Raw genomic sequence first — 115343 nt, forward strand, 5'->3', positions numbered from 1 at the left:
GCGCGCGATCAGCCAGAAGCTTGCGGCCAGGATCAACCCGGTCAGCAGGAATTTGGCGAGGGACAACAGCCAGGCGCGGTCCCGCACGAGGAAGCCTCGCCGCACGGCGAAGGACAGCACCAGTAGCAGATTTTGCTGCCAAGCACACATTGGCATCATGGACGGCGGCCCGGAGAGTGACTACGCTTGGACCGTTCAATTTTCCCGGCGCAAATGAAAAATGGAGGTCGATTGTGCCTGCATATCTTGTTGTTCAAGCGACCATTGCCGACGAACCCAAATATCAGAAGTACCGCGAGGCGGTCGTTCCATTCATCGCTTCCTTTGGCGGCAAACTTGTCGCGAGAGGCGCAAAGGTGGAAGTACTCGAAGGCGAGCACGACACGCGACCAGTCGTGATGTTCGAGTTTCCCGCGATGGAGGCTATCCGTGCCTTCTGGAATTCTCCAGACTATGTGCCCATCAAGAAGCTGCGCGAGGGTGCCGCTACCATAAATGTTTGGGCATTTCCCGGCATCTGAACATCAGCGGACTGCTCAGCTAACCGAAGTCCGGGCACGTCTGCCGGTCGTTATCGGGGATAAATCGGACATGGAGAGGATTGTCCGTTCGGCCGCAAATACCCCATTCAGAAGTCACCGACTGGATCAAAAAATTCCTTCCAAGCCGGCGGCACTCGTCTTCCCCCAATCCAATTTTGGCGATTAGATAGTCGCACTGATATTGAACTCATATTCTTGCACGGGAGGGATTTCATGACTTTGCAAAATGTCACCCGCCGCAGATTGATCGGCGGCGTCGCGGCCGGAATAAGTGCAGTCTCGGTAACTTCATCAGGCATCGGCAGTGCGCGCGCTCAATCCGCGCCAAAGACTTTTGTTCTGATTGGTGGCGCCTTTTACGGCGCGTGGTGTTGGCATCGTGTGACCGAGAGGCTCGAAAAACAGGGCCATAAAGTCTATGCGTTTACGCTCTCGGGATTGGCTGAACGCTCGCACCTCCTCAGCAAAGACATAAATCTCGACACGCACATTAGTGACATCGCAAATCTGTTCGAATGGGAAGACCTCACGGACATTTGCCTCGTTGCCCATTCGTATGCCGGATGTCCCGCGTCGGGTGCTCTTGAACGTATCGGAAACCGCGTATCATCTATCGTTTGGGTTGATGCAATAAAGCCCGCCGACGGCCAGTCATTTCGAGACCTGGTGCCCTTCCCGATCGAGGAGGGCGCGATCAGCCGTCCGGCCCCCAAAGCGCTCCCTCCGACGGCCTTTAGCGATCCCAACGACGTCGCTTGGGTTCTATCAAAAGTAACACCGCAGCCGATTGGGACGTGGCTGCAACCGGCGAAGCTCTCCGGCGCACGCGAAAAGGTCGCGAAGAAGACCTACATCCGTTTACCCAAATTCCAGTTAGCCGCCTTGGACAAAGCGGCAGCGGAGTGCAAGTCGGACAATTCCTGGACTGTCCTCGAAAACACGACATCTGGCCACTCGGTCATGATCGGCGAGCCGGATTGGTTGACTGACGTGCTGGTGAAAGCAGCGTGACATCGATCTGATCAAGGGCGACTTCTGGGCCGCATGATGTTAGTTGCGGCCCAGCGATCCGCTTCTCGCGGGTCGAGCGGATATGACGAACCTATCGATACGCGCCTAGCCGCGCACCAGCGAGACCAGCCAGCTGCGGCCGAACAGCACGAGGATTGCGAGCGTGTAAACGATCGTTCCACCCACCGCCAACACCCCCAGCGTTGCTTCGTCCCGGAAGGCCGGCAGCGCGGCAAGCGCGGTCGTGCTAAAGCGCGCGATCAGCCAGAAGCTTGCGGCCAGGATCAACCCGGTCAGCAGGAATTTGGCGAGGGACAACAGCCAGGCGCGGTCCGGCACGAGAAAGCCTCGCCGCACCGCAAAGAACAGCACCATCAGCAGATTGGTCCAGACACCGACGGCGGTGGCCAGTGCGAGGCCGATCTGGGCGAGCGATCCCATCAGGGCGACCTTCAGGGCAACGTTGACGGCGATGCCGGTCAGCGACGCCCGCACCGGTGTCGCGGTGTCCTTGCGCGCATAAAAGGTCGCGACCGCGCTCCGGATCAGCACGAAGGGAATGAGGCCGATGGCGTAGGCCGCTAGCGTGGCGCCTGCGGCGGCCGCATCGGCCTTGGAGAACGCGCCGCGGGCGAACAGCGCGCGCATGATCTCGTCGGGCACGGTGAGGAAGGCGGCCACGAACGGAATCGAGAACAGCAGCGTGAAGTCGAAGGCGCGGCGCTGCGCCTTCATCGCGCCGTCATGGTCGTTGGCCGTGATTCGCCGCGACATCTCCGGCAGCAGCACCGTGCCGATGGCGATGCCGATCACGCCGATCGGCAGCTGGTTGAGGCGATCGGCGTAATAGAGCGCCGACAGCGCGCCCGCGGGCAGGAAGGTCGCGATGATGGTGTCGGCGAACAGCGCGACTTGCGTGCCCATCGAGCCCAGCGTCGCCGGCCCGAGCGCCTTGAAGAATCCGCGAACGTCTTCATCGAGCTTGAGCGGCGCAAAGCGCGGCAGGCCGCCGTGGCGCGCGAGATCGCCTGCGAGCAGGAAATACTGCAAAAAGCCCGAGATCAGGACGCCCCAGGCGGCGGCGTGGCCCGCACTGGGAAACCAGGCGGCCAGCGCCAGCGTCATCATCATCGAAATGTTGAGGAAGATCGACGCCGCGGCGGCGCTGGCGAAGCGCTGCATCACGTTGAGCATGCCGCCATAGAGCGTCACCAGCGTGATCAGCAAGAGATAAGGAAAGGTGATCCGGGTTAGCTCGATCGCGAGTTTGCGCTGCTCGGCGTCTTCACTGAAGCCCGGCGCCAGGATGCTCATGGCCTGCGGCATGAACAGCCAGGCGACGATCAGCAGCACCACTTGCGAGGCCAGCAGCAGCGTGAAGATGCGGTCGGCGAACAGTCTTGCCGCGCCCTCCCCCTTCTCGCCATGGACATGGGCATAGGCCGGCACCCAGGCGGCGTTGAAGGCACCCTCGGCGAAGATCGCGCGGAAATGATTGGGCAGCCGCAGCGCCACGAAAAAGGCGTCGGCCACGGGGCCGGCGCCCAGGATCGCCGCGAGCATGATGTCGCGGGCAAATCCCGTCAGCCGCGAGAGCAGCGTATATCCGCCAACCGTGAAGATGCGTCCGAGCATGCGTCTGTTTTAGTGCATGGCGAGATCAGGTCTAGGTGCAAACCGCGAGGAAGGTCGCCCCTCCCCCGCTTGCGGGAGAGGGTTGGGGAGAGGGTGTTTCCGCAAGCGAGAATTCCCAAGAGGCAGAGAGTCCTCACCCGCCGCTTCGCGGCGACCTCTCCCGCAAGCGGGAGAGGTGACAGGAAGATCAGCCCGAAACCGCGCCGCGCACGGCTGCGATGATTCGCTCCTGGTCGGCTTCGGTCAAATAGGCGTGCATCGGCAGGCTGATGACGTCTTGCGACAGGCTCTCGCAAGCAGGCAGGCCGCCGTCGGCGACCGGATACTGCTTGTAGGCGGTCTGCTGGTGCATCGACTTGCCGTAATAGATCGCGGTCGGCACGCCCTGAGCCTTCAGCGCCGCGGCAAAGCCATCGCGATCGGTGCCTTTGGGGAGGCGGATGGTGTACTGCGCCCAGACCGAGGTGTTGCCGGGCGCAAGGCGCGGCACGGTGACGACATTCGACAGGCCTCGCGCGTAGCGCTCAGCGACCTTGTTGCGGGCAGCGATCTCGTCGTCGAAGATCTTCAGCTTCTCGATCAGGATCGCGGCCTGCATGGTGTCGAGCCGGCCGGTCAGGCCGAGGCGGACGTTATCGTATTTATCGACGCCCTGCCCGTGCACGCGGATGCTGCGCAGCGTGGCTGCGAGCTCGTCGTCATCGGTGAAGATCGCGCCGCCGTCGCCGAAGCAGCCGAGCGGTTTTGCGGGGAAGAAGCTGGTCGTGGTTGCGAGCCCGAAGGTGCCGAGCTTGCGGCCATGATAGCTTGCGCCGAAGCCTTGCGCGGCGTCGTCGATCACAAACAGGCCTTCGGCCCTGGCGATCTCGGCAATGGCATCGTGGTCTGCAGGCTGGCCGAACAGGTCGACTGGAATGACCGCAACGGGCTTGAGACCAGCCTTGCGAGCGGCCGCAATGCCCCGCTTCAGCGACTCCGGGCTCATGTTGAAGGTCGTTTCATCCACATCGACATAGACCGGGGTGGCGCCCATCCGTGCCGCCGGCGACGCGGTCGCAATGAAGGTGAACGACGGGCACAGCACGGCATCGCCGGGACCGACATTCTTCGCCATCAACACCATGAGAAGCGCGTCGGTGCCGCTGGCGCAGCCGATGACGTGCTTGGCACCGCAATAGGCCGCAAGCTGCTTCTCGAGCTCGGCGACTTCAGGACCGTTGACGAACTGGCAATGGTCGAGAACGCGCTTCACCGCGGCATCGAGCGAGGCGCCGAGCCGGCGACGCTGCGAAGCGACATCGATGAAGGGAATGGGTTCGGAACGAAGATGCTGGTTCATGGCGCCTTCTTGAATGGTCGACATGGAAAGGGTTCAGCCGGCGACGCGCCGCGGGCCTGTACGGGCGGGTGCCTTGGCTGCGGGCCGCGACGGCGTTTCCAGGCACTGCGTGGCGATCTCGAGACTGGCGACGCCTTCGTCGCCGGTGACCGCCGGAATCTCGCCGTTGCGCACGGCCTTGAGGAACGCGATCAGCTCGGCACGGAGCGGCTCGTCATGGCCGACCGGCAGATGCCGCATCGAGTAGCTGCCATCCGGCTTGAAGCCGAAGCATTCGGTAACCTGGCGCGTGAGCAGATCGCCCATCACGTATTTGCCGCGGGTCGCGACCGTGACGCTGCGCGCCTTGAACGGCGTCAGCCAGTTGGTGTTGATGTGGGCGAGCACGCCGTTGGCGGTACGGAATTGCAGCAGCGCGATGTCCTCGCGCTCGGCGACCGCGCTCGACAATTGCGGCTGCACCTCGACGATGTCGGATTCGGTGAACCAGCGGATCAGGTCGATGTCGTGCACGGCAAGGTCGATGACGACGCCGACATTGGACATGCGCGGCGGGAACGGACCGACGCGCGTGATCGCGATCGAGAGGATGTCCTCGCCCGCGATCGCCTGCTTGACGGCGGCGACCGCCGGATTGAAGCGCTCGACATGGCCGACCATCAGCGTCACGCCGGCCTTCTGCGCGGCGGCAACGATCTCGCGGCCTTCCGCAACCGTGGAGGCGATCGGCTTCTCGACCAGCACGTGGATGTTCTTGGCGATGCAGGCGAGCGCGACCTCGTGATGCAGATGGGTGGGCGCCGCGATGGTGACGGCGTCGACGCCTTCGGCAAGGAGCTGGTCGAGCGTCTCGAAGCTCGCGCAATTGGCAAGTTCCATGGCGCGCGTGCGATGGGCCGCCGAAGGATCGACGACGCCGACGAGACTGACGCCCGGCAGACCGCTGAGCACGCGCGCGTGGTTGCTGCCCATCACGCCCGCGCCAATGACGCCGACGCGCAGACCGGCCTTTGCCGGTGCAGATCCCTTGGAACTCATGTGAGCAAACCCCGATTCAGCGCAAATCCCCGGGCTGCTTCTAGCACGGACGCCACATTTGTGGCGAATGCCGGCCTGACTGACCGGACACGATTTGATTCAAAAAGTTACACGTTCCCCGGGCCTTAAGTGGCTGAAAGATACCGCTCTTTCGGCCCGGAATGACGTGATTCGGAGTGTGCTGGTTACGACCTTTGATAGTCGTCTTCAATCCGGATGATGTCGTCTTCCCCGAGATAACTTCCAGTCTGGACCTCGATCAGTTCCAGCATGATCTTGCCGGGGTTCTCCATCCGGTGCACGGCGCCCATCGGGATGTAGATCGACTCGTTCTCGTGCACCGTCTTGACGGTCTCGTTGACGGTGACGCGGGCAGCGCCCCGGACCACGATCCAGTGCTCGGCGCGATGATGGTGCTTCTGCAGCGACAGCCGCCCGCCCGGCTTCACTACGATGCGCTTGACCTGGTGGCGCTCGCCATTGTCGACCGACTGGTAGCTGCCCCAGGGCCGGTGCACCTTGAGATGCTCCTCGGTGACCTTCGGAGCGACCGCCTTGAGCTTGGTCACGAGCCGCTTCAGGCCGTTGGCGTCCTTCTGGCGCGACACCAGCACGGCATCCGCAGTCGCCACCACGACAAGATCGTCGACGCCCTCGAGCGCGACCAGCGCGGCATCGGTGGTGACGTTGCAGTTGCGCGAGTCTTCGAACACGGCGGCGCCGTGCGCGGCATTGCCTTGCGCGTCCTTCGCCGACAGCTCCCACACCGCGTGCCAGGAGCCGACGTCGGACCAGCCGCAGGACACCGGCACAACGGCCGCGCGCGCAGTCTTCTCCATCACGGCATAGTCGATCGAGATCGCCTTGGCGGCGCCGAACGCCTCCGGCTCCAGCGTCACGAAGCCGAGATCGCGGCCGGCATTGGCGACCGCGTTGGACACCGCCTCCACGCTCGCCGCGTCGACCTTGCGGTATTCGTCGAGCAGCACGCTGGCCGGGAACATGAAGTTGCCGCTGTTCCAGAGATAGCCGGACTCGACGTAGTCGGCGGCCTTCACCGCGTCGGGCTTCTCGACGAAGCGCGCAACCGCGTGCACCGTGCCGGAGATCGCCTCGCCCGGGCTGATATAGCCGTATTCGGTCGCCGGCCGCTCCGGCTTGACGCCGAAGGTGACGATGCGCCCGGTGCTCGCGGCAGTGAGCCCTTCGCGGCATGCGGCGACGAAGGCGGCCTTGTCCTGCACCACGTGGTCGGCGGCGAGCGCCAGCACGATGGCTTCACTGGCGCGGTTCTGCGCGAACACCGCGCCGGCGGCGATCGCGGGGCCGGAATCGCGCCGCATCGGCTCGAGGATCACGTCGGCCTCGATGCCGATCTCGGCGAGCTGCTCCAGCACCATGAAGCGGTAGGACGCATTGGTGATGACGATCGGACGTTCGAACAGCGAGGCATCCGAGACGCGCAGCAGCGTGTCCTGGAAGGTCGAGCGCGTGCCGAACAGCGGCAGGAACTGCTTGGGGCGCACCTCGCGCGAAGCCGGCCACAACCGCGTGCCGGCGCCGCCGCACATGATCAGGGGGATAATGCGTTTGTCCATCGTCATTCAAACCTTGAAGTAGTCCCGATACCAGGTGACAAAATTACGGACCCCGTGCGCGATCGGCGTTGACGGTGCAAAGCCGGTATCGCGCATCAGATCCTCGACATCCGCGAACGTTTCCAAGACGTCTCCGGGCTGCATCGGCAGCAATTCTTTGATCGCCGTCCGACCCAGCTCCCGCTCCAGAAGCCCGACGACATGCATCAGCTCTTCCGGGTGGTGATTGCCGACATTGTAGACCTTAGACGGCGCATTTGCGGCGGCCGGGTCATCCGTGGGCACAAGATCGATCAGCTTGGACACTACACGGGTGACGTCGTCAATATAGGTGAAGTCGCGGCGCATTTTGCCATGGTTAAAGAGCCGGATCGGCCGACCGGCCATGATGGCGTTCACGAACAGAAACAACGCCATGTCGGGCCGTCCCCACGGCCCGTAAATGGTGAAGAAGCGCAGGCCCGTGACCGGCAGCCGGTAGAGATGGCTGTAGGACTGCGCCATCAATTCGTTCGCCTTCTTGGTCGCAGCATAGAAGCTCACGGGATGGTCGGTGCGGTCCTGCACGGCAAAGGGCAGTTTAGTGTTGGCGCCATAAACGGAGGATGACGAGGCGTAGACGAGATGACGACAGGCATTGTTGCGGCAGCCCTCCAGCACGTTGAGAAAGCCCTGGAGATTGGAATCGACATAAGCCTGCGGCTGCTCGATCGAATAGCGCACGCCGGCCTGGGCCGCGAGATGCACGACTTTGGCAAATCGATGTCGCGCAAACAGCGCTGCGATCGTCTCGCGGTCGGCGAGATCGGCCTCGACGAAGGAGAAGCGGGAATCGCCGCGCAAAAGCGCAAGGCGCGCCTGTTTGAGCGCCGGATCGTAATAGCTGTTGAGATTGTCGAGCCCGACGACGGGCCGGTCTTCGCCCAAAAGCTGGCGGGCGACGTGAAAGCCGATGAAGCCGGCGGCACCCGTGACCAAAATCGCCTGATCCGTCATCCTGTTCCCGAGGAATCCTTCGCCAATCGTTCGTCCGGTCTTCGCTCAGTCTTGCGTCCGCAGCGCTTCTTTAGCCATCCTGTCGAGGGGCTCGCAATAGCCCTGCCCCTGCACGAGGGCCATTCGGAACGGCCCGGAACACAGCTTCAGAACGACTTCAGAACAGCTATTGCAAGATCGGCGCCAAAACCATACCAAAGCGGCCGAATTCGGCGCCGTGCGTCGGGTTGCTTCAAAAACCCCTGTTCATGCGGGCGAGATGCGCCGAATCCTGCTGTCGACGGCCAAAATCCTGATTTCCGCGGCGCTGCTCTATCTGGCGCTGCGCAAGGTCAATCTGTCCGAACTGTTTTCGCGCTTCACCGTGTCCAGCCTGTTCTGGATCGGCCTGGCGATCGCGATCACGTTCCTGCAAATCTTCGTCGGCGTGCTGCGCTGGCGCGAGATCAGCGCCGAATGCGGCGCGCCGCTCGGGCTCGCCCGCGCGATGCGCTACAACGTGATCGGCGCATTCTTCAACCAGACCCTGCCATCGGCCATTGGCGGCGATGCGGTCCGGCTGTGGCTCGTCGCGCGCGCCGGCGCAGGCTGGCGCGCCGCGACCTACTCGATCTTCGTCGACCGCGCGATCGGATTGATCGCGGTGGCGATCCTCATCGTCGCGAGCCTGCCCTGGAGCTATTCCCTCATCTCCGATCCGCACGGCCGCTCGGCGCTGCTGCTCGTCGACCTTGCGGCGCTCGCAGGCGGCCTCGGCTTCCTGATTTTCGGCGCGCTGAACTGGCGGTGGCTGAAGACCTGGTGGGTCACGCATCACGTTCACGCCTGTGCCGTGATCGCCAATCGCGTGATCTTCAGCCGCTCGCGCGGACCGATCGTCACGATCCTGTCGGTCGCGGTGCATGTGCTGACCGTCGTCATCGCCTGGTGCGTCGTGCAGTCGATTGCGGCCCCGGTCGGCTTCAGCGACGTCTTCCTGCTCGTGCCGCCGGTGATGCTGATCACGATGATGCCGATCTCGATCGCCGGCTGGGGCGTGCGCGAGGCCACCATGGGCCTGGCATTCGGCTTTGCGGGACTTGCCGCCAACGAGGGCGTCAACATCTCGCTGCTGTTCGGCACCGTCTACTTCATCGTCGGCGCCGTCGGCGGACTGGTCTGGATTCTCAGCGCGGAGAAAGCCGCGCAAGGATCGGCGCCGATCGGAGTGCCGGAGTGAACCCGGCCGCCGACGCGCTCGCCGTACCTTCGCTGCTGGCCGTTGCGATCGCCGCGCTGGTGTCGGCCGTCATCACCTGGGGCAGCCGTCCCCTGCTCCAGCGCTACGCGCTGGCGCGGCCGAACGCGCGGTCCTCGCATCGCATCCCGACCCCGCAGGGTGCGGGCATCGCGGTGATATCGGCGACGCTGCTGGTCGCGTCCGCCTGGGCAGCCTGGACGGACATCGCGATCGCGCCGGCGCTGATCGGTGCGACCGTCTTGATCGCCCTGGTCGGATTTGCCGACGACATCGTGTCGCTGCCGGTGCTTGCGCGGCTCGTGCTGCAGGCAGTCTGCGTCGGAGCCGTCGTGTTCACCGCGCCCGAGACCGCGCGCATCGCTCCGGCGCTGCCGCTTCCGCTCGAGCGCGGCCTCATCCTGCTGGCTGGCGTCTGGTTCGTGAACCTCGTCAATTTCATGGACGGGCTCGACCTGATGACGGTGGCGGAAGTGGTGCCGGTCACCGCGGCGCTGCTGCTGCTCGGATGGTTCGGTGATCTCTCCTGGCCGGCCGCGCTGATCGCCGCGGCCCTGTGCGGCGCCATGCTCGGCTTTGCACCGTTCAACAAGCCGATCGCGAAGGTGTTTCTCGGCGATGTCGGCAGCCTGCCGATCGGCCTCCTGCTCGGCTGGTGCCTGCTCGAGCTTGCCTGGCGCGGGCAGCCCGCCGCGGCGCTGCTGCTGCCGGCCTATTACCTTTCGGATTCCACCATCACGCTGCTTCGCCGCATCGGCAGCCGCGAACAATTCTGGTCGGCGCATCGCACGCACTTCTACCAGCGTGCGACCGACAACGGCTTCACCGTCTCCCGCGTGACCGGCGAGGTGTTCGCGCTCAACCTCGTGCTGGCACTGCTTGCCATCGTCACCGTTCGCGCCGGCTCGATGGCGATCACGATCGCATGCCTGCTCGCCGGCGCGATCGCGGTCGGATTCGTGCTGCGGCGCTTCTCCCGCCCTCAGGCGTCCTGAGCCGACAGCGCCAGCCGCAGGCCCTCGTCGAGCGAGATCTCCGGTTGCCAGCCGGTTGCCATCGCCTTGGAGAGGTTGAGCTCCAGCGAGCCGATCAGGCTGTCATGCGTATCCTGCCGGCCCATCACGCTGAGCAGCGTGCTGAGCAGGCTCGACGGCATCCCGAACAGCCGCGAGTTCTTGCCCGCAGCCTTCGCCAGCCGCTCGATGAATTCGGGCGTCGAGACCTGTTCCCTGTCGGCCACCAGGAATATCTCGAAATTGCTGGCGGGATCGGGATGAGCGAGCCGGCGCACGATGAACGACGACAGGTTCTGCACGGCGAGAAACGCGCGCTGATTGTGGATCGCGGCAAAGGGCAGCGGCATCCCCAGATTCACCGCACGCGTCAGCAGCGCGAAATTGCCCTTGGCGCCCGCGCCGTAGACCAGCGGCGGCCTGATCACCGAGATGTTCATGTCGGTGTCGCGCGCCAGCGTCTTCAGGCCCGCCTCGGCCGCGGCCTTGGACATGCCGTAGAGGCCGCGCGGCGTGAGAATGTCGTCCTCGCTGAACGGCGCGCGGCCCTCATTGCTGCGCCCGTGCACGAGAACGGTGCTGACGAAGATGAACTGGCGTACGCCGGCTGCCGCCGCACCGCGCGCCAGGTGCAGCGTGCCGGCGATGTTGACGTTGCGGTAGAGCTGGACCGCATGCTCCTCGTGCTTGTGATGCACGCGCGCGGCGAGATGGACCACGGCGTCGACGCCTTCGAGCGCCGCCTGCCAATCGGTCTCGGGGCCGATCGTCTCGACGACGACCTCATCGCCCACGCCTTCCGGGATGCGCACCGCGCGGCGGACGGACCATCCCTCGCGCGCCAGCGCAGGCGCGACATGGCGGCCGACGAAGCCGCTCGCTCCCGTCACCAGCACGACTGGCTTGTGTTCACTCATCGTTGCTCCGAAAGGTCCGGGTTGCGCAACAATTCGTCGATCACGGCGGCATAGGCGTTCATCGCGACAGTACGGTCGAACTTCGAAGCCGTTTTCACCGCGCGCTCCGCCATGGCGCCGTCGTCGGCGCGCGACGCCGTACGGATCGCCTCGGCGAGCTGATCGGCGCGCCCCGGCGTCACGACCCAGCCGAGCCCGTTCTCGACCACCGTCAAGGCGGCCTCGGCCTCGGGCTCCGAGACCAGCACCACGGGACGGCCGACCGCCAGCAGGTTGTAGAACCGGCTCGGCACCGACACGCCCGCTACGTCCTTCCGGTACGGAATGATCCAGAGATTGGCAGCCGCCAGGAACGCCTCGAGCTCGGCGTCCTCGACCCGCGCCACGAAGGAGACGTTGGAGAGGTTCGCTGCGGCCTGCAACTGCTGCAACCGCGCGAAGCCGATGCCCCAGCCGGACAGCAGGAAGTGGATGTCCGGCTCGTCCTTCAGGAGGCGGGCCGCCTCGAACACGATGTCCGGATCATGGGTGAAGCCGAGATTGCCCGACAGGCCGACGATGAAACGCGCAGAAATTGCCTTGCGGAAAGGACTGTCCGTTGCGAGCGGTCGCGGCCCGGGCACGAGCGTCGCCCAGTTCGGGATGAAGCGGATCTTGTTCCTCCTCATGCCGGAATAGCTCAGCAGCGGCCGCTCCGCATCGCGGCCGATGGTGATGACGGCGTTGAGCGCGCGGAACATCAGGCCGTTGGCGAAGCGCATCGTCTGCGTCACGAGCGAGCCGGGCTTCAGCAGACCCGCCATCACCAGCACGTCGGGGAAGAGATCGTGCATGATCAGCGCCGAGCGCGCGCCCTTGAACCGCGCGGCGGCCGCGACCGCATAGGGCAGCATGAACGGTGCGGTGACGGTGAGCACGACATCGCCTCGCCTGAGCTCACGCAGCAGCGCTAAGAATGTGCGCGCCGCGAACAGCAGCTCGGAGGCGCCGCGCCGTACCAGCGCCGCCTTGCCTGCCATCCGGTTCTTGACAGCGACAACGCGCGGCTTGCCCGGACCGCTCTGCGACGCCGGCAGTGCGCCGGGCGAGCCCGACAGCACGACGACCTCGTGGCCGACGGCGAGACGGCAGGCGATCTCCGCCATGATCGCCGCCGTCGTGCTCGGATCCGGCGGATAATGCTGGCTCGCGACGACGATCTTGCCTCCAGATTGCATGGTCAGGCCGCGGTCGACCCGAATTCCGGAACCGCGTCCTTCAGGATCGTCCTGATGGTGGCCCGATCGTCGCGTGCGATCGCCTGCTCCAGCGCAGCGATCCATTTGCGCAGCGTCTGCATCGGCGGCTCGTTCGGCTGCGCCGCCATGATGCCGGCGACGCCGATCTCGCGGGTCGGCTCCTCGGAGGCGAACAGGATCTCGTGCAGGCGTTCGCCGGGCCGCATGCCCGTGAACACGATCTCGATGTCGTAGCCGGGTTGCAGGCCCGACAGACGGATCATGCGCTCGGCGAGATCGACGATCTTCACCGGCTGGCCCATGTTGAGCACGTAGACCGAGACGTCCGAACGCTGCGTGCCGAGCGCATGCGTTGCCGCCGTGACGACGAGATCGCAGGCCTCGCGAATGGTCATGAAGTAGCGGACCATGTCGGGATGCGTCACCGTCACGGGGCCGCCGGCCTCGATCTGGGCCTTGAACTTCGGCACCACCGAGCCGTTCGACGCCAGCACGTTGCCGAACCGGACCGAGATCAGCCGCATCGGCCGCCTGGCGCCGCCGCTCCCTGCCGCAAGATCGTGGTCGAGCGCCTGGCAGTACATCTCGGCGAAGCGCTTGGTGAGGCCGAGCATCGACACCGGCTCGATCGCCTTGTCGGTCGAGATCATCACCATGGCTTCGGCGCCGGCGCTGAGCGCGGCATCGGCGACGTTGATCGAGCCGAAGATATTGGTCTTAACGCCCTCGCTCCAGTCCCGCTCGAGGATCGGCACGTGCTTGAGCGCGGCGGCATGGAACACGATGTCCGGCTTGAACTCGGCCATCAGGCGCATGATGCGCTCGCGGTCGCGAATGTCGGCGATCCGCCCTTCGACCGCAGCAGCCGTGCCCTGCGCCGCGAGCGCTTCGGTGATCGCGTAGAGCGCCGGCTCGGAATTTTCCACGATCAGGAGGCGCGCGGCGCCGAACGCGACGACGCGCTCGCAGATCTCGGAACCGATTGAGCCGCCGCCGCCGGTGACGATCACGGCCTTGCCCTCGATCAGGGCTTCGAGCCGCGCATAGTCGATCGTCTCGCTCGGCCGCAGCAGCAGATCCTCGACCGCGACGGCCGTGAGCCGCGGCGTATCGCCGCTTTCCAGCGAGGGCATGCGGTTCACGATCACCCCCAGCTTGCGCGCCCGCATGAGTATCTGTTCGGGATGAGACTCCGGATCGAACGCGGTCGGCGTCATCACGATGCGCGCGATCGCCTTGCTGCGCTTGGCGAAGTCGGCGACGACGTCCTCGATGTCCTCGACGCCGCCCAGAACCGGCACGTTGCGGATGGACTGGCCGCGATCGGAACTCGACGGCGACAGCACGCCGACCGGCCAGATGCGTTTGATCGCCCCGCTCTCGATGCCGCGGAGCAGCACCTCGGCATCCGCGGCGCGGCCGATCAGCAGCGTCGGCGCGGCATCATCGGTGCGGGCGTGACGCCGCACCCGCGTGTAGCGGAAATAGCGATAGGCCATGCGCAATGCGCTGAGGAAGGAGACCTCGAGGAACCAGTACAGAACGATCGTCACCTTGCCGAGAAAGAAGGTGCCGCGGACGTTGGGGGCGACGAAGATGTAATCGAGCACGAGCAGGGCAACCGTCAGCACGGTTGCGACGCGGATGATGTTCATCGCGTCGGGCAGCGAGATGAAGCGCCATTTCGTCGTGGTCAGGTTGAAGATGAAGAACACGACCACGCTGAAGGCGAGGAAATAGGGCAGGATCTCGAACAGCAGCGGCAGGCGATCGTAGAAGCCGTCGCCGCCCTCGAAGCGCAGATAGAAGGCAGCGAACAGCGCCGCCGTGGTCGCCAGCAGGTCGTGGAGCGCGATCAGGAAATTGCGCAAGGTGAGATGCGAAAGACGCGTCATCCGCGGACCGATGAAAATCCCGTTGGGTGCAACCTGACCGCGCTGATAGCCCATCTCGACCGGACTTGCCAGTACAAGGCTGCCAGTACAAGGCTTGCCAGCCGCGCGGCCGTTCAGGAACCGGCTTCCCCCACCTTCACCTCGACCTGCTGCGCCCGGAGCACCATGCCGCCGGCGACGCCGACGCCGATGACGTACATCCAGCCCTCGTGGAAGTCGAACAGGTGGGAGTTGAACAGCGAGGTGAAGACGTTCTGGACCACAACGAGGAGGCCGACCCAGTTGGCAAACCCGTCGCCGCGAAACAACAGCAGGTGCAGGATCCAGATCGAATAGAGCACGGCGATGCCGATGACGCCCCATTGTACGGCAACGTTCAAGGTCTGGTTATGCGGGTTGCCGATCACCTCGGCGGACGCCTGGTACCGACCACTGGGTGTTGCGACACGCTCGAACAAACCGCGCGTCGAGCCGGTGCCGTGCCCCACGACCGGCGCCTCCGCGAAGAAGCCGAGGGATTTCCGCCAGAATTCGAGCCGCAGGCCAAGCGAGGTCGGCTCGCCTTTTTCCACATAGCGCGTGTAGTCGCTGGCGAAGGTCTCGGCGGTCTTGCGCAATTGCGGCGAGGCCTGCCAGGCGAGAACCGCACCGGCGAGCAAAGCGATGGCGATGATCGCGATGCTGCGCCATCTCAGGTGCAGCAGCGCGAACACGCCGAACAGGATCGGAATGGTGACGAGCGCGGTGCGCGATACCACCACGAAAGCCATGTTGACGAAGAAGCTGAACGCCAGCGCCGTGAGCAGGCCGGCGATCCAGTAGCGCTTCTCGCGCAGCAGCAGCACGATCGGATAAGCGAGCGCGACCGCGCAGAGTGTGAACTCCTGGCTCTGGTCGATGTAGTTCTTGACGAAGATGCCGCGTTCGGCGGGATCGGTCTTGAGCGCGAGGTTCGGGTCGAAGGCGACCAGCCACGACATCACCGACAACAGCGCGCAGGACACCAGGAAGGCGACGAACACCCAGTGCCCGCGCGGCGAGCGCGCGAAGTGAAAGAGCAGAACCGGCAGCACCAGCAGCTTGACGGTGGGATTGACCGCGTAGAAACGCGCCCCCCAGGCCGCGTCCGACCACAATGTCCCCACCAGCGCGAGCAGGACCAGCGCGATCGGCGCGGCGCAGATCGGACGCTTGAGCGATTGCAGGAACTCGCGAACGTCGAGGAAAGGCACCATGCAGAGCAGCATCAGGGCGTTGAATATCCCCGCAAGCGAGGTCGACCATGGCAGCGAGGCCGCGGTCAGGATCGCGAACAGGTCGACCGTCTCGCCCCAGGCCGCCGGACTGCGCAGGCGCCGCCACAGCATCCGGCCGGTCGTCTCCCCGGCCAGCGTCGTCACTTGCCCCCTCCCCGCGCGCGATGAACCAGCGCCGTCGTGCTGAAGCCCTGGAGAACGTCGACCAGCACGACCGTCCCGCCCGCCGCCTCGACGACCTCGTGGCCGACCACCTGCTCGCGGGTGTAATCGCCCCCCTTCACCAGCGCGCTCGGCTTGATCCGGGTGATCAGGTCGATCGGCGTATCCTCCTCGAAGATGACGACGAGATCGACGGCTTCGAGCGCCGCCAGCACTTCCGCACGCGCCCGCTCGTCCTGAACGGGGCGATCGGCGCCCTTCAGCCGCCGCACCGAGGCATCGCTGTTGAGGCCCACGATCAGGCGGTCGCAGGCGGCGCGCGCCGCGGTCAGCACCTTGACGTGGCCGGGATGCAGGATGTCGAAGCAGCCATTGGTGAAGCCGACGCGCTGGCCCTGCCGCTTCCATTCCGCAAGCTGCGCCTCGAGCGCGCCCGGCTCGAGCACGATCTTCTCCTCGGCGGCGAGGGAGGCATGCGGCAGGATCTTTCGCTTCAGTTCGGCCGCAGTCACGCTGGCGGTGCCCTGCTTGCCGACGGCGACGGCGGCTGCGGCAGCGGCCATGCGCAGCGCCGTATCCCAGTCCGCGCCCGTGGCGAGCGACACCGCGAGCGCGGCGGCGACGGTATCGCCGGCGCCGGAGACGTCGCGCACCTTCACCGGAACGGCCGGAACGTGAACGGCCTCACCGTTTCGCGGCACCAGCGTCATGCCGTGCTCGCCTTGCGTGACGAGAATCGCCTCGCAATCGGCGAGCCGCATCACGTCCTCGCTGGCATCGACGATGCTCTGCGGCGTATCGGCGCGGCTTCTCGTGGCCTCCGCAAACTCCTTGCGATTGGGCGTGAGCAGCGTCGCGCCGCGATAGATCGCCCAGTTCAGGCTCTTGGGATCGACGATCACCGGCTTGCCGAGTTTTCGCGCGGCGTCGATCGTGTGCCGGATCACGCGCGCGGTCAGCACGCCCTTGGCGTAGTCGGAGAGCAATACGATGTCGGCGCGCGCGATCTGGGGCAGGATCGCATCGATCAGACTGGCCTCGACGTCATCGGATGCAGCAACCGCCTGCTCCCAATCCGCACGCAGCATGTGCGTGGAAAAATGCTCGGAGACGAAGCGAACCTTGCGCGTTGTCGGCCGCGACCGATCGCACACCAGCACGCTTTCGATCCCACCCTGCTCCGCAAGCGCCGCGGCGAGTTGCTTGCCCGCGGCATCCTCGCCGACGAGGCCGACGAAGATGCAGCGCGCGCCGAGGGACGCGACATTGCGCGCGACATTGCCGGCACCGCCGATATGGATCTCGCTGCGCTGGGCGGCGATGACCGGCGCCGGCGCTTCCGGCGAGATCCGCGACACCTCGCCGTAGACGAACTCGTCCAGCATGATGTCGCCGATGCACAGCACCGTGCGACCCGAGATGGCTTGTGCAAGGGCATCGAAATCGAGAATGGGCGTCGCCATGGTCAAGGAGCCTCAGCGGAAGCGGTCGGGCCGGTCGAGATAATCCCCGACATAGGCCTTCACCGCATCCTCGAGCGTCGTGAAGCCGCCATTGTAGCCGGCGCGCTGGAGGCGATCGACCTCGCTCTGGGTGAAGTACTGGTAGCTGTCGCGAATCTGCTCGGGCATGTCGATGTATTCGATGTTGGGCCTGGCGCCGAGCGCGGCATAGGCCGCGAGCATCAGGTCCTTGAAGCTGCGGGCCTTCCCGGTTCCGACGTTGAAGAGGCCGGACACCGATGGCGTCGCCAGCAGCCACATGACGACGCGCACGACGTCGTCGACATAGATGAAATCGCGGCGCTGATCGCCGTCGGCGATGCCCTCGCGATGCGACTTGAACAATTGCACGGCGCGGCCCGCTTTGACGTCGTCGAAGCGCCGCGCCAGCACGCTCATCATCGAGCCCTTGTGGTATTCGTTAGGGCCGAACACGTTGAAGAATTTCAGGCCCGCCCATTGTGGCGGCAGCCGATCGCCGTTCGCGACTCGCTCGGCAACGGCAAGATCAAACAGATGCTTGCTCCAGCCGTAGAGATTCATCGGCCGCAGCTTCTTCAGCGCAGGGACCGAGGCGTCGTCGTCGAAGCCCTCCGTGCCGTCGCCATAGGTCGCCGCCGAGGAGGCGTAGATGAACGGCACGGCGCCCGCCGTGCACCAGTCCAGCAGACGCATCGACGTGCGGAAATTGGTCTCGAACACGAGATCGCCGTCGGTCGCTGTGGTCGCGGAAATCGCCCCGAGATGGATCACGGCATCCAGCTTGCGGCCCTTCATCCAGTCGAGCAACTCGCCCGGGGGGACGATATCCACAAGCTGGCGCTTGGCGAGGTTGCGCCACTTGCCGTCACTGCCAAGGAAGTCACAGACCGCGACGTCGCCGCGGCCCGATTCATTGAGCGCAGCCACGACATTCGATCCGATAAAACCGGCCCCGCCGGTCACCAGCAACATTTTGAAATCCCTGCCCGATGTTTTGCGGCCCGGTCCTGCCGTAGCGCATGATCCGCCAAAGTGTAAGCGGTTTTGGGATTGGCGCTTCTGACGGCTTTACCTGCCGGCCCGGAGCGGCTAACCGAACCACCGGATCCGATCGCCCCCGGCTTTGTTTAACGAATGAACCAAGATTCGCAATATAGTGGATATACGGACCGGAGCGACACCCGCCCGATCCTGATTATCCCCTATATGTGGATCGGCGATTTCGTTCGGGGTCACACCGTGATCCGGGTCCTGAAGGAGCGCTGGCCGAACCGGCCGGTAGATCTCCTGACCACCTCCCTGTGCGCCCCGCTGGTGGACTACATGCCCGGCGTGCGCGCTGGCATCGCCTGGGACCTGCCTCGCAGCCGGCTGGCCATAGGGCGCCAGCTGGGCCTCGCAAAGCTGCTGCGCGAGCGCAACTACGGCACCGCCCTGGTGCTGCCCCGGACCTGGAAGGCGGCCATCGCGCCGGCGCTGGCGGGCATCCCTGAACGGGTCGGCTTCGTCGGCGAGTTCCGGTTCGGCCTGCTCAACCGCTGGCGCTGGGGCGAGAAAAAGCTGCCCCGTTTCATCGACAAGAACGCCGTCCTCGCCCAGCCCGACGGCGCCCCCCTGCCGCCGGAATGGCCGGTGCCGCAGCTTCGCGTGCCGGCCGAGGAGATCGTCCGCTGGCGGCAGGCCAATGGCCTCAGCGCAGGCGCCGCGGTGGCGCTCGCCCCCGGCTCGGTCGGCGCCTCGAAACGCTGGACCTATTATCCGGAAGCCGCCCGCTTGCTGGTCGAGCGCGGCCTGGAGGTCTGGGTGGTCGGCGGCCCCGCGGAAAAGGGCCTCGCCCAGCAGATCGTCGCAGCGGGCGGCCCGGCGGTGCGGGATCTCACCGGAAACGATCTGCGCAACGGTGTGCTGGCCATGGCCGCGGCGGGCGTTGCCATCTCCAACGACTCAGGCCTGATGCACATCGCAGCCGCGCTGGGCACGCCCACCATGGGCATCTTCGGCCCGACCAGCCCCTATCTCTGGGCCCCCCTCAACGGCCTCGCCGCCACCGTGGTCCAGGACAAGAGCGTGCTCGCCTGCCAGCCCTGCCAGAGCACGATCTGCAAGATGAACGACCACCGCTGCATGCGCGATATCGCCGCTACGGAGGTCGTGGCGATCGCGCAGCGGGTGCTGGGTGAGGCGGGGGCGCACGAGCGCCAAAGTTGAACTCTTAAATCCGGCAGCAAGCGCCTCGCCAAAGTGCGCTATGCACCGATTGCACCCAATTCTGAAACGCAGCTGGATGGCGCGATGGGCCAATTTCGGAAGTCGGAGGAAGCGATCAGTACCTCGCGACCACCGGGCCGCCAAATTTCCAGCCAAGCCGTCCAGTCACCGTCCAAAGATTTTCTTTGACGGCGATGGTGCAAGGCTGCCCAGGGCCCGCGCCGCAGCTATAGGTCGGGCGAGCATTGAAGGTGTTGTCTCTCGTGCCTAACGGCAAAAAATCTCCCTCGATACCCAGAATCACGTTGTTGGTCACTGCATATTCAAAGCCGGCGCCAACCACGCCGCCGACACGCGTTTCACTTCCGGTGGTCGGTGTGAAGCCAACGGGCAGGCAGGCGCCGGTCGCGGTGATCCCATTGCAGGTACGGAAGTAATCTTGGTGCACCCAAGCGGCGCCGCCTTTGACGTAGAGCAAAGCTCTGTCCCAAGCATAGCCAGCGCGCGCTGTCGCCATGAAGATACTTGAGACGTGAGAATTGTCGGTACCCGAGGTAGCCAACACGGGCACGTTGCTTCCCCTCAGGTTCGCCCAATCGCCGGAAAGCTCCACGCCAACTACAAAATTGCTTGCTTGCCAATTGTAGCCAATCTGGCCGCCCACTACGCCGCCGCGTACGTTGTGACAGCCAGCGTCGAACCCTGCAGATACAAAGTTCCAGCAATTCTCGCCGCCGCCGCCGCCACCATTGACGCCAATGTAGAAACCGGACCAGTCGTAAACAGCAACTAAGGAAGGCGGCGGAGCCTTGGTGTAAGTGCGGGCTGGCAAGTCTGCGGCCGAAGCCGCCGATATCCCCAACGCCAGCGCGCTCAGCGCTATAGCGAATTTCTTCATTGGGTCCCCAATAAAAGTGCGCCTGAAACTCCGCGAAACTAACAGCTGAGCGGCGGATTGCTGTTACTCAGTTGCCACAGGTCTGTCTTTTGTCCAGGCCAATATCCGATTTGGGTCAAAAGCGTCGATTAGGCGGCTGCCTTGCCATTTCCGGATTGCCTTCAGGAGCGGACAGTTCAGCGGCACGCTCCGACGAAGCCGCGCGGCGAGACGCCGGTCTGATCAAACGGGGAGTGGTCCATGCGCCACAGCGCGCGGACTACGGGCCCGCAGCCGCGGGTGATCGGGCATTTCGGGACGATACCTGTCTAGCACTGTTTTGCCCGACGGGTCAAATCGAATTCGTAAAATCCGCAAGAGACAGCACCGGCCGCCAAGCCATTGATTCCGTTATCCCCAGCTACTGTGCATGGGGTTGTTTTCGCGTTTTCTTGTTTTCGGCGCCTGAAAGCGCTGCTCAGAGCAGCGACCGATAGACCTCGCCGATCCGCGCCGCTTCCGCATCGAGGCTGAACTTCGCAAGCACCCGCGCCCGACCGCGCTCGCCCATCGCGGTCGCAGCTTGCACGTCACGCATCAACGGCTCCAGCGCCGCGGCGAGCGCCTCGGCATCGCCCGTCGGGATCAGGACGCCGGTGACCCCATCCTCGACCACGAGCCCAGCCGCACCCGCACGCGCGGCGACGAGTGCGCTGCCCGCCGCCATCGCCTCGATCAGCGTCAGGCCAAAGCCCTCGTTGCGGGAGGTGAAGGCGTAGATCGTCAGCCGCTGATACCAGCGCTGCACCTCTTCGATCGGCAGTTCGCCGGTGATGACGATGCGCGATTGCAGCCCGGCAGCCTCGATGCGCTTCTTCAGGTCGTTCGCGAAGGGCGCCTGCTCCGGCGTGACTTGGCCAACGATGACGGCGGTGAAATCGGGATAGCGCGGCAGCAGCCGGCACATCGCATCGACGAACACATCGGTGCCCTTCTGCGCACGGACGCGACCGAAGCAGCCTATCGCATAACGGCCCGGCAGCGCGGCTTCCGCGAAGGCAGCGGCGCGATCGGCCGGCGGCGCGTAGATGTCGGTGTCGACGCCGTGCGGGATCACCGTCGCCTTCACCTTCAGGAACGAGGCCGAGAGATCCGACGTCGCGATGATCGCATCCATCTGCCGGATCAGCCAGCGCGTGATCCAGCTGTGATGCCGCTGCGCCGCCGAGGTGAAGACCAGCTTGAGCGGCCAGCCGAGCGCGCGCAGGGCGACGCCCGCGATCATCTCGTTGTTGCGCCGCGCATGCCAGATCAGCGGCGCCTTGCGGCGCCACAGTTTCAGGAAATCGGCACCGCTCAGCCGCGCAATGCCTTCCGGAGCGTCCGAGCCGAACCATGCCGCGCGATAGAGCTTTGCCAGCCGCGGCGCGACCATCCGGTTGGTCGCGGTGACCCCGGAATAGCGTCTGTGCAGATTTGGCACGATCACTTGCAGATCGCTCGGGGGATTCGCCACGTCACACTCCGTTTAGCAGGCCCCCTATACGCAACATTAAGCATAGTGACCAGTTCAGCCGCGCCGATACCCCCTCTTCACCACGTAAACGTTAGCTTGCAGCGTTGATCGAAGACGGGTGAGATCATGACTGTGCTAGTCACCGGCGGCGCCGGCTATATCGGAAGTCATACGGTCCTGGCGCTGGCGGAAGCCGGCGAGGACGTGGTCGTGATCGACGATCTCTCCACCGGCTTCTCCGCATATCTGCCCGAAGGCGTGCCGCTGTTCATTGGCGATGCCGGCGACGAGAATCTGCTCGAAGGCGTGATCTCCCAACACAACATCGAGAGCATCATCCATTTCGCCGGCTCGGTGGTGGTGCCGGAATCGATGCGCGATCCGCTCGGCTATTACCGCAACAATTTCACGACCGCACGCAATCTGCTCAACGTCGCGGTCAAGCGCGGCATTGGCCGCTTCATCTTCTCCTCGACCGCCGCGGTTTACGGCAATCCGGACCAGGTGCCGGTGCCCGAGCACGCGCCGACGCGGCCGCTATCGCCCTACGGCTCGTCGAAGCTGATGACCGAGATCATGCTGCACGACGTCGCCGCCGCCTACGGCATGCAGTACGTGACCCTGCGCTATTTCAACGTCGCCGGCGCCGATCCGCAGGCCCGCATCGGGCTTGCCACCGTCGGCGCCACGCATCTGCTCAAGATCGCGGTGGAAGCCGCGACCGGCCAGCGTGCCAAGATCGACGTCTTCGGCACCGACTATCCGACCCAGGACGGCAGCTGCATCCGCGACTTCATCCACGTCACGGACCTGTCGCAGGCGCATCGCTCGGCGCTGGCCTACCTGCGCAATGGCGGCGCCTCGACGACGCTCAATTGCGGCTATGGCCGCGGCTATTCGGTGCTGGAAACCATCGACGCGGTGCGCCGGGTTTCGGGGCGCAGCTTCGCCGTGCAATACGCCCCGCGCCGGCCCGGCGACATCATGACCATGGTGGCCGACACCAGCCGCATCCGTGGCCTGCTCGACTGGAAGCCGCAATATGACGACCTCGAGACCATCGCCGCCCACGCTTTGGCCTGGGAGGACAAGCTGTTCCGCGAGCGCCACGGCGAGCTCCGCCAGGCCGCCTCGGCCTAGATTCCATCCCGGCGCAAGTCCTTAATGGGGCTTGAAAAGCGCCGCTTTAGCGGGCACAGAGGCCGTTCGATCCCCTGACGCGCAGGCAGGCTTTTCCTGCGCCGTCAATGGACTACGGATGGCGCAGTTTCCAAAGAAAATCACCGACGATCCCTATGCGGCAGCGGTCCTGATTCGCCGCCTGGTCACGGAACAGGGGATCATCTACTGGCGGCGCTACCTCGTCGCCTTCGCGCTGATGGCGCTTGCCGCCGGGTCGACCGCGGGCGCGACCTACGTGCTCGGCCAGGTCATCAACCAGGCCTATGTCGACAAGAACATCCCGGGCATCGCGATGTTCTCGGGCATCACGGTGATCCTGCTCTTCATCAAGGGCGTGGCGACCTACGGCCACATGGTGATCCTGACCAAGATCTCCAACGCCATCCTCGCCACCAACCAGCGGCAACTGTTCGCCAAGCTGATGCGCGAGAGCGTCGGCTTCTTCTCCGAACGGCATTCGTCTGAATTTCTGGCACGGCTGACGGCCGGCGCAAAATCGATCACCGACGTCCTCAACATGCTGGTCAACGCGGTCGGACGCGACCTCATGATGCTGCTCGCCATGATCGGCGTGATGGTGTGGCAGGACCCGGTGATGTCGTTCATCGGCCTCGTCGTGGTGCCGCCGGCGATGCTGGTGCTGCGCAAGCTGGTCAAGCGCATCAAGGGCCTCGCTTTCAACCAATTCACCGGCACCGCCGACATCATGGAGACCATGCAGGAATCGCTGCAGGGCATCCGCACGGTGAAAGCGTTCACGCTCGAAGACACGATGCAGAGGCGCATCGACGAGAACATCGCGATCGTCGAGCGCAACGCCAACAAGATGGCCCGCGTCGCCAACCGCTCCAATCCGCTCATGGAGATGCTCGGCGGCTTCGCGGTCGCCGGCTGTTTGCTTTACGGCGGCTACAGCGTGGTCGCGCTCAACGCCACGCCCGGCGCGTTCTTCTCCTTCATGACTGCGTTCCTGATGGCGACCGAGCCGGCCAAGCGGCTGGCGCGGCTCAACATCGATCTGAACAGCCAGCTCGTCGGCGCGCGCATGCTGCTCGAAGTCGTCGACAGCCCGGCCACCGAGCACTCCGACGACGACAAGCCGGCGCTGAAACTGTCCGACGCGCGGATCGAGCTGCGCGACGTCAGCTTCTGTTACCGGACTGGCGAGACCGTGCTCAACCGCATGAGTTTTGTCGCCGAGCCCGGCAAGGTCACCGCGCTGGTCGGCCCGTCCGGCGGCGGCAAGTCGACCGTGCTGGCGCTGCTGCTGCGCTTCTACGAGGTGACGCAAGGCGACATCGTGATCGACGGCCAGTCGATCGGCGCGATCTCGCGAAAATCGCTGCGGGCGCAGACCGCCTATGTCGGCCAGGACGTCTATCTGTTCCGCGACACCATCCGCAACAACATCGCCTTCGGCAAGCCGGGCGCAACCGAGAACGACATCATCGATGCCGCCAAGGCGGCCTGCGCTCATGATTTCATCATGGGCTTCCCGCTGGGCTACGACACGCCGGTCGGCGAGCACGGCACCCAGGTGTCGGGCGGCCAGCGCCAGCGCATCGCGGTCGCGCGCGCCCTGCTCAAGAACGCGCCGATCATCCTGCTGGACGAAGCCACCGCCGCGCTCGATTCGGAGTCCGAGAAGCAGGTGCAGGAGGCGATCGAGCATCTCTGCCAGAACCGCACCACCATCGTGATCGCGCACCGCCTGCACACGATCATGCACGCCGACGCGATCCTGGTGGTCGAGGGCGGCGAGATCGTCGAGCAGGGCCGGCATGACGAATTGCTGCGCCGCTCCGGCCGCTACGCCTCGTTCTTCCGCCTGCAACATCGCGACGCCGGCGCTCTGGCGCCGATCAGCGCAACCGCATAGAGTTCGTTTCACCTCACGAGCAGCGAGACCGATACATGAACGCCGCCTCCTACGTCATCCCGCTTCCAGCCCAGCCGTCTCTTCCCGTCGTCGGGGAAAGCGGCCGCTATCCGGTGCGCCGCATCTGGTGCGTCGGCCGCAACTATCTCGAACACATCCGCGAGATGGGCAACGACGAGCGCGCCCCGCCGTTCTTCTTCGCCAAGCACGCCGACATGCTGGTGCCCGACGGCGCCACCATCCCCTATCCGCCGCTGACCAAGGATCTGCATCACGAGGTCGAGCTGATCGTCGCGATGAAGAGCGGCGGCCTCAACATCCCGGCCGAAAAGGCGCTCGACCATGTCTACGGCTACGCCGTCGGCATCGATCTCACCCGCCGCGACCTCCAGATCGCCTCGCGCAAGAAGGAGCGCCCGTGGGAGATCGGCAAGTCGTTCGACGGCTCCGCCCCGTGCTCAGCGGTGCAGCCGGCCTCGAAGATCGGCCATCCCGCCAAGGGCAAGATCTGGCTCACGGTCAACGGCAAGGAGGCCCAGAAGGGCGATCTCACCGAACTGATCTGGAACGTGCCCGAGATCATCTGGCAGCTCTCGCAGCAGGTGAAGCTCGCCGCCGGCGACATCATCATGACGGGCACGCCCGCCGGCGTGTCGCAGCTCCAGCCGGGCGACAAGCTCGAATGCGGCGTCGACGGCGTCGGCACGCTGAAGGTCTCGATCGGCCAGCCGGAATAGGCTGCACGACATCTCGACATCGAAAGGCCCCGGACATGTCCGGGGCCTTTTCCATTCAGATCGCCTCTACCAGGCCTTCACCGTTCGATTGGCGTGACTCACCTGCGGGACGCCGCGGTTGAGCGACATGTGCGAATGCACGCACAGCCAGCCATCGGCGCTCCTCGAGAACACCATCGTCGCTCGGCCCGGACGTGGAAACGCGCTGCCATCGGGATGATAGCCCGTGCTCGTCCACGGCGCGACCACGGTCGCCATCGTGCCGTCGGGAGACGCGAGGATCGAGATCTGCTCGGGCACAAAACGGAAGTCGCTCGTCTTCGGCCAGACGTTGTCCCATTGCGTTGAGACCCATTGATCGAGGCCGGGGATGACGTCGTTATGCGTGCCGAAGGCAAGCACCTCGGGATGAAAGAGCGGCCTCGCCGAAGCGTAGTCGACCTCGCGGACATAGCCGGCGAAGGTTTCCAGCCACTGACGGAAGAACTGCGTTGTCTCTGTATTCGCGGTCGGCAAGGAGGCCATTGCCTGCTCCATATTCGGCAACTCAATCACGGCAATCCTTGTTGCCATGGCCCGAACTGTCCAGCAAGACTGGCGGCTCGTCGTCTTCGCCGCCGGATCAAAACCGAGAACTGCAGGGCGGACTAGCGACTTGTCCACCTACGCACTTACCGTAACGCCGACAGCACGATGAGGCCGAGGATCAGCGCCGTCAGCGAGTATTTCAGCGTGTAGTACACGTTGCGATTCCACTCCTTGACCTTGCGGCTGCCGAGATGGATCTCATAGAGCTTGCCGAACACCTTGTTGAGCACGCCGACGCTCTCGCCGTCGACGTTCTGAGTCGCCGAAGCCTTGACGATGTGATGGCTGACCCAACGGTTGATCGCGGTCATGAAGCCGAACCTCATCGGGCGCTCGACGTCGCAGAACAGGATGATGCGGTTGACGTCGGTCGCATTCTCCGCGCTGTGGATGAACGTCTCGTCGAACATGAAGGCCTCACCGTCGCGCCAGACGCATTCGACGCCGTCGACCAGGATACGGCACTTGTTCGAGTTCGGCGTGACGAGGCCGAGGTGATAGCGCAGCGAGCCCGCGAAGGGATCGCGGTGCGCCCCGAGCTTGCCACCGGGCGGCAGCATCGCGAACATCGCCCCGTGCACGCTCGGGATCGAGTTGAGCAGCTCCACCGTCTTCGGGCACAGCGTACGCGCCGAGGGCAGGAAGTCGTCGTACCATTTCAGATAAAATCGCTTCCAGCCGCTCTTGAAGAATGAGTAGAAGCCCCAATCGTTGTTCTTCGCGGCCGCGCGGATGAAGCCCTCGTCGAACAGGCGCACCGCTTCGTCGCGAATGGTCTCCCAGTTCTCGCTGAGCGGCTTGAGCTCGGGAAACTGCTCGACCGAGATCACCGGCTTGTTCGGTACCGCCGAGCCCGCATACATCAGCACGTTGTAGGGCGCGAGATAGGTCGAATGATCGCCGAGCTGGCGCGCAAAGCGCAGCCGCTGCTTGCCACGGAAGTGAACGTAAATCGTCGAAGCCGCAAGCACATAGAGAGTGACAAGTTGCGGCGCAAAAAGCTGTTTCAGCATTTCCCCAAATCCGAGTAACCCAGCCGGGGACGTGATCTACTCTGAGCCGGCCCCAGCGGCAAGATATTGGCGGTGCAGCCTGAAGCTGTTCCGCAGGTCGTGATCGGGCCGGCCCCAGCCGTACCGCGCACGATTACAAATCGCGGCCGCCTCCCCGTCAATCCCGGCGTTGCGGGCGGTTTCCGACATATTATCCTGGTTCCAGGGATTGGGAAGTCGGGGTGCATCTTGGAGACATCGCGGTCGTTGGCGGGCTGTACGCTCGCTCTGTTTCTGCTTGGAATATCCGCGTCTCGCCGCGGCCGTGAAGGCGAACGGCGTCTTCGCACTTCAAATCAGCGGGCCGGCACCGGTCGCCGCCTACGGGTTCAATCAGATCAATCTCGGCGACAGCACGGAAAAACTCCTGGCGCAGCTCGGAAGCCCGTTCCATGTCGGGCAGAGCGGGCTCGAGAAGACCGAACTCTGGACCTATGGGCCCTGGCCTTTCTCATTCGAGGTGGGGGAGGACCGCGTTACCTCGATCCGGATCAGCGATCCGACCGTCCAGTAAATTCGATTGCGTGGGTGCCGGTCAAACCCGGGACAACGCCTGGAGACCCTTGAAGGTCAGGCGCTTGGGGTCGGTGACGCCGGCAAGATAGAGCCGGCGGATGAAGGCGATGACGGCGTCGCGGTCGCAATCGGTCAGCGCGACGACGGCGTCGACCGCGATTTTCTGGGCTTCCATTGGGCTCACCTCGGCCTTGCGAGTAACCCCGGCCGAGACAGGCTAGGACTCATCCGTTAAATCGGCGTTAACCGTTCGGCCAGCATCGCCGATTCACCCCGGCGGCCGTATACGCAAAACAACGCATTGCCGGGGGCACGGCCGCTCAACGCGCATTGATGCTCTTCTTCAGCAGCGCGAACTGCTTCTTCAGCCTGGGCACGGCAAAGTCGGTGAACGCCCTCACCTTTGGCACCGAGAGCCGCCCCTGTGGGCAGATCAAATGCGCGGGCATCTCCGGATCCTCGTCGGCGGCCAGCACGATCTCGAGCTCGCCGCGCCCGACGGGCTCGGCCACCTGGTACGAATACATCCGCGCCACGCCGCGCCCAGCGACCGTGGACGCCACGGCCGCATGGGTGCTGTTGACGACGAGGCGCGGGGTGAACTGGACCGTGCGGGCTGCCGACGAGCCGGCCTGTGGAGCAAAGGTCCAGGAATTGGGCAGATGCGCCATCGCCACGATCTGATGCTTGGCGAGATCGCCGGGCTCGGTGATGCGCGGATGCTGCTTCAGATAGCGGGGAGCTGCCACCACGACGCGACTGATCTCGCCGATCCGCATCGCCACCATCGCCGAATCCGCGAGATGGCCAATGCGAAGCGCGATGTCGACGCCCTCCTCGATCAGGTTGACCGCGCGGTCAAACAGCAGGAGCTTTGCCGATACGGTCGGATAGGCGTCCAGAAACGCATCGAGGATCGGCCGCAGCACCATCTCGCCCGACACCACCGGAGCGGTGATCGTGAGCACGCCGCGCGGCGCCGTACGCGGCCCGGCCGCGATGTCGTCGGCCTCCTCCAGCTCGATCAACACGCGACGGCAGATCGCGACATAGCGCTCGCCCTCCTCGCTCAGCTTGATCGACCGCGTCGTCCGGTGCAGCAGTTCGGTACCGACTCGCTCCTCCAGGAAGGCAATGGCGCGGCTGACCGCCGCCGGCGAGCGGCCGAGCTTGCGGCCTGCGGCCGCCAAGCTTCCCTCGTCCACCGCAAGGACGAACACCTTCATCGCGTCCAGACGATCCATGCGCTTCCGCCACCCGTCAAATTCCTGTGACAAGCTAAGCGTTCGCCCCGGCCGCGACAACCGCCGCCAACGGCCGGTCCGGCATTCGTTCGCGCCACGTAACAGTGTCTGCCGGACAACGTGTATTCGCAGCCGGGCTGCTGGAGCGTAGCTCAACCTCCAAGCCGGCCGCTGCTGGCCCAGGTTTTCAAGCCAACAACAGGAGCCCGTCATGGGTATCGAGCAGAAGGTTGCCGTCATCACCGGTGCATCGCAGGGCATTGGCGCCGCCCTGGTCCAGGGTTTTCGTGACCGCAACTATCGCGTCGTCGCAACGGCGCGCTCCATCAAGCCGTCGGGCGACGATGATGTCCTCGCCGTCCCCGGCGACATAGCCGACCGGAGCACCGCCGAGCGCGTGGTGTCGCAAGCCGTCGCCCGCTTCGGCCGCGTCGACACGCTGGTCAACAATGCCGGCATCTTCGTCGCAAAGCCTTTCACCCGGTACACCGCGGAGGACTATGCAGCGGTGATGGGCACCAACGTCGCGGGCTTCTTCAACATCACGCAGCTCGCCATCGCCGAGATGGAGAAGCAAGGCTCGGGTCATGTCGTACAGATCACGACGACACTGGTGGATCAGGCCAACTCGAACGTGCCCTCGGTGCTGGCCTCGCTGAGCAAGGGCGGCCTCAACGCCGCGACGAAGTCGCTCGCGATCGAATACGCCAGGCGCGGCATCCGCGTGAACGCAGTGGCGCCCGGCGTCATCAAGTCGCCGATGCACCCCGTCACGACGCATGCGCAGCTCGGCGCGCTGCACCCGGTCGGCCACATGGGCGAGATGTCCGACATCGTCGATGCCGTGCTCTATCTCGAGCAGGCGAGCTTCGTCACCGGCGAGATCCTGCATGTCGACGGCGGCCAGAGCGCCGGCCACTGAGCGCAAGAGGAGAGACACCATGCCGATCGTCACCATTCAAGTGACCCGCGAGGGAACGACGCCGGGCGCGGCGTCGCTCACGGCGGAAGAGAAGGCCGCGCTGATCGAGGGGTCGAGCCGGCTGTTGCTCGACGTGCTCGGCAAGCCGCTCGATTCCACCTTCGTCGTGATCGAGGAAGTCGACACCGACAATTGGGGCTGGGGCGGCCTGCCCGTGCCGGAATTCCGGCGCCGCCGCGCCGCCCGGACAAGATGATCCGCGCGCGACCGAGCGCGCAGGAGGATGAAATGACCAACACAGGTACGAAGCAACACGTTAAGGCCCGGCCGCATCAGCGGCCGGGACCGGCTTCACAACAGACTTCACAAATGAGCTGGCGATACGCCGCGGCTGGCTTGTCCGCATCGCTGGTCGGACTGGGCCTTGCCCGCTTCTCCTACACGCCGCTGATCCCGGCGCTGATCGCGGCAAAGTGGTTCAGCGCGTCGGATGTCGTCTATCTCGGTGCGGCGAATCTTGCCGGTTACCTTGCCGGCGCACTCGCGGCACGCGCTGTGGCCGCCCGCATTGGCGCGGTGCGCGCGTTGCGTGCGATGATGCTGCTCGCCACGCTCTCTTTCTTCGCCAGTTCAACCCCGGTGTCGTTCGCCTGGTTCTTCGCCTGGCGCTTCCTGTCGGGTCTCGTCGGCGGAATCATCATGGTGCTGGCGGCCTCCGTCATCCTGCCGCACATTTCGGCCGCGAGACGCGGCATCGCTGGCGGCGTGATCTTTGCGGGCGTCGGCCTTGGCGTCGCCGCCTCGGGCACGCTGGTGCCGCTGCTCCTGCAACAAGGCTTGCAGCAGAGCTGGTATGGTCTCGGCGCCCTGTCTGCCCTGCTCACTCTTGCGAGCTGGCGGAACTGGCCTGCGGAAGCCAAGGCTGATGCTGCGCCTTTGCATTACGCGAAGCACCAGCATGCATCGACGGCGGCCCGCGCGCTGCTGGTCCAGTACGGCCTCAACGCGGTGGCGCTGGTGCCGCACATGGTCTTCATCGTCGATTTCGTCGCGCGTGGCCTCGGCCAGGGTATCGCCGCGGGATCGCGCTACTGGGTGCTGTACGGCCTCGGCGCGATCGTCGGCCCGCTCGTCACCGGTCATCTCGGCGACCGCTCGGGCTTCGGCCCGGCCCTGCGGGCAGCCTTTCTGATCGAGGCGGCGGCCGTGCTGCTGCCGACCGTCAGCACTGCGCCGGTCTCGCTGATCGTGTCGAGCGTCGTGGTCGGCGGCTTCACGCCCGGCATCGTGCCGCTGGTGCTCGGACGCATCCACGAGCTCGTCCCGCACTCGACCGAGCAGCAGCGCGCGACATGGAGCCACGCCACCACGAGCTTTGCGCTGTTCCAGGCGGCCGCCGCTTACGGCTTCTCCTGGATCTACGCGCAGACCGGCGGCGACTATCTGGTCCTGTTTGGGCTCGGCGGCGGCGCCGTTGTGCTTGCACTTGCGATCGATCTCGGGCTGGCGCTCACGACGCGCAAGGCATAGCCGCAGACGGCGGCGTGATCAGGAATATCGCATCACGCCGTCGTCGATGCGACCGAACCGCAAGGTGACGATGTCGAGAGCGTAATTCTGGTACAGCCGCCACGGCTGCTTCGAGCCCTGCTTCGGCATCTTTGCGAGCGAGCGCTGCACGTAACCGGAGGTGAAATCAAGCGAGGGCTGCGCGGTGATGGTCGGATCGTCATTGTGCGGCATGCACTGGCGGAAATTGTGCCGGTCCATGTAGTTGATCAGCCGGCAGACATATTCGCAGGTGAGATCACATTTCAGCGTCCAGGACGCGTTGGTGTAGCCGAACGCCGACGCCATGTTCGGCACGTCGACATACATCATGCCCTTGTAGGTCAGCGTGTTGGCAAAATCGACGGCGCGGCCGTCGACGCTGACCTCGAGGCCACCGACGACCTGGAGCACCAGCCCTGTCGCCGTGACGATGATGTCGGCGTCAAGCTTGCTGCCGTCCTTCAGGCGGATGCCGTCGCGCGTAAAAGTGTCGATCTCGTTGGTGACCACGGAGGCGCGCTGCTCACGGATCGCCTTGAACAGGTCACCGTCTGGAACGAGGCATAGCCGTTGATCCCAGGGATTGTAGCGCGGCGTAAAATGGGTCGCGACATCGTAGTCCGGCCCCAGCGCCATCTGCACGCCCTTGAGGACCAGCTCCTTCACCTTGGCGGGGCGGCGCCGGCTGAGCTGGAAGAAGAACATCCCCCACATCACGTTGCGCCAGCGGATCAGATGATAGGCGAGCCGCGCCGGAAGATTGCGGCGCAATTTGTTGGCGACGGGATCCTGCGCCGGGCGCGACACAACATAAGTCGGCGAGCGCTGCAGCATGGTGACCTGCGCCGCCTTCTTGGCTAGCTCCGGCACCAGCGTCACCGCGGTCGCGCCCGAGCCGATCACGACGACGCGCTTGCCCTCATAGTCGATGTCTTCGGTCCATTTCTGCGGATGCACGATGCGGCCGGCGAAATCCGCCGCACCCGAAAACTCCGGCGTGTAGCCTGCCTCGTATTTGTAATAGCCCGAGCACATGAACAGGAAATCGCAGGTGAAACGCACGAGTTCGGTCGCACCCTCGCCTGCGATGCGCTCGGCCTCGACCGTCCAGCGTGCGTCAGCCGTCGACCATGCCGCACGCTTGACACGATGGCGGAAGCGGATGTGGGTCTCGATGCCGTTCTCGGCCGCGGTCTCGCGCACATAGTTCAGGATCTGCGGCCCGTCCGCGATCGCCTTCGGATCAGTCCACGGCTTGAAGGAATAGCCGAGCGTGAACATGTCGCTGTCAGAGCGGATGCCGGGATAGCGAAACAGATCCCAGGTGCCGCCGATGCAGTCGCGCCCCTCCAGGATGACGTAGCTCTTGCCCGGGCACTTGGTCTGAAGATGATAGCCCGCGCCGATGCCGGACAAGCCGGCTCCGACGATCAGCACGTCAAAATGTTCCTGGGCCATGGTTTCCTCCGCCGTGCGGATTGTCTGGCCTGCTTCTCAGCCAGTCAATCGATAAGCCGCGGACTCGTCCGTTGGGTGCGGCGCGACAACGGAGTGCCAGAGCGTCCGTTGGGCGCTGCAATGGGCCCGCGATTGCATCAGAACTTAAAATCTACTATAACGCGAATTATTTCAGGCTGCTCTTTCAATTCATTCCTATTGGGGTTCTGATGACAGATCACAGCGCTGATGGCTCGCCCGACCATGGCGACGGCGAGACTGAACTGATCACGCCTCCCTCCATCCACGCGATCAACCTGATGGGTGGGCTCTACCTGTTCATAACCGTGCTGTTCTTCTACCTGCTCATAGCGACCTGGCCTGTCCTTGAAACGGGTGGCGGTGCGTTCAAGGACTTCCACATCTTCTTCTCGCGGCATTCCTGGGAGCCGGACAAGCAGATGCTGTTCACCGTAATTGTCGCCGGAGCACTCGGCGGCCTCACGCACACCATGACGTCGTTCGGGGATTACGTCGGCAACCGTCAGCTCAGCACCAACTGGCTGTGGTTCATGATCTTGCGCGTGCCGATCGGAATGACGCTCGCCGTGCTGTTCTACTTCATCGTCCGGGGAGGCCTTCTGCTCCCGACTCTTTCGACTCCGCCCGCGGGAACGCAGGTGCCAACCAATTCGACCCTGCAGCTGAACCCCTACGGCATGGCCGCTTTCGCAGCGTTGGCGGGGATGTTTTCCAAGCAGGCAACCGACAAGCTTGCCGCCGTGTTCGACGCCGTCTTTGCTATGAGGAAACCGGTGGACCGCGACAACCCCCTCAACGCGAGAGAGACCGATCTCAAGGTTGCCCCGGCCAAGCTCACGCAAGGAAAGCTGGAAGAGTTGACCGTCACCGGCAGCGGCTTCCAGACGGACACCAAGGCGACCATCAACGGCAAGGACAGGGCTTTCAAAAGGTCCAGCGCAACGGAGGGCAAGATCACCCTGCTCAACGAAGACGTCCTCAGCGTCGGCGATCTCGCCATCGTCGTCGTCAACCCCAACAAGGACGTCTTCAGGACTACGGTCAAGGTCGTCGCCCCGTAATGTCGGCGACTGAGGCGCCCGTAGCGCACCCCTGGGGTCCAGAAACAACGAAGCCCCGGATTGCTCCGGGGCTTCGTCCGTTCCTGAGGTAGGCTGCGTCTCAGTAGCGGTAATGGTCCGACTTGAACGGGCCTTCCTGCTTGACGCCGATGTAGTCGGCCTGGTCCTTGCGCAACTCGGTGAGCTTGACGCCAATCTTGGCGAGATGCAGCCGGGCCACCTTCTCGTCCAGCGACTTCGGCAGCACGTAGACTTCCTTCTTGTACTTGCCGTCCTTGTTGTTGGCGAAAAGCTCGATCTGCGCCAGCGTCTGGTTGGTGAACGAGGCCGACATCACGAAGGAGGGATGGCCCATCGCATTGCCGAGGTTCACGAGGCGGCCTTCCGACAGCATGATGATGCGGTGCTTGTCGGGGAATTCGATCTCGTCGACCTGCGGCTTGATATTGGTCCACTTCAGGTTACGCAGACCCGCGATCTGGATCTCGTTGTCGAAGTGACCGATGTTGCAGACGATGGCGCGATCCTTCATCGCGCGCATGTGTTCGATCGTGATGATGTCCTTGTTGCCGGTCGCCGTGACGAAAATGTCGGCGCGCGGCGCGGCGTCTTCCATGGTCACGACTTCGTAGCCTTCCATCGCCGCCTGCAGTGCGCAGATCGGATCGATTTCGGAGACCATGACGCGGCAGCCGGCCTGGCGCAGCGAGGCGGCCGAACCCTTGCCGACGTCGCCGAAGCCGGCGACCATCGCGACCTTGCCCGACATCATCACGTCGGTGCCGCGGCGGATGCCGTCGACCAGCGATTCACGGCAGCCATAGAGGTTGTCGAACTTCGACTTGGTGACGCTGTCGTTGACGTTGATCGCAGGCCACAGCAGCGTGCCGGCCTTCTGCATGTCGTAGAGACGATGCACGCCCGTGGTGGTCTCTTCGGAAACGCCCTTGATGCTCTTGGCGATCTCGGCGAAGTAGCCCTTCGGCTTTTCCTTGAGCTGCTTCTTCAGAAGCGCGAAGAAGACCTCCTCTTCTTCCGAACCCGGCTTGTCCAGGAAGGCGGTGTCGCCGTTCTCGGCGCGCAGGCCGAGATGGACGTACATCGTGGCATCGCCGCCGTCGTCGAGGATCATGTTCGGGTGACCGCCGCCGTGCCAGTCGAACAGCTTGGCGGTGTAGTCCCAGTATTCGGCCAGCGTCTCGCCCTTGACGGCAAAGACGGGAATGCCGGCGGCCGCGATCGCCGCCGCGGCGTGGTCCTGCGTCGAATAGATGTTGCAGGAGACCCAGCGAATGTCGGCGCCGAGCGCGGCCAGCGTCTCGATCAGCACGCCGGTCTGGATCGTCATGTGCAGCGAGCCGGCGATGCGCGCGCCCTTCAGCGGCTGCTTCGGGCCATACTCTTCGCGAGTGGCCATCAGGCCGGGCATCTCGGTCTCGGCCAGCGAGAGCTCCTTGCGGCCGAAATCGGCGAGCGAAATGTCCTTGACGATGTAGTCGGAGAAGCCGGGCTTCGCATTCATAGCGGAGGTCCTGTTGTTGAATTGGTCATTCCGGGTGCCGCGACGCGGCGAACCCGGATTCTCGACATGATGGATAAGGATCCCGGGTTCGCCGCGTCGCGGCGCCCGGGAATGACGTCGGTGATCAGACTGCGCGCTTGAGGGCTTCGACGAGATCGGTCTTCTCCCAGGAGAAGCCGCCCTCGTTATCGGGTGTGCGGCCGAAATGGCCGTAGGCCGAAGTACGTGCGTAGATCGGGCGGTTGAGATCGAGATGGCTGCGGATGCCACGGGGCGTGAGATCCATCGCCTGCGCCGCCGCCTTCTCGAGCTGGTCCTCCGACACCTTACCGGTGCCGTGGGTGTCGATGTAGATCGACAGCGGACGCGCCACGCCGATGGCGTAAGCGAGCTGGAGCGTGCAGCGGTCGGCAAGACCGGCCGCGACGATGTTCTTGGCGACGTAGCGGGCAGCGTAGGCCGCCGAGCGATCGACCTTGGTCGGATCCTTGCCGGAGAACGCGCCGCCGCCATGCGGAGCCGCGCCGCCGTAGGTGTCGACGATGATCTTGCGGCCGGTCAGACCGGTGTCGCCATCGGGACCGCCGATGTAGAACTTGCCGGTCGGGTTGATGTGCCAGATCGTCTTCGGCGTGATCCAGTCCTTCGGCAGCGCCTCGCGCACATAGGGCTCGACGATGTCGCGGATCTGCTTGGACGAGATGTCCTCGACCAGATGCTGGTGCGATACGACGATCTCGCGCACGCCGACCGGCTTGCCGTTCTCGTACTGCACGGTGACCTGGCTCTTGGAGTCCGGACCCAGCACCTTCTCGCGGCCCGAGTGGCGCGCTTCGGAGATGAGGCGCAGGATCTTGTGGGCGTAGAAGATCGGTGCCGGCATCAGGTCGGGCGTCTCGTTGGTGGCGTAGCCGAACATGATGCCCTGGTCGCCCGCGCCCTCTTCCTTGACCTCGCCCGGCTGCAGCGCATCGACGCCCTGCGCGATGTCGGCCGACTGGGGGTGCAGAAGGATCTCGATGTCGCAGGTCTTCCAATGGAAGCCGTCCTGCTCGTAGCCGATGTCCTTGATCGCGTCGCGGACGACGCCTTCGATCTGCTCGTTGGTGACGGATGCGGGGCCGCGGGTTTCACCGGCGATCACCACCTTGTTGGTGGTCGCGAGCGTCTCGCAGGCCGCACGAATCTGCCAGGGATCGATGCCGGCTTTCGGCCCTTCGCGGTAGAACAGGTCGACGATTTCATCGGAGATCCGGTCGCAGACCTTGTCGGGATGGCCCTCGGACACGGACTCGCTGGTGAAGAGATAGGACGCGCGCATCAGTAACCCCTTGTTCCGCCGCTAAGCCGGCGGGCGTTTGCGATGTTTAGCCTTGGATATGTCAATCACGACGTCGCGAGATGACGTAGGATTCGTCGAGAAACCAGAGCCCGTTGTACTTTCGCAGCACATCCCTGGCGGCATCCAGAGTGCGGCCGTTTTGAGTCATTTCTGTCAATCGATCGTCCTCGATCTGAGCGACATACACCGCCGCATTCCACGCTGCAAAGGCCGTCGAGGTTCCGATGGTACCCGTCACCTCGTTGGGCAGCGCTTCCATATCATACCTGAAGATCGAGCGGTTATCCGCATAAGCATTAAAATTTAGGTCGCGGCCCAACGATCCGAGTTCATACTTCACGGCGCGCAATAGCTCATGACGGCTGACCGAGAAAGGATTTTCTCCCGGCCAGATCGCCTGGATCATTTCCATGCCCGGATCCTGGCCGTGGGAGTGGATTCCAATCAGCCGCCCCCCGGGCCGAAGCGCCCGCGCCAGCGGTGCAATGATCCGTTTTGCCCGAAAATTGACCGAGGACAGCGCACGGTAGGGCTGGGATGCGATGACGAGGTCGAAATTGGCCTCGGTCTGGCCTGGCCTCGGAATGGTCGAATCCAGCAGGAACCTGTGATCCTCGCGGTAGAGCACGAGCACGACGGGCCTCTCGTAGAGGGGCATGGCCGTGCGCGGGCTGATCGCGGCGCGCCAGTTCTGCTCCAGGAACGGCCTCAGCTCGGCGATCTGCTGCTCGAACTCGCCTGACGATGCGCCCCGGAGCGGGACTTCGTGCCAGACGGTGGCCGCCGCCGCCGCCGGCGATGCCGGCGTCAGCCAGGGCGCCTCCGAGTAGAACATGTTGGTGAAGACGAACACCGACGCCGGATGCTCGAAAATGCGATCCGGCACCTTCTCCAGCGTCAGGCGCAAATCTTCGAGACTGAGCTCCTTGCCGGCGACATAGAACGGCATGTGCGGATAGCGCTGGTGCGTTGCGCGCAGCACCCGCGCCAGCACCGTGCCGTCGCCGACGCCGGCGTCGAATATGCGCAGAGCCGGCGGGCGCGGATGGATGCTGGCGAGTTCCAGCGCCACGCGCTCGGCAACCACCCGCTTCTCGCTGCAGGTGTGGACGAACAGCAGGTATTTCTGCCGATTCTCGAAAAAGCGGAAATTGCCGCGCGGATCGCGCTTTTCCGGCGGCACCTGAAGCCCCCGCGGCGGCGGCAGGCCACCGGTCGTCGATGCGGCGATATAGGCCTGGATCCGCTCCAGGGTATCGACGGTGATGCGCTTTCCCTCGCGCAGCCGGTGCACCAGCTTCCCATCGTTCACCGCACGCCGGCCAAATGTCGATTCAGCCATGTCCGCCTTGCGGCAGAACTCGGTGATCTGGCTCAGGATTTCGTCGTTCTTCATCAGTGGGAATACGGTGGGCAGGTGGGTTGGGACCAGACCATTAGCAAGTTCTGCCCACCGGGGGAATACCCACAATCGCTTTACCCCACGTCCAATGACGGGAGCGTGAACCCCGACGCGCCGCCGGGCAACAAACAAGCGCTTCTCCTGTTACGGGGTTTCCGCCATGCGCCGCCTGCTCATCGCGCTCTGCCTGCTCGCCGCGCCTCTGTGGGCCGCACCTTGTCTCGCGCAGGCGCGCAGCCAGCTCGGGCCGCTCTGCACCACCGACACGACGCCTGCGGACAAGATGATCGACGCCTGCACCAGGATCATCGCGCTGAAGGTGTTCAAGGGCGAGCAGCTCGCGACGGTCTACTTCTGGCGCGCGGTGGGCTGGAACAAGAAGGGCGATTACGCAAAGGTTATCACTGACGCCACCGAAGCGATCCGGCTCCAGCCGAGCCAGGCGGCCTACAATCTCAGGGGATCGGCCTACTACGACAGGGGCGAGCACGAGATCGCGATCACCGATTTCGACGATGCGCTGAAGCTCGGCCCGCCAAGCGGCATCATCTTCCACAATCGCGGCAACGCCTGGCGAGGCAAGGGCGACTACGCCAAGGCAATCGCCGATTACGATATGTCGATCAAGGCCGACGCCGGGTCGGCGTTTTCGTTCCAGAACCGCGGCATCGCCAAGGAGGCCCTCGGCGATCTCGACGGGGCGCTGGCCGACATCAACCAGGCGATCCGGCTCGACCCGACGCTGCCGCAACCGCTGATCAACCGCACCGCGATCTGGCGTGCCAGAGGCGATTTCGATCGCGCGATCGCCGACGGCAGCGAGGCGATCCGGCTCGCAAAGGAGAAGCCGCCCGTCAACATCATGACGCCCCCGAACAGCGTGCTGATCTCGGGCTACACCCATCGCGCGCTGGCCTATGAAGCCAAAGGCGACTACGCGCACGCGCAAGACGATTACAAGGCGACGCTGGCGATCGTGGCTTCCGATGCCGGCAGCAAGGCCAACCAGGCCACCGCAAAGGTGCGACTGTCGCTGGTGACGGATGCGGGCGCGCCGATCCCGCGCGATGCGCCGGCACCGACGACGCAGCCGAGCGCGGCCCATGCTCCGCAGCAGACCGGCGCGGCGCCAATGCCCTCGCCTGCTCCGGCCGCTCGCGGCACGCGCATGGCGCTGATCATCGGCAACGGCGCCTATGCGCATGTCAAGGCGCTGCCCAATCCGCCGAACGACGCGCGCGCCGTCGCCAGGAGCCTGCGCGACATCGGCTTCACGGTATCAGAAGGCGTCGATCTCGATCACGCGACGATGCAGAAGATGACGCGCGATTTTCTGCGGGAGGCGGCGCGGGCACAGGTCGCATTGGTCTACTATGCCGGCCACGGCGTTCAGGTCGACGGCCGCAACTATCTCATACCCGTCGACGTCGAGCTCAAGCCGGGCACGGGCATGACGGATGCGATGATCGACATGGACACGATCATGGCCGGCCTCGACGACCAGGTCCGCACCAATATTCTGATCTTCGATGCCTGCCGCAACAATCCGATGGCGCAGCAGGTCGCGGCCGCCGGCAACAACCGCGCCATCGAGGGTGCCTCGGGCCTCGCAGCGCCAACGAGCCTGGGGGCCGGCGCGACGCTCGGCGCGGGCACGCTGATCGCCTTCGCCACCGCACCGGGCCAGGTCGCGCTCGACGGCGAAGGCGCCAACTCGCCCTTCTCCGCCGCGCTGTCACGCCATCTCGGCACGCCCGGGCTCGAAGTGCAGCAGATGCTGACGCGGGTGCGGGCCGAGGTGGTCTCGTCCACGAAGAGCAAGCAGGTGCCGTGGTCGAACTCGTCGCTGCTGGGCGAGGTCTATCTGGCGGAGAAGTGAGGAGGCTGGCGACGCAATGCGTTGACGACGCCAAAATTCGGCGTCGGCCCGGCGAAGGCCGGGACGACACTGGGAGTGTGGCGAGGTCTATCCGTCACTCACGTGACGGGATGCGTCGGGCCTAGTTGCCCCACACTTCCTTCGCGATCTCGACCGCCAGGCTCAGCTTGGCCCACTGCTCCTCTTCGGAGAGGATGTTGCCCTCTTCCGTCGATGCGAAGCCGCATTGCGGGGAGAGCGCGAGCTGCTCCAGCGGCGCAAACTTGGAGGCCTCTTCGAGACGACGCTTGATGTCGTCCTTCTTCTCGAGCTCGCCGAACTTCGAGGTGATGACGCCGACCACGACGACCTTGTTGCCCTTGGGCAGGAAGCGCAGCGGCTCGAAGCCGCCGGCACGGTCGCTGTCGTATTCGAGGAAATAGCCGTCGTAATTGGTGCCGGCGAGCATGGTCTCGGCCACCGGCTCGTAACCGCCCGAGGAAATCCACGTCGAGCGGAAATTGCCGCGACAGACATGCGTCGTCACAACCATGTCGGCCGGCTTCTCGGCCAGCGCGTAGTTGATGACGCGCGCATAGATTTGCTGGAGGCCGTCCGGATTGTCGCCGCGCTCCCGCGCCTTCTGCAGCTCGTCCGGCGAGCAGAGATAGGCCCACACGGTGTCGTCGAACTGGAGATAGCGGCAGCCGGCGTCGTAGAACGCTTTCACGGCTTTGCGGTAGGTCTTGCCGAGATCCTCGTAAAAAGCGTCGAGATCGGGGTACACGTCCTTCGAGATCGCCTTGCGGCCGCCGCGGAAGTGCAGCACCGCCGGCGAGGGGATCGTCATCTTGGCGGTGACGTGAGCCTGGTCAGTGTACTTCTTCAGGAAGCGGAAGTGATCCAGCATCGGGTGGTCGTCGGGGAAGTCGAGCTTGCCGATCACGCGCACCGCGTCGTGACGGGTCTGCACTCCTGCGAACTGGATGCCGGAGTCGGGATGGAACAGCTCGCAGCCGGTGAGCTTGGCCAGGAAGTCGAAATGCCACCAGGAGCGGCGGAATTCGCCGTCGGTTGCGAGCTTCAGGCCGACCGAGGCCTGCTTGTGAACGACCTTCTCGATCTCCATGTCCTCGATCTTGCGCAGATCGTCGGCCGAGATCTCACCCTTCTCCAGCCTGGCGCGGGCTTCCTTGATCTTGGCCGGACGCAGGAGGCTGCCGACCTCGTCGGCGCGGAAGGGGGCTTTGGTTCGCTGCATTGTCGACTCCCGGAATATCTTAGTGGGCCGCCGCCCCTGCGACGCCGAGGTGGCGCTCGAGGACCGAGGGGTCGGCCTTCAGCGCGGCGCTCGGAGCGTCGTGGACGATCGTTCCGCGCTCCAATATCACAACACGGTCGGCCAGCCCCAGAATCTTTTGCGCATTCTGTTCGACGATGATCGAGCAGATGCCGCCGGCCCGGGTGATGGTCCCGATCGCCTTGAGCAGCTCCTCGACGATGATCGGGGCAAGGCCCTCGGTCGGCTCGTCCAGCAGCAGAACCTTCGGGTTGAGGGTCAGCGCGCGCCCGATCGCCAGCATCTGCTGTTCGCCGCCGGAAAGCTGGTTGCCGAAATTGCTCCGCCGCTCCTTCAGCCGCGGGAACATCTCGTAGACCCTCTCGAAGGTCCAGGGTCCCGGCTGCGCCACTGCGGTCATGTTCTCTTCCACCGTCAGCGAGCGGAAGATGTTGCGCTCCTGCGGTACCCAGCCGATGCCGGCCCGTGCTCGCTGGTCGGGCCGCAAGGCCGTGACGTCGGTCCCGGCGAGCGCGACGGTGCCGGAGAAACGGCGGGTGACGCCGACGATGGAGTTGATCAGCGTGGTCTTGCCGGTGCCGTTGCGCCCGAGCAGCGCCAGCACCTGCCCTTCGGCGAGACGCAGGGACATGTTCGGCAGCACCACCGCCTCGCCGTAGCCGGCGCGAAGCGAGTCGATCGCGAGCAGGTCAGACATTGACTGCCTCCTCGCCGAGATAGACCGCCTTGACCTGCGGGTCGCGCGCGACCTGCTCGGGCGGGCCTTCGGTGAGCAGCGCGCCGGAGACCAGCACCGAGATGCGGTCGGCAAAGGAGAACACCAGATCCATGTCGTGCTCGATCAGCAGCACCGTGACGTCGCGCGGCAAGCTGCCTACGACCGCGAGAATGTCGTGGCGCTCGCTCTCGGGCACGCCGGCGGCGGGCTCGTCCAAGAGCAGCACGCGCGGCTTGGCTGCGATCGCGACCGCAATCTCGAGCAGGCGCTGCTTGCCGTAAGGCAGCGTCACGGTCTGTTCGTTCATGACGTCGAGCAGGTGGAATCGCGTGAGCAGATCGGCGATCTCGCCGTTGACGTCGCTGCGCGTGCCCATCCGCCGCCACCAGTCGCCGCCATGACCGAGGCGCTCGGAGACGGCAAGGCCGATGGTCTCCAGCGGGGTCAGGTCGGGATAGAGCTGGTTGATCTGGAAGGTGCGCGACAGGCCGCGCAGCACGCGCTTGTGCACGGCAAGGTCGGTGATGTCCTGGCCCTCGAGCAAAATTCGGCCTGAATTCGGCTTGAGCACGCCGGTGAGCTGGTTGATGACCGTGGTCTTGCCGGCGCCGTTCGGGCCGATCAGCGCGTGGCGGGCGCCCTGCTCGATCTTCAAGGACAGATCGCGGGTGACGCGCAGGCCGCCGAACTGCTTTTCGAGATTCTGGGTTTCGAGCGCGATGGTCATGCGTCGCTCTCCGGCACGGCGACGACGGCCTTGCGTCCGGCAAACTGCTTGATCACGAGGTTCGGCACATACAGCACCCAGCGGTGCAGGCGCTGGCGGCCGACCAGCACGATCACGACCAGCACGAGGCCGATCCAGAACTGCCAGTATTGCGGCGTGATGGTGGCGAACACTTCCTGTAGCATGCGGAAAATCACCGCGCCGATCAGCCCACCGTAGAGATAGCCGGTGCCGCCAATGACGAGCACCAGCATCAGATCGGCCGAGCGGTCGAAGGCGAACACGTCGAGCGAGGCGATCGCGGTGGTCTGGGTGAACAGCGCCCCTGCAATGCCGGCATAGAATGCCGCGAGCGTGTAGATCGCGATCAGCCGGCGGTTGACGGGAATGCCGATGGCGGCCGCGCGCAGCGGATTGTTCTTGATCGCGCGCAATGACAGCCCGAACGGCGAGTGCACGACGCGGCGGGCGAACAGGAACAGGACGAAAAGCACGGCAAGCGAATAGAAAAAGCCGGTCTTGCCGAACATATCGAACGATATCTCGCCGAAGATCGGCTGCATCTCGATGCCCTGCAGGCCGTCGGTGCCGCCGGTGATATTGGAAAAGCGTTCGGCCAGCGCCTCCAGCAACAGCGCGATACCGAGCGTCACCATCAATCGGGTCAGGTCGACGCCGCGGATCACCAGGAAGCTGGTGGCAAAGCCCAGCACCATCGCGGCCAGGCCTGCGACGATCAGCGCGAGCACGGGCTCGTTGATGATGCCGTGCAAGGCAAGCAGCCCCGCGGCATAGGCACCGACACCGAAGAAAGCGGCATGGCCGAGCGAGACGATGCCGGCATAACCGAGGATCAGATCGAGCGACATGGCGAACAGCGCCAGCCGCAGGATGTCGGTCATGATCAGATAGCGCGTGGGAAATACGAAGCCGCAGGCCAGCACGATGAGCCAGAAGGCGACTTCGCCGTAGTGCCAGCGCGCCTGGCGCTGGGCGTGAAAACCGACGTCGGAAGCGGCGTTCATCGGCGAACTCAACGCGCGGCCGTGCGGCCGAACAGGCCGTTCGGGCGCCAGATCAGGATCACGATCATCATGGTGTAGATCACGAAGGGGCCCATCTTCGGCACGTAATATTTGCCGGCGACGTCGCCGATGCCGAGCAGCAGCGAGGCCAGGAACGGCCCGGTGATCGAAGACGAGCCGCCGACGGTGACCACGATCAGGAAGTAGATCATGAATTTCAGCGGGAAATACGGGTCGAGGCCGAGGATTTCGGCGCTGAGCGCGCCACCGAGGCCGGCGAGACCACAGCCAAACGCGAAGGTGAAGGCAAACACTTGCGGCACGTTGATGCCGAGGCCGCTCGCGGCACGGGGATCATCGACCGCGGCGCGCAGCCGGCTGCCGAAGCGCGTCTTTGCCAGCACCATCTGGAGAGCGATGGTGAGCAGGCCGCAGATCGCGATGATCATCAGCCGGTAGCGGCCGATGCCGACGCCGAACACGTCGAACTGGCCCTGGAGCGCAGCCGGCAGGTTGATGAAGACGCGCGATGAGCCCTGGATGTAATCGACGGCCGCGACCGACATGAACGTGAGCCCGATCGTGAACAGCACCTGGTCGAGATGGCTGCGCGCATAGAGATGGCGGTAAAGCGTGCGCTCGAGCGCGATTCCGATCGCCGCAGAGGAGACGAAGGCGAGTGGCAGCGCGGCAAAGAAAGGCCAGCCCATCCGGTTGACCAGCACCATGCAGACATAGCCGCCCGCCATCGCGAAGGCGCCGTGGGCGAGATTGACGAAGTTCATCAGGCCAAGCGTGACCGCAAGCCCGCAGGCGAGCACAAACAGCAGCATGCCGTAGGCGACGCCATCGAACAAATTGGTGAGGATAGAGGTCATCGTCTCAGCTTGGTGTTGTCGTCATGGCCGGGCTTGTCCCGGCCATCCACGTTCTTGTTTCGGCTCTCGCGTGGATGCCCGAGTCAAGCCCGGGCATGACGAGAGCGGGGGGCGAGATCCCCGATGCGCGCTAAGCGCGCTCGGGGATAACGCGCTTTCGCGCGTCACTTCTTGGTCTTGCCGAGGTCCTTGACGGCTTCGAAAGTCTGGAACTCTACGTTGTAGAGCTCGCCGTCGACCTTCTCGACCTTGCGGATGTAGATGTTCTGCACGATGTCGCGGGTCTCCGGATCGATCGAGATCGGGCCGCGCGGGCTTTCCCACTTCTGACCCTTCATGGCCTCGACCAGCTTGGTGCCGTCGGTGTCGCCATTGGTCTTCTTCAGGGCTTCGTAGATGAGGTGGATGCCGTCATAGCCGCTCACTGCCATGAAGCCCGGACGGTTGCCGTAGGCCTTCTTGTAGGCCGCGACGAAGTCCTTGTTCATCTGCGAAGGGTGCGCCGCAGAATAAAGATGCGCGGTGACCGTGCCGAGCACGGCGTCGCCCATATTGTTGAGCAGATCGTCGTCGGTGACGTCGCCGGGTCCAATCACCTTGATACCGGCCTTGTCCAGGCCGCGCTCCGCATACTGCTTCATGAAGTTGCCGCCCTGACCGGCCGGCACGAACACGAAGATCGCGTCGGGCTTGGCGTCCTTCATGCGCTGGAGGAACGGAGCGAAGTCCGGGTTGGCGAGCGGCGTCTTGACCTCCTCGACCACCTCACCGCCGCCAGCGGTGAAATTCTGCTTGAAGAAGTTGAGCGCGTCGTTGCCCGGCGCGTAGTCCGAGGTGAGCGTCGCCACCTTCTTGATGCCGTTCTTCACCGCCCAGTCGGCAATGATGGTCGAGGACTGCGCCAGCGTGAAGCTGGTACGCACAATATAGGGCGAGCGCTCAGTGATGATGGAGGTGCCGGCCGCCATCACGACTTCCGGAATCTTGGCCTGCGTCGCGAGCGGTGCGGCGGCGAGCGCCGCCGGCGTCACGCCAAAGCCTGCGATGAAGTTGACCTTGTCGTTGACGATCAGCTCCTGCGCGGCGGTCTTGGTCTTGTCGGGAATCGCAGCGTCGTCCTTGAGGATGATCTCGATCTTCTTGCCGGCGACGGTGTCGCCCTTCTGCTGCATGTAGAGCTTGATCGCATTCTCGATCTGCTTGCCGGTCGAAGCCTGACCGCCGGTCATCGGCAGGATCAGGCCGACCTTGACAGTGTCCTCGGCCTTGGCAGGCGCGACGGCCGCGAGGCCCGCGATGGCGGCTGCTGCGGCAGCCCAAGAAAGCTGTTTGCGTTCGAACATCAGATGTCCCTCCCCTTCATTCCTGACCTTTTGTGCGGCGGATCGAGCGCCCGGTCCTTGCCTTAAACTTCGCTCACGCGCGAGTGATATCGCGCGCCACATGGCGTCTTTCGCGCCCTTCTTGTCAATCGGACGTTTGGCGACCATTCGGCGCAAGCCGAGCGTTCCGACTGCAGACATTCAGCGGCGCTATCGCGGTTACATCCGGGTAACCCGAACACCGCGACCTCGCACGCCAATTTGTACGATTGTACAAATATAATGGACCTGTCAACGAGAAAGCCTCTCCCGCGACCAAGCCAATTTGTCGCGAGCGGTCAGGCCGCAGTCTAGAAAAGCAGCTGGCCGCGTGGATGGAGAATTTCGTCTTTCTTTTGCAGAATTCGGACTCGGCGAGGCTATCTCCTCCCCTTTATAGGTAACAAAATACCTACCTCGAATAAGTCTATTTTACCTGTTGAAGGCTAGTCTCCCGGCGCCAGCCTGAGCTGGCGTCCAACGACCGAACCCGCGCGCGCCAAAATGCTCAAACCTTTCCGCTCCGTCCTTACCCTCGCTGTGCTCGCCGCGGGGCTATCCGGCTGCGGCACCGTCAACGAAAAGCTTTCGGCCGGCATGGGCGACTACGTCCCGCAATGGGCCGGCGGTCTGCCGGCCGACGCCCCGCCGCGCGCCGGCACGCCGCAATACGACGCCTACATGAAGGAGCGAGAGCGCAAACGGCTGCTGCCGGCCGCCGATCGCGAGAAGGAAGAGCAGGCGCAGAAGGCCGCGGCTGGGTCGACGTCGGGGAGCGCGGTGCGCTGAAGAGGCGGATGGGGCGTGGCGAACAAAGGCCCTTCTATTCGCCTCTCGCCATTCGCTAATCCATAAACACCACGGTCTTCCGGCCATTGGGAATGACGCGGTCATCGAGATGGTAGCGGATCGCTCGGGCCAGCACGCGGCGCTCGATGTCGCGACCCTTGCGGACGAGATCCTCAGGCGTGTCGCGATGGCTGATGCGCTCGACGTCCTGGTCGATGATCGGGCCCTCGTCGAGGTCACGCGTGACGTAATGCGCGGTGGCGCCGATCAGCTTGACGCCGCGCTCATGGGCCTGGTGATAGGGCTTTGCGCCCTTGAAGCCCGGCAGGAACGAGTGGTGGATGTTGATGCAGCGCCCCGAGAGTTTCCCCGACAGATCGTCCGACAGGATCTGCATGTAGCGGGCGAGCACGACGAGATCGGTCCCGGTCTTGGCGACGAGATCGAGGATCTGCGTCTCCTGCTCGCGCTTGGTTTCCTTGGTAACAGGCAGATGGTGGAACGGGACCCCGCCGAAATCGAGCCCGGCATAGACTTCGCGCGGATGGTTGGAAACGATCGCGGCCAGCGTCATCGGCAGCTCACCGGTGCGCCAGCGATAGAGGATGTCGACCAGGCAGTGGTCGGATTTCGACACCAGCAGCATCACCTTGCGATGCGCGGCGCGGTCGCGCATCTGCCACTCCATGCCGAAGCGCTCGGCAATCGCGGCAAAGCCGGTCTGGAGCGCCGACAGCTCCACGGCGAGATCGGCCGCGGTGAACACCACGCGCATGAAGAACTTTTTGGTCTCGACGTCGTCGAACTGCTGCGCGTCGAGAATGTTCTGTCCGTTATGGGCCAGGAAGGTGGACACCGCCGAGACGATGCCGGGGCGATCCGGACAGGACAGGGTCAGGACATATTGATGATCGGGCATGGCTGTTGAAGAAATGGCTCTTGATGAAGGTTTGTGCACTGGGCCGCGGAACGAGCCGCGATTTGCGGCCTGCTCTATCACCGACCCCGCCCTTGCGCCAATCCCGACCGTAGAGTCAGGATGAACGTACCATTGCGATTTACCGACCGGAGCACGCCCATGGCCGACCGCTTGAACGGCACCCGCATCCTGATCCTGGAAACGCGCGAGGAGGCGCAATTTTCCAAGCTGCTGGCCGAGCAAGGCGCAGAGGTCGTGCAATGCCCGATGTTCACCATCCAGGATGCGCCGGACCCCGCCCCGGTCGAGGCCTGGATTCGCCGTGCCATCGACAGGCCCCTTGACGACCTCGTGCTGATGACCGGCGAAGGCCTGCGGCGGATCATGAAGCTCGCCGTCGCCCGCGGGCTCGACCAGGCGCTCGTGGCGGCGCTTGCCAAAACGCGTAAATTCAGCCGCGGGCCGAAGCCCGGCAAGGCGCTGCGCGAGAATGGGCTCGAGACTCAGCAGACTACGGAGAAACCGACCACCGAAGGCGTGATCGAGATGTTGGGCAAGCTCGAGCTGAGGGGACGTCGCCTTGGCGTCCAGCTTTATCCCGACAAGGACCACAGCGCGTTGACCGGCGCGCTTGCCGCGCAAGGCGCCGAGCTCGATACCGTGCTGCCTTACACCTACGATTCCAAGGCAGCGGATGCCAACATCATCACCGCCATCGACGACATGGCGGAGGGACGGATCGATTGCATCGCGCTGACCAATCTCGGCCAGGTCCGCCGCCTGATCGAAGCCGCCAAGACACATGGCAGCGAGGCGCGCCTGCGTGCCGGCCTCGAACGGACGCTGATTGCCTCGGTGGGGCCGGCAGTCTCGGGCGAACTCGCCGGACACGGCCTTCGCACCGACGTCTCGCCGGCGGACGACGCCTATTTCATGCGTCCGCTGATCTCGGCCATGGCAGCGGCGCTGGCGGAGCGGAAGCCGAGAACCACGGCGAGGTAAGAGCGAAGCGCAAGGGCGGCCTGCGGCAGTTCCAATTGACACGACCATCACCGGCGATACGTTGCCGACGGACATAAGAAACAACAAGGGCAAGGGAATCGCCGTGATACGAGTCATCGCGCTGTGAGCGCAGCCGCACGGCCGTCGGCGCTCGCGCCATTCCGCATCCGCAACTATCGCTTCCAGTGGCCGTCCGACCTGCTCACCTCCTGGGCGTTCGAAGTCGAGACGCTGGTGCTCGGCTGGTACATCATGGTCGAGACCGGCTCGGTACTGCTGCTCACCGTGCTCGGGTCGCTGCAATTCGTCGGGACACTGGTTGCGCCGGTGTTCGGCATGATCGGCGACCGCATGGGTCATCGCGATCTCCTGGTCGCGATGCGCCTTGCCTATACAACGCTCTCGTCGACCATCATGGTTCTGGCGCTGACCGGTCACCTGACGCCGTTCAGCGTCATGATCATCGTGACGATCATGGGGATGATCCGCCCCTCGGATCTCGGCGTCCGGGGCGCGCTGCTGGCCGAGATCATGCCGGCCGAGCAATTGGTCGGCGCCATCAGCGTTGCACGCACGACCCAGGACAGCGCGCGCATCGCCGGAGCATTGACGGGCGCCGGGCTGTTCGCCGTCCTCGGCATCGGCCTCGTCTATGTAATGATCGCCTGTCTCTACTTCACGGCCGCGCTTCTGATGCTCTGCCTGACCCGGCCGGAAAGGTCCGTCGCCACGAGTGATCTTCCGGCGAACAGCCACGCCGTCTCGCGCTTGTTGGGCGACCTCAAGGAAGGGATCGTCTACGCCTGGAATGGCCCGGGAATGGGGGCAGCGCTGTGCGTCGCCTTCCTCGCCAATCTCACCGCATTTCCCTTCACCGGGGGATTGCTGCCCTACATCGCGCGCGAAATCTTTCATACCGACCAGACCGGTCTCGGTTATCTCTCGGCGAGCTTCGCCGTCGGCTCGCTGATCGGCTCCATCACGCTTAGCCTGGTCGGCGGACTGCGCATTGCCCGGCTCCTGATCGGCGCAACGCTGGCCTGGTACGCCATGCTGCTGGTGTTCGTCGAGATCAGGACCATGCCGGTGGCGATGGCTTGCCTCGTTCTCGCCGGCATCGCCCAGAGCATGTCGATGATCTCGGCGGCCGTGATCCTGATGCGGACGGCCAGCGCGCATCTCCGGGGCCGTGTGATGGGCGTGCGCATGATGGTGATCTACGGCCTGCCGCTCGGCTTGCTCGCGGCCGGCAGCCTGATCGACATCATCGGCTATTCCGCGACGGGCTCGCTCTATGCCGCCGCAGGGTTCATCGCGATGCTGGCGATCGTGGTGCGCTGGCGCGCGGACCTCTGGCCGGTCCACGCTCCCGCCAATGCGCGATGACGGGGACCTAGTCCCCGTACCCGCGCAACTTCTCGACATCGAGGATGGTGACGCCGCCGTATTCGAGCCGCAGCAGCCCCTCCTTCTCCAGCCGGTTCAGAGCACGGTTGGCATTCTGGCGGGACATGCCGGAGAGCGCGCCGATCTCCTCCTGGGTGATCTCCAGATGCGCGGTCGATTCCGGATAGAGGATCGGGTTGAACAGTGAGGCGATGCCGCGGGCGAGACGCGCGGTCGTATCCAGCGTGCGGTTGACCTCGAGCATGCCGATGAACTGGCCGAGCCGCTCGTTGAGCTGGCGCACCAGGAAGCGGTTGAAGCCGACGCTGTTCTCGAACAGCCACATGAAGGCGCTGCGCTCCATCAGCGCGACGCGGCTGTTGCGCAGCGCGACCACGTCATAACGCCGCGGCTCGTTCTTGAGCACGCTGCCCTCGCCGAACCAGGCCCCCGCCGTCAGCCCGGCCAGACTCGCCTCCTTGCCGTCGCGCGAGACCCCGCCCATCCGGGCGAGGCCGAAGACCATGCCGGCCCAATAGTCGAACGTGTCACCGCGCATGAACACGCTCTCGCCGGTGCCGTAGGACCGCTCCGTGATCCCGGCGCGAGCGACCTCGATCTCGGCATCCGTGAGCTCGCGCGACCAGGCGGCGACGCGCTTCAGTTGATCCTCTGAAATCATGATCCCGAAGCCAGCCGCACTGTTCTCGTCACTCCGCTCTTCTGCTGCATTGCAACATAGCTATCTCGACCGTCATCCAACGAAAGATGAAGGCCGCTGCCGCCCGAAAAACTTTGTCGCAGAATTGTCAGTCAGGAGACATTTCAAAATAGCGCTTTCCCCTATTGAGGACCACCTCGGGCGCTGCGGCTTTTGATCCCAAACGGGAACGAAAGTGGCGAGGCTCGGTCGGGACCATCTGCTGCATGGCCTCACCGGCACGGCCGTACTAGGATCGCCCGAGAGAAACGGACGAAGAGCGCCACTGAATGCGCCATCACCGGGAGGGATTCGTTTGGTGGCTACCAGTCTCGAAGTGCGCGGCGTGTCCTTGCGATTCGGTGGCGTCCGTGCGCTGACCGACGTCGGCTTCGCCATCAGGGAAGGCGAGCTGTTCTCGATCATCGGCCCCAACGGCGCCGGCAAGACCTCGATCGTGAACTGCATTTCCGGCCGCTACAAGCCGACCGAAGGCCAGCTGTTCTACCAGGGCCGCGACATTACCGGCCTGACGCCCAACGCGCGCGCTTCGCTCGGCATCGGCCGCACCTTCCAGAACCTGGCCCTATTCCACCACATGAGCGTGCTCGACAACATCATGGTCGGCCGCCATCACCTGTTGAAGAACAATTTCCTCACCGGCTCGCTGTATTGGCTCACCGGCGCACGCAAGGAAGAGCTCGCGCATCGCCGCAAGGTCGAGGAGATCATCGACTTCCTCGACCTTCAATCGGTGCGAAAAGCGCAGGCCGGCACCCTCTCCTACGGCCTGCGCAAGCGCGTGGAGCTTGCCCGCGCCATGGCGCTGGAGCCCCGCCTCATTCTCCTCGACGAGCCGATGGCCGGCATGAACTTCGAGGAGAAGGAGGACATGGCCCGCTACATCGTCGACCTCAACGAGGAGTTCGGGATGACGGTGGTGATGATCGAGCACGACATGGGCGTGGTGATGGACATCTCCCACCGCGTCATGGTGCTGGATTTCGGCCGCAAGATCGCCGAAGGCGATCCGGCCGCCGTGCTCGCCGATCCCCATGTCAGGCGCGCCTATCTCGGCGAGGAGGACGAGGTGCTGGTCGACCCCGACGATGCCCCGCCGGCGCAGGAGAGCGCGGCATGATGGACTATGCGGGCCGCGTCGCGCAGGCCGATACCTATCCGAAGATGCTCCGGCTCAATGCCAGGGAGCACGGCAACGAGATCGCGCTGCGCGAAAAGGATCTCGGCCTCTGGCGCCCGTTCACCTGGAACGATTACCAGACGCGCGTGCGCGATTTCGCGCTCGGTCTCATCGAACTCGGCCTGGCGAGCGGCGACGTCATCGGCATCATCGGCGACAACCGGCCGGACTGGGTCGCGGCGGAAGTGGCGACGCATGCGATTGGTGGCCTCAGCCTCGGGCTCTATCGCGACGTTCTGGACGAAGAGGCCTCCTATCTCCTCAACTATGGCGAGGCGCAGCTCGTATTCGCCGAAGACGAGGAGCAGGTCGACAAGCTGCTCACCCTCGCCGACCGCGTGCCCAAGCTGAAGCACATCATCTATTCCGATCCGCGCGGCATGCGGAAATATGACGATCCGCGGCTGCTGTCGGCGGAAAAATTCGCCGAGCTCGGCCGTGCCCGCGCTGCGCGCGAGCCTGAGCTTTACGATCGGCTGGTGGATGCGACCAAGGGCGAGGATGTCGCGATCCTCTGCACCACGTCGGGCACCACCTCGCATCCAAAACTCGCGATGCTCGCCGCCGGCCGCGTGCTCGGCCACTGCGCGACCTATCTCGCCTTCGATCCGAAGGGACCGGAGGACGAATACGTCTCGGTGCTGCCGCTGCCCTGGATCATGGAGCAGGTCTATGTGCTCGGCAAAGGCCTGCTCTGCCGCATGAAGATCAACTTCGTCGAAGAGCCCGAGACGATGATGAACGATCTGCGCGAGATCGCGCCGACATTCGTGCTCTTTGCCCCGCGCGTCTGGGAATCGATCGCGGCCGACGTGCGGGCCAGGGTGATGGACGCCACACCCTTCAAGCAACGCCTGTTCGATATCGGCATGAAGTCAGGCCTCGCCGCGCTCGAACAGGGCAAGCGCTCCGGTTTTGCGGATACAATCCTGTTCCGCGCCTTGCGCGACCGCCTCGGTTTCACCCGCCTGCGTTCGGCCGCGACCGGCGGTGCCGCGCTCGGGCCTGAGACCTTCAAGTTCTTCCAGGCCATGGGCGTGCCACTGCGTACGCTCTACGGCCAGACCGAGCTGTTGGGTGCTTACACGCTGCATCCCGAAGGCAAGGTCGATCCGGACACCACCGGCGTACCAATGGCCGACAGCGTCGAAATCCGCATCGACAACGCCGACGTTCATGGCGTCGGCGAGATCGTGGTGCGGCATCCCAACATGTTCCTCGGGTATTACAAGAATCCCGAGGCGAGCGTTGCCGACATCAAGGACGGCTGGATGCTGTCGGGCGACGCCGGCTATTTCAATGACGACAAGCAGCTCGTCGTCATCGACCGCATCAAGGACCTTGCGGAAACTTCGCGCGGCGAGCGCTTCTCGCCGCAGTTCATCGAGAACAAGCTGAAATTCTCGCCCTATATCGCTGAAGCCGTTGTGCTGGGCGCCGGCCGCGACGCGCTCGCCGCGATGATCTGCATCCGCTATTCCATCATCTCGAAATGGGCCGAGAAGAACCGCCTGTCGTTCACGACCTATAGCGATCTCGCCTCGCGGCCCGAGGTCTATGCGGTGCTGCGCAAGGAAGTCGAGACCGTCAACGCCACTCTGCCACCGGCACAGCGTATCTCGCGTTTCCTGCTGCTCTACAAGGAGCTCGACGCCGACGACGGCGAGCTCACCCGCACCCGGAAAGTGCGCCGCAGCGTCATCAACGAGAAATACGAAGGCATCATCGATGCGATCTATCGCGGCGATGCCGACATCCCCGTCGACACAATGATCCGCTTCCAGGACGGCACCACGCAGCGGGTGCGTACGACGTTGCGCGTGGTGGATCTCGGCGGGCACGGGCATTTGGCGGAGGCTGCGGAGTGAGGAAGTCTGTCACTCAGCACGCTGCTGCCCTTCGCCTCTCCCCGTCTGCGGCAGTGCCATCGCATATGGATTTCACGAGGACCGCGGGCTTGCCCCGCTTCTCCCGCTTGCGGGAGAGGCCGACGCGCTCGCAGAGCGCGGCGGGTGAGGGTTCTCACCACTCGGGGACAACCTCCGCAATTCTCAGCAATCCCAGTGCGGAGACAGCCCCCACCCCAGCCCTCTCCCGCAAGCAGGAGAGAGAGCCGACTGCCAATGCCGCCGCATCGTGCACACCCTATGCGATAGCCCTGCCTCACGCGGGGAGAGGCGAAGGACAGCATATCACATGAACACCGCTTTCCTCATCCAGCTCCTGGTCAACGGCCTCGTGGTCGGCACGCTCTATGGCGTCGTCGCGATGTCGTTCGTGCTGATCTACAAGGCGACGCAGGTGGTCAATTTCGCGCAAGGCGAGTTGCTGCTGGTCGGCGCCTGGGTGTGCTGGACGCTGCTCGCGAAGTACCAGGTACCGTTCTGGATCGGCATGCCGATGACGCTGGTGTTCATGTTCGTTTTCGGCATCGCCATCCAGGTCCTGATCCTGCGGCCGATGATCGGCGAGCCCATCATCTCCGTGATCATGGTGACGATCGGCCTCTCCACCGTGCTGCAGGCGACGCTGAAATGGATGTTCGGCGTCAACCCGCAGCCGTTCCCGCGCGTGTTCGAGAGCCAGTCGGTCAGCCTGTTCGGGCTCCAGATCCAGACAGTCTACATCATGAGCCTCGTGGTGTCGGTCGCGATGATGATCGGCATGGCCTGGTTCTTCCGCGCCTCGAAGTACGGCCTTGCCATGCGCGCGACCGCGTTCAACCAGCAGGTGGCGCAATCGCTCGGCATTTCCGTGAAGAGCGTGTTCGCGATGGCCTGGGCGATCTCGGCCACCGTCTCGGCGGTTGCGGGCGTGGTGGTCGCCGTGGTGAACGGCGTATCCTCCGGGCTCGCCGCCTACGGCATCAAGGTGTTTCCGGCGGCGATCCTCGGCGGACTCGATTCCGTCGGCGGCGCCGTGCTCGGCGGCATCATCATCGGGCTGCTCGAGAACATCGCGCAGTATGTCGACAGCGAGTATCTGCACTGGGGCAATCTCTACGAGATCGCACCGTTCTACGTCCTCATCATCGTGCTGATGATCAAGCCCTACGGCCTGTTCGGCACCCACGACATCGAGCGGATCTGACCCATGGCCGGCCCTGCCCTCATTCCTGCTGGCGATTTCCGCACTTCCTACGCGGCGGACACCACGATCTTTCCGACTACGACGAGCCGCAACTTTGCGATCGCCGGCGTGTTGGCGCTGTGCCTCGTGCCGCAATTCCTTGGCGGCTACTGGCTCAGCATCCTGATCCAGATCGGCATCTTCTCGATCGCGGCCCTTGGGCTGAACATCCTGGTCGGCTTTACCGGCCAGATCTCGATCGGGCACGCGGCCTTCTTCCTGCTCGGTGCGTTCACATCGGCCTACATCTCCAACAACGCACCGATCCCGGTGTTCTTCGCGATCCCGCTCGCCGGCATCGTCACCGCACTGGTCGGGCTGATCTTCGGCATCCCGGCTGCGCGGCTGAAGGGACTCTACCTCGTCATCGCGACGCTGGCGGCGCAATACATCCTGCTCGATTTCTTCTCCCGCGCTGAGTGGTTCACCGGCGGCTCGGTGCCGGCCAGCGCCAATCCATTCTCGATCTTCGGCTTTACCCTGCGAGGCGACAGGCAATATTTCTACGTCGTGCTTGCCTATGTGATCGCAAGCTACGTCCTCGTCACCAATCTGATGCGCACCCGCGACGGCCGCGCGCTGGTTGCGATCCGCGACCACTACCTCTCCGCGGAGATCATGGGCATCAATCTCACCAAGTACCGCACGCTGTCGTTCGGCCTCGCCGCCTTCTTCGCCGGCATCGCAGGCGCGCTCTATGCGCACTACCAGCTCGTGGTGTCGCAGGAAGGCTTCGGCATCGAGCGCTCGATCCTGTTCCTCGCCATGATCATCATCGGCGGCACCGGCTCGATCATGGGCACGCTGATGGGCACCGCCTTCGTGGTGCTGCTGCCTGAGACGATGGAATTCCTCAGCATCTATCTGAAGGGCGGCGCGATCGACAAGGCGTTGTCGCTCAACAACAACATCACCTTCCTGCGCGAAATCGCGATCGGGGTGATCATCATCGCGTTCCTGATGTTCGAGCCGGACGGGCTCGCGCATCGCTGGCGGCAGATCAAGGCCTACTGGAAACTCTACCCGTTCTCGCATTGAGCGCGGGCTACTCTCTAACCAACCAATAAACAGGAGGAGGCAACCAATGAAGACAAAATCCCTTTTGAGCACCGCATCGCTCGCGCTGGCGATCGCAGCATTTTCGGCGAGCGCGCAGGCGCAGATCGCGATCGGGCATCTCGCCGATTATTCCGGCGGCACGTCCGACGTCGGCACTCCCTACGGCCAGGCCGTCGCCGACACCTTCGCCTGGGTCAACAAGAACGGCGGGGTCGGCGGCAAGCAGCTCAACGTCGACACCAACGATTACGGCTACCAGGTTCCGCGCGCGATCGCACTCTACAAGAAATGGTCGGCCCCGGACTCCAAGGTCGCCGCGATCATGGGCTGGGGCACCGCGGACACCGAGGCGCTGACCGGCTTCCTCGCGCAGGACAAGATCCCCGACATGTCCGGCTCCTACGCAGCCGCCCTCACCGATCCCGAAGGAGTCAGCGGCAAGGCCAAGCCCGCGCCCTATAATTTCTTCTACGGCCCGAGCTATTCGGACTCGCTGCGGGCGATGCTGATGTGGGCAGCCGAGGACTGGAAGGCCAAGGGCAAGTCCGGCAAGCCGAAATTCGTGCACATGGGCGCCAACCACCCCTATCCGAACGCGCCGAAGGCCGCGGGCGAAGCCATGGCGCAGGAACTCGGCTTCGAGGTGCTGCCGCCGCTGGTGTTCGCGCTCGCGCCGGGTGACTACAGCGCGCAGTGCCTGAGCCTGAAATCCTCGGGCGCCAACTACGCCTATCTCGGCAACACCGCGGCCTCCAACATCTCGGTGATGAAGGCCTGCAAGACCGCCGGCGTCGAGATCCAGTTCCTCGGCAATGTCTGGGGCATGGACGAGAACGCCGCCAAGACCGCGGGCGATGCAGCCAACGGCGTGATCTTCCCGCTGCGCACCGCCGTGAGCTGGGGCGGCGATGCGCCCGGCATGACGACGGTAATGGACATCTCGAAGATGTCCGACCCGACCGGCAAGGTCTATCGCCCGGTGCACTACATCGCGGCGGTCTGCTCCGCGCTCTACATGAAGGAGGCGCTCGACTGGGCCGCCAAGAACGGCGGCGCCACCGGCGATAACGTGGCCAAGGGCTTTTACCAGAAGAAGGATTGGGTGCCGGCGGGCATGGAAGGCGTCTGCAATCCCTCGACCTGGACCGACAAGGACCACCGCGGCACGCTGAAGGTCGACCTCTATCGCACCAAGATATCAGGCGCGACTGACGGTGACCTCAACGACCTCATGGCCAAGGGCGCGATCAAGCTCGAGAAGGTCAAGACCGTCGAGTTGCCGCGCAAGCCGGAATTGCTGGGGTGGTGACCCTCACCGTTCCCATACACGCAACTGTCATCCCCGGCTTGTGCGCCATTGCGCACAGGCCGGGCGGCGACAGCGGAAAGCCATGAAGCATGACCCAGATCGCAGAAGCTGCTCGCACCGCTCCAAGTATTGTCCCCGCGCCAGCTCTCCTTGCCGTGCGCAACATCGAGGTCGTCTATGACGACGTCATCCTGGTGCTGCGCGGCCTCAGCCTCGACGTGCCCAAAGGCGCGATCGTGGCGCTGCTCGGTGCCAACGGCGCCGGCAAGTCGACGACGCTGAAGGCGATCTCGGGGTTGCTCAAGACCGAGGACGGCGAGGTCACGCGCGGCGAAATCTTGTTCGAAGGCGAGCGGATTAATGGCATCGACCCCGACAAGATCGTCCGCCGCGGCATCTTCCAGGTGATGGAGGGCCGCCGCATCATCGCCGACATGACCTCGCTGGAGAATCTGAAGCTCGGCGCCTTCACCCGCCGCGATCGCGAGGTCGATGCCGACCTCGACATGGTCTTCAACTATTTCCCGCGCCTGAAGGAGCGCACCGGCCTTGCCGGCTATCTCTCCGGCGGCGAGCAGCAGATGCTCGCGATCGGCCGTGCGCTGATGGCACGCCCGAAGATGATTTTGATGGATGAGCCCTCGATGGGCCTGTCGCCGCTGCTGGTGAAGGAGGTGTTTTCCATCATCCAGAAGATCAACCGCGACCTCGGCGTCACCATCCTCCTGGTCGAGCAGAACGCGCGCGCCGCGCTGTCGGTGGCGAGCCACGGCTACATCATGGAGCAGGGCAAGGTCGTGCTCGACGGCACAGCGGACGAATTGCGCGACAACGAGGACGTCAAGGAGTTCTATCTCGGCGGCGCCGGCGACCAGCGCAAGAGCTTCAAGAACCTCAAGAGCTTCAAGCGACGCAAGCGCTGGCTTTAACCCAGCACCTGCTCCGCTTCCGTGACTGCGCAGAGAACATGATAGAACGACGACGCAGGGATGGTGTCGATCAGCGATTTGCCGTCGCGGTCGAACTGATCGTACCAGCCGCCCTTCACGGGATGGCTGAGATAATGCCGTTCGAGCCGCACCAGCGCCGCGCGCGCTTCGTCCGCCGCGCCAGCCTCGCCGGACTCGGCCTGCGCGATCCACGCCTTCGCCATCTCGGTCTGCGGCCACAGCCGGCGCGTGCTGCGACGGATATTGCCGGTGTCATCGCCCTCGTCGACGAGACAGCCCGTGGCCGCGTCGCGATAGCGCAGCGCGGTAGCGAGCAACTCGGCGCGCCGCTGTCCGGTCGGGCAGCCCGTGATGCGTTCAAACCCCTTCAGCAGCCAGACCCACTCTGCCTGATGGCCAGGCTCGACGCTGACCGGCGCGATCTTCGACCAATCCTCCTCGAAATATTCGCCGAGCGCGCGCTTCTGCTTGTCGTAGAGATTGGCGAGGAACAGCGCGAAGAACTCGCCGGCGCGGTTCTGGAACGACAGATCGTGGGTCGCGTCGAAGCAAGCGATCATCGCCTCGAACAGATGCATGTGCGGGTTCTGCCGGCGCGGCAGCGAGACCGGCAGCCCTTCGTGGACGCCGCCATGCGGCGAGCGCAGATGACCGTCGAGGAAGGCAAGCAACGCGTCAATCTCGGCGCGAATTTGTGCGTCCTTGTCCAGTGCGTACACGGTTGCGAGCGCAAACAGGATGAAGGCGTGATCGTAGGCATCGCGCCTCGCATCGAGCACCGTGCCCTCCGGCGTCAGCCGGTGCACGTAGCCGGGCCGGCCGTCGGGTGCCTTCGCGCATGCCAGCAGATGCTCCAGCCCCTTGAGTGCAATGGCACGCCCCTCGGGGTACCAGCCCATCTGCGCAGCCTTGGCGTAGCAATAGATCTGCCGGGCCTGCACGAACACGCGCCGGGGCGCGGCCACGTCCGCGGTGCCGTCACGGTGCAGCCGATCGATGAAACCACCCGCGCCACGGTCCCAGCCGACCGTCGACCACAGCGGCAGCGCTTCGTCGATCATGCGGCGCTTCAGGCGCGCGACGACATCGGCCGCCCCGTCCGCCGCAATGATTCCTTCGTCCGCCATCGCGTCCTCTTCAAGCCCCGCCAATGGCCGTCTGATACCCATGCTGGCGGCGGCGTGCAACGGATGCCAACCCGGAAAGTCCAGCCATGACCGCCCATTACGACGCCCGCGAGACGCGCGAACAGGCCGCGCGCGAGGCTGAGCTGTTCGGCCGCCTGCCGGACGTGCTGCGCAGCGCGCTGGCCGCACCCGCCTATGCCGAGCGGCTGAAAGGCGTTGATCCGGCTACCGTGACCTCCAGGGCGGCGCTGGCGGCCCTGCCGGTGCTGCGCAAGTCGGAACTGCCCGCCCTGCACAAGGCCTCAGCGCCGTTCGGCGGCTTCGTGGCGGCGGCGCCGGGATCGTTCGCCCGCCTGTTCTCCTCTCCCGGCCCGATCTTCGAGCCGGAGGGCCGGCAGGCCGATCCCTGGCGTGGCGCGCGGGCGCTGTTCGCGGCCGGGTTCCGCCCTGACGACATCGTGCTCAACACCTTCAGCTACCACCTCACCCCCGGCGGCTTCATCTTCGATTCCTCTGCCCGCGCGCTTGGCTGCGCGGTGATCCCGGCCGGGCCCGGCAACACCGAGCAGCAATTCGAGCTGATCGAGGCCTACCGGCCGGTTGGCTATAGCGGCACGCCGGACTTCCTGAAGATCTTGCTCGATGCTGCCGCAAGCTCGGGCCGCGACGTCTCCTCGATCAAGCGTGCGCTGGTCTCAGGGGCGGCATTCCCGCCCTCGCTCCAGTCCGAGATCAAGGCCCGCGGCATCGACGCCTACCAGGCTTTCGGCACCGCCGATCTCGGCCTCATTGCCTTCGAGACCGAAGCGCGCGACGGCATGGTCGTGAACGAGGACCTGGTCATGGAGATCGTCAAGCCCGGCACCGGCGATCCCGTGACTCCGGGCGACGTGGGCGAGATCGTGGTGACCTCGCTCGACCCGCACCATCCCTGGATCCGCCTGGCGCTCGGCGACCTCACCGCGGCGCTGCCGGGCCCGAGCCCGTGCGGGCGCACCAACATGCGCATCAAGGGCTGGATGGGCCGCGCCGACCAGACCACCAAGGTCAAGGGCATGTTCGTCCGGCCCGAGCAGGTCGCCGAGATCGGCAAGCGCCATTCCCCGCTCGGAAGACTGCGCCTCGTCGTCAGCCGCCAGGGCGAGAGCGATGCAATGACGCTGAAAGCGGAAACGGCTGCGGCGAGCGACACGTTGCGCGAGGAGATCGCGGCCAGCTTGCGCGCGGTGACGAAGCTCGGCGGAAGCGTAGAACTGGTCAGCCCCGGCGCACTGCCGAACGACGGCAAGATCATCGCGGACGAGCGGTAGCCTCAGCCCGCCTTCGACAGCCGGTAATTGCCGAGATACAGCACATCGAGCCCCGAGCAGAAATAGGTGTGCAGCGCCTCCAGCGGCGCGTTCACCGTCGGCTGCTCGTTGATGTTGAGGCTGGTATTGATCAGGACCGGCAGCGAAGTCGCTTTCGCGAACTCGCCGATCAGGTGGCTGTAGAGCGGGTTGCTGTCCGCATGGACGCTCTGGATACGCGCGGTGTTGTCGACGTGAACCACGGCGGGCATGGTCTCGGCGACCTTCTCATTGACCGGGAACGTCACCACCATGAACGGCGCGTCGAACGTGTCCTCGAAATACTCGGCCTGGCGCTCGTATAGCACCGACGGGCAGAACGGACGGAATTCCTCGCGATATTTGATGGTGAGGTTGATGCGGTCCTTCATGCCCGCATGGCGCGGATCGGCCAGGATCGAGCGGTTGCCGAGCGCACGCGGACCGTACTCCATCCGCCCCTGGAACCAGCCCACCGTCTTCTGATCCGTCAGGTCGGTGACGCAGCGCGCCACGGGATCATCGAGCGGCTCGAATCGGGCGCCGATCTTGTCCAGCGTCTCCCGGATCGTGTCGTTGGAATATTCCGGGCCCCAGTAGGCGTGGGTCAGCGGCGCGATCGCGTGGCCCGCCTCCGCGCATTTCATCATCGCGGCCCCCAGCGCCACGCCGGCATCGTGCGGCACCGGCGGAACGTAGAGACGCTTCACGGACGGCTCGGCCGCGATCTCCATGTTCATCTTGCAGTTCAGCCCGACGCCGCCGGCGATGCAGACATCGCCGCAGCCGGTCTCGGCGATCGCGGAACGGATCACCTCGGTGGCTACGATCTCGAGTTGCTTCTGGCCGCTGGCTGCGATGTTGGTCAGCCGCTGGTCGAGCGGCTGGCCGCGCAGGCGGCGCGGTCCCAAAATCTCCTCCATCTTCTCGGTGAAGATGCGTTCCTGCCGCGTGGAGAAATCGCTGGTGAAGATGTCGGCGTCGCGCCGGCGCTTGTCGAGCTCGGGATCGAGCTCGTAGTTGATGCCGTTCGGACGAAGCAGCTTGGCGAATTTGTCGAGATAGTCCGGGCTGCCATAGGACGACAGGCCCATGACCTTGTACTCGTCATTGGTCATCTGATAGCCGAGATACTGGGTCAGCATCCCGTAATAGAGCCCGAGACTGTTGTTGCGCGCGAACCGCGTCAGCACACGAAAGTCGTTGCCGCGCGCATGGGCGACGAGGCCGGAGCTGGAATCCCCCGAGAAGTCGAAACAGGCCACCGTCGCCTCCGAGAAGCCGGAGCCGTAGAACGAGCTTGCGGCATGACAGAGATGATGGTCGTACAGCTCGATCTTCGGGCTGTGGCCGAACTGATACTTGAAATATTCGGTCAGGCGCTGCGTGTAGTTCGTGTAGGTCTTCAGCGGCGAGCAGATCCAGTCGACGTCGCGCATGGTGATGCCGGCCTGCTTCAGGCAGAAGCCGATCGCACCGCGCGGCAGCTCGCCACGCGCATGTTTCGCCAGCGTGAAACGCTCCTCCTCGGCGGCTGCGACCAACTCGCCGTCGCGCAGCAACACCGCCGCGCCGTCATGGTGCCCGTGCTTGATCCCCGAGCTGATTCCGATCACATACATGTCGCGTAGACCCCTCGGGAGCCTTCTATAGAAACCGCGGCCAATGTAAATCGGCTGCGCCCGGCCGAAGCGCTTGAGGGCAGCCATTTTGGCGCGATGCACCGGGGCGCAGGAACCTTGCATCGTCCCTGTCGCTCCCGTATTACCAACCCTGCTACGAAATGGCCTGGAATTGGCCCTTCCTGGACCCCAAAACGTGCTTGAACGAACACTCGTCACCATCGCCGAGACCGAGACCATTGAGGAAGCCTTCCGGCGCCTGAATGCGAACATGCTCGGTATCCTGTTCGCTCAGGACGCGAGCGGACGAATCGTCGGCGCGGTGACGGACGGCGACATCCGCAGACGCATGCTGGCCGGCACCACGATCCAGGACCGGGTTGCGACCTGCGTCAATCGCAACTTCGTCTGGGCGCGGAGCGGCGGGCCGCGCGAACAGATCCTCAAGCTGCTCGACCAGCGCGTGCACGTGGTGCCGATCCTCGATGGCGAAGGGCGACTGGTCGACGTGTTCAGCCGCGAGTTGTTCAACCTGTCGGAAGAGAGCGAGGTGTTCGCGCGCGCCCGCTCGCCGGTGCGGATCAGCTTCTCCGGGGGTGGCACCGACCTCACCCATTATTTCGTGGCGAATGACGGCGGTGCGGTCATCAGCGCCACGATCAAGATGTACGCCCACGCGACACTGCGGCGAAGGAACGATCCCAGCATCCGGATCTATTCGCACGATTTTCGCCGCACGGTCGAGGCCGGCAGCCTCGCAGAGCTAGGAACGGACGGCGATCTGGCGCTGATCAAGTCGGTCGTGCGCCTGATCAAGCCGACTTACGGATTCGAGCTCGAAGTGTCCGCCGATTTCCCGGTCGGTTCCGGCCTCGGCGGCTCGGCGGTGGTCTCATCGGCCATCATCGGCTGCTTCAACGAATTCCGCGGCGACCAGTGGGACCGTCACGAGATCGCCGAGATGGCGTTCCAGGCCGAGCGGCTGATGCTCAACATTCCCGGCGGCTGGCAGGATCAGTACGCCACCGTGTTCGGCGGCTTCAATCACATGGAGTTCTTCTCGGACCAGAACACCATCGTGCCGCTTCGGCTCGATCCCAACATCATCGCCGAGCTCGAGGAGAGTCTGGTGCTCTGCTACACCGGCTCGGGCCGCGATTCCGGCGCCATCCACCGCGACCAGAAGGCACAGCACGAGACCAGCGATGCCGTCGCCGCGGCCGCCAAGCAGAAGGAAGTGACGCGCGACATCCGGCGGCATCTTCTGCGCGGCCAGCTCTTGGAATGCGGCCGGCTGATCGACGACGCCTGGCACGCCAAGCGCAAGCTGAGCTCGAAGATCTCGTCGGACGCGATCGACGCGATCTACGATTTCGCCAAGCAGAACGGCGCCGTCGGCGGCAAGCTGCTGGGCGCCGGCGGCGGCGGCTACTTCATGTTCTTCGTGCGTCCGTTCGAGCGCTATCAGCTCATTGCCGCACTGGAACAGCAGGGGCACAGTTGTTCGCGCATCATGTTCGAAGAGAACGGGCTGCGGACATGGAAGTCGCGCTTTCCCGCGCGATTCGCCTGACGATATGAGACGAGAATGTTGATGACATCGCCCAAACAGCCTGCCCCAATCCGCATCGGCAACCGTCTTCTGGGTGATGGTGAACCCTGCTACGTCATCGCCGAAATCGGCAACAACCACAATGGCGACTTCGATCGCGCCATTGCGCTGGTCGATGCCGCGGTCGCGGCCGGCGCCGATTGCGCCAAATTCCAGATGCGTAAGCTCGACGAGGTCTATCGCGCTTCGAGCCTGTCCGGAAAGGACGACGACCTCGCCGTCGAATATACGCTCGATCTGCTGCGCCGTTTCGAACTGCCGACCCCACAGCAGAAGAAGATCGCCGAGTACTGCGCCGCAAAGGGTATCCAGTATCTCTGCACGCCCTGGGACGCGAAGAGCGTCGCCGTGCTCGAAGGCTTCGGCGTGCGAGCCTACAAGGTTGCCTCCGCCGACCTCACCAACCTGCCGCTGCTCGCGTGCCTTGCCGCCACCGGCAAGACGCTGATCGTCTCGACCGGAATGAGCACGACGGACGAGATCAAGACCGCGGCGAAATTCCTCGACGATCGCGATGCGAGCTACGTGCTGCTGCACTGCCAGAGCACCTATCCGGCCGCGCTCCACAACATCCATCTGCGTTTCATGGAAACGCTGCGCGAGATCCATCCGGTCGTCGGCTATTCGGGCCACGAGCGCGGCGTTGCCGTTTCGACGGCCGCAGTGGCGCTCGGCGCCGTCGTCATCGAACGGCACATCACGCTCGACCGCGAGATGGAAGGTCCGGACCATGCCGCGAGCCTGGAGCCGGAGGAATTCAAGGCGCTGGTCTCGGGCATCCGCGAGGTTGAGGCGGCGCGCGGCGAGAAGCTGGCCGAGCGAGCGCTGAGCCAGGGCGAGCTGATCAACCGCGAAAACCTCGCCAAGAGCCTGGTGGCCGCACGTGATCTTCCGGCCGGCACCGTGATCTCCGACAGCGACATCGCCGTGAAGAGCCCGGGACAGGGCCTGTCGCCGCTGAAGATGCCGGCCCTGCTCGGCCGCAGGCTGACGCGGACGATGGCGACCGACGACTATTTCTTCCAGAGCGACCTCGACGAAGGGACGGCAAAAGCCCGGCGCTATCGCTTCGACCGGCCATGGGGTGTGCCGGTACGCTATCACGACACCGGGCGCTTCCTGGAAATCTGCGAGCCCGACATCATCGAGTTCCATCTCAGCTACAGCGACATGGAGCGTGATCCCGCGGCCTATCTCTCCGGTACCTATGAGCTCGGCTTCGTGGTGCATGCGCCGGAGCTCTTTGCCGGCTCCAAGCTGATGGACCTCGCAACACCCGACGAGGCGCTGCGGCGCTATTCGCTGGAGCAGACCCAGGCGGTGATCGACATCACCCGCGGCCTGAAGAAATTCTTTCCCAAGACCAGGCGCCCGCCCATCGTCGCGAATATCGGCGGCTTTACCATGGACGAGCCATTGCCGCCGGAGGAGAAGGCCGAGCGCTACCGCATCTTTGCGCAGAGCCTGAAGGAACTCGACATGGACGGCGTCGAGCTCACGCCCCAGACCATGGCGCCTTTCCCCTGGCATTTCGGCGGCCAGCGTCACCAGAACATCTTCATCTTCCCGGAGGAGTCGGCTGCGTTCTGCGCCAAGCACGATCTGCGCATGTGCGTCGACATCTCCCACACCAAGCTCGCCGCCAACCATTTCGGCTTCGACTTCGCGCAAGGTCTCGCCCAGCTCGGTCCGCACACCGCGCATCTGCATTTCGGCGACGCCAAGGGGCTCGACGGCGAAGGCCTCCAGATCGGCGAAGGCGAGATCGATTTCGACGAGATCGGACGGGTGTTGCGCCAGCATGCTCCGACGGCATCGTTCATTCCCGAAATATGGCAAGGCCACAAGAACATGGGCGAAGGCTTCTGGACCGCGCTCGAGCGTCTCGAAGGACACATCTGATGGCGCGCAAGACGCTGGCCGTGATCGCCGCGCGCGGCGGCTCCAAGGGCATCCCGCACAAGAACCTGCTCGATCTCTGCGGCAAGCCGCTGATTGCGTGGACGGTCGAACAGGCACGCGCCGCGCGCGGTGTCGACGTGGTGGCGGTCTCTTCCGACAGCGACAATATCCTCGCCGCGGCCGAAGCTGCCGGCGCCGTCGGCGTGCGGCGCCCCGAAGGCATTTCAGGTGACCTCGCCTCCTCCGAATCCGCCTGGCTGCACGCGCTCGATGCGACCGACGAGCAGATGGGACGGTTCGAGCGCGTCGTCGCGCTCCAGGCGACGTCGCCGATCCGCGAGCCCGGCGACATCGAAAGCGCGCTCGCGACCTTCGATCGCGATCATCTCGACAGCCTGCTGTCGGTCTGCGAGGTCGAGGACTATTTCAACTGGCACATCGGCACGAGCGGACCGGAGCCTATCAACTACGATTATCGCAACCGCCGCATGCGGCAGCAGATCGAGAAGCGCTACCTGGAGAACGGCTCGTTCTACGTCTTCATCCCTTCGCTCCTGCGCGAGCAGAGCAATCGTCTCGGCGGCAAGATCGGCTTTCACGTGATGGAGCGTCACAAGATGTTCCAGATCGACCGTCCCGAGGACGTCAAGCTCTGCGCCGCCATCATGCGTAGTTACGGTTATGCCTGACCTCAGCGCCTTCTCTCTCGCCGGCAAGATCGCGGTCGTCACCGGCGCCTCGCGCGGCATTGGCGCGGCGATTGCAGCCGGCCTGCAAGATGCGGGGGCCATTGTGTTCGGCCTCAGCCGTTCCGGGACCGCGCCACAGGGCGTGAGTGCGATTGCCTGCGATCTCTCCGACGATGCGGCCATCGAGAGCGCATTCCACACCGTGGCAGCACAAGGCGGACGCATTGACGCGCTGGTCAACGCGGCCGGCATCAGCCTGCCCGCCCAAAGCGCCGAGAGCGAGCTCGCGCGCTTCCGAGCCACGGTCGCAACCGACCTCACCGGAATCTACGCCACCATCCTTGCCGCCCATCCGCTCCTGAAGAACGCGGGCTCGGCTGCGATCGTCAACGTTACCAGCATCAATTCGGTCCGCGGCTTTCCCGGCAATCCCGGCTACGTGGCGGCGAAGGCCGGCCTTGCCGGACTGACGCGAGCGCTGGCCACCGACTATGCGCCCGACGGCATCCGCGTCAACGCGCTCGCGCCGGGCTATGTCGCGACCGAGATGACCGCGACGAGTTTCGCCGATCCCGCCATGCACGAGGCGAGGCGCCGCCACACCATGCTCGGCCGCTGGGGACAGCCCGCGGACATGGTGGGAGCCGCCGTGTTCCTGGCGTCGGAAGCCTCCGCCTATGTGACTGGCCAGGAGCTCTTCGTCGACGGCGGCTGGACCACCAAGGGCCTCGCCATCAGCTCGGATAGCAAATCGTGACCACAACGCTGCAACGCATCGGCTTCATGCAAGGACGACTGTCGGCTCTCGTCGACGGCAAGATCCAGGCATTCCCCTGGGATGAGTGGCGAGACGAGTTTCCACGTGCGAAGGCCCTCGGCCTGACGCGGATGGAATGGACCATCGATCAGGAACGGCTGCGCGAGAATCCGCTCACGACCGACCCGGGGCAGCAGGACATTCTGGCGCTGTCGCGCGAGACCGGCGTGCGGATCCCGAGCCTGACCGGCGACTGCTTCATGCAGGCGCCGTTCTGGAAGGTCGATGCCGTTGTGCGCGACGCGCTCGTCGCCGACCTCGATCTGCTGATCGCCGCCTGCAGCCATATCGGCATCGAATTCGTTGTGATTCCGCTGGTCGACAATGGCAAGATCGAGCGCCAGAGCGAAAGCGACACGTTGAAACGCGTACTGCTCGCCCGCCACGAACAGCTTGCGCGGCGGAACGTCAAGATCGTCTTCGAATCCGATCTGCCGCCGCGCGAGCTCGCGCGGTTCATGGAAGCTTTTCCTGCCGACGTCTTCGGCATCAACTATGACAGCGGCAACAGTGCTTCGCTCGGTTATGACAGCGACGAGGAGATCGGCGCCTACGCACCGCGCATCCTCAACGTGCACGTCAAGGACCGCATTCGCAGTGGCACCACCGTGCCTCTCGGCACCGGCAATGCAGACCTTGCCAAAACGATCCGGCTAATCGAGCGGTCCGGCTACAAGGGCCAGTATATCCTGCAAACCGCGCGCGCTGCCGACGGCGACCACGCCGGCGCGCTGGCGAAATACCGCGACATGACCATCGGCTGGATCGAGGACGCCGCGCGATGAAGCTCGAGCTGGACGATCGCGTCGCTCTCGTCACCGGCGCCAGCCGCGGGATCGGGCTTGCGATCGCGACGACGCTCGCGGCGGAAGGCGCCAAGGTCGCGCTCGCGGCGCGCGGCGCCGACGCGCTGAACGCCGCGCGTGCAGCTGTCGGCGGGCGGAGCTCGATTCATGTTGCCGACGTCACCGATCCCGCCAGCGCCGCGAGCCTCATCCAGGACGTCGAGAAGCAGTGGGGGCGGCTCGACATTCTCGTCTGCAACGTCGGCAGTGGCGCGTCCGTTCCCCCCGGGAAGGAGACCGCGCCGGAGTGGTCGCGGGTGATGGACCTCAATCTCTTCGCCACGACCAACATGATCGAGGCCGCCCGGCCGTTGATGGCGCGCGGCAGCGGCGAGCGGGCCATCGTCTGCGTGTCCTCGATCGCAGGCATGGCCGCACTGGGCGCGCCCGTCACCTACTACGCCGCAAAAGCGGCGCTGAACGCGACCGTCCGCGGCCTGGCACGGCCGCTGGCGCTGGAAGGCATCCGCATCAATGCCGTTGCCCCCGGAAACATCTTGAGCCCGGACGGAACCTGGGCGCGCAAGATCGCCGAAAACAAGCACGCGGTCGACGAGATGCTCCAGCGTGAGGTGGCGCTGCGCCGGCTCGGCACTCCCGAGGAGATCGCCGACGTCGTCGCCTTCCTCGTTTCGCCGCGCGCGGCCTTTATTACCGGCAGTGTGATGGTGGCCGACGGCGGCCAGCTCAGAAGCTGAACAGGAGCCTTCGATGGCAACTCCCTCTTCCCGCTACGACCTGACCGGACGAACAGCGCTCGTGACCGGTGCGGGCGGCCTGCTCGGCAAGCAGCACGTTGCAGCGCTCACCGAAGCCGGCGCGCGCGTGGTCGTCACCGATGTCGGACTGGCGCAGGCCGAAGCCGCCGTCACGACGCTGAAGCAGAGCGCGCCATCGGCCGACCTGATCGCGCTCGAGATCAACGTCACCTCGCTTGATTCGGTGCGGGCGGCAAACGAGCAGCTTGCCGGCCGCGGCGTCACCATCGACATCCTCGTCAACAACGCGGCGATCGATCCCAAGGTCACATCCGCGCCCGGCGTAATGCACTCCTCGCGCTTCGAAGCCTTTCCCGTGCCGCAATGGCAGACCGAGATCGCCGTGGGCCTCACCGGCGCGATGCTGTGCGCGCAGGTGTTCGGCGGCGAGATGGCCAAACGCGGGCGCGGCGCGATCCTCAACATCGCCTCCGATCTCGGTGTGATCGCGCCGGACCAGCGGCTCTACCGCCAGCCGAGCGTCACGCGCGAGGAGGAGCAACCGGTCAAGCCCGTGACCTATTCCGTGATCAAGCACGGGCTGATCGGGCTGACAAAATATCTCGCGACCTACTGGGCCGACCACGGCGTCCGCGTCAATGCGATCTCACCCGGCGGCGTGTTCAACAACCAGGATCCCGCCTTCGTCGAACGGCTGACGCGTCTGATCCCGATGGGGCGCATGGCGGATGTCGACGAATACCGGGCCGCGGTGCAGTTTCTCTGCTCGGACGCCTCGAGCTACATGACCGGACAGAATCTCGTCATGGATGGCGGTCGGAGCGTGTGGTAGCCGCGGCACAATCGCAGAGCTGATTTGCGGCCAGAAGGCAACAATCGGGACGGATCGGCCAACGGATCGAAGATTGCCGCCGGATATTCTCACGCCGGCGTGCTAAACACGCTGCATGGACGAATCCGCTCAGCCGATGTGGAGCCAATTGTGAATGGAACCGCGCCGCGCCTACGCAGATGCGCGCGCAACGCAGCGCCCCGAAATAACCGGCGGCCATTCGTCCCGCCCGAGCGGGCCTGTCTCATGCATCTTCCTGGCTCAGCCGGAAGAACTCTAGAGATACTGCGATGTGGATGAATACATTGCTTTTGACGTTCGTATTCTTCCTGATCCAGCTCGGCACCGGCCTCTCAATCCTGGCGATCGCGCCGCTGGAGCTGATCAAGACGAGCCGGCTGACGAAGGTCCAGTTCGTCGTACTCGGATATGCGATCGGCGCATCCGCCGTGGGCATTCTTCTTGGGTTCTGCTCCGTTCTGATCGGCGACATCCGGCTTCATCTGGCAATCATGATCGCGCTGTCCGGCTTCGGACTGGCGTGGACCTGGCCGGTTTGGCGCCCGCGCAGGGGCGACGCCGGAACGATCGGCCTGTGGTGTCTGCTGTCGCTACCAATCGCGCTCATGACGTGGTGGTGGACGTTCGGCGCGTATTCCCAGTTTCCCTACTCGGATATCGGCGCCGACGTTCACTGGATGAAGACGGCGCAGGAATATGCCGATAGCGGCGTCATCAATCCTTACGCGTCGCAATCCTACGTCGACCTTCGTGCTGCGCTGGCGGGCGCATTGGCTGGCGTTTTGGGACTCGATCTCCTGCATTTCGGATGGACCTATCGCTACGTCTCGATCCTGTTTTTCCTCGTCGCCCTCTACACCTTCGCGGAGGGCGTCTATTCCGAACAACCGCGGAAATGGATCGCTTTTTTCTTCGCCGCGACCGGCAACGCCATCGGGCTGCTGACCAATGGCAGCCTGGCGCTTGCGGGGAGCGTGGCCTTTCTCGGCGTCCTTCTCGGCAAGACCAGGCAAGGCGCGAAGGAGGATCTGCGGGCGGGCTCGGTCGCGTTGCTGATCCTGACTGCGGCGACCTCGCTCCTCATTGCCTTCGTGCTCAACAACAACGCGCTGCTGCTTGCACTGGTGGCAGGCGCGCTACTCCTGCTCAGGATTCTGGGTAATGCCAATCGACACGAAGGCGTTCTTCTGGTCGGCTGCGTATGGCCCGCGACGCTGCTGCTGGCGCACCGCGGCTCCTATCTGTTCATCCCAGCGGTGTTTGCCGCCTGGCTGGGCTACCTGCTGATCCTGCACGAGACCTCACGCCGGCCGGCGCGGAGCCTCGGACTTTTGCGGGCCCTGTCCATCGTACTGCCGTTGATCATAGCCGGAATCGTCTCCTGCATCGTGATGATGCGCCTCGGCTATCTGCCATCGGCAAATGCCAACGTGATGTTCTCCCACATCACCGGGCTGGTGCTGGGAAGAGCAATTCAAAGCGGCGACGAACTGTTCCTTGGCGCCGGCCCCGAGATCGCGGTGATCGAGCTGGGCCGGGCCATCGGCCCGCTGTTTGCCGTCTGCATCGCGATGGCCATGGCCTGGTGCTGGATTGATCGCTTCAACCCGCGCTGGGACACCGCTTCCAGCCCTGCTCAAACCGCGCGCACGGCGAAGCTGCTGTGGTCCTGGACGATCGGCTGCGGCCTCGCCGTCGCCGTGCTGTCAGGCTTTCCGTTTCTGTACCGGATCATCATGATCGTGCTGGCCCTGCTCACGGTCACCGCAACAGAAGCGTTCTGCCAGCTGCTCATCGACCCCTCTCCCTCTCCCGCTCCCGTCCGGCGGCGAGCTTCCGCGGCAATCGCGGTTACTCTGATCGCTGTCGGCCTCGTGCTGGCCGGCTATACCTTCAATTGGCGGCCGGACCTGTCGTCCTCGCGATACCAGGATTTCCTCCGGCCGACCGAGATAGCGGGAGCGGCTCTCCTTCTCGCGCTCGTGCCGGCGACGTTCATGCGGTCGAGATGGATTCATGTCTGCGCGCTTGCGGCCATCGTCGGGTTGGGCGTCGCTCTCGACCGCGCCGGGCTGGCCGGCATGTCGAAGAGTTACAGCTACGGAGCTCTTCCGAGCGGCGCCACGGCCATCACGCACTACAATGCCAGCGACCTGGACGCGGCGCGCTGGCTGCACGACAATTTGAAAAAGGGCATCCTGCTGTCCGATCCCTACACGCTCGGGGTGATCCAATCCCTGACCGGTTCCCCGGCTGCCTACATGTTTTCGAATCTTGATACCGTGAACGAGGCCGTCGCGAAGCGGATGCGCACCGTCGTTTCGGCGATCGTCGAACCGGGCGACGGAGCGCGGCGGCTTGCCGAGGCCTGCACGACCATCCGGCCGCTCTTGCAGGATATCAATCAGGAGACGTATTTTCAGATGGGCAGGGCCGACGCTATGGGCGGAATTTTGCGGCCCGTCCGCACCACGAAAGCGCCGGCGACGACCGCGCCACGGCCGACGAATACGCAGGTCCCGAATGAGACGGAGGAAGCGGACCGAAGCGCGGTCCAGGACATGCTGGGGACAGGCCAAGACACCTGGCAGCTCGTCGCCGTGATCAACCCGCGTACGATCGAATGGACCCGTCTCGATGCCGGCCAGCGCCTCCCCTATTTTCCGCCAACGGAGCCGCTGGCTTCCGGGTTCGTCACGTCGCTTCGCGCCGGCCCGTTTCAGGCGCTGTTCGCCAACCGGCAGACCGCGGTTGTTCGCATTCCGTGCGAGCGCTGACCTTCGGCATTCTCCGTCGCGATGAAAGCGCATCTGGCGCCGAGATCGGCGGCACGGTATGGACGTTGGGAATGAAACCTGCTCGTCCGACGGCTTAACCGATGTCGCAAAACAACCCCTCCATGCTGAGGCAGGCCGTCATCCTCGTCGGCGGGCTGGGCACACGGCTGGGCGAACGTACCAGGCTGGTTCCGAAGCCGATGCTCGAGATCGGCGGACGCCCGTTTCTCGACGCGCTGATCGACGAGCTCGTACGCTATGGCGTGTTCGATGAAATTCTCCTGCTTGCAGGCCACAAGTCGGAGATCGTCGAGACGCACTACGCCGCGGCCGCCAGGGGACGGACGCGAATCATCGTGTCGCGCGAGACCGAGCCGCTCGGCACCGGCGGCGCGCTCGTGCATGCACGCGACCTGCTGCATCAACGATTCCTGCTGCTCAATGGCGACTCGCTGTTTGACTTCAACCTGCTCGATCTGATCGCGCGCGCGCAGGATGGGCGCATTCACATGGCACTGCGCGACGGCGTCGTCGGAGATCGGTACGGCCGGGTCGTTCTCGACGGCGACGTGGTGCGTGACTTCATCGCCCCGGGTGCAGGCGCCACGGGGCCGGTCAATGCCGGCATCTACGTCGTGGACAGGTCCATTCTCACCGACATTGCGACGCTTCCGGCCTCGCTCGAGCAGGACGTATTCCCCGGTCTCGTCAAGTCCGGCCAGTTGCGCGGCACGGCCTATCGTGGCTATTTCATCGACATCGGCATACCCGATGATTTCGCGCGCGCCGACCGCGAGCTGAGCGAGAAGCTACGGCGCCCCGCCGTATTCTTCGATCGCGACGGGGTGCTCAACCACGATTCTGGATACACCTTCGAGACCCATAAGCTCGAATGGATCGAGGGCGCACGCGAGGCCGTGAAGGCCGTCAACGACGCCGGCTACTTCGCCTTCGTCATCACCAATCAATCCGGCGTCGCACGCGGCTACTACGAGGAGCATCACGTCGTCGCCCTGCACCGCTGGATGGCAGACCAGATGGCGCTGGTCGGCGCCCATATCGACGCGTTCGAGTATTGCCCCGATCACCCCGACGGCACCGTCGCGCACTATTGCCGCACCAGCGACCGGCGTAAGCCGGCGCCCGGCATGATCACCGATCTCGCGCAGCGTTTCCCGGTGGACATGACGCGCAGCATGGTGATCGGAGACAAGGACAGCGACATGGAAGCGGCGCGGGCCGCAGGCCTTGCGGGCCATCTGTTCGAGGGCGGAAATCTGGAAGTGTTCGTGAAGCAGCGACTGGCTCCGACCGGGAACGTCTAGAGGCGCGCCCAAAAGCGCTGCATCCCCCGGCATTTGGCGGATGTCCGGCGGTGTTCTGTTGCACGCGAGCGCCAGTGTGCTATAGCGCCATCTTGTTGCGAACGCTGGCTTAATCGCCTTTTGGGGTCCGGCATGGCAGATCTGAGGGACGCCCGCGTCCTCGTTACCGGCAGCGACGGCTTCATCGGTTCGCATGTCGTCGAAGAGCTGGTGAAAGCCGGGGCCCGCGTCAAAGCGGTCGTCTACTACAACTCCTTCAACTCCTGGGGCTGGCTCGACACCGTAGCGGCCGACATCATGACGTCGGTGGAGGTCGTGTCCGGCGACATCCGCGATCCGCACTTCATGATCGGGGCTGCGAGCGGCTGCACCGACGTGCTGCATCTGGCGGCGCTGATCGCGATCCCCTTCTCCTATGTCGCGCCCGACTCCTATGTCGAAACCAATGTGCGTGGCACCGTGAACGTGCTCCAGGCCGCGCGCATGGCCGGCGCGCGCCGCTTCGTGCAGACCTCGACCAGCGAGGTCTACGGCACGGCCCAGACCGTTCCGATCAAGGAGAGCCATCCGCTGGTCGGACAGTCTCCCTATTCGGCCTCGAAGATCGCCTCCGACCAGATGGCGCTGTCGTTCCAGGCTTCATTCGACATGCCTGTCGTGGTGATCCGCCCGTTCAACACCTTTGGCCCGCGACAATCGGCGCGCGCGGTAATCCCGACAATCATCAGCCAGATCGCCACCGGCAAGCGGACCATCCGCCTCGGCGCCGTCACCCCGACGCGCGATTTCTCGTTCGTCACCGACACAGCGCGCGGCCTGATCGCGGGCCTTACGGCGCCTGCCGAGCAAGTCGTCGGCCAGACCATCAATCTCGGCAGCGGCTTCGAGATCTCGGTCGGCGCGACCGCGCAGATGATCGCCGACGTCATGGGGGCGAGCATCGAAATCGAGACCGACGAGGCGCGCCTGCGTCCGGCCAACAGCGAGGTCGAACGGCTCTGGGCCGACAATTCCAGGGCACGCCAGCAACTCGGCTGGAGCCCTGAATTCGGCGGCGTCGACGGCATGCGCCGCGGCATGGTCAAGACGGTCGACTGGTTCACCAATCCCGCTAATCTCAGCCGCTACAAGGCTGACGTCTACAACGTCTGAGGCGATGGTGGACAGTCCCCTGACCAGGTCGGATTTCGAGCCAAAGGCGATCGTCGACGCCGTACGGCGTGCCGTGGGAACGCCCAACGGAATCCTCGGCCTGCACGAGCCGGTGTTCGCCGGCAACGAAATCGCCTATCTCGAAGAGTGCATCAAGAGCACCTTTGTGTCCTCGGTCGGGCCGTTCGTCGACCGGTTCGAGCGCATGCTCGAGGAAACCACCGGCGCCAGGCGTGCGGTGGCCGTCGTCAACGGTACCGCCGCGCTGCATGCCTGCTTCCGCCTCGCCGGCGTCGAGCCCGGCGACGAGGTCATCTCGCCGGCCCTGACCTTCATCGCGACGACCAATGCGATTGCCTATTGCGGCGCAACGCCGCATTTCGTCGACAGCTCGCTCGTCACGCTCGGCATGGATGCGCGCGCACTCGCCGCGCGGCTTGATGCCATCGGCGAGCGGACCGCCAAGGGGGCGATCAACCGCGAGACCGGACGCCGCATCGCCGCGATCACGCCGATGCACACGTTCGGGCATCCGGTCGAGCTCGACGAGATCAGCGCTATCGCCCGCGACTGGGGCATTGCGCTGGTGGAGGACGCCGCGGAATCGCTGGGCTCGACCTACAAGGGTCGCGCCGTCGGATCGCAGGCGCGGCTCGCGGCGCTGAGCTTCAACGGCAACAAGATCGTCACCACCGGCGGCGGCGGCGCCATCCTCACCAATGATGAGGAACTGGGGCGCCGCGCCAAGCATCTCACCACCACCGCGAAGCTGCCGCACAAATGGGCCTTCGCGCATGACGAAATCGGCTTCAATTACCGGCTGCCCAACCTGAATGCCGCGCTCGGCTGCGCCCAGCTCGAGCAGCTCGACGGTTTTCTGGCGAGCAAGCGCAAGCTTGCCTTGGCCTATGAACGTGCCTTCTCGGATATTCCCGGCATCCGCTTCTCGCGCGAGCCAAAGGACACCACGAGCAATTACTGGCTGAACGCGATCCTGCTCGACGAGAATAATGCCGATCGGCGCGACGACCTGCTCGCCGCGCTCAACGACGCCGGCTTCGGCGCGCGACCGGCCTGGACCTTGATGCACAAATTGCCGATGTTCGCGCAAAATCCGCGCGGCGATCTTTCGACCGCCGAATCCATCGAACGGCGGTTGATCAACCTGCCCAGCAGCGCCAGCATCAGGGTCCGCGATGAATAGCAGCGCGCGAAAAATCTGCTTCGTCACCGGTAGCCGCGCCGATTTCGGGCTGCTGGTCTGGCCGATGCGCGCAATCCGCGAGACGCCCGGCTTGACGCTTCAGCTGGTCGCCACCGGCATGCATCTGGCGCCGGAGTTCGGCTATACCTTCAACGCTATCCGCGACGAGGGGTTCGAGGTCGACGAGCGGGTCGAGACGCTGCTCAGCAGCGACACCGGTGCCGGCGTCGCGAAATCGGTGGGGCTCGGCGTGATCGGCTTTGCCGATGCTTTCACCCGGCTACGGCCGGATCTCGTGGTCGTGCTCGGCGACCGTTTCGAGATGTTCGCGGCCGCGCAGGCGGCGATGTTCATGCGGCTGCCGATGGCGCATCTGTTCGGCGGCGATGTCACCGAGGGCGCGGTCGACGAGTCCATTCGTCACGCCATCAGCAAGATGTCGCATCTGCATTTCACCAGCAATCGGGGCTCGACCCAGCGGCTGATTCAGCTCGGCGAGCATCCGTCGCGCATTCACACCATCGGCTCGGTCGGCATCGACGCCATCAAGCATCTCGCCCTGATGGACCGCGACGGCATCGGCCGCGCGGTCGGGATACCGCTCGGCGAACGCAATGCGCTCGTCACGTTCCATCCCGTCACGATCGAGGCCGGGCGCTCGGTGGCCGAGCTGAATGAGCTGTTCGCGGCCCTATCGACGCTCGATCCCGCTTTTCGTCTCGTGTTCACCCTCGCCAACGCCGATGCCGAGGGCCGCGCATTGAACACCCGGATCGAGGCTTTTGCAGCTGGCCGGCCGAACACGATCGCGGTCGCCTCGCTTGGGCAGCTCCGCTATCTCAGCCTGATGAGCCAGGTAGACCTGGTGATCGGCAATTCCTCGAGCGGCCTGCTCGAAGCACCCTCCTTCGGCGTTCCCACGGTCGATATCGGCGACCGTCAGAAGGGACGCGAACGCGCGGCCTCGGTATTTCACGCGGCGCCCGAGCGCAACGCGATCGCCGCCGCCATGTCGGCGGGACTGCAGCGCGGCCTCCAAGCCACCGCCAACCCTTACGGCGACGGCGAATCCAGCCGGCGATTTGCCGACATCGTCGCCGCCATCCCCGATTTCAGGCAGCTTCTGGCGAAGGGCTTTTACGATCTTCCGGCAAGTGGAGCGCGGCCATGACGCACACGCTGATCATCGCGGAAGCCGGCGTCAATCATGACGGCAGCCTGGAGAAGGCGCTGGCGCTGGTCGACGCCGCCGCCGACGCCGGCGCGGACGTCGTCAAGTTCCAGACCTTCAATGCGAAGGCATTGGCGGGCGGTGCGGCAAAGAAGGCCGACTATCAGCAGCGCACCACGAACGCCGCCGAGAGCCAGCTTGCCATGCTGGAACGGCTCGAACTGCCGCAAGCCGCACACCACACCCTGATCGCGCGCGCCAGGGAGCGCGGCATCGAATTCCTGTCGACACCGTTCGACGACGCTTCGCTCGCTTTCCTGCTGTCGCTCAAGTTGCCGCGCATCAAGATCGGATCGGGCGATCTCACCAATGCGCCGCTGCTGCATGCGGCCGCGAAGGCCGGCGCGGTGCTGATCCTGTCGACCGGCATGGCGACGCTCGGCGAGATCGAGGACGCGCTCGGCGTGCTGGCTCATGGCTACGGCCAGCACAACGATCCGCCCGGCAGCGCTTCCTTCCGCGCGGCGTGGCGCGATCCGGCGGCACGCACCGCGCTGGCGCGGCACGTCAGCCTGCTCCATTGCACGACCGAATATCCCTGCCCCATCGCCGACGTAAATCTCGCCGCGATGGCGACGATGCGCTCCGCGTTCCAGCTCCCGGTCGGTTATTCCGATCACACCGACGGCTTCGAGGTTTCAATCGCCGCGGTCGCGCTCGGCGCCACCACGATCGAAAAGCACCTGACGCTCGATCGCAACGCCCCGGGCCCAGACCACGCAGCCTCGCTGGAGCCGGGCGACTTCAAGCAAATGGTTGCGGCCATCCGCAATGTTGAGCGTGCACTCGGCGACGGCTTGAAGGCGCCGAAAGAGTCCGAGATCAGAAACGTGCCGGTCGCGCGCAAGAGCATCGTGGCGGCGCGTGCGCTGAAGGCCGGCGAGACCATCGGCCCGACCGACATCACCGCCAAGCGTCCTGGCGAGGGCCGGCCGCCGATCGACTACTGGTCGCTGATCGGAACGGCAGCGCCGCGCGCGCTCGAGCCGGACGATCCGGTCTAACGACGCGGCTTCGCCGGCACCCCGCGCAGCACCGACCCATGCGGCCATGAGCCGGTCACGACCGATCCCATCGCGATCAGAGTATCGTTGCCGATGGAGATGTGATCGCGCACGCGGCTACCGAGACCGACAAAACAATTGTCGCCGATCTCGGCGCCTCCGCCGACCACGGTTCCAGGCGACAGGTGCGTGCAGTGACCAATGCGAACGTCGTGCTCGACGATGGCACCGGAATTGATGATGCAATGATTGCCGATCATGCTGCGCGCATTGACGATCGCGCCCGGCATGATGACGCTGCCCGCGCCGACGGTTGCCGACGGCGAGACGATCGCGCGCGGGTGAATGACGGACGCCCAGCGCTTGACCTGCAAGCGGCCGATCATCTGGCGGCGGGCGGGCCCCGCCTGCATCGTTCCGATCCCCAACACGAAGGCTGCATCCGGATGGGTCGGCGCAGCGTCGTCGGTTCCAAGATAGCTGATGTCGCCCAGTGTTGCAGGCTGGCGATCGAGGAAGCCGACGACCTTGAACCGGCCGGACAACAGCGCCGCCTCGTAGACCATGAAGGCGTGCTCGCCGCCGCCTATGATGATGAGATCATCCATGCCGATTCCCCTGCGCGGGACAACCTTAACGGCCGAACGGCGGGTCTTCAAACCGTCGATTCGGACCGCAAAAAGCTGAGGTTAACGGGCGGCCCGAGGAAACCCCGTTGGGGTTGACGCCGCGTCTCGCAGCCGCGATATAGCACACTCAAGCCGTGGGCGGCCCCCCGACATCCGGCGGATACGAGGCAGATTGCCATGAAATCCTGGCGTAAGGCCGTCGTTGGAACGCAGGCGACCGTGGGCGAGGCCATTGCCGCCATCGAGAGCGGAAGCATTCAGATTGCGCTCGTGCTCGACGACCAGAATCGCCTTCTGGGCGTGGTCACCGACGGTGACGTGAGGCGCGGACTGTTGCGCGGCATCCCGCTTGCCGGACTCGCGACCGACATCATGAACCGTGCGCCGGTGTCGGCTCCTGCGACGTTGCCGCGCGAGGATCGCCTGCAGCTGATGCGGCAGAAGTCGATCAAGCAGCTCCCGCTCGTCGACGAGGGCGGCCATCTGATCCTGGTCGAGACGCTCGATGAGTTGCTCGAACCGCGCCACTATCCCAACCCGGTCCTGATCATGGCGGGCGGCCTCGGCGAACGCCTGGGCGCGCTGACGCGCGAGGTGCCGAAGCCGATGCTCAATGTCGGCGGCCGACCGCTGCTCGAGACGATCGTCCGCAATGTCGTGCAGCAGGGTTTCGGCAACATCTTCATCTCGGTCAATTACAAGGCCGAGACCATCAAGGACTATTTTGCCGACGGCGCCGCCTTCGGCGCCAGTATCCAGTACGTGCACGAAGCGGAACGTCTGGGGACCGCTGGCGCGCTCGGACTCTTCCCGACGCCCCCGGCTGTGCCGATGATCGTCACCAACGGCGACATTCTCACCACGATCAATTACGGGGCTCTTCTCGACTTCCACAATGGAACACCGGCGGAAGCCACGATGGCCGTGCGCGAGCACAAGGTGCACGTACCGTATGGCGTGGTTTCCACGTCGGAGGGCTTCCTCGACGCCATCCGCGAGAAGCCGACCGAGAGCTGGTTCGTCAGTGCCGGCATCTATGTGATCGGCAGCTCCGTCTTTCGCCACGTCGCACCCGGCGTCCCGATCGACATGCCGACCGTGCTGGAGCGCGTGATCGCCGGCCAGGGGCGCGTCGCGGTCTATCCGATCCGCGAATACTGGCTCGACATCGGCCGTCTGGAGGATTTCGAGCAGGCGCATGCGGAGTTTCACGAGGTCTTCCCGTGACATCGACAAGCGCGGTCGTGGTTGGCCTCGGCTCGATCGGCACAAGACATGTGCGCGTCCTGCGCGAACTCGGCCTTCGAGTCGCAACCGTCAGCCGCCGCGAAGGCGGCGACTATGGGTCGATCACGCAGGCCGTGGCGGGCGCGCATCCGGACTATGTGGTGATCGCCACCGAGACTGCGCGCCACGCGGACAATCTGCAGGAGCTCGCGCAGGCCGGTTTCCAGGGCAAGGTCCTCGTCGAAAAACCGCTATTCGCAACACCGGCACCGCCACCGAAATATCCGTTTGCCCACGTCAGCGTCGGATACAATCTGCGCTTTCACCCCGTGATGACGGCGCTCGCCGAAAGGCTGCGCGGACGCGACGTGATCACGGTCGCCGCCTATGTCGGCCAGGACATCAGGGACTGGCGGCCCGGCCGCGATCATCGTGCCACCGCATCCGCCACCGCTGACGCCGGGGGCGGCGTGTTGCGGGATCTCAGCCACGAACTGGACTATCTGTTGTGGCTGTTCGGGCCGTGGTATCGCGTAGCAGCGCTCGGCGGCGCGTCCGGCGCGCGCGATATCGACGTCGACGACCATCTCGATCTGCTGCTCGACATGCAGCGCGCACCATCGGTTCACGTCCACATGGACTATCTCGACCGCCAGGGCATCCGTCGCATTCGTGTCAACGTCGAGGACGACACCATCGAGGCGGATCTCGTCGGCAGCCGTCTTGCCGTCAACGGCAAGGCGACCGAAATCCCCAGCGAGCGCGACCAGACCTACCGCGACATGCATGTCGCGGCGATGCGAGGCGCAAGCCCGGTCTGCTCGCTGCCCGAGGCGCTCGGCGTCGTTCACCTGATCGACGCCAGCGAGCGCGCTCTGCGCACCAAGACCTGGATATCGCCATGAGTCTGGTCTGCACGATCTGCGCGCGGGGCGGCTCGAAGGGGGTCGTGGGCAAAAATGCGCGCGATCTCCTCGGCAAGCCGGTGCTCGCGTGGAGCATCGAGCAGGCGCGCGAGACCGGCCTGTTCGACGCGATCGCCTTCAGCAGCGATTCTGACGCCCTGCTCGACGCGGCGCTGAAGGCTGGCGCCGACATCGCGGTGAAGCGTCCGGACGAGATGGCGACCGACACCGCGCCGAAGCTGCCGGCGATCCGCCATTGTCTCGAACGAACCATGGCGCAAACGGGCAAGACGCCCGAGATCTTCGTCGATCTCGACGTCACCTCGCCGCTCAGGCTTGCCTCCGACATCACCGGCGCGGTGGCAATGCTGCGCGAGAGCGGCGCGCGCAACGTCATCACCGGCGCGCCGGCACGCCGCTCGCCCTATTTCAACCTGGTCGAGCAGCGCACCGACGGCAGCGTCGGCCTTTCGAAATCCGCCAACCCTCCGATCACCCGCAGGCAGGATGCGCCGCGCTGCTTCGACATGAACGCGTCGATCTATGTCTGGCGCGTCGCGCCATTTCTGGAGCAGCCCGCGGTGTTCTATCCGGATACGCGTCTGTTCGAGATGCCGGAAGAGCGCTCGATCGACATTGATTCCGATCTCGATTTTACGCTGGTGGAACTTCTGCTTCGCCAGCGACAAGCGGCCTGAGGAGATTGAAGCGATGACCACGAGCTTCAAGGCCCTGTTCGATCTCACCGGCCGCACGGCCGTTGTCACCGGCGGATGCGGCATCCTCGGACGCCGCTTCGCAGAGGGCCTCGCCGAGTTCGGCGCCAATGTCGCGATTGTCGATCTCGACCAGGCCGCGGCCGATGCTGCGGCAGCCGACCTGACGTCGCGCCATGCCGCCCGCGCCAGGGGTTATGGCTGCGACATCACCCAGCCCGATTCCGTCCGCAATACGGCCGATGCGATCGAAGCGGAGCTCGGACCGGTCTCGATCCTGCTCAACAACGCCGCGAGCAAGACCCGCGATGTCGACGCCTTCTTTGCGCCCGTCGAGAAATTCTCGCTGGATACCTGGCGGGAGATCATGGCGGTCAATCTCGACGGCATGTTCAACATCGCGCAGGTGTTCGGCGGCCGAATGGCCGAGCGCGGCTACGGCGCCATCGTGCAGACCGCATCGATCTACGGCCTGATGGCACCCGACCAGCGCATCTACGAGGGCTCCGAATATCTCGGACGCGCCATCAACACGCCCGCGGTCTACACGGCGTCCAAGGCCGGTGTCATCGGTCTGACCAAGCACCTTGCGACCTACTGGGCGGCGAAGGGCGTTCGCGTCAACACGCTTACTCCGGGCGGCGTCGAGAGCGGACAGAACGAAACCTTCAAGGCGCGCTACGGCGCTCGCATTCCGCTCGGCCGGATGGCCCGTGCCGACGAGATGGTGGGGACGATGCTGTTCCTGGTATCGGATGCAGCATCCTACGTGACCGGCCAGAACATCGCCGTCGATGGCGGACTGAGCGCGTGGTAGCAAAACACCAATGATCAAGCGCCTGGTCCAGAACACGGTGATTTCGGCGATCGCCTTTGGCGTGGCCGCTTTGCTGGGCCTGGCGGTCATTCCACTGATCATCCGAACCTGGGGGGTGACCGAGTTCGGCCTCATCGTGATCTCGCGACTGCTGTTGCCGAGCGGCATGATGGCGGTGCTGGATCTCGGTCTGTCCGAGGTCGCCACCCAGATCGTCGCGCGCGCGCGCGAGCACCGCAATTGGACGCAGGCGAGCCGCCAGATCTCTTTTTTGGGAGTCGTCTCCATCGCGCTCACCTTGATCCTGAGCGCCGCCATCTGGCTTGCGACGCCGCTGCTCGTCATCGTGATGAAGATTGACGCCGCGCATCTGGAGAGGTTCACCCGGATCATGCACTACACGGCATTCGCGAACCTGATCTTCGTTCCGGCGCTGGTTTGGGAAGGTATCGTCAAGGGCTTCGAGCGCTATAATTTGCTTCGCTTCGCGGAGGTCACGTCAACGGCCGCCTATGTCGGCCTGACATTCGCCGCCTCCTGGGCGGCGGCAGGCTTTGAAGTGGTCGCTTACATCTATCTCGCCACGCTGGTGGCACGCGCCGTCGTCATCGGGATTGCCGCGTTCGTCGCCCTGCGGCACAAGCATGTGCGACTGCTGCCGTGGACCCCGGACATCCGGCAGGATATTCTGCATCGTTGCCTGCTGCTCCTGCAGGGCAAACTGATGGGCGGTATTTCCGGACCGTTCCAGCCGTTCCTGATCGGGTTGCTGTTCGGCCCCAAGGCCGTCGGCACCTACGATGCACTGGTGCGATTGTCGCGGGTCTCCAAAATCGTTGTCAGCCTTCTGACATCTGCCTTGCTTCCCGTTGCCAGCCGTCTCGACGAGCGCGGCAGCGCGACTTCGTTCCAGCGCCTCGGCGACCTCGGCCTCGTCATGATGCCGATGTTTGTGGTGCCGCCGCTTGCCGCGACCGCGATCCTCTCGCCCGAGATCATGAACATCTGGATCGGTCCTCTTCTTGCTCCCTATGCGTTCTGGATGGGTCTGAGCTTCCTCGTTCCGATCTGCGCCCAATACGTGGCGATCGGCAGCCTGATCTTCCTGACGCGGCCCGAGGTGCAGGCCCGGCTCAATCGGCTGATGGCGGTCCAGCTTCTGATCTGGGCTGCCGTCTCGGTCGCATCATTGCATCTGTTCGCGGAACGCGCCCTGATCCTCGGGCAGGTCGTCGGCTGTATCGTCGTCCTGCCCTGGCAGATTGGGGAGTTGCGCAGTGCACTCGACATTGACCGGAATCGTTTCGTGAAGGCTATCGGAACCCAGTGCGCAATCCTTGTCCTGGCAAGCATTTCTCTAGCAATAATTGCAGGTTACATTCAGTTCGACAGCGTGCTAAAGCTCGCGCTGGGTTCCATGGTTTTCTGCCTGATTACCTGGGCGCTTCAATACTTTCTGGTGCTCGAGAAGCGGCATCGGACTGTATTTCCCGCAGTCGGACAACTGATGGGACTGACATCCAAAAGCAGTTGAATGAACATCCACGCGACAGACACGAAAGCCGTCATCACAGGTTTCGCTCCGGCGTCGTTGTCGGACAAGGCGGCGACGTATGCGCTCGATGGGGCCAAGAGCATCGGCCGCATCGCGATGCGCCGTGTCAAGCGTACTGCCGACGTCGTTGATTCCGAATACAATCTATCGCATTGGCAGCGAATGCTGTCGCAAAAGAGCTGGAAGACGGCCGCCAGCATCGACGAATTCCTGATCCCGAAGAATCGCGCGCGGGATCTTCGCAAGGTCGACAATCATATCTGCAGGGTCGCGGCCGACGACTATTACCGCTACCGGATCGGAGCCCTCGGCGAACTGCTCGCACGGCACGCCGGCAGCGCCACGGAGATCGTCGAGCTCGGCGCGGGTTGCGGCATCAATCTGCTGTCGCTTCACCTCAATCATCCCGACTGGAAGCTGCGCGGTTTCGACATCGCGCCGAACGGCATCGCCGCGGGCCGCGAGATCGCCGCACATTTCGGCCTGTCCGACCGGATTTCGCTCGACAGGATCGATCTGACCGACGGTGCCGACCCGAGCTACGCCGCGATCCGGGACCAGGTCGCCTTCACTTACTTCTGCATCGAGCAGATTCCCTACGACGTACGCAAGGTGGTGGACAACATCATCGCGGCAAGGCCGAAGCGCGTCATCAACATCGAGCCAACGACGGAGCTGCTGAATTTATCGAGCCCGCGCGACATCGTGAGCTTCCTTTACATCCGTTCGGTTGACTACCAGACGCAGCTGTTCTCGACACTCGACGACTACGAGCGACAGGGCCGCGTCCGCATCTTGGCACGCGAGCGGATGCCCTTCGCGCCGACGATCCACAATGATGGTTTTTTGTATTGCTGGGAGCCCACATGACAACCATCGACACGACCGCTGATCGGCCGGCCCCGAAAAAGCAGAAGATCAGCCAGTTCCGCCGCCTGCTGTGGCACGTCAACCGCACCGATCTCGGATGGGTGCTCAAGGCCGCCCTGACAAGCCTGCAATTGCCGGCCCGCGCCAAGCGCGCCGCGCTGCTGAAACAGCTTCCAACGAAGCCCGAATGGGCCGAGGCGAGCCGCAAGCTCGACGAGCAGGGTTATGTCGACGTCTCCTCGATCGTCGATCGCAGCCTGGCGGAAGCCGTCGCTTCGTTCGCCGACGGCAAGGTGAACCGCCTCAACGAACTCGTCGGCCAGCAGAAGCAAGGGCACAAATCCTTCTGGGTCAGCCTGCTGGACGAGGATCTCGTCAACGGCGCCTTTGCGACCGACCATCCCTTCGTGCGCTACGCCCTGCAGCCGGCCGCGCTGCGCATCATCGGCGACTTCATGCACGACCTGCCGCAATTGTCGGACGTGCTGCTGACGTTGTCGCAACCGACTCCGAACCAGGCGCTGAGCTACTCGCAGTTGTGGCATCTCGATCACGACGACAAGCGCGTCTGCAAGCTCTTCATCTACCTGACCGATGTGCAGGACACCGCCGACGGTCCTTTCACCTTCATTCCGGCCGGCCCGTCTAAACCGTTCCGCAACACGCTCAAGAGCCACATGAGCGACGCGCAGGTGTTCGCCAAGACCGGTCCCGACGCGGTCAAGGAAATGATCGCACCCCGCCTGTCGTCCTTCATCGTCAATACCGCGCGCTGCCTGCACATGGGGAGCCGGATCCAGTCCGATCACAATCGCCTGCTGTATACGGCAACCTACATCCAGCAGCCGCGCATCTATCCCGAACCGCCGGCGCGTTTCCGCGCGGCGGGTGCACTGACGGACCTCGAGCGCACCGTGATGCGGCTCTGACGCGGACCAGCCGGGAGCTGAATCGTTGCGCATAGGCCTGGTGGTCGATCACCCCAAGCGTGACCTGCCGGGCGCAGTCATGCTCGGTTATCAACTCGCGCGGCGCGGCGTCTCCGTCGTGCTGGTGCCGATGTACGAGCAGGCGGTCGATGTCCCGCGGCTCGGGCTGGACGCCCTGGTCGTCAACTACGCACGTCCCGTCAATCTCGACCTGATGCGCAGCTTTGCCAGGGCCGGCATCGCGTTGTACGTGCTCGATACCGAAGGCGGCGTGCTCGCCGAGAAGGGCGGCAACTCGCCGCCGGCTATGGCCGCGCACATCAAGGGCAGCGGCTACGCCGACATCCTGTCGGGCTATTTCTTCTGGGGCAGCCGGTTGCACGATGCCTTCCTGGCAGCCGGAACGATGCGGCCGGAGCAGCTCCACCTCACCGGGTGCCCGCGTTTCGATTTCGCAGCCCCTCGCTGGCGCGCACTGCTCGACGGCGAACCGCGCGGCTATCTGCTCGTCAACGCCAACTTCCCGCTGGTCAATTCGCGCTTCACCGGCAAGCCGGGCGGCGAGCGCGAGGCGATGGTGCGGGCGGGCTGGGACGGCACCTATGTCGATCGCTTCATCGCGGACCTGAAGCAGGTCTTTGCGAACTATCTCGCCGAGATCGAGCGCCTCGCCGCAGCGCGGCCCGACCGGCGCATTCTCGTCCGTCCACATCCGTTCGAGAGCGAGGACGTCTATCGCAACGCGCTCTCGCGCCACGCCAACGTCGTGATCGACGGCACCGGCAGCGTGCTCGACCGCATCCGCAATGCGGCCGCGGTGGTTCATCTCAACTGCGGGACGGCCGTCGAATCGGTGCTGCTCGGAAAGCTGCCGCTCCAGCTCGAATATTTGAACACACCGACCACCGCGGGCCACGCCGCGCTGCCCGCGCGCGTGAGCCGGCAAGTGACGTCATTCGACGAATTGCTCGGCGCGATCGACCACGTCGAGCGCGAGACCGGGACGTTCGATTTCGCCGCCGTCCACGCCGCCGACATCGAGGCTTTCTTCCATCTCAACGACGGACAGGCTGCCGAACGGGTTGCCGATGTCCTGATCGGCACAGCCGTTTCGCGCCGGCCCTACGTCTCGCTGCTTGCGACCGTGAAGGGCACGCGCGCCAAGCCGAGCCTCGGTCAGGTCGTCAAGGGCGCGGCGAGCGCGGCCCTCGGCTCCGCCGTCACCGAGCGGCTGCGTAGCCGGTTCAATCCAGCCCGGCGCGACAAGCGGATCGAGCCGGCCTTCGTCAACACCCTGCTGGGGCGGATCGCCGCGCACGATGGCGCCAGCCCGTCGCAATTCGCCGCGAGACGCGCGCATTGCGCGACGACGGGCTTGCCGCTCGCGAGCATTGCGATCGAACAGGTCCATTAGAGCCATGACCACATCTGCAAAGACCATTCTCATCACCACGCTCGCCGAGTACCAGACCCGGTTCTGGATTCCGGTCGCACAGCGCTTGCGCGCGGCAGGCCATGACGTCGAGCTCCTCGCCTTCGACGATCGCAGCGCCGAGATGTCGGCTGCCGAAGGCGTGCCGGTCACGAACATGTACCGCGAGGGCCTCAAGACCGGCCCTGCCCCGGACGACCGCAAGGCGTTCGACGCGCGCGTCGCCGCCTACGGGCTCGACGGGACCAATTTCCTGTTCAGCCACGAGCGTTTCACGTTCGGCATCAGGGATACGGCCGCGCTGCGCCGGCGCTTCATGATCTATGCGAACGCCATGGAGGGGCTGCTCGACCGGCTGGACGCGCAGCAGCGGCCTGCCGAGCTGGTGCAGGAGCTCGGCGGCTTTTTGTCCGTCATCGCGAGCTTCTACGCCGCCAGGCGCCGAGGCATCCGCAACTGGTTCATCGAGCCGTCGTTTTTTCGCGGCCGGATGTACTTTACGCCCGACAGCCTCGCGGCGCCCGACGTGATGCCGGCGCCGGCGGACGCAGTGTCGCCCGAGGTGCGCGCCTATCTGGACGACACGCTGACGCAGCGTGCGATCGTCATTCCCAGGAAGGACCAGCATCATTATTCGGCGGCCTTCAAGAAGGTCGTGAACGTGCGCAACGCTCACCGTCTCGCAGAAAAACTCTGGGATCAGTTTGCGCTCGGCAAGCACCAGGAGTTCGGACACAATCTGCGCCATGCCCAGGTGCACGCCGCGATGGCACTCAACGCGAGCCGGCTGCGCAAGCTCTATCGTCCGCTCTCCGAAACGCCCTTCGTCTACTATCCCTTCCACGTTCCGGCCGACATGGCGCTGACGCTGCGCTCGCCGGACTATCTCGACCAGGTCGCGACCGTCGACTTCCTGCTGCGCACGATCCCGGATTCGCATGTGCTGGTGGTCAAGGAACATCCCGCCCAGATCGGCGCGATCGCGGCCTCGCGCCTGTTCGAGCTCGCGCGCCGGTTCGATAATTTCGTGCTGCTGCCGCCGCAGACCAACAATTACACCGTACTCAGCCGCGCCGACGCCGTCATCTCCGTCAACAGCAAGTCGGGTGCTGAAGCGCTGCTGCTCGGCAAGCCGGTCGTGGTGATGGGCGATGCGTTTTACCGCTCCTGCCCGCTGGTCTATGCGGTCGACCGTTTGGCCGACGTGCCGGCGCGGCTGCGCGAGGCCTTGCGCGCCGGACCTTTCGATCCGGCCAGGGGCGCGCCCTATTTCGAGTCGGCCTGGCGCCGGTCTTATCCGGGCGAGCTCTATATCAGCGATCCCAAGCTGCTCGACACGTTTGCGGCCTCCTTGCGCGCCGCAATCGCCGAGCCGGCCCGTGTGAACTGAACGGATCCATCATGCCGCTCGTCTCGATCATCACACCGTCCTGGAACGTCGAAGGCCTGATCGAGGAGACGGTCCGCTCGGTGCAGGGCCAGACATTCGCCGATTGGGAGCTGTTGATCGCCGATGACTGCTCGACCGACCGGACGCCGGCGATCATCGCCGCGATCGGCGAGCGCGATCCCCGCGTCAAGCTGATCCGGCAAGCCAAAAATGGCGGCCCGGCGCTCGCCCGCCAGGCGTCGATTGACGCCGCACAGGGCCGCTATCTCGCCTTCCTGGACAGCGACGATCTGTGGCTGCCCGAGAAGCTGGAGCGGCAGCTCGCCTTCGCCCGGGAGAAGCAGGCCGCCCTCAGCTACACCGCGTTCCGCCGCATCAACGAGGCCAACACGGTCACCGGACGGCTGATCGAGGTGCCGGCCTCGCTCACCTATGGCCAGCTCCTGGAGAACACCGCGATCGCGACGCTGACCGCCATGGTCGACCGCGAGATCGCCGGCCCCATCGCGATGAAGAACGAGGGCTATGACGATTTCTGCCTGTGGCTCTCGATCCTCAAGCGCGGCCATACCGCATACGGCCTCAACGAGGACCTTGCGCGCTACCGCGTCAGGGGCTCGTCGGTCTCCAGCCGCCCGCTACGCTCGGCCAAATGGGTCTGGCAGATCTACCGCAATGTCGAACGCCTCTCCCTGATCAGATCGGCCTGGTGCTTTGCCCATTGGGGGGCGCGGGCCTGGTTGAAGCGGCGGGAATTTTAGCCGTCCGGCCCTTTCCACAAAAATATCGAAAACAACCCCATGCACAGTAGGGGTATCAAAATACCTCGCCGTATCGGGTCATTTGGCTATTGGCGAGCCCGGCCGTTGCCGATACCACTCAGCCGGCCGCTCCGACCGCGGACAGTCTGGAACCGATCATGCCGTTTGAAAGCTACAAGACCAGCCGCATCCTCGTGACCGGAGGCGCCGGCTTCATCGGATCGCATCTGTGCGAGCGCCTGCTCGACGCAGGAGCCGAGGTGGTGTCCGCCGACAACTACTTCACCGGCAGCCGGCGCAACATCGCCCATCTGATCGCAAATCCGCTGTTCGAGGCGGTCCGGCACGACATCACCTTCCCGCTCTACATCGAGGTCGATGCGATCTTCAACCTGGCCTGTCCGGCCTCGCCGATCCATTACCAGCGCGATCCCGTGCAGACCACCAAGACCTCGGTGCATGGCGCCATCAACATGCTCGGCCTCGCCAAGCGGCTCAAGGCGCGGATCTTCCAGGCCTCGACCAGCGAGGTCTATGGCGACCCGCTGATCCATCCGCAGACCGAGGATTATTGGGGCAATGTCAACCCGATCGGGGTCCGCTCCTGCTACGACGAGGGCAAGCGCTGCGCCGAAACGCTGTTCTTCGACTATTGGCGCCAGCATGGCCTGCCGATCAAGGTCGCGCGCATCTTCAACACCTACGGCCCGCGCATGCAGCCCAATGACGGCCGCGTGGTGTCGTCCTTCATTGTCCAGGCGCTCAAGGGCGAGCCGATCACCGTGTTCGGCGACGGCGGGCAGACCCGCTCGTTCTGCTATGTCGACGATCTCGTCGAGGCCATCATGCGGCTGATGGCGACCGGCGAGGACGTCACCGGACCGATCAACATCGGCAACAATTCCGAGTTCACCATCCGCGAGCTCGCCGAGAAGGTGATCGAGCTCACCGGCTCGCGTTCGCGACTGGTCTTCCAGCCGCTGCCGCAGGACGATCCGCGCCAGCGCCAGCCCGACCTCACCAAGGCCAAGGCCGCGCTGGACTGGGAGCCGAAGGTCGCGCTCGAGGACGGACTGAAGGAAACGATCGCCTATTTCAAGCGTACGCTTGAACTGGCCTGATCGCGCCCGCAACGCCCGTCGTCCGCAGCGAGCTTCCGCAATGAGCGCTCCGCCAGGCATTTTCACCGATCTGCGGAGCCGCCTGGACTCGAAAGCCGTGCTGACGAGCCTGGTGCTGCTGCACAGCGCCGTCACCTGCCTGTCGCTGATCAAGGTCGCGACCTTCCAGTACTATATCAGCTTCAGCGGGGAGCGCGTCTGGATCGCGGTCATCGTTGCACTCGGCTTCTCCGTCGTTTCGCTGCTGTTCGTCATCGCCCGCTTCAGCTTCGGTTATTTCGTCGGGTTCTATTTCTACACGATGATCCTCGGCTTCCTGTGGATCGACGTGTTCTCGTATTACAGCTACCCGCAATTGCCCGCAGGCATCTCGGCGGCGCTGGCGCTGGTGCTCTTCCTGTTGCCCGCGCTGTTCGTCAAGGCGCCGCTGCGGCAACTCGTTAAGTTGTCGAATGCTCATTTCGAGCATCTGCTGACGCTGATCCTGGTGGTCTCGGTGGTCACCATCGCAGTGGCCTCGACCTACAATTTCCGGCTGGTCTCGGTCGCGCGCATCTACGACTATCGCGACACGCTCGAATTTCCGCCAGCGGTGCGATATCTCACCGGCTGGGTCTCCAGCACATTGTTGCCGTTCGCCTTTGCCTGCTACTGGCTGCTCGGCCATCGCTGGCGTGCCGGCCTCGTGCTGGGCCTGCTCCTGTTATTCTACCCCATCACGCTGACGAAATTCGCTTTCTTCACACCCGCCTGGCTGGTCGCCCTGGCGGTGCTCTCGCGCTTCCTGGAAGCGAGGACTTCGGCCATCGTATCGATCTTCGTTCCGATGCTCCTTGGCCTCGTCTTGATCGTTCTGACAGGCGCGCCCCTCAACAGCATCCCCGGTAGATATTTCGACCTCGTCAACATCCGGATGATGGCGACCGCATCCAGCGCCCTCGACATCTACAACAATTTCTTCTCGAGCCACCCGCTGACCTGGTTCTGCCAGATCTCCGTCCTCAAGCCGCTGATGCATTGTCCCTACCAGGCGCCGCTGGCGGTCGTGATGCAAGAGGCCTACGACCTCGGCAATCTGAATGCATCGCTGTTTGCGACCGAGGGGATCGCATCCGTCGGCCTCTATCTCGCGCCTTTGGCGGCGCTTGCATCCGGCTTCGTGCTGGCGCTCGGCAACCGCACGTCGGCGGGGCTTCCGCCTCGCTTCGTCCTGATGTCCACCGGCGTGCTGCCGCACGTTCTGCTCAACGTGCCGCTTTCGGTCGCCATGCTGACCCACGGCACCGCCATCCTGTTCCTGCTCTGGTACGTGATGCCTCGCAGCCTGTTCGAACCGAAGACGTGACGCCGTGCGCATCCTGATCCTCAACGCCGACTATCCGCGCTTTCTTTCCTGGCTGTACCGGCGCCGGCCGGGTCTCGAGACGGAGCCTTACGCGGCGCAGATGGCGGCGCGGAACGCGAGCCTGTTCGGCGTCGCCGATTTCTACTCGCGCAATTTCGCCGGCCTCGGGCACGTCGCCGCCGACATCCACGTCAACAATCCCTGGATGCGGGCGGCCTGGGCGCGCGAGCACGGCCTTGCCGTCACCGAGCCGCAGCCGCCCGGCGCACCTGCTGCGCGCGATGCCGTTCCCGGCTGGCTGCAACGCGCGGTCGCGCCGTTCAAGCCGGTCCTGCGCCCGCTCGCGCGCAAGGTCGGCCTCAGCCCGCGCCTCGACGCGGAAGCGGAAGCGATCCTGCTGGCGCAGATCGAGGACTTCAAGCCGGATCTCGTCCTGAACCAGGATCTGTTTCACGTCGACACGCGGCTGGCCCGCCGGATCAAGCAGATCGGCAGACCGATCCTGGTCGGCCAGGTCGGCATCTCGCCCTCCCGCGGCGAGGACTGGTCGGTCTACGACCTCATGATTTCGCAGATGGCGGCCGTGGTGGATTTCTTCCGTGCCCATGGCGCTCGCGCCGAGGTGGTGCATCTCGCCTTCGAGCCGGGAATCCTCGACACCCTGCCTCCACCACCGCCGCAGGATTTCGACGTTACCTTCGTCGGCGCGGTGTCGGCGGATCACCAGCTCCGCGTCGCGCAGCTCGAGGCGGTGGCGCGGCGCTACGATCTCAAACTGTTCGGCAGCGGCTTGCAGTCGCTTCCCGCCTCCTCGCCGCTGCACCGCTGCTACCAGGGCGAGGTGTGGGGCGTGGAAATGTACCAGGCGCTGCGCGCCTCGCGCGTCACGCTCAATTCGCATATCGACATGGCCGGTCGCGAGGCCGGCAATGCGCGGCTGTTCGAAGCGACCGGCGTCGGCGCATTCCTGCTCACCGACTTCAAGGACAATCTGGACACGCTGTTCGCGCCCGGGCGCGAGGTCGCGGCCTGGCGCACCGTCGAGGATTGCCTTGCGCAGATCGAGCGCTATCTCGGCGACGACGCTGCGCGCCTGTCCATTACGAAGGCGGGACAGGCCAGGACATTTGCCACCCACACCTTCCGCCGGCGTGTCGAGGAGATACTCGCTCACATCAGCTGAATCTTTCGTCGGCGGCACAGCAAATGTCATATCCGGTCGACCCTTGACGGTCCCGGCCAAAATGGCCAAAGTGCACGGCGAGATAGCTAACTCACTCCAATCACAGTGGTTTTTGTCGAGGCTTAGGATGGAAAACGTCGAACATGTTCGATTCGGCGACCAGCTCTACGCCATCATCGTGCGCGCCTCGTTCCGCGAGCCCGGCATCCATTTCTTTTCGACGCCGGAACTGTCGCAGCAGCTCGCCTATATGAGCCATCCGAAGGGCAAGCGCATCGAGCCGCATCGCCACAACAAGGTGACGCGCGAGGTGCACTACACCCAGGAGGTTCTCTTGATCCAGAAGGGCAAGCTCCAGGTCGATTTCTACACGGTCGAGGAAGAATATCTCGAAAGCCGCGTGCTCGGTGCCGGCGACATCATCCTGCTCTGCAGCGGTGCCCACGGCTTCCACGTGCTCGAGCCGCTCGAGATGATCGAGGTCAAGCAAGGTCCTTATTCCGGTGAGAACGACAAGACCCGGTTCGCCGAAGTCGCGGCCTCCGAAATCCGGGTCAAGGGTCCGGGCCAGTGACCGCACCGTTCATTCCCGTCAACACGCCGCTGCTCGACGGCAACGAGGCCGACTACCTCGCCGAATGCATCCGCACCGGATGGATCTCCTCCGAGGGACCGTTCATCAAGCGCTTCGAGCAGGCGATGGCCGAGACCGCAGGGCGGCGTCATGGCATCGCCGTGACCAACGGCTCGGTCGCACTCGACATCGCCGTTCAGGCACTCGGGCTCGAGCAAGGCTCGGAAGTCATCATCCCGACCTTCACGATCATCAGCTGCGCCGCCGCCCTGGTGCGGGCGGGCCTCGTCCCCGTCGGGGTCGACTGCGATGCCGCAACCTGGAACATGACGGCCGACGGCGTCGAAGCCGCGATCACGCCGCGCACGCGCGCGATCATGCTGGTTCACATCTACGGCCTGCCGGTCGATCTCGATCCGATCATGGCGCTCGCACGCAAGCACGACCTGAAGGTGATCGAGGACGCCGCCGAGATGCATGGCCAGACCTATCGCGGCGCGCCCTGCGGCGGCTTCGGCGACGTCTCGACCTTCAGCTTTTATCCCAACAAGCACGTCACGACCGGTGAAGGCGGCATGATCCTTACCGACGACGACGCGCTCGCCGACCGGCTGCAGAGCCTGCGCAATCTCTGCTTTCAGCCGCAGCAGCGCTTCGTCCACGAGGAACTCGGCTGGAACGCGCGCATGACCAACCTCCAGGCCGCGCTCGGCGTCGCCCAGGTCGAGCGCCTGCCGCGCACGGTCGAGCTCAAGCGCCGGATCGGCCGGCTCTACGACGAACATCTCGCGGGCCTCAACCGCATCCGCCGCCCGGTCGCCCGCACGGCCTATGCCGACAACATCTATTGGGTCTACGGCATCGTGCTGAACGACGAGGTCCCGTTCGATGCCAAGGAGGCAATGCGCCGCCTCGGCGAAAAGGGCATCGGAACGCGGCCGTTCTTCTGGTGCATGCACGAACAGCCGGTGCTGCGCCGGATGGGCCTGATGCGCGACGAATCCCATCCGAACGCGGAATACGTTGCCCGCCGCGGTTTTTATTTGCCGAGCGGACTTGCCTTGACCGACGACGAAATCGCCCGCTCGGCCGAGGCGCTGAAGGAGATTTTGGCGTGACGGTGTTCGCCGAATACGCGCCCTGGTACGACCTCCTCTATCAGGACAAGGATTACGCGGCCGAGACGGCGTTCGTCGAGGCGCGCCTGCGCGACCACGGCACCTCCTCCGGCAAGCTGCTCGATCTCGGCTGCGGCACCGGCCTGCATGCGCTGGCCTTCGCGCGCAGCGGCTGGCGCGTTGCCGGCATCGATCTCAGCCACGAGATGATCGCGAGCGCTAGGGCGCGCGCCGAGCAGGCCGGGCTCTCCATACCGTTCCGGCAGGGCAACGCCTGCGAGACCGGCCCCGAACGCGATTTCGATGCGGTGGTATCGCTGTTCCACGTCGCGAGCTACCAGACCAGCCGCGATGCGCTGGCGGCGATGTTCCGCACCGCGCACGCAGCGCTGAAGCCGGGCGGCACGTTCTTCTTCGACTATTGGTATGGCGGCGCCGTGCTCGCACAGGGCGTCGAGACGCGGGTCAAGGTGATCGAGCAGAAGCCGCTGCGCCTCACCCGCATCGCGCAATCCGATCATGACGAACACACCGCGACCGTCACCGTGAACTACACGCTGTTCTGCGAGGACACGGATCGCGCTACGATCCGGCGCGTCGACGAAGCGCACCACATGCGCTACTGGTTTCCGTTCGAGATCGATGCGGCGCTCGCGGCGAGCGGCTTCCAGCCGGCCGCACACGCCGCATGGCTGACGCAGGACGCGCCGAATTCGAAGAGCTGGGCGGCCTATGCCGTCGCCAGAAAGAGCGGCACGCCGTGAGACCGCTGCGGCTCGCCGTGATGCTGGAGCAGGCGCTCGAGGTCGGCGGCGGCTTCCAACAGCCGCTCAATGACCTGCTCTGGCTGCGCGACTGGGCAGCCAAGTCCGGCAACGAGATCGTGGTCTACTCGCCCTATCCGAAGACGCTTGAAATCCTGAAGGAGTTCGGCGTCACGGGCCGGCTGCGCAAATTCGGCGCGCTCGACTATCTCTTCCTTTTCCTGAAATATTGCGGGCCGTTCGATCTCGTCCAGATCGCGCTGAAGCTGAAATCGCCGTTCGAGCGCGCCTTGATCCGCGACGGCATCGACGTCGTGCACTTCACCTCCACCTCGAAGCGGCATCTGCTGCTCTACGAGCTGCCCTTCATCATCACGATCTTCGACGGCTGCCATCGCGACGCCCCGGAGTTTCCGGAAGTCCGCACCTTCGGTGAATTCGAGCGCCGCGAGATCCTGTTCCGTCTCGCCAGCACCAAGGCGGTCGCGGTGATCGTCAACGCATCCGAGCTGATCGATGATCTCTGCCGCCGCTACGCCATGGAACGCGAGCGCGCGATCTGCATCCCGTTCTCCCCATCGACCTTTGTCAGCCGGTCCGCGCCCGAAGCCGCCCCCGATGCCGCCGTGCTGGCGAAGTACCGGCTCGAGCCGGGCTATCTGTTCTATCCTGCGCAGTTCTGGCCGCACAAGAACCACATGACGCTGCTTGCAGCCCTCGCTTTGTTGCGCGAACGGGGCATCACCGAACGGCTGGTGCTATGCGGCTCCAACCGCAGCGGTCGCGACAAGATCGACATGGCGATCCGCAGCTATGGATTGTCCGACCAGATTTCCATCATCGGCTTTGTTGAATCCGCCGAGCTCGCCGCGCTCTATCGCGGGGCCTCCGCGCTGGTGATGCCGACCTATTTTGGTCCGACCAATCTGCCGCCGCTGGAAGCCTGGGCGGTCGGCACGCCCGTGATTTACCCCGAAGCCTTCAAGGCGCAGGCCGGCGACGCCGCGATCCTGTTCGACTATGACGACCCGCGCTCACTCGCAGACGCCATCGTCAATCTCCGCACCGAGGGCACACGCGAGCGCTTGACCGCGGCCGGCCATCGGCGGCTCGCGCAGTTCACTGAGGAGACCGAGGCTGGCCACCGGCAATTCGCCCGCCACCTGGAGCGGCTGAAGCACCGGCTCGCGCTGCCCCCGCGTTGAACATTATCCGCTAGGCTGGCACCAACGCCCTTAGCCGCGCGCGCAGCGCTGCGCTCAGCAGCGGGCTTGCGAGCGTGCCGACCACGATCAGCCAGACCGCGCACTCCACGATGAAGTGCGTCAGCCCGCTTCCCGGCACGAGTGCAGTGATCGCCAGCCCGATCAGCCAGCCGGACGCCACGATCGCGAAGGCCATGAGTAGCAGGAACCCGATGTGCCTCAACGGATGATGCAGGGTCTGGCGCATGACCATCAGCGCGAGCAGGCCGAACTGAACGAGGATGTCGCTTGCGACCACGGCGAGCGCGGCGCCCAGCGGTCCAAGTTGCGGGATCAGGGCGAAGGACAGCACCAGGAAGACGACGAGCTGAAGTCCCTTGGTGCGGATCAGGAGATCGCCGCGATTGCTGTGATTGGCAAAGCCCAGCGCCAGCAGCGACGGCGCGACGGCCGCCGAGCCGAGCAGCAGCGTCACCGTCATCGGCGCGTCGTAGGGGATGCTGCCATGAGTCCACAACGCGAAGAAGTCAGGCCAGAACGGCAGCAGGCCCGCGACGATCAGACTGGCGAGCCCGGTCACGAACACCGAGCCGTGGGCGTAGAGCCGGCGCAGCCGCTCCTTGTCGCCGACGGCATGGTCGTGGCCGAGTTCGGCGGCAAGCGGCAACGTGACCTGAAGACACAGGCCGCGCACCAGGCTCGCGATCACGCGCGTCAGGCCCCATTGCGCCACCGCGACGCGGTTGGTGACCAGCGCGGAGACGAGCAGCACCGGGACGTTGACCAGCGCCAGCTCGGTGATGTTGGCGACCGCGAAGGGCAGCGCGCGGCCGAACTGACCGACGCTCCAGCGCAGGGATGGCGATGCAAATGACGGCCTGCCGGCACGGCGCAGGAACGGAAACAATCGCGGCGCGTCGAACACGGTCAGGAAGATCGTGAAAAGCAGCTGCATCGACACGAAGGCGATCGCCACCGCGAGCAGGCTGCCGAACGTCGCCAGCGCGGCAAGCTGCGCGATCTGGCCGAGCAGCAGCGCGCCGTTTTGCAGCCAGACCGTCCGGCCATATCGGCCGCGCACACGATAGAGGCCGGAGACGAGATTGGCCGGCAAGGTCAGGAGCATGCCGAGCGTCATCACCAGCATCGCAGCATCGAAGGTCGGCGCCTGGCGGAAGCCGAGGACGGCTGACGGCGGCGCGAGGTAGATGGCCGTGCACAGCAGAACACCCGGCACCGCGACGATTGCGAGATAGATTCGCAGCAGGGCCGAATAGAAATTCGCCGTGCGCCCATCGCAATCGACGCAGGATTTGAAGGCGAGAAAACGGTTGATCGCACGAAGCTGAAGCCCTGCGTCCGCCACGACGACGAGACTGCCGGCCGCATAGATTGCGAGCCAGGCCGCGAGCAGGTCGCCGCTCCAGACATGCAGGAACGCCGGGATCAGCAGCAACTGCTGGGTCAACCCCAGCACCATCTGGACAAGGTTCGCGGACCAGCCCTGCAACAGCCGGCGGACGCGGCCGGCGCCGCCGGATCCGCTCGCACCGCCGGCCTTGCCGGGTGCGTCAGTTTGCGTGTCGGTCAAGCCGCGCCCTTCCCGATCAGCCCCGGCGCGCGGCAGCGCTCAGAGCCCATCCGACTCGCCGTTCTTCGGCGTCGAACGCGGCACGAAAGGCGCGAACGAGGAATCGGTCGGGCCCGGCATCGTCGGCTTGCCGGCGGCATCCGTGGTCGGGCCCGCCGGAGCGGGAGCGTCCTGCGGCTTGAGCGCCAGCACCTCGCTGCGCTCGCCCTGCTTGAACGTCACCTCGCGCGGCTGCACCGAGGTCAGCGACCAGCCGTCGAGCGATTCGCCCTGCCTCAGGCGCACGACCTTCTGATCCATGCGATTGACGAGAATCGCGATGGCGTCCCCCTCGCCCACCACGGCGCCGACCAGCAATAGCGGCGGCGGTGCCTGGACCGGCTTGGGCGGCGGCGCGGGACTCTCTTCCACCGGCGATGCCGCAACCGCGCGCGGCGGCGGCCGGCGCATGGCAGAGAAGATCGGGCGCTCCTGTGTCGCGGTCAGGGCCGAGAGCGGCACCGACCACAGCGGATTGCCGCGGGGGATGGGCTTGCTCGGAGCCTGCTGCACGGGGCGCGAGATCGGCCGCGTCGCGCCGACATCGACATTGTCGGCGGGGCTGCGCGCAGCGTCGTCGGGCAGGACATCCATGCGCGACGAGGTGGCCGCCATGGTCCCGGCGGTGCCCAGAACCACGCACAGCACAGCCAATCCTGTCGGCCTCAACCACCCGGCCATCGACATTCCCCTGCGACCACCAGCCGCGCCACGACGGCGGCTAGGCGTCCGAGCCAAACTAGTTCCGATCCGTAGCGCCATCAACCCAAAGCGCCAGACCGCCCCCACGGGCACGCCTATTCCCCCCATATGTTGCAATGCGTGAATATGTTGCCCGAGGGCCACGATCGTCCAAAATGCAAGGCGGAACAGCGCGGAACCCGACCCACATGGACATCCGTTCATTGCCGCACGCTGCGACGCCATGAGATCATCGCGCGGCGCAGGGTCCGCCCGCTCCCCATTTGCGCATTTGCGATGATTTCTTTGCTGATTTGAGAATACCGGATGGCTGGACCGACAATGGCAGGTGGGCGGATCGGATACGGGCTGCGATCCGGGCTGCAATCCGTTCTGCGCCGCTCCCTGGCGGCCCTGCTGGCGACCACGGCGCTCGGCGCCGTCGCGGCGCACGCCGCGGACGGCGACTGGAACGGCGCGACCAGCGACTGGACGGACGGCACGAACTGGTCGTCCAATCCGAGCGTGCCGGACGGCACCGCGACCTTCACAAGCACTGGAAGCACGGCCGTCGACAACAACAACGGCGTCGTCGTGATCGGCACAATCCGGTTCACGACCATCGCGCAGGCCTACTCGATCACGGTCGGCAACCCGTTCATCGTCAACGGGACAGGCATCATCAACGATTCCGCCACGACGCAGAATTTCCAGGTCACCTCCGGCAACACTCTGGTGTTCCAGAACAGCAGTACCGCGCGCGGCGGCATCGGCGCCGGAGCCGTGATCATCACGAACGATACCGGCGGCACCGTCAGCTTCCTCCAGAACAGCACGGCGGGAACGGCAAGCCTCGTCAACAGCGGCTTCGTCACGTTCGAGGATTCCAGCTCTGCGGGGAGCGCCCAGATCACCAACAACGCCAACGGCCAGATCGATTTCTTCACCAGCGCTTCGGCGGGCAGCGCCACGATCAACAACCTGGCGTCGGCCACGCTGAACTTCCACAACAGCACCACAGCCGCCACTTCGACCGTCGTCAACGACGGAACGGTGAATTTCGACGGCTCCGCCACGGCCGGCAGCGCCACGATCACCACCAACAACGGCGCGACGACGAACTTCTCCGGCACGGCGACCGGCGGCAGCGCGCAATTCATCACCAATGCCGGCGGAACGGTCGACATGTCCGGCCTGACCAGCGGCGGCATGACGTCGGGCTCGATCGAAGGCGCGGGCAATTATGTCCTGGGCGCCAACACGCTCACCACCGGCAGCCTCAACACCTCGACCCAGGTCGACGGCGTGATCTCCGGCACCGGCGGAGGACTGACCAAGGTCGGCACCGGCACGCTGACGCTGACCGGCACCAACACCTATACGGGCGCGACGACGATCTCGGCCGGAACGCTGGCGATTTCCGGCTTCGGCAGCATCTCCTCGTCCAGCGTCGTGACGGTGGATGCCACGCTCGACATTTCCGCCTCGTCCGTGCCGTTCAACGCCATCACGACGCTCGCGGGCAGTTCCAGCGGTATCGTCAACATGGGCGGCAACGGGCTCGTGATCACCAACGGCTCGACCGAGTTCGCGGGCGTGATCCAGGGCACCGGCGGCCTGGAGGTGTTTGCCGGAACGCAAACGCTATCCGGCGTGAACACCTACAGCAACGTCACCCAGATCGACGCGGGCGCGACGCTGGCGTTGAAGGGCAGCGGCTCGATCGCGAACTCGCTCTATGTCGCGTTCTCGGGCCCCGGTGCAACGCTCGATATCTCCCAGACCACGTCCGGGGCTTCGGTTACACAGCTGTTCTCGTTCGGCGCCAACGGCGTCGTCGCGCTGGGATCGAAGACGCTGACGATCACGGCTGGCAACTCCTTCGGGGGCGTGATCCAGGACGGCGGCATCGGCGGCGGCACCGGCGGCAACCTCGTGATCGCAGGCGGCGCAACGCAGCAGCTCTACGGCACCAACACCTATACCGGCACGACAACCATCGCGACCGGCGGCGAGCTGGATCTCATCAACGCCGCCGGCAGCGACGGCAGCATCGCGACCTCGAGCAACGTCATCGCCAACGGCGTGTTCGACATCTCCGCCCTGAGCGCCGGCACCTCGATCAAGTCGCTGGCGGGTTCGGGTAACCTCAATCTCGGCGCCAACACGCTGACGATCAGCAATGGCAACGGCAATTTCGCGGGCGTGATCGACGATGCCGGCGCGGGCGGCGGTCTGACCATCGCTGGCGGCACGCAGACTCTCTCCGGCGCCAACACCTACAGCGGCGCGACCACCGTGAACGGCGGCACACTGGTGGTCGATAGTTCGATCGCGAGCGCGACCACCGTCAACACCGGCGGCACGCTCGCCGGCAGCGGCACGGTCGCCGGCGTCGCGGTCAACGGCGGCACGCTCGCCCCGGGCAGCGCGGCGAGCCCGTTCGGACCGCTGACGATCAACGGATCCCTGACCTTCACCGCGGCCTCGACCTATCTGGTGCAGGTCTCCTCGACGAATGCCAGCCTCGCCCAAGTGACGGGCGCGGCCGGGCTCGGCGGTGCGACGGTGAGCGTGAACTTCACCTCGGGGACGGTCAAGAAGCAGTACACGATCCTGACTGCGGCCGGCACCCTCGTCGGCACCACCTTCAATCCGACCGTCCTCTCCAACATGCCGACGCTCAACGCGACGCTGAGCTACGACACCAGCAACGTTTTCCTCAACGTCAACGTCAATTTTGCGCAGGCGGGCGGCCTCAACGTCAACCAGCAGAACGTCGCCAACACGCTGAGCAATTTCTTCAACGCGACCGGCGGAATCCCTGCGGCCTTCGCCGCGCTCTCGCCCGCGGGACTGACGACCGCCTCGGGCGAGCTCGGCACAGGCATCATCCAGTCGGCGATCAACGCCGACGGCCAGTTTCTCAATTTGATGCTCGACCCCACCGTCATCGGCCGCTCTGGCGGCTTCGCCAAGGCGGGCAGCGTCGCGCAATTCGCCGAGAGCGACGATGCTTCCGCCTACGCGTCCATGCGCCCGGCCAATGCGCGCGAGCGCGAGGCCTATGCCATGGCGACCAAGGCGCCGCTGCTCTCCTCGCTGCCGAGCAGCCGCTGGAGCGTCTGGACCGCCGGCTATGGCGGCTCGGCGCAAGTCGGCGGCAATGCGCCGGTTGGCTCGCAGGACCTTTCCGCGAGCGTCTGGGGCGGCGCTGCCGGCGCCGACTACAGGATCTCGGTGGACACGCTGGTCGGCTTTGCGCTCGGCGGCGGCGGGCTGAGCTACTCGCTCGCAAACGCCATGGGCTCGGGCTCGGCGGACCTGTTCCAGGCCGGCGTATACGGACGGCACAATTTCGGACCGGCCTACATCTCGGCCGCGCTCGCCTATGGCTGGCACGACGTCACCACCAACCGCACCGTGGCGCTCGCCGGCGCAGACCAGCTCCAGGGTCGCTTCAAGGCCGACACCTTCTCGGCCCGCTTCGAGGGCGGCTACCGCTTCGCAACGCCACTGGTCGGCATCACTCCTTATGCGGCGGCGCAGGTCACGAACTTCAACCTGCCGAACTATTCGGAACTCAGCCTCAATGGCGGCGGGCTGTTCGCGCTGAACTACGCCGCGCAATCGGTGACCGACACCCGTTCCGAGTTCGGCCTGCGCGCCGACAAGGCCTACGCGATGCAGAACGGCGTGCTGACGCTGCGCGGCCGCGCCGCCTGGGCGCACGACTACAATCCGAGCCGCGCCGTCACCGCGCTGTTCCAGACCCTGCCGGGCACCAGCTTCGTCGTGAACGGCGCCCGCGTCGACGCCGACTCCGCGCTCGTGAGCGCCAGCGCCGAGATGAAATGGCTGGGCGGCTTTTCGGTCGCCGGCACCTTCGACGGCGAGTTCTCCGGCAACGTCACCAGCTATTCCGGCAAGGGCGTGCTCAGGTACGCCTGGTAAGCTGCCCCGATAGGCTGACGGGACGGCCTTACTTCGCCGCCTGCCACTGGCCGGAAACGCCGAGAATGACCCTGACGCGGCCGGTGCCGACGTCGCTCAACGCCGTGGTCTGCGGCACCTGGACGTCGAGCTGATCGACGTACAGGAATGGCATGCCGGCTTCGAGATCGTAGAGCAGCTTCTGGAGCGCCGGCTGCTCCAGCTCGCAGCTCACGACGAGGCCGACGAAACCGTCCTTGGTCTGCGCGCCGGAGACGTCGACCTGCGAGGACTGGACCGAGCCGCCGACATCGCCGACCGCGGCCGCAACCCGCTGCAACAGGTTGGCGCCCGCGACCGTCACGGTCGGCCCCTCCAGGAACGGCGTGCCGGGATGCTCGGCGGACAGGGCCGCGGCACCCTTGGCGCCGCCCTTGCGGCCGCGCAGCTGGTCGAGCAGGTCGGAGGTCTGCGCCAGCGCCTCGCGGTGGGCGATGACGTCGGCGATCGACAGCGCCGCCATCAGCAGCAGCCCGCTTGTGACCGCGAGATAGAGCGTGACCGCGATCAGGGGCGAGCCGGCGAGCGTCCGCCCAACCGCATTTCCGCTTACGACCTTGGCGCTGCTCATGGCGCGTTCCTCGGTTCGATCTGCGCCTCGATGTGGAAGCGCTCGCCGGGATCGGAGGGGCTGCGCGTCGTCGGGGCGGAGAAGGTCGCGCGGGTGAAATGCTGGGACTGCTCGATCAAAGGGATCAGCGACGGCGCATCGCGCGTGATGCCGGCGATCTGGACCTTGTTGCCGGCCAGATGCAGCTCTGTGACATAGGTGTGGTCCGGCAACAGCCGGCTCAGCGATTCCAGCACGATCACGCTCGACGGCGTCTCGTATTTGCGGCGCTCGAGCAGCGCGAGCGGCGAGCGCTCGCCGCCGTCGCTGCCGCGAAGTGCGGCGCGGCGCTGGGCGATCTGCCGTTCGAGCTCCCCCTCCTGCGCGCTCAGACTGTCGGCCAAATAGCCTGCCGCGACCGATCCGACCACCGCTGTGACCGCGGCGAGAGCGAGCACCGCCTGCAACGTCCGGCTCAACCGCACGGGGTCGATCGCGCCGCGCGATTTCTGCTCGAACACCTTGATGCGCCCGCCCTCGGGCGCCTCCGTCGCGACCGCGATCGCAGTCGGATGGAAGCCGGACACCGCCTCGACATAGCCCGTCGCCAGCCGGCGCGGTGCAGCCGCGATCACTGTGGTGATGCTCTCGCTGCCATGCGCCACCGGGGCGCTGCAACCGAATACGGCTTCGCTCGCGCTCCAGGGCGTCAGCCGGTCGATCTGCGCCCGCACGATGCCGTCGAGGAAATCGGCCGCGCGCGCCGGCAACTCCAGCGAACGGAACAGGAAACGCGCGGGCCGCAGCACGATCTCGACGCGGCTGCCGCGGACGATCTGCGCGAGATCGGCGATGAACTTGCCGTCCTCGAATGCGATTTCCTTCGGGACGTTCTCCACCTTCGCAGCGTCCAGTGCGAACGTGCCGGTCTCCGTCTCGACCAGTCGCACCACGCGCGGCGATACCATCCGCTCCAGGCCGGCCACGACCGAACCGGCCACGGTGCCGGTCCATGCATCGAGAATGCCGCGAATGGAATTAAGCGAGCTCATCTCACAGAGGCTTTCCGGCCGAGCCGTCAAAGGCGTTGTGCCACGACAATACACGATATGGCTCATCGCCGCTCTCGAGAAGCAGGATGACGATCTCGGCCGAGCTCCGCCGATGCGACGGCGCTTCGACCGCGACCGTCAGCCGGTACGCCTTCGACCCCTCGGCCGTCGCGTTGGTGCTGCCGGCGAGCCCGACCAGGGATCGCGGATCGATATTGGGATCTGCGCGGTCGCGCAGCACCTGTTGCAGCATCCCGGGCGTCATGCCGGGCAGTGCCGCCACCACCTGCGGTGCGGCGTCGAGCACGTTCACGGTCCGCATGTTGCTGAACACGGTGACGAAGGGCAGCGCGCGCTCCACGACCGGGGCCGGAATGCCGCGCACCAGCCAGAGCTCGTCGCTGTGCGGAAACGGCGCGTGGCGCGGCAGATAGGGCGCGCCGAGCGTGCGATAGTAGGAATCCTCCGGATTGTCCTGGCCGGGCTCCGTCGACGAGCGCCAGGCGAGGATCCGGTCGGCATAAACGGACGCGTCCGTCGCCGGGACACCGAGCGCCATCATCAGCCCCGCGAGCATCGGCTTCGGTGCCATGTTGAGATCGACGCGCGCGGCCTCCGAGCGGAAGGTGACGCTGACGCGTCCGGCGCCCACGCGGGCATTGAAGGTGCCGCTGGTCGGACGCGTGGCCTCGTTCTGCGCTGTCAGCCGGTAAGCCGCGAGTTCGAGCCCGGCGTTCACCAGTGCATCCGCCTGCAATCGGTCGGCGGTGACGGCGACCGTGACCGCGGTGTTGGTGACGTAAGTCAGGTAGATCAGCGCGAGCGCGGCCAGCGCCGCAAGCATCCAGAGCACCACGACGACGATGAAGCCGCGGCCGTCGCGAACTCCCGCACGCGCGTGCCTCGCTCCGCTCACAGCTGCTGCTCCTCTTTCTCCGCCTGCTGCGGCCGGGTCCGCGCCGTCACGCAGGTCGTCGGATTCTTGGCCCGCGCGCATTCGGCCGGAGCCGTGATGTGCGGGGTCACCGCACCCGAGACCGAGAGTATCTGGCCGGTGGCGCTGTTGCGCACCGTGATACGGACCCGATCCGGCAACTGCGCCTGGCCCCGCCAGGTCGGCAGCCACTGCCCGTCCGGCCCGGCATAGGCGAAGCTCACGCGGAACGGCGCGCGGATCAACACGACCTGGTCGACGAAGCGGATCTGCCCGTCGGCCGGCATCGGCTGGAACGGCGCGCGCTCGCGCACCAGCGCGAGCCCCTGTGCGTCGGCCTTCTCGACCAGGCGGATGAATTCGAGCCCCGGACGCGCGCTCGGGCCGAGCGCCGTGCGCAGGAAGGTCACCGACAATTCGGCGCCGTCGAACAGCGGCGCCCTGGCGTCGGCGTTGACCGTCATCTGCTCGGCGACCGACAGGTCGGCGATGATGCGATCGAGGCCGGTTGCGAGACGCTCGGCCCGCTGCACGCGCGCGATGCCGCGATTCCAGTTCGGCAGCCATTGCGCCGTCACGGTCGCCAGCGCCGCCAGGATGACGGTCATCAGCAGTGTCGCGAGCAGCACTTCGAGCAGGGTGAAGCCTGCTTCGTCTGCCAGTGCGCGGCGCAGGCGCTTCATTGCCGGGCCCTTCATTGAGAAGTCCTCGGCACCAGCTTCACGGTCGTGATCTGGATCGCGCTGCCGTCGGCGCGCTGGAGGCGCAGATTGACGGCCAACGGCACGAAACGGTCGGTGGCGGGATTGCCGCCCGCCACGTTCATCGGCGCAACGTCGACGCGCCAGCGGCTGCCGGCCAGTTCGCCGCTCTGACGGCCGGGCTTCAGCAAGGAGCGCGCCGGCAGGTCCGCAAGCAGGGTCTCGGCGGTCCCGGCGAGGGCCAGATGCTGGTCGATCGCACGCGTGCCCTTCGCCGTCGTGGCGATGACCGAGCCGATCGAGCCAAGCATGACCGCGATGATCGCGAGCGCGACCAGCGCCTCGATCAGGGTGAAGCCGGCGGCGTCAGAAAACCTTCTGCGGGACAATCTCGACGCCTCCGGTCAACCAGTTGACGCGCACCTCATAGCCCATGCCCGGACGCGCCAGCGCGATCGTCCCGCCGCACGACATGCCCGAGGGAAAGAAATCAATCGATCGCCCGGTCGCGCGATCGGCACAGCGCGCGGCCAGCATCGCCTGCACGACCACGTCGGCCGGCAGGCGGATGGTCCGCCCGGTGACACCGGAACGGATCGCGCGCGCCTCCGCATCCACCAGGGTCGCGACCCGCACCTGCCGGCGCAGCGCCGCGTTGCGGTCGGCTTTCAGCAGTGCCGCGGTCTCGACCGCATAGCTCTCCAGCCTGGCGCGCGTCGTCGTGCGGGGGACCGCCGGGAGGATGATCGCCGCGAGCAGGCCGATGATCGCGAGCACGCACAGGATCTCGATCAGCGCGAAGCCGCGCGTATCGCAGATGCCCTCAGCGCGTGCCGCTGACAATGTCGGCCGCCGTTCCACTGCCGCCTTCCTGACCGTCCGACCCGAGCGAGATGATCTCGTAGGGCGCGCTCGGGCCCGGCGAGCGATAGACATAGATGTGCCCCCAGGGATCACTCGGCACCACGCCGCCGCGCAGATAAGGCCCATTCCAGCCGGCCTGATTGGTATTGCGGGTCAGCGCGGCTAGGCCTTCGTTGGATGTCGGATAGCGCCCGAGATCGAGAAAATAGAGATCGAGCGCACTGGAAAAACTCTCGATCTGGATCTTCGCCGCCTTCGCCTTGGATTCGCTGAGATAGTTCAGCACGCGTGGCCCGACCAACGCCATGATCATCCCGATGATGGTGATGACGACCAGCATCTCGACCAGGGTGAAGCCCGCCTCCCCGAAGGCCCCGCGCCGCCGGCCGCGCCTCGACGATGGATGTTTGGTCACTTCAAGCCTCTCCCATTCCCATGGCCTAACCGACTATCTGACTCACCGACATCAACGCGGTCATCACCGACGTGATCAGGCCTCCGACCACCAGCGAGATCGCGATGATCGCCGCCGGTCCCGCGATGCCGACGGCACGGTCCAGCGTGCGCTGCAACTTGACCTCGTAGAATTCGGCGACGCGTCCGGACAGCATCGGCAATTGTCCTGTCTCGTCGCCGAGCCGGAGCATGCGCACCGCCATCGCCGGCAGCGCCTCCGTCTCGGCGAGCGCGTCGGATAGCTTCGAGCCGTGGCGGACCCGGTCGGCCGCATCGCTCCAGACTGTAGACGGGCCGGTGGTTGCCATCATGTCGATCAGGATGCGCATCGTGGTGGTGAGATTGACCCCGCTGCCGAGCAGCAGGCCGAGATTGCGGCAGAACAGCGCCGTGCGGTACGCCCTCATCACGTTGCGGATCGCGGGCAACCGCACGATCGCATTGGTGATGCCGCGGCGGACGCGCTCCCGCCGGAGCAAGAGCCACGCCGCCGCGATGGTGGTCGCAAGCCCGGCCAGGACCGCATCGGAATTGCCGCGCAGGAAGGTCGAGATGTTGAGGAAGACACCGACGATCGGATCGACCTTGGCGCCGAAATCCTGCAACACGCTGGCGAACTGCGGCAGCACGAAGGTGAGGAAGAACAGCAGCACGCAGCCGGCCGCGCCGAGCACGAAGAGCGGATAGCGGATCGCATCCGACAGCCGGCGCCGCAACGCCTCGCTGCGCGCGCGTTCGCCGGCCAGCACCTCCAGAACCTGATCCAGCGAGCCCGAGGCCTCGCCGACCCGCACCAGCGCGATATACATCGGCGGAAACAGCCCCTCATGCCGCGCCAGTGCCTCGGCAAAGCTCTCGCCCGCAACAACGCGCGACCGGATGTCGGCGACGACGGGGCGCAGCCGGCCGAGATCGGGATCGGCCACCAGCAGTTCCAATCCGTCATTGATGCGGGCGCCGGCGCGCAGCAGCAGCGCCAGATCGCGGGTGAGGATGGTGATGTCTTCGGGCTTCGGCCTGTTGAACAGGCTGAGCACACTGCCGGTCGCGCCGCCCTCTTCCGGCGTGACGTTGTCGACCAGCACGAGGCCGAGCCGCTCGATCCGCTGCGCGACGTCGCCGGGCGCGGGCGCGGCGATGGCGCCGGAGACCAGTTCGCCGTTGGCATTGAGTGCGCGGTAGCGATAGTTCGGCATGCGCTAGCGCACCGTCGTGACGCGGAAGACCTCGGGCACGGTGGTGAGCCCGGCCCGGCACTTGGCGACCGCGTCCTCCAGCATCGTCGTCATGCCACTCCGCATCGCGGCAGCGTCGATCGAATGGGAGTCGGTCTGCGGGCCGATCAGCGTGCGCACCTCGTCGGACATTTCCAGGATCTCGAACACGCCGTTGCGGCCGCGATAGCCGGTGCCGCCGCAGCGTTCGCAGCCGCCGGCCTCGTGCACGACCTCGCCGCACTTGAAACCGATCACCGCAATCCGCGGATCCCTGGCGAGATCGGCCTCGGTCAGCGCGTGCGGCACCTTGCAGCGGTCGCAGAGCATGCGCACCAGGCGCTGCGCCACCACGGCACGCAACGTGGACTTCAGCAGGAACCCCTCGATGCCGAGATCGATCAGGCGCGGCACGGCCGCCGCCGCGGTCTCGGTGTGCAGCGTCGTCAGCACGAGATGGCCGGTCAGCGCCGCATGGATCGCGATATGCGCGGTCTCGGCGTCGCGAACCTCGCCGACCATGATCACGTCGGGGTCCTGGCGCACGAAGGCGCGCATGGCCGAGGCAAAGGTCAGCCCGATCGACGGCTTGACCTGGGACTGGTTGATGCCGGGAATTTCGTATTCGACCGGATCCTCGATGGTGAGGATCTTGCGCGTCGGCTCGTTCAGGATCGACAGCATGGTCGCAAGCGTCGTGGTCTTGCCGCTGCCGGTCGGTCCGGTGACGACGACCATGCCGTGCGGCATCGCCAAGAGGCGCGTCATCGCGCTCTCGTCGCGCGCACCGAGCCCGAGCTTGCTCATCTCCAGCAGGCCGCGATCGCGCGGCAACAGACGGATGACGGCACTCTCCCCATGCTGCGTCGGCATGGTCGCGACGCGGACGTCGATCTCGCTGCGTCCGACCCGCACGCGGGCGGCGCCGTCCTGCGGCAGGCGCCGTTCTGCGATGTTGAGGCTGGCGAGAATCTTGATGCGCGAGATCAGTGCCTGCGGCGGGATGCCGTGCGGCGACGGCAGCGCGCGCAACAGACCGTCCACGCGCATGCGCACCGTGAGCCCGGCACGGAACGGTTCGACGTGAATGTCGCTTGCGCGCAAGTCCATGGCGCGCTCCAGCAGATCGTTAAGCGCACGCACCACCGGCGCGCCACTGGCGAGATCGCGCAGGCTCTCGATGTCGTCGTCGGACTGCTGCGCAACGCCCCTGCCGCTTCGATCGGCATTTGCGTCGTCGGCCTCGGCCCGTTGATCGAGGACCGTGGTAATGTCCTCATATGACGCCACGACGACATCGACCGGCGTTCCGAACACGATTTCGGCGGCGCGAATGGCTGCCGTGTCGGAGGGGTCGGCGACAGCCAGCCGAAAAACGTCATCCGACGCACTGAAGGGGAAGATGGTGGATTCGCGCAGGAAACGGCGCGAAAAACCGTCGAGGCGAGGTGTCGCCGCGAGCAGTTGCGGAAGGCTCAGCCGCGTCAGGCCGAAATGATCGGACACTTCGTCGGCGAACTCCGCGGCGGAAAGATCGGTCGCCTCCCACAATTCGCGCAAGGGGCGCGTGATCGCGGGATTGGCGGATTTGTCGGCATGGGCATGCGCCCGCTGCGGCAATGCGTATTTTTCCAGGAGGTGCTGCCGGAAGCTATCAGCGGAGCGGTCGCGCATCGCACTCACAGCGTTGACCTTGTTACCTGAATGCAACAACTTCGGCGGGTTACGGAAGGCCCTTTGCCCTTGACTTATTTCTTAGCAAAAACATAATCGTGGCGCAAATTATTGCGCGTCCGAACCAAGGGGGATCGGATGCCATCTCCAGTCACATCCAGCGTTGGCAGGCGTATTTTGTTTGAGGTGGTCCAGCCGCTCTTGCGTCTTCGCTCAGCGTTGACTGGAACGCTCGTTCTGTTGTCGTCCGCCTTCCTGCTCACGGCCTGCATCGTCACGGCGGACCAGTCGATCGAGGCGGATCCGAAGGATCCGCGCGCGCAGGACATCGCCGACAAGGTCCGCTCCCTCGACCTTCAGCCGCGACAACCTTCGGATGCAGGGGCAAGCGGCATTGCGCAGGCGAAATCGTCAAGGCCTGCGATCTATCTCAGCGATGGTGCAACGCCGCAAGGCGGCGCGATCGCAGAGCGCGACGACAGCGGCGGCAGCGGTTACGACCTCAATTTCGAGAACGCGCCGGTCGCCACCGTCGCAAAGGTCATCCTTGGTGACGTACTCAACATCGGCTACACGATCGACCCGCGCGTACAGGGGACCGTCACGCTCGCCTCGGTGCGCCCCGTCCCCAAGGCCGACGCGGTCTATGTGCTGGAGAATGCGCTGCGCATGTCCGGCGTGGCGCTGGTGCGCGACCGCACCGGCTACCGCCTGCTGCCGGCGCCGGAAGCCGGTCCCGGCGGCATCGATCGCTCCGCCAACGCCGCCGCCGGCCAGGGCATCACGGTGGTGCCGCTGCGCTATGTCTCGGCCCAGAACATCTTCAAGCTGCTCGACGCCTTCGGCGTGAAGGCCTCGACCATGCGTCCCGACAGTGCCCGCAACACGCTGCTCGTCAGCGGCAGCGGCACCGACCGGGCGACCGCGGTCGACACCATCCTCTCCTTCGACGCCGACTGGATGCGCGGGCAATCGGTCGGCATCTTCCCGGTGCGCAACTCCACGCCGGAGCCGCTCATCACAGAGATGGAAAAGATCATGGATTCGGGCGAAGGCGGCCTGAGCCAGAGCGTGGTCAAGTTCCAGTCGATCAGCCGCCTCAACTCGATCCTGGTCGTCAGCCAGAAGCCGGAATATCTCAAGCGCGCGCAGGTGTGGATCGCGCGGCTCGACCGCTCCGACACCGACGGCGTGAACCTGAAATCCTATCCGCTGCGCTACGGCAATTCCAAAGCGGTGGTGGCGCTGCTGAACGAGATCCTGTTCAGCCAGAGCGCGACCAGCACCTCGTCGCTCGACAATTCCGCGAGCCAGATTTCGCCGGGCGCGGGCATCGCGACGTCCTCGTCCGGGACCAATCCGGTAGCCTCGCTCAGCGCACTTCCGACTGCGGCTGCGGGTGCGGCAACCCCGGTCACCGGTGCGCCCGGCTCGCCGCTGGCCGCGCGTTCCACCCCTGCCGTGGCCGGCGCACCCGGCCAGGACAACGGCTCCGGCTCGCTGCTCGGCACGGCTGCGAAACCGGCCGGTGCGGTGCTCCAGAACGTGCGGATCACCGCCGACGTCACCAACAACGCCGTGCTGGTCTATGCCAACGCGGAATCGCAACGCGTCGTCGAGCAGACGATCCGGCAGATCGACCGGCCGCAGCGCCAGATTGCGATCGAGGCGACCATCGCCGAGGTCACGCTGAACGACCAGTTGAACTATGGCGTGCAATTCTTCCTGGCGAGCCAGAAAGGCTCGATTTCCAACACGGTCTCCGGCATCAGCAACAGCGCCACGGTCGGCAGCAACACCGAGCCGGCGAGCAACGCCGTCAATGCCGCGGCCGGCGCCCTGCTCGGGCGCGCATTGCCCGGCTTCAACTTCCTGATCGGTGCGGAAAACTCGCCGCGCGTCGTGCTCGACGCGCTGCACGGCATCACCAACGTCAAGGTGCTTTCGAACCCGTCGCTGGTGGTGCTGGACAATCAGGCGGCGACGCTGCAGGTCGGCGACCAGGTTCCGTTCTCGACCGGCACCGCGACCGTGCTGACCGCCAACAACACCGTGGTCAACACCATCGACTACAAGAACACCGGCATCATCCTGCGCGTGCTGCCGCGCGCCAACGCCAACGGCAACGTCGTGCTCGACATCGAGCAGGAGATCTCGAGCGTCGCCGCCGGCAGCGCCAACTCGCTGACGCCGACGATCTCGCAGCGCCGGGTCAAGAGCTCGATCGCGGTGACCAGCGGTCAGACCGTGCTGCTCGCCGGCCTGATCAGCGAGACCGAGAACAGGCAGCGCCAGGGCCTGCCGATCCTGGATTCCATTCCGGGCGTGGGCGACGCCTTCTCGCATCAGACCAACACACGCGCCCGCACCGAGCTGATCCTGTTCATCCGCCCGACCGTCATCAAGGACGGCGTCGATGCGCATGTGATCGCCGAGGAAATGCGCAGCAAGATGAACAGCCGCCTGGTCGGCACCAGCAATCCGGTCGTCACGGTGAACCCGCCCACGGCGGCGCGCTAGTGGCGTGACGGACCCGGCCGCGAACGACGGGACGGGCTCTCCGCTCGCGCTCAGCCTCGCGCTGCTGCTGGGTGCGCTTGCAAGCCTCGTCGCAGCGCCGGGCGCCGAAGGCCTCTACGGCGCGTTCCTCGCCGCGCTGATGTTCGCGATCGCGGCGCACGATGCCCGCCATTATCTCATTCCGAACGAGCTGACCGGCGCGGCCTTCGCGCTCGCTTTGCTCCGCGCGGGCGGATTCGCGCTGGAGACGGGCGCCGACGCGATGCTCTGGGCAGTCGTCCGCGCCGTTTCGGTCGCGCTCCCGCTCCTGCTCCTGATGCTGCTCTACCGGCGCTGGCGCGGCCGCGACGGGCTCGGGCTCGGCGACGTCAAGCTCGCCGCGGTCTGCGGCGCCTGGCTCGAGCTCACGACGGTGGCCGCAGTGATCGAGCTTGCGGCGCTGGCCGCGATCGGCGCCTACGTCGCCAATGCCGCGCTGCGAAGAAAGCGGCTCCGCGCCACGGCCTTCCTGCCGTTCGGGCTCTTCCTGGCGCCGGCGATCTGGATCGGCTGGCTGGGCGAGGTCTGGTACACCAACTGGCTCGGCGGCTGGCCGGGTTAGGGTGATCCGGCAAATCGTCATTCAGGGCGGCAGACAAAAAACCCCGAAAACAACCCCATGCACAGTAGCCGGGTGCAGCCTTGTCAATGACTTGACGACCGGCGCGGACACTTTGCGGATTTTACGAATCCCCTTTGACACGTCGGGCAAAACACCGGCATGATGTCATGATGGCGATAGCGCCACCCGCCCCCGGTGCCGAGCGCGGCCGATGGCGTGGCGCTTGTCAGGGCCGGCGGATCAGTGCTCTCGGCTCGGCGCCCATTCCAGCGCCCGCAGACGAGCCTGGGCGATCTCTCCCCGGGTCATCTTGGTCGTGACGGCATCGCGGATCCGGGCCCGCGCCTCCCGCGCCGGCGGCGGCGCGGCGGCCGTCGACAGATTGAGCCATTTCGAGGCCTCGACGATGTCCTGCGGCACGCCCTGGCCGCGGTCGTAGAGCAGCCCGAGGGAATATTGCGCGCGGCTGTCGCCCTGCTCGGCCGCCCGCCGGTACCACATCGCAGCTTCCGTGTAGTTCCGCGGCACGCCGCGGCCGGTCTCGAACTGGAAGCCGAGATAGGTCTGCGCCGCCGCATTGCCCCGCTCGGCGAGCGGAATGAAGATGCGCGAGGCCCTCACATAGTCCTGGCGCTGGAAGGCGGAGACGCCCTGGCGCAACGACTGGGCGTGGGCACCGGCCGGCGCCGCGAGCACGGGTGCCGCGATCACGAGGACAAGAACGGCAAGCCGCAGCGAGCTGACCAGACGACGACAATCCAGATCGGGGCGTGTCCAACTCATTACCGGCTTCTCATTGATAACATGTGCCACAGGTTATTCCGGCCGGATGACGGAATCCAGATCATGATTGCCCGTCTCCAGCAGACGCTCTTGCCGGCGGCCCGCCGCGCCACTCGCGCGACGGCCGGCCGAGAGCAGCCTTTATCCAGTCCGACACGCGATGATAGTGCCGCTCAAAAAGCAGCGCGAAAA

The 115343-nt window shown here is 65.1% G+C and carries 103 protein-coding genes (1 of these 103 cut by a window edge); 57 read left to right on the plus strand and 46 right to left on the minus strand.

Translation table 11 applies throughout. The features are described from left to right. The first annotated feature begins 233 nt into the window (after positions 1 to 233). The gene (locus OC450_RS17350) at positions 234 to 521 is read left to right on the plus strand and encodes a DUF1330 domain-containing protein (protein WP_211385043.1); all 288 of its coding nucleotides are present in this window, start codon (positions 234 to 236) and stop codon (positions 519 to 521) included. Between the two features lie 234 nt (positions 522 to 755). Then, positions 756 to 1553 carry an alpha/beta fold hydrolase gene (locus tag OC450_RS17355; RefSeq protein WP_262048338.1) on the plus strand — a complete coding sequence of 266 codons (798 nt, stop codon included), beginning with the start codon at positions 756 to 758 and terminating at the stop codon, positions 1551 to 1553. A gap of 105 nt (positions 1554 to 1658) precedes the next feature. On the opposite strand, the gene murJ is transcribed toward OC450_RS17355, so the two are convergent. From murJ to OC450_RS17380, 5 genes are all read right to left on the minus strand, one after another. After that, positions 1659 to 3188 carry a murein biosynthesis integral membrane protein MurJ gene (gene murJ, locus OC450_RS17360; RefSeq protein ID WP_211385042.1) on the minus strand — a complete coding sequence of 510 codons (1530 nt, stop codon included), beginning with the start codon at positions 3186 to 3188 and terminating at the stop codon, positions 1659 to 1661. Between the two features lie 187 nt (positions 3189 to 3375). Next, positions 3376 to 4527: a DegT/DnrJ/EryC1/StrS family aminotransferase gene (locus OC450_RS17365; protein WP_211385041.1), complete on the minus strand. Its 1152-nt coding sequence runs from the start codon at positions 4525 to 4527 to the stop codon at positions 3376 to 3378. 33 nt (positions 4528 to 4560) lie between these two features. Then, entirely contained in the window at positions 4561 to 5565 is a 1005-nt protein-coding gene (locus tag OC450_RS17370) for a Gfo/Idh/MocA family protein (protein WP_256808457.1), read from the minus strand. Positions 5566 to 5750: 185 nt separating this feature from the next. Continuing rightward, the gene (locus OC450_RS17375; RefSeq protein WP_211385039.1) at positions 5751 to 7163 is read right to left on the minus strand and encodes a mannose-1-phosphate guanylyltransferase/mannose-6-phosphate isomerase; all 1413 of its coding nucleotides are present in this window, start codon (positions 7161 to 7163) and stop codon (positions 5751 to 5753) included. 6 nt (positions 7164 to 7169) lie between these two features. Next, positions 7170 to 8159, minus strand: coding sequence for an NAD-dependent epimerase (locus OC450_RS17380; protein WP_211385038.1), 990 nt, complete (start codon positions 8157 to 8159; stop codon positions 7170 to 7172). A gap of 259 nt (positions 8160 to 8418) precedes the next feature. Here OC450_RS17380 and OC450_RS17385 point away from each other — a divergent pair, with 259 nt between their 5' ends. Together OC450_RS17385 and OC450_RS17390 are read left to right on the plus strand one after the other, a co-directional pair. After that, positions 8419 to 9378 carry a lysylphosphatidylglycerol synthase transmembrane domain-containing protein gene (locus OC450_RS17385; RefSeq protein ID WP_211385037.1) on the plus strand — a complete coding sequence of 320 codons (960 nt, stop codon included), beginning with the start codon at positions 8419 to 8421 and terminating at the stop codon, positions 9376 to 9378. Continuing rightward, the gene (locus OC450_RS17390; protein ID WP_211385036.1) at positions 9375 to 10391 is read left to right on the plus strand and encodes an MraY family glycosyltransferase; all 1017 of its coding nucleotides are present in this window, start codon (positions 9375 to 9377) and stop codon (positions 10389 to 10391) included. The genes OC450_RS17385 and OC450_RS17390 overlap by 4 nt, the downstream gene beginning before the upstream one ends. Here OC450_RS17390 and OC450_RS17395 read toward each other — a convergent pair. The 6 genes from OC450_RS17395 to rfaD form a co-directional block, all read right to left on the minus strand. Further along, on the minus strand, positions 10379 to 11326 hold the full coding sequence (locus tag OC450_RS17395) for an NAD-dependent epimerase/dehydratase family protein (RefSeq protein WP_211385035.1): 948 nt from the start codon (positions 11324 to 11326) through the stop codon (positions 10379 to 10381). The two genes, OC450_RS17390 and OC450_RS17395, sit on opposite strands and share 13 nt — an antisense overlap. After that, on the minus strand, positions 11323 to 12543 hold the full coding sequence (locus OC450_RS17400; RefSeq protein ID WP_211385034.1) for a glycosyltransferase family 4 protein: 1221 nt from the start codon (positions 12541 to 12543) through the stop codon (positions 11323 to 11325). The genes OC450_RS17395 and OC450_RS17400 overlap by 4 nt, the downstream gene beginning before the upstream one ends. Positions 12544 to 12545: 2 nt before the next feature. Then, entirely contained in the window at positions 12546 to 14459 is a 1914-nt protein-coding gene (locus OC450_RS17405) for a nucleoside-diphosphate sugar epimerase/dehydratase (RefSeq protein WP_262048339.1), read from the minus strand. A 113-nt stretch (positions 14460 to 14572) separates the two neighbouring features. Further along, positions 14573 to 15859 carry an O-antigen ligase family protein gene (locus OC450_RS17410; protein WP_262048340.1) on the minus strand — a complete coding sequence of 429 codons (1287 nt, stop codon included), beginning with the start codon at positions 15857 to 15859 and terminating at the stop codon, positions 14573 to 14575. After that, the gene (gene rfaE1 / locus OC450_RS17415; protein WP_211385031.1) at positions 15856 to 17340 is read right to left on the minus strand and encodes a D-glycero-beta-D-manno-heptose-7-phosphate kinase; all 1485 of its coding nucleotides are present in this window, start codon (positions 17338 to 17340) and stop codon (positions 15856 to 15858) included. Before rfaE1 ends, OC450_RS17410 begins: the two co-directional genes overlap by 4 nt. A 12-nt stretch (positions 17341 to 17352) precedes the next feature. Next, entirely contained in the window at positions 17353 to 18333 is a 981-nt protein-coding gene (gene rfaD, locus OC450_RS17420; RefSeq protein ID WP_262048341.1) for an ADP-glyceromanno-heptose 6-epimerase, read from the minus strand. Between the two features lie 162 nt (positions 18334 to 18495). Here rfaD and waaF point away from each other — a divergent pair, with 162 nt between their 5' ends. Next, positions 18496 to 19569 carry a lipopolysaccharide heptosyltransferase II gene (gene waaF, locus OC450_RS17425; protein WP_211385029.1) on the plus strand — a complete coding sequence of 358 codons (1074 nt, stop codon included), beginning with the start codon at positions 18496 to 18498 and terminating at the stop codon, positions 19567 to 19569. Between the two features lie 115 nt (positions 19570 to 19684). Here waaF and OC450_RS17430 read toward each other — a convergent pair whose 3' ends face one another. Then, entirely contained in the window at positions 19685 to 20467 is a 783-nt protein-coding gene (locus tag OC450_RS17430; RefSeq protein WP_262048342.1) for an outer membrane protein, read from the minus strand. A 457-nt stretch (positions 20468 to 20924) separates the two neighbouring features. Next, entirely contained in the window at positions 20925 to 21962 is a 1038-nt protein-coding gene (locus OC450_RS17435) for a glycosyltransferase family 4 protein (RefSeq protein WP_256808445.1), read from the minus strand. A 126-nt stretch (positions 21963 to 22088) separates the two neighbouring features. Here OC450_RS17435 and galE point away from each other — a divergent pair, with 126 nt between their 5' ends. From galE to OC450_RS17450, 3 genes are all read left to right on the plus strand, one after another. After that, entirely contained in the window at positions 22089 to 23102 is a 1014-nt protein-coding gene (gene galE, locus OC450_RS17440; RefSeq protein ID WP_211385026.1) for a UDP-glucose 4-epimerase GalE, read from the plus strand. Positions 23103 to 23220: 118 nt separating this feature from the next. After that, positions 23221 to 25023, plus strand: coding sequence for an ABC transporter ATP-binding protein (locus OC450_RS17445; protein WP_211385025.1), 1803 nt, complete (start codon positions 23221 to 23223; stop codon positions 25021 to 25023). Between the two features lie 35 nt (positions 25024 to 25058). Next, positions 25059 to 25760, plus strand: a complete 702-nt coding sequence (locus tag OC450_RS17450) for a fumarylacetoacetate hydrolase family protein (protein WP_211385024.1) — start codon at positions 25059 to 25061, stop codon at positions 25758 to 25760. 66 nt (positions 25761 to 25826) lie between these two features. On the opposite strand, the gene OC450_RS17455 is transcribed toward OC450_RS17450, so the two are convergent. Together OC450_RS17455 and OC450_RS17460 are read right to left on the minus strand one after the other, a co-directional pair. Continuing rightward, positions 25827 to 26285, minus strand: coding sequence for a YybH family protein (locus OC450_RS17455; RefSeq protein WP_211385023.1), 459 nt, complete (start codon positions 26283 to 26285; stop codon positions 25827 to 25829). 146 nt (positions 26286 to 26431) lie between these two features. Further along, positions 26432 to 27361 carry an aspartyl/asparaginyl beta-hydroxylase domain-containing protein gene (locus tag OC450_RS17460; protein WP_211385022.1) on the minus strand — a complete coding sequence of 310 codons (930 nt, stop codon included), beginning with the start codon at positions 27359 to 27361 and terminating at the stop codon, positions 26432 to 26434. 277 nt (positions 27362 to 27638) lie between these two features. Between OC450_RS17460 and OC450_RS17465 the strand changes: the two genes are divergently transcribed. Beyond that, positions 27639 to 27914, plus strand: coding sequence for a hypothetical protein (locus OC450_RS17465; protein WP_249129196.1), 276 nt, complete (start codon positions 27639 to 27641; stop codon positions 27912 to 27914). Between the two features lie 21 nt (positions 27915 to 27935). On the opposite strand, the gene OC450_RS17470 is transcribed toward OC450_RS17465, so the two are convergent. Both OC450_RS17470 and OC450_RS17475 read right to left on the minus strand, forming a co-directional pair. Next, entirely contained in the window at positions 27936 to 28091 is a 156-nt protein-coding gene (locus tag OC450_RS17470) for a hypothetical protein (protein ID WP_167768006.1), read from the minus strand. 145 nt (positions 28092 to 28236) lie between these two features. Next, complete coding sequence (locus OC450_RS17475) at positions 28237 to 29160, minus strand: LysR family transcriptional regulator (RefSeq protein ID WP_211385021.1); 924 nt, start codon at positions 29158 to 29160, stop codon at positions 28237 to 28239. 211 nt (positions 29161 to 29371) lie between these two features. Here OC450_RS17475 and OC450_RS17480 point away from each other — a divergent pair, with 211 nt between their 5' ends. Genes OC450_RS17480 through OC450_RS17490 form a run of 3 tightly spaced genes read left to right on the plus strand, consistent with a single transcriptional unit; the run spans position 29372 to position 31612 of the window. Next, a complete protein-coding gene (locus OC450_RS17480; RefSeq protein ID WP_211385020.1) occupies positions 29372 to 30082 on the plus strand; it encodes an SDR family NAD(P)-dependent oxidoreductase in 711 nt (236 codons plus the stop codon). A 19-nt stretch (positions 30083 to 30101) separates the two neighbouring features. After that, on the plus strand, positions 30102 to 30338 hold the full coding sequence (locus OC450_RS17485) for a tautomerase family protein (protein WP_262048343.1): 237 nt from the start codon (positions 30102 to 30104) through the stop codon (positions 30336 to 30338). 32 nt (positions 30339 to 30370) lie between these two features. Then, positions 30371 to 31612, plus strand: coding sequence for an MFS transporter (locus OC450_RS17490; RefSeq protein WP_262048344.1), 1242 nt, complete (start codon positions 30371 to 30373; stop codon positions 31610 to 31612). 18 nt (positions 31613 to 31630) lie between these two features. Here OC450_RS17490 and OC450_RS17495 read toward each other — a convergent pair whose 3' ends face one another. After that, a complete protein-coding gene (locus OC450_RS17495) occupies positions 31631 to 33091 on the minus strand; it encodes a flavin-containing monooxygenase (protein ID WP_262048345.1) in 1461 nt (486 codons plus the stop codon). 209 nt (positions 33092 to 33300) lie between these two features. Here OC450_RS17495 and OC450_RS17500 point away from each other — a divergent pair, with 209 nt between their 5' ends. Further along, positions 33301 to 34173, plus strand: coding sequence for a hypothetical protein (locus OC450_RS17500; RefSeq protein WP_262048346.1), 873 nt, complete (start codon positions 33301 to 33303; stop codon positions 34171 to 34173). Between the two features lie 100 nt (positions 34174 to 34273). On the opposite strand, the gene ahcY is transcribed toward OC450_RS17500, so the two are convergent. From ahcY to OC450_RS17515, 3 genes are all read right to left on the minus strand, one after another. After that, positions 34274 to 35695 carry an adenosylhomocysteinase gene (gene ahcY / locus OC450_RS17505; RefSeq protein ID WP_211385015.1) on the minus strand — a complete coding sequence of 474 codons (1422 nt, stop codon included), beginning with the start codon at positions 35693 to 35695 and terminating at the stop codon, positions 34274 to 34276. Positions 35696 to 35819: 124 nt separating this feature from the next. Next, on the minus strand, positions 35820 to 37016 hold the full coding sequence (gene metK / locus OC450_RS17510; RefSeq protein WP_211385014.1) for a methionine adenosyltransferase: 1197 nt from the start codon (positions 37014 to 37016) through the stop codon (positions 35820 to 35822). Positions 37017 to 37077: 61 nt separating this feature from the next. Further along, the gene (locus OC450_RS17515; protein ID WP_211385013.1) at positions 37078 to 38433 is read right to left on the minus strand and encodes a hypothetical protein; all 1356 of its coding nucleotides are present in this window, start codon (positions 38431 to 38433) and stop codon (positions 37078 to 37080) included. A 166-nt stretch (positions 38434 to 38599) separates the two neighbouring features. On the opposite strand from OC450_RS17515, the gene OC450_RS17520 reads away from it, so the two are divergent. Next, positions 38600 to 40318 carry a caspase family protein gene (locus tag OC450_RS17520; RefSeq protein WP_256808437.1) on the plus strand — a complete coding sequence of 573 codons (1719 nt, stop codon included), beginning with the start codon at positions 38600 to 38602 and terminating at the stop codon, positions 40316 to 40318. 121 nt (positions 40319 to 40439) lie between these two features. Here OC450_RS17520 and OC450_RS17525 read toward each other — a convergent pair whose 3' ends face one another. The 6 genes from OC450_RS17525 to OC450_RS17550 form a co-directional block, all read right to left on the minus strand. Further along, entirely contained in the window at positions 40440 to 41558 is a 1119-nt protein-coding gene (locus OC450_RS17525; protein ID WP_211385011.1) for a cobalamin-independent methionine synthase II family protein, read from the minus strand. A 19-nt stretch (positions 41559 to 41577) separates the two neighbouring features. Next, positions 41578 to 42294 carry an ABC transporter ATP-binding protein gene (locus tag OC450_RS17530; protein WP_262048347.1) on the minus strand — a complete coding sequence of 239 codons (717 nt, stop codon included), beginning with the start codon at positions 42292 to 42294 and terminating at the stop codon, positions 41578 to 41580. After that, positions 42287 to 43042 (minus strand): ABC transporter ATP-binding protein, encoded by a 756-nt coding sequence (locus tag OC450_RS17535; RefSeq protein ID WP_262048348.1) that lies wholly within the window; start codon positions 43040 to 43042, stop codon positions 42287 to 42289. The genes OC450_RS17530 and OC450_RS17535 overlap by 8 nt, the downstream gene beginning before the upstream one ends. Further along, positions 43039 to 44067 carry a branched-chain amino acid ABC transporter permease gene (locus tag OC450_RS17540; RefSeq protein WP_211385008.1) on the minus strand — a complete coding sequence of 343 codons (1029 nt, stop codon included), beginning with the start codon at positions 44065 to 44067 and terminating at the stop codon, positions 43039 to 43041. The genes OC450_RS17535 and OC450_RS17540 overlap by 4 nt, the downstream gene beginning before the upstream one ends. An 8-nt stretch (positions 44068 to 44075) precedes the next feature. Continuing rightward, positions 44076 to 44945, minus strand: a complete 870-nt coding sequence (locus OC450_RS17545; RefSeq protein WP_211385007.1) for a branched-chain amino acid ABC transporter permease — start codon at positions 44943 to 44945, stop codon at positions 44076 to 44078. 164 nt (positions 44946 to 45109) lie between these two features. Continuing rightward, entirely contained in the window at positions 45110 to 46288 is a 1179-nt protein-coding gene (locus OC450_RS17550; RefSeq protein WP_211385006.1) for an ABC transporter substrate-binding protein, read from the minus strand. Positions 46289 to 46810: 522 nt separating this feature from the next. Between OC450_RS17550 and OC450_RS17555 the strand changes: the two genes are divergently transcribed. Next, positions 46811 to 47095, plus strand: a complete 285-nt coding sequence (locus OC450_RS17555) for a hypothetical protein (protein ID WP_211385005.1) — start codon at positions 46811 to 46813, stop codon at positions 47093 to 47095. A 55-nt stretch (positions 47096 to 47150) separates the two neighbouring features. Here the strand turns inward: OC450_RS17555 and purU are convergent, their stop codons facing one another. Continuing rightward, a complete protein-coding gene (gene purU / locus OC450_RS17560; RefSeq protein WP_211385004.1) occupies positions 47151 to 48014 on the minus strand; it encodes a formyltetrahydrofolate deformylase in 864 nt (287 codons plus the stop codon). A 159-nt stretch (positions 48015 to 48173) separates the two neighbouring features. Between purU and OC450_RS17565 the strand changes: the two genes are divergently transcribed. Both OC450_RS17565 and OC450_RS17570 read left to right on the plus strand, forming a co-directional pair. Next, positions 48174 to 49016, plus strand: coding sequence for a uroporphyrinogen-III synthase (locus OC450_RS17565; protein ID WP_211385003.1), 843 nt, complete (start codon positions 48174 to 48176; stop codon positions 49014 to 49016). Positions 49017 to 49139: 123 nt separating this feature from the next. Continuing rightward, positions 49140 to 50402 (plus strand): MFS transporter, encoded by a 1263-nt coding sequence (locus OC450_RS17570; RefSeq protein ID WP_211385002.1) that lies wholly within the window; start codon positions 49140 to 49142, stop codon positions 50400 to 50402. A 7-nt stretch (positions 50403 to 50409) separates the two neighbouring features. Here OC450_RS17570 and OC450_RS17575 read toward each other — a convergent pair whose 3' ends face one another. Continuing rightward, positions 50410 to 51084 carry a Crp/Fnr family transcriptional regulator gene (locus tag OC450_RS17575; RefSeq protein WP_211385001.1) on the minus strand — a complete coding sequence of 225 codons (675 nt, stop codon included), beginning with the start codon at positions 51082 to 51084 and terminating at the stop codon, positions 50410 to 50412. 337 nt (positions 51085 to 51421) lie between these two features. Here OC450_RS17575 and OC450_RS17580 point away from each other — a divergent pair, with 337 nt between their 5' ends. The 6 genes from OC450_RS17580 (at position 51422) to OC450_RS17605 (ending at position 58729) form a co-directional block, all read left to right on the plus strand. Beyond that, positions 51422 to 52243 (plus strand): ABC transporter ATP-binding protein, encoded by an 822-nt coding sequence (locus OC450_RS17580; RefSeq protein ID WP_211385000.1) that lies wholly within the window; start codon positions 51422 to 51424, stop codon positions 52241 to 52243. Further along, positions 52240 to 54171 (plus strand): long-chain fatty acid--CoA ligase, encoded by a 1932-nt coding sequence (locus tag OC450_RS17585; protein ID WP_262048349.1) that lies wholly within the window; start codon positions 52240 to 52242, stop codon positions 54169 to 54171. Before OC450_RS17580 ends, OC450_RS17585 begins: the two co-directional genes overlap by 4 nt. Positions 54172 to 54499: 328 nt before the next feature. Continuing rightward, complete coding sequence (locus OC450_RS17590) at positions 54500 to 55393, plus strand: branched-chain amino acid ABC transporter permease (RefSeq protein ID WP_211384998.1); 894 nt, start codon at positions 54500 to 54502, stop codon at positions 55391 to 55393. A 3-nt stretch (positions 55394 to 55396) separates the two neighbouring features. Then, a complete protein-coding gene (locus OC450_RS17595; protein ID WP_211384997.1) occupies positions 55397 to 56470 on the plus strand; it encodes a branched-chain amino acid ABC transporter permease in 1074 nt (357 codons plus the stop codon). Positions 56471 to 56516: 46 nt separating this feature from the next. Beyond that, complete coding sequence (locus tag OC450_RS17600) at positions 56517 to 57800, plus strand: ABC transporter substrate-binding protein (RefSeq protein ID WP_262048350.1); 1284 nt, start codon at positions 56517 to 56519, stop codon at positions 57798 to 57800. Between the two features lie 89 nt (positions 57801 to 57889). Beyond that, positions 57890 to 58729, plus strand: a complete 840-nt coding sequence (locus OC450_RS17605; RefSeq protein ID WP_211384995.1) for an ABC transporter ATP-binding protein — start codon at positions 57890 to 57892, stop codon at positions 58727 to 58729. Here the strand turns inward: OC450_RS17605 and OC450_RS17610 are convergent. Further along, the gene (locus OC450_RS17610) at positions 58726 to 59877 is read right to left on the minus strand and encodes an AGE family epimerase/isomerase (protein WP_211384994.1); all 1152 of its coding nucleotides are present in this window, start codon (positions 59875 to 59877) and stop codon (positions 58726 to 58728) included. The two genes, OC450_RS17605 and OC450_RS17610, sit on opposite strands and share 4 nt — an antisense overlap. A gap of 86 nt (positions 59878 to 59963) precedes the next feature. Here OC450_RS17610 and OC450_RS17615 point away from each other — a divergent pair, with 86 nt between their 5' ends. Beyond that, positions 59964 to 61187 (plus strand): phenylacetate--CoA ligase family protein, encoded by a 1224-nt coding sequence (locus OC450_RS17615; protein ID WP_262048351.1) that lies wholly within the window; start codon positions 59964 to 59966, stop codon positions 61185 to 61187. Between the two features lie 2 nt (positions 61188 to 61189). Here OC450_RS17615 and OC450_RS17620 read toward each other — a convergent pair whose 3' ends face one another. Beyond that, positions 61190 to 62827: a carbamoyltransferase gene (locus OC450_RS17620; RefSeq protein ID WP_211384992.1), complete on the minus strand. Its 1638-nt coding sequence runs from the start codon at positions 62825 to 62827 to the stop codon at positions 61190 to 61192. A gap of 196 nt (positions 62828 to 63023) precedes the next feature. On the opposite strand from OC450_RS17620, the gene OC450_RS17625 reads away from it, so the two are divergent. From OC450_RS17625 to OC450_RS17655, 7 genes are read left to right on the plus strand one after another with little or no spacing between them, the layout of a single operon-like run. Then, positions 63024 to 64400, plus strand: coding sequence for a CBS domain-containing protein (locus OC450_RS17625; RefSeq protein WP_211384991.1), 1377 nt, complete (start codon positions 63024 to 63026; stop codon positions 64398 to 64400). A gap of 21 nt (positions 64401 to 64421) precedes the next feature. Further along, positions 64422 to 66341: an N-acetylneuraminate synthase family protein gene (locus OC450_RS17630; RefSeq protein WP_262048352.1), complete on the plus strand. Its 1920-nt coding sequence runs from the start codon at positions 64422 to 64424 to the stop codon at positions 66339 to 66341. Then, a complete protein-coding gene (locus tag OC450_RS17635) occupies positions 66341 to 67030 on the plus strand; it encodes an acylneuraminate cytidylyltransferase family protein (RefSeq protein ID WP_211384989.1) in 690 nt (229 codons plus the stop codon). The genes OC450_RS17630 and OC450_RS17635 overlap by 1 nt, the downstream gene beginning before the upstream one ends. Beyond that, a complete protein-coding gene (locus OC450_RS17640; RefSeq protein WP_211384988.1) occupies positions 67023 to 67787 on the plus strand; it encodes an SDR family oxidoreductase in 765 nt (254 codons plus the stop codon). The genes OC450_RS17635 and OC450_RS17640 overlap by 8 nt, the downstream gene beginning before the upstream one ends. Further along, positions 67784 to 68632 (plus strand): sugar phosphate isomerase/epimerase family protein, encoded by an 849-nt coding sequence (locus tag OC450_RS17645; RefSeq protein WP_256808429.1) that lies wholly within the window; start codon positions 67784 to 67786, stop codon positions 68630 to 68632. Before OC450_RS17640 ends, OC450_RS17645 begins: the two co-directional genes overlap by 4 nt. Next, a complete protein-coding gene (locus tag OC450_RS17650; RefSeq protein ID WP_211384987.1) occupies positions 68629 to 69390 on the plus strand; it encodes an SDR family NAD(P)-dependent oxidoreductase in 762 nt (253 codons plus the stop codon). The genes OC450_RS17645 and OC450_RS17650 overlap by 4 nt, the downstream gene beginning before the upstream one ends. A 13-nt stretch (positions 69391 to 69403) precedes the next feature. Next, the gene (locus OC450_RS17655; RefSeq protein WP_211384986.1) at positions 69404 to 70243 is read left to right on the plus strand and encodes an SDR family oxidoreductase; all 840 of its coding nucleotides are present in this window, start codon (positions 69404 to 69406) and stop codon (positions 70241 to 70243) included. A 353-nt stretch (positions 70244 to 70596) separates the two neighbouring features. On the opposite strand, the gene OC450_RS17660 is transcribed toward OC450_RS17655, so the two are convergent. Then, positions 70597 to 70746, minus strand: a complete 150-nt coding sequence (locus OC450_RS17660; RefSeq protein WP_262048353.1) for a hypothetical protein — start codon at positions 70744 to 70746, stop codon at positions 70597 to 70599. A gap of 9 nt (positions 70747 to 70755) precedes the next feature. Between OC450_RS17660 and OC450_RS17665 the strand changes: the two genes are divergently transcribed. From OC450_RS17665 to neuB, 6 genes are all read left to right on the plus strand, one after another. After that, entirely contained in the window at positions 70756 to 73041 is a 2286-nt protein-coding gene (locus OC450_RS17665; protein ID WP_262048354.1) for a hypothetical protein, read from the plus strand. A 122-nt stretch (positions 73042 to 73163) separates the two neighbouring features. Further along, positions 73164 to 74366 carry an HAD-IIIA family hydrolase gene (locus OC450_RS17670; RefSeq protein ID WP_256808422.1) on the plus strand — a complete coding sequence of 401 codons (1203 nt, stop codon included), beginning with the start codon at positions 73164 to 73166 and terminating at the stop codon, positions 74364 to 74366. Positions 74367 to 74498: 132 nt separating this feature from the next. Beyond that, positions 74499 to 75518, plus strand: a complete 1020-nt coding sequence (locus tag OC450_RS17675; protein ID WP_211384982.1) for an NAD-dependent 4,6-dehydratase LegB — start codon at positions 74499 to 74501, stop codon at positions 75516 to 75518. Positions 75519 to 75522: 4 nt separating this feature from the next. After that, positions 75523 to 76722, plus strand: coding sequence for a LegC family aminotransferase (locus OC450_RS17680; protein ID WP_262048355.1), 1200 nt, complete (start codon positions 75523 to 75525; stop codon positions 76720 to 76722). Beyond that, complete coding sequence (gene neuC / locus OC450_RS17685) at positions 76715 to 77893, plus strand: UDP-N-acetylglucosamine 2-epimerase (RefSeq protein WP_262048356.1); 1179 nt, start codon at positions 76715 to 76717, stop codon at positions 77891 to 77893. Before OC450_RS17680 ends, neuC begins: the two co-directional genes overlap by 8 nt. Then, positions 77890 to 78957, plus strand: a complete 1068-nt coding sequence (neuB, locus tag OC450_RS17690) for an N-acetylneuraminate synthase (RefSeq protein WP_262048357.1) — start codon at positions 77890 to 77892, stop codon at positions 78955 to 78957. Before neuC ends, neuB begins: the two co-directional genes overlap by 4 nt. Here neuB and OC450_RS17695 read toward each other — a convergent pair. Next, entirely contained in the window at positions 78954 to 79565 is a 612-nt protein-coding gene (locus OC450_RS17695) for an acetyltransferase (RefSeq protein WP_211384978.1), read from the minus strand. The genes neuB and OC450_RS17695 overlap by 4 nt on opposite strands. 198 nt (positions 79566 to 79763) lie before the next feature. Between OC450_RS17695 and OC450_RS17700 the strand changes: the two genes are divergently transcribed. The 17 genes from OC450_RS17700 (at position 79764) to OC450_RS17780 (ending at position 97498) form a co-directional block, all read left to right on the plus strand. Next, a complete protein-coding gene (locus OC450_RS17700; protein ID WP_211384977.1) occupies positions 79764 to 80813 on the plus strand; it encodes a nucleotidyltransferase family protein in 1050 nt (349 codons plus the stop codon). Continuing rightward, positions 80810 to 81718, plus strand: coding sequence for a Gfo/Idh/MocA family protein (locus OC450_RS17705; protein ID WP_256808416.1), 909 nt, complete (start codon positions 80810 to 80812; stop codon positions 81716 to 81718). Before OC450_RS17700 ends, OC450_RS17705 begins: the two co-directional genes overlap by 4 nt. Beyond that, entirely contained in the window at positions 81715 to 82416 is a 702-nt protein-coding gene (locus OC450_RS17710; RefSeq protein ID WP_256808415.1) for an acylneuraminate cytidylyltransferase family protein, read from the plus strand. The genes OC450_RS17705 and OC450_RS17710 overlap by 4 nt, the downstream gene beginning before the upstream one ends. 13 nt (positions 82417 to 82429) lie before the next feature. Beyond that, complete coding sequence (locus OC450_RS17715) at positions 82430 to 83251, plus strand: SDR family oxidoreductase (RefSeq protein ID WP_211384974.1); 822 nt, start codon at positions 82430 to 82432, stop codon at positions 83249 to 83251. Positions 83252 to 83261: 10 nt separating this feature from the next. Further along, on the plus strand, positions 83262 to 84785 hold the full coding sequence (locus tag OC450_RS17720) for a hypothetical protein (protein ID WP_262048358.1): 1524 nt from the start codon (positions 83262 to 83264) through the stop codon (positions 84783 to 84785). Further along, complete coding sequence (locus OC450_RS17725) at positions 84786 to 85676, plus strand: class I SAM-dependent methyltransferase (protein ID WP_262048359.1); 891 nt, start codon at positions 84786 to 84788, stop codon at positions 85674 to 85676. Next, positions 85673 to 86605 carry a hypothetical protein gene (locus tag OC450_RS17730; RefSeq protein ID WP_211384971.1) on the plus strand — a complete coding sequence of 311 codons (933 nt, stop codon included), beginning with the start codon at positions 85673 to 85675 and terminating at the stop codon, positions 86603 to 86605. The genes OC450_RS17725 and OC450_RS17730 overlap by 4 nt, the downstream gene beginning before the upstream one ends. Positions 86606 to 86630: 25 nt before the next feature. Next, complete coding sequence (locus tag OC450_RS17735) at positions 86631 to 88019, plus strand: surface carbohydrate biosynthesis protein (protein WP_211384970.1); 1389 nt, start codon at positions 86631 to 86633, stop codon at positions 88017 to 88019. A gap of 4 nt (positions 88020 to 88023) precedes the next feature. Then, positions 88024 to 89427 (plus strand): capsule biosynthesis protein, encoded by a 1404-nt coding sequence (locus OC450_RS17740; protein WP_211384969.1) that lies wholly within the window; start codon positions 88024 to 88026, stop codon positions 89425 to 89427. 11 nt (positions 89428 to 89438) lie between these two features. Next, on the plus strand, positions 89439 to 90188 hold the full coding sequence (locus OC450_RS17745) for a glycosyltransferase family 2 protein (protein WP_211384968.1): 750 nt from the start codon (positions 89439 to 89441) through the stop codon (positions 90186 to 90188). 158 nt (positions 90189 to 90346) lie between these two features. After that, entirely contained in the window at positions 90347 to 91309 is a 963-nt protein-coding gene (locus OC450_RS17750; protein WP_211384967.1) for a UDP-glucuronic acid decarboxylase family protein, read from the plus strand. A 40-nt stretch (positions 91310 to 91349) separates the two neighbouring features. Continuing rightward, on the plus strand, positions 91350 to 92654 hold the full coding sequence (locus OC450_RS17755; RefSeq protein WP_262048360.1) for a hypothetical protein: 1305 nt from the start codon (positions 91350 to 91352) through the stop codon (positions 92652 to 92654). Positions 92655 to 92658: 4 nt separating this feature from the next. Beyond that, the gene (locus tag OC450_RS17760; protein WP_211384965.1) at positions 92659 to 93837 is read left to right on the plus strand and encodes a glycosyltransferase; all 1179 of its coding nucleotides are present in this window, start codon (positions 92659 to 92661) and stop codon (positions 93835 to 93837) included. A 127-nt stretch (positions 93838 to 93964) separates the two neighbouring features. Further along, positions 93965 to 94411 carry a cupin domain-containing protein gene (locus tag OC450_RS17765; RefSeq protein ID WP_211384964.1) on the plus strand — a complete coding sequence of 149 codons (447 nt, stop codon included), beginning with the start codon at positions 93965 to 93967 and terminating at the stop codon, positions 94409 to 94411. Then, positions 94408 to 95529 carry a DegT/DnrJ/EryC1/StrS family aminotransferase gene (locus OC450_RS17770; protein WP_211384963.1) on the plus strand — a complete coding sequence of 374 codons (1122 nt, stop codon included), beginning with the start codon at positions 94408 to 94410 and terminating at the stop codon, positions 95527 to 95529. The genes OC450_RS17765 and OC450_RS17770 overlap by 4 nt, the downstream gene beginning before the upstream one ends. Beyond that, positions 95526 to 96293 (plus strand): class I SAM-dependent DNA methyltransferase, encoded by a 768-nt coding sequence (locus tag OC450_RS17775; RefSeq protein WP_256808408.1) that lies wholly within the window; start codon positions 95526 to 95528, stop codon positions 96291 to 96293. Before OC450_RS17770 ends, OC450_RS17775 begins: the two co-directional genes overlap by 4 nt. Beyond that, on the plus strand, positions 96290 to 97498 hold the full coding sequence (locus tag OC450_RS17780) for a glycosyltransferase (protein ID WP_262048361.1): 1209 nt from the start codon (positions 96290 to 96292) through the stop codon (positions 97496 to 97498). Before OC450_RS17775 ends, OC450_RS17780 begins: the two co-directional genes overlap by 4 nt. Positions 97499 to 97508: 10 nt before the next feature. Here the strand turns inward: OC450_RS17780 and OC450_RS17785 are convergent, their stop codons facing one another. Both OC450_RS17785 and OC450_RS17790 read right to left on the minus strand, forming a co-directional pair. Next, positions 97509 to 99089, minus strand: a complete 1581-nt coding sequence (locus tag OC450_RS17785; protein ID WP_262048362.1) for a hypothetical protein — start codon at positions 99087 to 99089, stop codon at positions 97509 to 97511. A gap of 39 nt (positions 99090 to 99128) precedes the next feature. Further along, positions 99129 to 99809, minus strand: a complete 681-nt coding sequence (locus tag OC450_RS17790; RefSeq protein WP_211384959.1) for a hypothetical protein — start codon at positions 99807 to 99809, stop codon at positions 99129 to 99131. 327 nt (positions 99810 to 100136) lie between these two features. Between OC450_RS17790 and OC450_RS17795 the strand changes: the two genes are divergently transcribed. Continuing rightward, a complete protein-coding gene (locus OC450_RS17795; protein ID WP_262048363.1) occupies positions 100137 to 103763 on the plus strand; it encodes an autotransporter domain-containing protein in 3627 nt (1208 codons plus the stop codon). 28 nt (positions 103764 to 103791) lie between these two features. On the opposite strand, the gene gspM is transcribed toward OC450_RS17795, so the two are convergent. The 9 genes from gspM to OC450_RS17840 are packed head-to-tail and all read right to left on the minus strand — an operon-like array spanning position 103792 to position 111247. Continuing rightward, positions 103792 to 104373 (minus strand): type II secretion system protein GspM, encoded by a 582-nt coding sequence (gene gspM / locus OC450_RS17800; protein ID WP_211384958.1) that lies wholly within the window; start codon positions 104371 to 104373, stop codon positions 103792 to 103794. Beyond that, positions 104370 to 105404 carry a PilN domain-containing protein gene (locus OC450_RS17805; RefSeq protein ID WP_262048364.1) on the minus strand — a complete coding sequence of 345 codons (1035 nt, stop codon included), beginning with the start codon at positions 105402 to 105404 and terminating at the stop codon, positions 104370 to 104372. Before OC450_RS17805 ends, gspM begins: the two co-directional genes overlap by 4 nt. A gap of 1 nt (position 105405) precedes the next feature. Further along, on the minus strand, positions 105406 to 106320 hold the full coding sequence (locus tag OC450_RS17810; RefSeq protein ID WP_211384956.1) for a general secretion pathway protein GspK: 915 nt from the start codon (positions 106318 to 106320) through the stop codon (positions 105406 to 105408). Next, positions 106317 to 107036: a general secretion pathway protein GspJ gene (locus tag OC450_RS17815; RefSeq protein ID WP_256808947.1), complete on the minus strand. Its 720-nt coding sequence runs from the start codon at positions 107034 to 107036 to the stop codon at positions 106317 to 106319. Before OC450_RS17815 ends, OC450_RS17810 begins: the two co-directional genes overlap by 4 nt. Continuing rightward, positions 107033 to 107428 carry a type II secretion system protein J gene (locus OC450_RS17820; RefSeq protein ID WP_256808949.1) on the minus strand — a complete coding sequence of 132 codons (396 nt, stop codon included), beginning with the start codon at positions 107426 to 107428 and terminating at the stop codon, positions 107033 to 107035. Before OC450_RS17820 ends, OC450_RS17815 begins: the two co-directional genes overlap by 4 nt. Further along, positions 107406 to 107900 carry a prepilin-type N-terminal cleavage/methylation domain-containing protein gene (locus OC450_RS17825; protein ID WP_262048365.1) on the minus strand — a complete coding sequence of 165 codons (495 nt, stop codon included), beginning with the start codon at positions 107898 to 107900 and terminating at the stop codon, positions 107406 to 107408. Before OC450_RS17825 ends, OC450_RS17820 begins: the two co-directional genes overlap by 23 nt. Continuing rightward, the gene (gspG, locus tag OC450_RS17830) at positions 107863 to 108318 is read right to left on the minus strand and encodes a type II secretion system major pseudopilin GspG (protein ID WP_211384953.1); all 456 of its coding nucleotides are present in this window, start codon (positions 108316 to 108318) and stop codon (positions 107863 to 107865) included. The genes OC450_RS17825 and gspG overlap by 38 nt, the downstream gene beginning before the upstream one ends. A 25-nt stretch (positions 108319 to 108343) precedes the next feature. Further along, a complete protein-coding gene (locus tag OC450_RS17835; protein WP_211384952.1) occupies positions 108344 to 109555 on the minus strand; it encodes a type II secretion system F family protein in 1212 nt (403 codons plus the stop codon). Positions 109556 to 109558: 3 nt separating this feature from the next. Beyond that, a complete protein-coding gene (locus tag OC450_RS17840; protein ID WP_410050515.1) occupies positions 109559 to 111247 on the minus strand; it encodes a GspE/PulE family protein in 1689 nt (562 codons plus the stop codon). A 138-nt stretch (positions 111248 to 111385) separates the two neighbouring features. Between OC450_RS17840 and gspD the strand changes: the two genes are divergently transcribed. Further along, positions 111386 to 113767 (plus strand): type II secretion system secretin GspD, encoded by a 2382-nt coding sequence (gene gspD / locus OC450_RS17845; RefSeq protein WP_410050516.1) that lies wholly within the window; start codon positions 111386 to 111388, stop codon positions 113765 to 113767. 4 nt (positions 113768 to 113771) lie between these two features. Next, positions 113772 to 114368, plus strand: a complete 597-nt coding sequence (locus OC450_RS17850) for a prepilin peptidase (protein WP_262048368.1) — start codon at positions 113772 to 113774, stop codon at positions 114366 to 114368. A gap of 240 nt (positions 114369 to 114608) precedes the next feature. Here the strand turns inward: OC450_RS17850 and OC450_RS17855 are convergent, their stop codons facing one another. Together OC450_RS17855 and OC450_RS17860 are read right to left on the minus strand one after the other, a co-directional pair. Next, on the minus strand, positions 114609 to 115151 hold the full coding sequence (locus OC450_RS17855; RefSeq protein WP_262048369.1) for a tetratricopeptide repeat protein: 543 nt from the start codon (positions 115149 to 115151) through the stop codon (positions 114609 to 114611). A 61-nt stretch (positions 115152 to 115212) separates the two neighbouring features. Further along, positions 115213 to 115343 carry the 3' end of an acyltransferase family protein gene (locus OC450_RS17860; protein ID WP_262048370.1) on the minus strand. It continues 970 nt past the right edge of the window, so the window shows 131 of its 1101 coding nt (coding positions 971–1101); its start codon lies beyond the right edge, outside the window; it ends in the stop codon at positions 115213 to 115215.

It is taken from the genome of Bradyrhizobium sp. Bra78, from assembly GCF_024519855.1.
GTDB lineage: Bacteria > Pseudomonadota > Alphaproteobacteria > Rhizobiales > Xanthobacteraceae > Bradyrhizobium > Bradyrhizobium japonicum_G.

Excerpts from the sequence above, each read along its gene's own strand:
- OC450_RS17455 (WP_211385023.1), bottom strand. The coding sequence starts at position 26,285 with ATGGCCTCCTTGCCGACCGCGAATACAGAGACAACGCAGTTCTTCCGT.
- waaF (WP_211385029.1), top strand. The coding sequence starts at position 18,496 with ATGAACCAAGATTCGCAATATAGTGGATATACGGACCGGAGCGACACC.
- OC450_RS17375 (WP_211385039.1), bottom strand. The coding sequence starts at position 7,163 with ATGGACAAACGCATTATCCCCCTGATCATGTGCGGCGGCGCCGGCACG.
- OC450_RS17745 (WP_211384968.1), top strand. The coding sequence starts at position 89,439 with ATGCCGCTCGTCTCGATCATCACACCGTCCTGGAACGTCGAAGGCCTG.
- rfaE1 (WP_211385031.1), bottom strand. The coding sequence starts at position 17,340 with ATGGCGACGCCCATTCTCGATTTCGATGCCCTTGCACAAGCCATCTCG.
- OC450_RS17840 (WP_410050515.1), bottom strand. The coding sequence starts at position 111,247 with ATGCGCGACCGCTCCGCTGATAGCTTCCGGCAGCACCTCCTGGAAAAA.
- galE (WP_211385026.1), top strand. The coding sequence starts at position 22,089 with ATGACTGTGCTAGTCACCGGCGGCGCCGGCTATATCGGAAGTCATACG.
- neuC (WP_262048356.1), top strand. The coding sequence starts at position 76,715 with ATGAATAGCAGCGCGCGAAAAATCTGCTTCGTCACCGGTAGCCGCGCC.
- OC450_RS17815 (WP_256808947.1), bottom strand. The coding sequence starts at position 107,036 with ATGAAGGGCCCGGCAATGAAGCGCCTGCGCCGCGCACTGGCAGACGAA.
- OC450_RS17530 (WP_262048347.1), bottom strand. The coding sequence starts at position 42,294 with ATGTCTGACCTGCTCGCGATCGACTCGCTTCGCGCCGGCTACGGCGAG.
- OC450_RS17595 (WP_211384997.1), top strand. The coding sequence starts at position 55,397 with ATGGCCGGCCCTGCCCTCATTCCTGCTGGCGATTTCCGCACTTCCTAC.
- OC450_RS17520 (WP_256808437.1), top strand. The coding sequence starts at position 38,600 with ATGCGCCGCCTGCTCATCGCGCTCTGCCTGCTCGCCGCGCCTCTGTGG.
- OC450_RS17670 (WP_256808422.1), top strand. The coding sequence starts at position 73,164 with ATGCTGAGGCAGGCCGTCATCCTCGTCGGCGGGCTGGGCACACGGCTG.
- OC450_RS17675 (WP_211384982.1), top strand. The coding sequence starts at position 74,499 with ATGGCAGATCTGAGGGACGCCCGCGTCCTCGTTACCGGCAGCGACGGC.
- OC450_RS17600 (WP_262048350.1), top strand. The coding sequence starts at position 56,517 with ATGAAGACAAAATCCCTTTTGAGCACCGCATCGCTCGCGCTGGCGATC.
- OC450_RS17405 (WP_262048339.1), bottom strand. The coding sequence starts at position 14,459 with ATGACGCGTCTTTCGCATCTCACCTTGCGCAATTTCCTGATCGCGCTC.
- OC450_RS17710 (WP_256808415.1), top strand. The coding sequence starts at position 81,715 with ATGAGTCTGGTCTGCACGATCTGCGCGCGGGGCGGCTCGAAGGGGGTC.
- OC450_RS17460 (WP_211385022.1), bottom strand. The coding sequence starts at position 27,361 with ATGCTGAAACAGCTTTTTGCGCCGCAACTTGTCACTCTCTATGTGCTT.
- rfaD (WP_262048341.1), bottom strand. The coding sequence starts at position 18,333 with ATGTTGCTGGTGACCGGCGGGGCCGGTTTTATCGGATCGAATGTCGTG.
- purU (WP_211385004.1), bottom strand. The coding sequence starts at position 48,014 with ATGCCCGATCATCAATATGTCCTGACCCTGTCCTGTCCGGATCGCCCC.
- OC450_RS17700 (WP_211384977.1), top strand. The coding sequence starts at position 79,764 with ATGAAATCCTGGCGTAAGGCCGTCGTTGGAACGCAGGCGACCGTGGGC.
- ahcY (WP_211385015.1), bottom strand. The coding sequence starts at position 35,695 with ATGAATGCGAAGCCCGGCTTCTCCGACTACATCGTCAAGGACATTTCG.
- OC450_RS17660 (WP_262048353.1), bottom strand. The coding sequence starts at position 70,746 with ATGAAGCCGGATGTCGCCGATCAGAACGGAGCAGAACCCAAGAAGAAT.
- OC450_RS17615 (WP_262048351.1), top strand. The coding sequence starts at position 59,964 with ATGACCGCCCATTACGACGCCCGCGAGACGCGCGAACAGGCCGCGCGC.
- OC450_RS17490 (WP_262048344.1), top strand. The coding sequence starts at position 30,371 with ATGACCAACACAGGTACGAAGCAACACGTTAAGGCCCGGCCGCATCAG.
- OC450_RS17545 (WP_211385007.1), bottom strand. The coding sequence starts at position 44,945 with ATGACCTCTATCCTCACCAATTTGTTCGATGGCGTCGCCTACGGCATG.
- OC450_RS17400 (WP_211385034.1), bottom strand. The coding sequence starts at position 12,543 with ATGCAATCTGGAGGCAAGATCGTCGTCGCGAGCCAGCATTATCCGCCG.
- OC450_RS17550 (WP_211385006.1), bottom strand. The coding sequence starts at position 46,288 with ATGTTCGAACGCAAACAGCTTTCTTGGGCTGCCGCAGCAGCCGCCATC.
- OC450_RS17445 (WP_211385025.1), top strand. The coding sequence starts at position 23,221 with ATGGCGCAGTTTCCAAAGAAAATCACCGACGATCCCTATGCGGCAGCG.
- OC450_RS17525 (WP_211385011.1), bottom strand. The coding sequence starts at position 41,558 with ATGCAGCGAACCAAAGCCCCCTTCCGCGCCGACGAGGTCGGCAGCCTC.
- OC450_RS17725 (WP_262048359.1), top strand. The coding sequence starts at position 84,786 with ATGAACATCCACGCGACAGACACGAAAGCCGTCATCACAGGTTTCGCT.
- OC450_RS17730 (WP_211384971.1), top strand. The coding sequence starts at position 85,673 with ATGACAACCATCGACACGACCGCTGATCGGCCGGCCCCGAAAAAGCAG.
- OC450_RS17680 (WP_262048355.1), top strand. The coding sequence starts at position 75,523 with ATGGTGGACAGTCCCCTGACCAGGTCGGATTTCGAGCCAAAGGCGATC.
- OC450_RS17450 (WP_211385024.1), top strand. The coding sequence starts at position 25,059 with ATGAACGCCGCCTCCTACGTCATCCCGCTTCCAGCCCAGCCGTCTCTT.
- OC450_RS17565 (WP_211385003.1), top strand. The coding sequence starts at position 48,174 with ATGGCCGACCGCTTGAACGGCACCCGCATCCTGATCCTGGAAACGCGC.
- OC450_RS17855 (WP_262048369.1), bottom strand. The coding sequence starts at position 115,151 with ATGAGTTGGACACGCCCCGATCTGGATTGTCGTCGTCTGGTCAGCTCG.
- OC450_RS17590 (WP_211384998.1), top strand. The coding sequence starts at position 54,500 with ATGAACACCGCTTTCCTCATCCAGCTCCTGGTCAACGGCCTCGTGGTC.
- OC450_RS17765 (WP_211384964.1), top strand. The coding sequence starts at position 93,965 with ATGGAAAACGTCGAACATGTTCGATTCGGCGACCAGCTCTACGCCATC.
- OC450_RS17695 (WP_211384978.1), bottom strand. The coding sequence starts at position 79,565 with ATGGATGATCTCATCATCATAGGCGGCGGCGAGCACGCCTTCATGGTC.
- OC450_RS17790 (WP_211384959.1), bottom strand. The coding sequence starts at position 99,809 with ATGGCCGGGTGGTTGAGGCCGACAGGATTGGCTGTGCTGTGCGTGGTT.
- OC450_RS17835 (WP_211384952.1), bottom strand. The coding sequence starts at position 109,555 with ATGCCGAACTATCGCTACCGCGCACTCAATGCCAACGGCGAACTGGTC.
- OC450_RS17805 (WP_262048364.1), bottom strand. The coding sequence starts at position 105,404 with ATGAGCTCGCTTAATTCCATTCGCGGCATTCTCGATGCATGGACCGGC.
- OC450_RS17750 (WP_211384967.1), top strand. The coding sequence starts at position 90,347 with ATGCCGTTTGAAAGCTACAAGACCAGCCGCATCCTCGTGACCGGAGGC.
- OC450_RS17655 (WP_211384986.1), top strand. The coding sequence starts at position 69,404 with ATGGCAACTCCCTCTTCCCGCTACGACCTGACCGGACGAACAGCGCTC.
- OC450_RS17535 (WP_262048348.1), bottom strand. The coding sequence starts at position 43,042 with ATGACCATCGCGCTCGAAACCCAGAATCTCGAAAAGCAGTTCGGCGGC.
- OC450_RS17650 (WP_211384987.1), top strand. The coding sequence starts at position 68,629 with ATGAAGCTCGAGCTGGACGATCGCGTCGCTCTCGTCACCGGCGCCAGC.
- OC450_RS17635 (WP_211384989.1), top strand. The coding sequence starts at position 66,341 with ATGGCGCGCAAGACGCTGGCCGTGATCGCCGCGCGCGGCGGCTCCAAG.
- OC450_RS17620 (WP_211384992.1), bottom strand. The coding sequence starts at position 62,827 with ATGTATGTGATCGGAATCAGCTCGGGGATCAAGCACGGGCACCATGAC.
- OC450_RS17470 (WP_167768006.1), bottom strand. The coding sequence starts at position 28,091 with ATGGAAGCCCAGAAAATCGCGGTCGACGCCGTCGTCGCGCTGACCGAT.
- OC450_RS17575 (WP_211385001.1), bottom strand. The coding sequence starts at position 51,084 with ATGATTTCAGAGGATCAACTGAAGCGCGTCGCCGCCTGGTCGCGCGAG.
- OC450_RS17430 (WP_262048342.1), bottom strand. The coding sequence starts at position 20,467 with ATGAAGAAATTCGCTATAGCGCTGAGCGCGCTGGCGTTGGGGATATCG.
- OC450_RS17740 (WP_211384969.1), top strand. The coding sequence starts at position 88,024 with ATGACCACATCTGCAAAGACCATTCTCATCACCACGCTCGCCGAGTAC.
- OC450_RS17640 (WP_211384988.1), top strand. The coding sequence starts at position 67,023 with ATGCCTGACCTCAGCGCCTTCTCTCTCGCCGGCAAGATCGCGGTCGTC.
- OC450_RS17555 (WP_211385005.1), top strand. The coding sequence starts at position 46,811 with ATGCTCAAACCTTTCCGCTCCGTCCTTACCCTCGCTGTGCTCGCCGCG.
- OC450_RS17365 (WP_211385041.1), bottom strand. The coding sequence starts at position 4,527 with ATGAACCAGCATCTTCGTTCCGAACCCATTCCCTTCATCGATGTCGCT.
- OC450_RS17485 (WP_262048343.1), top strand. The coding sequence starts at position 30,102 with ATGCCGATCGTCACCATTCAAGTGACCCGCGAGGGAACGACGCCGGGC.
- OC450_RS17380 (WP_211385038.1), bottom strand. The coding sequence starts at position 8,159 with ATGACGGATCAGGCGATTTTGGTCACGGGTGCCGCCGGCTTCATCGGC.
- gspD (WP_410050516.1), top strand. The coding sequence starts at position 111,386 with ATGCCATCTCCAGTCACATCCAGCGTTGGCAGGCGTATTTTGTTTGAG.
- OC450_RS17755 (WP_262048360.1), top strand. The coding sequence starts at position 91,350 with ATGAGCGCTCCGCCAGGCATTTTCACCGATCTGCGGAGCCGCCTGGAC.
- murJ (WP_211385042.1), bottom strand. The coding sequence starts at position 3,188 with ATGCTCGGACGCATCTTCACGGTTGGCGGATATACGCTGCTCTCGCGG.
- OC450_RS17515 (WP_211385013.1), bottom strand. The coding sequence starts at position 38,433 with ATGAAGAACGACGAAATCCTGAGCCAGATCACCGAGTTCTGCCGCAAG.
- OC450_RS17715 (WP_211384974.1), top strand. The coding sequence starts at position 82,430 with ATGACCACGAGCTTCAAGGCCCTGTTCGATCTCACCGGCCGCACGGCC.
- OC450_RS17585 (WP_262048349.1), top strand. The coding sequence starts at position 52,240 with ATGATGGACTATGCGGGCCGCGTCGCGCAGGCCGATACCTATCCGAAG.
- OC450_RS17610 (WP_211384994.1), bottom strand. The coding sequence starts at position 59,877 with ATGGCGGACGAAGGAATCATTGCGGCGGACGGGGCGGCCGATGTCGTC.
- OC450_RS17480 (WP_211385020.1), top strand. The coding sequence starts at position 29,372 with ATGGGTATCGAGCAGAAGGTTGCCGTCATCACCGGTGCATCGCAGGGC.
- OC450_RS17500 (WP_262048346.1), top strand. The coding sequence starts at position 33,301 with ATGACAGATCACAGCGCTGATGGCTCGCCCGACCATGGCGACGGCGAG.
- metK (WP_211385014.1), bottom strand. The coding sequence starts at position 37,016 with ATGCGCGCGTCCTATCTCTTCACCAGCGAGTCCGTGTCCGAGGGCCAT.
- OC450_RS17630 (WP_262048352.1), top strand. The coding sequence starts at position 64,422 with ATGACATCGCCCAAACAGCCTGCCCCAATCCGCATCGGCAACCGTCTT.
- OC450_RS17665 (WP_262048354.1), top strand. The coding sequence starts at position 70,756 with ATGATCGCGCTGTCCGGCTTCGGACTGGCGTGGACCTGGCCGGTTTGG.
- gspM (WP_211384958.1), bottom strand. The coding sequence starts at position 104,373 with ATGAGCAGCGCCAAGGTCGTAAGCGGAAATGCGGTTGGGCGGACGCTC.
- OC450_RS17795 (WP_262048363.1), top strand. The coding sequence starts at position 100,137 with ATGGCTGGACCGACAATGGCAGGTGGGCGGATCGGATACGGGCTGCGA.
- OC450_RS17355 (WP_262048338.1), top strand. The coding sequence starts at position 756 with ATGACTTTGCAAAATGTCACCCGCCGCAGATTGATCGGCGGCGTCGCG.
- OC450_RS17395 (WP_211385035.1), bottom strand. The coding sequence starts at position 11,326 with ATGAGTGAACACAAGCCAGTCGTGCTGGTGACGGGAGCGAGCGGCTTC.
- OC450_RS17720 (WP_262048358.1), top strand. The coding sequence starts at position 83,262 with ATGATCAAGCGCCTGGTCCAGAACACGGTGATTTCGGCGATCGCCTTT.
- OC450_RS17370 (WP_256808457.1), bottom strand. The coding sequence starts at position 5,565 with ATGAGTTCCAAGGGATCTGCACCGGCAAAGGCCGGTCTGCGCGTCGGC.
- OC450_RS17605 (WP_211384995.1), top strand. The coding sequence starts at position 57,890 with ATGACCCAGATCGCAGAAGCTGCTCGCACCGCTCCAAGTATTGTCCCC.
- neuB (WP_262048357.1), top strand. The coding sequence starts at position 77,890 with ATGACGCACACGCTGATCATCGCGGAAGCCGGCGTCAATCATGACGGC.
- OC450_RS17385 (WP_211385037.1), top strand. The coding sequence starts at position 8,419 with ATGCGCCGAATCCTGCTGTCGACGGCCAAAATCCTGATTTCCGCGGCG.
- OC450_RS17540 (WP_211385008.1), bottom strand. The coding sequence starts at position 44,067 with ATGAACGCCGCTTCCGACGTCGGTTTTCACGCCCAGCGCCAGGCGCGC.
- OC450_RS17495 (WP_262048345.1), bottom strand. The coding sequence starts at position 33,091 with ATGGCCCAGGAACATTTTGACGTGCTGATCGTCGGAGCCGGCTTGTCC.
- OC450_RS17475 (WP_211385021.1), bottom strand. The coding sequence starts at position 29,160 with ATGGATCGTCTGGACGCGATGAAGGTGTTCGTCCTTGCGGTGGACGAG.